The sequence below is a fragment of the Pseudomonas sp. NPDC096950 genome, from assembly GCF_044762525.1.
Taxonomy (GTDB): Bacteria; Pseudomonadota; Gammaproteobacteria; order Pseudomonadales; family Pseudomonadaceae; genus Aquipseudomonas.
Genome location: NZ_JBIWEL010000027.1, coordinates 2,751 through 94,822, shown reverse-complemented (window position 1 = coordinate 94,822; position 92,072 = coordinate 2,751). Strand labels below are relative to the sequence as shown.

79 protein-coding genes and 2 pseudogenes are annotated in these 92,072 nt (G+C 59.6%); 40 read left to right on the top strand and 41 right to left on the bottom strand.

Features of this window, described 5'->3' with window-relative positions:
* The coding region (rpsB, locus tag ACIQY3_RS29310; protein WP_403026845.1) for a 30S ribosomal protein S2 at positions 1–302 on the bottom strand (302 nt) is incomplete at its 3' end.
* A gap of 373 nt (positions 303–675) precedes the next feature.
* On the opposite strand from rpsB, the gene map reads away from it, so the two are divergent.
* The 5 genes from map to ACIQY3_RS29285 all read left to right on the top strand — a co-directional run bounded on the left by map (position 676) and on the right by ACIQY3_RS29285 (position 7,297).
* On the top strand, positions 676–1,458 hold the full coding sequence (gene map, locus ACIQY3_RS29305) for a type I methionyl aminopeptidase (RefSeq protein ID WP_403026842.1): 783 nt from the start codon (positions 676–678) through the stop codon (positions 1,456–1,458).
* 44 nt (positions 1,459–1,502) lie between these two features.
* Positions 1,503–4,205 carry a [protein-PII] uridylyltransferase gene (locus tag ACIQY3_RS29300; protein ID WP_403026839.1) on the top strand — a complete coding sequence of 901 codons (2,703 nt, stop codon included), beginning with the start codon at positions 1,503–1,505 and terminating at the stop codon, positions 4,203–4,205.
* A gap of 121 nt (positions 4,206–4,326) precedes the next feature.
* The gene (gene dapC, locus ACIQY3_RS29295) at positions 4,327–5,529 is read left to right on the top strand and encodes a succinyldiaminopimelate transaminase (protein ID WP_403026837.1); all 1,203 of its coding nucleotides are present in this window, start codon (positions 4,327–4,329) and stop codon (positions 5,527–5,529) included.
* A gap of 174 nt (positions 5,530–5,703) precedes the next feature.
* Positions 5,704–6,447, top strand: a complete 744-nt coding sequence (locus ACIQY3_RS29290) for a M12 family metallopeptidase (protein WP_403026834.1) — start codon at positions 5,704–5,706, stop codon at positions 6,445–6,447.
* An 88-nt stretch (positions 6,448–6,535) separates the two neighbouring features.
* A complete protein-coding gene (locus ACIQY3_RS29285; RefSeq protein ID WP_403026832.1) occupies positions 6,536–7,297 on the top strand; it encodes a hypothetical protein in 762 nt (253 codons plus the stop codon).
* Here the strand turns inward: ACIQY3_RS29285 and ACIQY3_RS29280 are convergent.
* Positions 7,290–7,457: pseudogene (locus tag ACIQY3_RS29280) on the bottom strand (Na+/H+ antiporter); the annotation flags it as partial. The gene ACIQY3_RS29285 and the pseudogene ACIQY3_RS29280 sit on opposite strands and share 8 nt — an antisense overlap.
* Before the next feature lie 135 nt (positions 7,458–7,592).
* Here ACIQY3_RS29280 and ACIQY3_RS29275 point away from each other — a divergent pair.
* From ACIQY3_RS29275 to ACIQY3_RS29260, 4 genes are all read left to right on the top strand, one after another.
* Positions 7,593–7,955: an ArsC family reductase gene (locus ACIQY3_RS29275; RefSeq protein ID WP_403026830.1), complete on the top strand. Its 363-nt coding sequence runs from the start codon at positions 7,593–7,595 to the stop codon at positions 7,953–7,955.
* Positions 7,956–7,988: 33 nt separating this feature from the next.
* Positions 7,989–9,023 carry a 2,3,4,5-tetrahydropyridine-2,6-dicarboxylate N-succinyltransferase gene (gene dapD / locus ACIQY3_RS29270; RefSeq protein ID WP_403026827.1) on the top strand — a complete coding sequence of 345 codons (1,035 nt, stop codon included), beginning with the start codon at positions 7,989–7,991 and terminating at the stop codon, positions 9,021–9,023.
* A gap of 143 nt (positions 9,024–9,166) precedes the next feature.
* Positions 9,167–10,372 carry an aminotransferase class V-fold PLP-dependent enzyme gene (locus ACIQY3_RS29265; protein ID WP_403026824.1) on the top strand — a complete coding sequence of 402 codons (1,206 nt, stop codon included), beginning with the start codon at positions 9,167–9,169 and terminating at the stop codon, positions 10,370–10,372.
* A complete protein-coding gene (locus tag ACIQY3_RS29260; protein WP_403026821.1) occupies positions 10,369–10,773 on the top strand; it encodes a SufE family protein in 405 nt (134 codons plus the stop codon). The genes ACIQY3_RS29265 and ACIQY3_RS29260 overlap by 4 nt, the downstream gene beginning before the upstream one ends.
* Positions 10,774–10,810: 37 nt before the next feature.
* Here ACIQY3_RS29260 and tcdA read toward each other — a convergent pair whose 3' ends face one another.
* Positions 10,811–11,620, bottom strand: a complete 810-nt coding sequence (gene tcdA, locus ACIQY3_RS29255; protein ID WP_403026818.1) for a tRNA cyclic N6-threonylcarbamoyladenosine(37) synthase TcdA — start codon at positions 11,618–11,620, stop codon at positions 10,811–10,813.
* A gap of 219 nt (positions 11,621–11,839) precedes the next feature.
* On the opposite strand from tcdA, the gene ACIQY3_RS29250 reads away from it, so the two are divergent.
* The 4 genes from ACIQY3_RS29250 to ACIQY3_RS29235 all read left to right on the top strand — a co-directional run bounded on the left by ACIQY3_RS29250 (position 11,840) and on the right by ACIQY3_RS29235 (position 17,078).
* Positions 11,840–14,431, top strand: coding sequence for a glycosyltransferase (locus ACIQY3_RS29250; protein WP_403026815.1), 2,592 nt, complete (start codon positions 11,840–11,842; stop codon positions 14,429–14,431).
* Between the two features lie 233 nt (positions 14,432–14,664).
* Entirely contained in the window at positions 14,665–15,816 is a 1,152-nt protein-coding gene (dapE, locus tag ACIQY3_RS29245) for a succinyl-diaminopimelate desuccinylase (RefSeq protein ID WP_403026812.1), read from the top strand.
* Complete coding sequence (locus ACIQY3_RS29240) at positions 15,816–16,625, top strand: putative RNA methyltransferase (protein ID WP_403026809.1); 810 nt, start codon at positions 15,816–15,818, stop codon at positions 16,623–16,625. The genes dapE and ACIQY3_RS29240 overlap by 1 nt, the downstream gene beginning before the upstream one ends.
* A gap of 75 nt (positions 16,626–16,700) precedes the next feature.
* Positions 16,701–17,078 (top strand): hypothetical protein, encoded by a 378-nt coding sequence (locus ACIQY3_RS29235; RefSeq protein ID WP_403026805.1) that lies wholly within the window; start codon positions 16,701–16,703, stop codon positions 17,076–17,078.
* Between the two features lie 138 nt (positions 17,079–17,216).
* On the opposite strand, the gene ACIQY3_RS29230 is transcribed toward ACIQY3_RS29235, so the two are convergent.
* Positions 17,217–17,426: a cold-shock protein gene (locus ACIQY3_RS29230; RefSeq protein WP_403026800.1), complete on the bottom strand. Its 210-nt coding sequence runs from the start codon at positions 17,424–17,426 to the stop codon at positions 17,217–17,219.
* A gap of 431 nt (positions 17,427–17,857) precedes the next feature.
* Between ACIQY3_RS29230 and plsB the strand changes: the two genes are divergently transcribed.
* The 3 genes from plsB (at position 17,858) to ACIQY3_RS29215 (ending at position 21,593) form a co-directional block, all read left to right on the top strand.
* Entirely contained in the window at positions 17,858–20,359 is a 2,502-nt protein-coding gene (gene plsB / locus ACIQY3_RS29225; RefSeq protein WP_403026797.1) for a glycerol-3-phosphate 1-O-acyltransferase PlsB, read from the top strand.
* Positions 20,360–20,476: 117 nt separating this feature from the next.
* Complete coding sequence (locus ACIQY3_RS29220; RefSeq protein ID WP_403026794.1) at positions 20,477–20,875, top strand: YbaY family lipoprotein; 399 nt, start codon at positions 20,477–20,479, stop codon at positions 20,873–20,875.
* 28 nt (positions 20,876–20,903) lie between these two features.
* Positions 20,904–21,593, top strand: a complete 690-nt coding sequence (locus tag ACIQY3_RS29215) for a DUF4197 domain-containing protein (RefSeq protein ID WP_403026792.1) — start codon at positions 20,904–20,906, stop codon at positions 21,591–21,593.
* A 112-nt stretch (positions 21,594–21,705) separates the two neighbouring features.
* On the opposite strand, the pseudogene ACIQY3_RS29210 reads toward ACIQY3_RS29215, so the two are convergent.
* The 3 genes and pseudogenes from ACIQY3_RS29210 to ACIQY3_RS29200 form a co-directional block, all read right to left on the bottom strand.
* Positions 21,706–22,791, bottom strand: a pseudogene (locus ACIQY3_RS29210) (Fic family protein); the annotation flags it as partial.
* A gap of 215 nt (positions 22,792–23,006) precedes the next feature.
* Positions 23,007–26,078 carry an efflux RND transporter permease subunit gene (locus ACIQY3_RS29205; protein ID WP_403026790.1) on the bottom strand — a complete coding sequence of 1,024 codons (3,072 nt, stop codon included), beginning with the start codon at positions 26,076–26,078 and terminating at the stop codon, positions 23,007–23,009.
* A 6-nt stretch (positions 26,079–26,084) separates the two neighbouring features.
* Positions 26,085–27,185: an efflux RND transporter periplasmic adaptor subunit gene (locus ACIQY3_RS29200; protein ID WP_403026787.1), complete on the bottom strand. Its 1,101-nt coding sequence runs from the start codon at positions 27,183–27,185 to the stop codon at positions 26,085–26,087.
* Positions 27,186–27,279: 94 nt separating this feature from the next.
* On the opposite strand from ACIQY3_RS29200, the gene ACIQY3_RS29195 reads away from it, so the two are divergent.
* Positions 27,280–27,924 carry a TetR/AcrR family transcriptional regulator gene (locus ACIQY3_RS29195; protein ID WP_403026785.1) on the top strand — a complete coding sequence of 215 codons (645 nt, stop codon included), beginning with the start codon at positions 27,280–27,282 and terminating at the stop codon, positions 27,922–27,924.
* Positions 27,925–28,042: 118 nt separating this feature from the next.
* Here ACIQY3_RS29195 and ACIQY3_RS29190 read toward each other — a convergent pair whose 3' ends face one another.
* Entirely contained in the window at positions 28,043–28,825 is a 783-nt protein-coding gene (locus tag ACIQY3_RS29190; RefSeq protein ID WP_123405700.1) for a class I SAM-dependent methyltransferase, read from the bottom strand.
* Between the two features lie 94 nt (positions 28,826–28,919).
* On the opposite strand from ACIQY3_RS29190, the gene ACIQY3_RS29185 reads away from it, so the two are divergent.
* Positions 28,920–29,540, top strand: coding sequence for a hypothetical protein (locus tag ACIQY3_RS29185; protein ID WP_054616021.1), 621 nt, complete (start codon positions 28,920–28,922; stop codon positions 29,538–29,540).
* Between the two features lie 14 nt (positions 29,541–29,554).
* Here the strand turns inward: ACIQY3_RS29185 and ACIQY3_RS29180 are convergent, their stop codons facing one another.
* From ACIQY3_RS29180 to ppc, 7 genes are all read right to left on the bottom strand, one after another.
* Positions 29,555–30,250 carry an extensin family protein gene (locus tag ACIQY3_RS29180; protein ID WP_403026783.1) on the bottom strand — a complete coding sequence of 232 codons (696 nt, stop codon included), beginning with the start codon at positions 30,248–30,250 and terminating at the stop codon, positions 29,555–29,557.
* A 2-nt stretch (positions 30,251–30,252) separates the two neighbouring features.
* On the bottom strand, positions 30,253–31,074 hold the full coding sequence (locus tag ACIQY3_RS29175) for an oxaloacetate decarboxylase (RefSeq protein ID WP_403026781.1): 822 nt from the start codon (positions 31,072–31,074) through the stop codon (positions 30,253–30,255).
* 32 nt (positions 31,075–31,106) lie between these two features.
* On the bottom strand, positions 31,107–31,967 hold the full coding sequence (locus ACIQY3_RS29170; RefSeq protein WP_403026778.1) for a DUF72 domain-containing protein: 861 nt from the start codon (positions 31,965–31,967) through the stop codon (positions 31,107–31,109).
* Complete coding sequence (locus tag ACIQY3_RS29165) at positions 31,967–32,275, bottom strand: hypothetical protein (protein ID WP_403026772.1); 309 nt, start codon at positions 32,273–32,275, stop codon at positions 31,967–31,969. Before ACIQY3_RS29165 ends, ACIQY3_RS29170 begins: the two co-directional genes overlap by 1 nt.
* A gap of 187 nt (positions 32,276–32,462) precedes the next feature.
* Positions 32,463–33,137, bottom strand: a complete 675-nt coding sequence (gene tsaB / locus ACIQY3_RS29160; protein WP_403026769.1) for a tRNA (adenosine(37)-N6)-threonylcarbamoyltransferase complex dimerization subunit type 1 TsaB — start codon at positions 33,135–33,137, stop codon at positions 32,463–32,465.
* A 93-nt stretch (positions 33,138–33,230) separates the two neighbouring features.
* The gene (adk, locus tag ACIQY3_RS29155; RefSeq protein WP_054047246.1) at positions 33,231–33,878 is read right to left on the bottom strand and encodes an adenylate kinase; all 648 of its coding nucleotides are present in this window, start codon (positions 33,876–33,878) and stop codon (positions 33,231–33,233) included.
* A gap of 288 nt (positions 33,879–34,166) precedes the next feature.
* Positions 34,167–36,797, bottom strand: a complete 2,631-nt coding sequence (gene ppc, locus ACIQY3_RS29150; RefSeq protein ID WP_403026765.1) for a phosphoenolpyruvate carboxylase — start codon at positions 36,795–36,797, stop codon at positions 34,167–34,169.
* 215 nt (positions 36,798–37,012) lie between these two features.
* Between ppc and ACIQY3_RS29145 the strand changes: the two genes are divergently transcribed.
* The 3 genes from ACIQY3_RS29145 to ACIQY3_RS29135 all read left to right on the top strand — a co-directional run bounded on the left by ACIQY3_RS29145 (position 37,013) and on the right by ACIQY3_RS29135 (position 38,991).
* Positions 37,013–37,357: a pilin assembly protein gene (locus ACIQY3_RS29145; protein ID WP_213937570.1), complete on the top strand. Its 345-nt coding sequence runs from the start codon at positions 37,013–37,015 to the stop codon at positions 37,355–37,357.
* Positions 37,358–37,733: 376 nt separating this feature from the next.
* Positions 37,734–38,147 (top strand): DUF4398 domain-containing protein, encoded by a 414-nt coding sequence (locus tag ACIQY3_RS29140; RefSeq protein ID WP_403026763.1) that lies wholly within the window; start codon positions 37,734–37,736, stop codon positions 38,145–38,147.
* 55 nt (positions 38,148–38,202) lie between these two features.
* Positions 38,203–38,991, top strand: coding sequence for an OmpA family protein (locus ACIQY3_RS29135; protein ID WP_403026761.1), 789 nt, complete (start codon positions 38,203–38,205; stop codon positions 38,989–38,991).
* 209 nt (positions 38,992–39,200) lie between these two features.
* Here ACIQY3_RS29135 and ACIQY3_RS29130 read toward each other — a convergent pair whose 3' ends face one another.
* The 7 genes from ACIQY3_RS29130 to prfB all read right to left on the bottom strand — a co-directional run bounded on the left by ACIQY3_RS29130 (position 39,201) and on the right by prfB (position 46,144).
* Positions 39,201–39,530 (bottom strand): hypothetical protein, encoded by a 330-nt coding sequence (locus tag ACIQY3_RS29130; RefSeq protein ID WP_123405677.1) that lies wholly within the window; start codon positions 39,528–39,530, stop codon positions 39,201–39,203.
* Positions 39,527–40,441: an alpha/beta hydrolase gene (locus ACIQY3_RS29125; RefSeq protein WP_403026758.1), complete on the bottom strand. Its 915-nt coding sequence runs from the start codon at positions 40,439–40,441 to the stop codon at positions 39,527–39,529. Before ACIQY3_RS29125 ends, ACIQY3_RS29130 begins: the two co-directional genes overlap by 4 nt.
* A gap of 148 nt (positions 40,442–40,589) precedes the next feature.
* Positions 40,590–41,867: a flavohemoglobin expression-modulating QEGLA motif protein gene (locus tag ACIQY3_RS29120; RefSeq protein ID WP_403026756.1), complete on the bottom strand. Its 1,278-nt coding sequence runs from the start codon at positions 41,865–41,867 to the stop codon at positions 40,590–40,592.
* Positions 41,868–41,903: 36 nt separating this feature from the next.
* Entirely contained in the window at positions 41,904–42,464 is a 561-nt protein-coding gene (locus ACIQY3_RS29115) for a hypothetical protein (protein WP_403026753.1), read from the bottom strand.
* 163 nt (positions 42,465–42,627) lie between these two features.
* The gene (locus ACIQY3_RS29110) at positions 42,628–43,344 is read right to left on the bottom strand and encodes a TetR/AcrR family transcriptional regulator (RefSeq protein ID WP_403026751.1); all 717 of its coding nucleotides are present in this window, start codon (positions 43,342–43,344) and stop codon (positions 42,628–42,630) included.
* A gap of 101 nt (positions 43,345–43,445) precedes the next feature.
* Positions 43,446–44,948, bottom strand: coding sequence for a lysine--tRNA ligase (gene lysS, locus ACIQY3_RS29105; RefSeq protein ID WP_403026749.1), 1,503 nt, complete (start codon positions 44,946–44,948; stop codon positions 43,446–43,448).
* A gap of 100 nt (positions 44,949–45,048) precedes the next feature.
* Positions 45,049–46,144, bottom strand: a protein-coding gene (gene prfB / locus ACIQY3_RS29100; protein ID WP_123507983.1) for a peptide chain release factor 2 whose coding sequence is annotated in 2 segments (ribosomal slippage) — positions 45,049–46,071 and positions 46,073–46,144 — 1,095 coding nt in all. Because the reading frame shifts where the segments join, the coding sequence is not laid out codon by codon here.
* A 253-nt stretch (positions 46,145–46,397) separates the two neighbouring features.
* Here prfB and tssI point away from each other — a divergent pair.
* The 7 genes from tssI (at position 46,398) to ACIQY3_RS29065 (ending at position 55,577) form a co-directional block, all read left to right on the top strand.
* A complete protein-coding gene (gene tssI, locus ACIQY3_RS29095) occupies positions 46,398–48,464 on the top strand; it encodes a type VI secretion system tip protein TssI/VgrG (RefSeq protein WP_403026747.1) in 2,067 nt (688 codons plus the stop codon).
* Positions 48,461–49,156 carry a DUF4123 domain-containing protein gene (locus tag ACIQY3_RS29090; protein ID WP_403026745.1) on the top strand — a complete coding sequence of 232 codons (696 nt, stop codon included), beginning with the start codon at positions 48,461–48,463 and terminating at the stop codon, positions 49,154–49,156. Before tssI ends, ACIQY3_RS29090 begins: the two co-directional genes overlap by 4 nt.
* A complete protein-coding gene (locus ACIQY3_RS29085) occupies positions 49,153–52,878 on the top strand; it encodes a toxin VasX (RefSeq protein WP_403026742.1) in 3,726 nt (1,241 codons plus the stop codon). Before ACIQY3_RS29090 ends, ACIQY3_RS29085 begins: the two co-directional genes overlap by 4 nt.
* On the top strand, positions 52,875–53,939 hold the full coding sequence (locus tag ACIQY3_RS29080; RefSeq protein WP_403026740.1) for a hypothetical protein: 1,065 nt from the start codon (positions 52,875–52,877) through the stop codon (positions 53,937–53,939). Before ACIQY3_RS29085 ends, ACIQY3_RS29080 begins: the two co-directional genes overlap by 4 nt.
* Complete coding sequence (locus ACIQY3_RS29075; RefSeq protein WP_403026737.1) at positions 53,929–54,657, top strand: hypothetical protein; 729 nt, start codon at positions 53,929–53,931, stop codon at positions 54,655–54,657. The genes ACIQY3_RS29080 and ACIQY3_RS29075 overlap by 11 nt, the downstream gene beginning before the upstream one ends.
* Before the next feature lie 94 nt (positions 54,658–54,751).
* Positions 54,752–55,024, top strand: a complete 273-nt coding sequence (locus tag ACIQY3_RS29070) for a hypothetical protein (protein ID WP_403026735.1) — start codon at positions 54,752–54,754, stop codon at positions 55,022–55,024.
* Complete coding sequence (locus tag ACIQY3_RS29065) at positions 55,014–55,577, top strand: AP2/ERF family transcription factor (RefSeq protein ID WP_403026734.1); 564 nt, start codon at positions 55,014–55,016, stop codon at positions 55,575–55,577. Before ACIQY3_RS29070 ends, ACIQY3_RS29065 begins: the two co-directional genes overlap by 11 nt.
* Before the next feature lie 181 nt (positions 55,578–55,758).
* On the opposite strand, the gene ACIQY3_RS29060 is transcribed toward ACIQY3_RS29065, so the two are convergent.
* From ACIQY3_RS29060 to ACIQY3_RS29025, 8 genes are all read right to left on the bottom strand, one after another.
* Positions 55,759–56,760 (bottom strand): diguanylate cyclase domain-containing protein, encoded by a 1,002-nt coding sequence (locus tag ACIQY3_RS29060; RefSeq protein WP_403026732.1) that lies wholly within the window; start codon positions 56,758–56,760, stop codon positions 55,759–55,761.
* A gap of 48 nt (positions 56,761–56,808) precedes the next feature.
* The gene (locus ACIQY3_RS29055) at positions 56,809–57,819 is read right to left on the bottom strand and encodes a chemotaxis response regulator protein-glutamate methylesterase (protein WP_403026731.1); all 1,011 of its coding nucleotides are present in this window, start codon (positions 57,817–57,819) and stop codon (positions 56,809–56,811) included.
* Positions 57,816–60,107, bottom strand: coding sequence for a hybrid sensor histidine kinase/response regulator (locus tag ACIQY3_RS29050; protein WP_403026729.1), 2,292 nt, complete (start codon positions 60,105–60,107; stop codon positions 57,816–57,818). Before ACIQY3_RS29050 ends, ACIQY3_RS29055 begins: the two co-directional genes overlap by 4 nt.
* Entirely contained in the window at positions 60,104–60,787 is a 684-nt protein-coding gene (locus ACIQY3_RS29045) for a chemotaxis protein CheW (RefSeq protein ID WP_403026727.1), read from the bottom strand. Before ACIQY3_RS29045 ends, ACIQY3_RS29050 begins: the two co-directional genes overlap by 4 nt.
* Positions 60,784–62,055 carry a CheR family methyltransferase gene (locus ACIQY3_RS29040; RefSeq protein WP_403026724.1) on the bottom strand — a complete coding sequence of 424 codons (1,272 nt, stop codon included), beginning with the start codon at positions 62,053–62,055 and terminating at the stop codon, positions 60,784–60,786. The genes ACIQY3_RS29045 and ACIQY3_RS29040 overlap by 4 nt, the downstream gene beginning before the upstream one ends.
* On the bottom strand, positions 62,052–62,582 hold the full coding sequence (locus ACIQY3_RS29035) for a chemotaxis protein CheW (RefSeq protein ID WP_403026723.1): 531 nt from the start codon (positions 62,580–62,582) through the stop codon (positions 62,052–62,054). Before ACIQY3_RS29035 ends, ACIQY3_RS29040 begins: the two co-directional genes overlap by 4 nt.
* Positions 62,582–64,204: a methyl-accepting chemotaxis protein gene (locus ACIQY3_RS29030; protein WP_403026721.1), complete on the bottom strand. Its 1,623-nt coding sequence runs from the start codon at positions 64,202–64,204 to the stop codon at positions 62,582–62,584. The genes ACIQY3_RS29035 and ACIQY3_RS29030 overlap by 1 nt, the downstream gene beginning before the upstream one ends.
* Before the next feature lie 395 nt (positions 64,205–64,599).
* On the bottom strand, positions 64,600–65,325 hold the full coding sequence (locus ACIQY3_RS29025) for a tellurite resistance TerB family protein (RefSeq protein WP_403026718.1): 726 nt from the start codon (positions 65,323–65,325) through the stop codon (positions 64,600–64,602).
* Positions 65,326–65,513: 188 nt separating this feature from the next.
* Here ACIQY3_RS29025 and ACIQY3_RS29020 point away from each other — a divergent pair, with 188 nt between their 5' ends.
* The 8 genes from ACIQY3_RS29020 to ACIQY3_RS28985 all read left to right on the top strand — a co-directional run bounded on the left by ACIQY3_RS29020 (position 65,514) and on the right by ACIQY3_RS28985 (position 75,449).
* Positions 65,514–66,428 carry a LysR family transcriptional regulator gene (locus tag ACIQY3_RS29020; RefSeq protein WP_054047295.1) on the top strand — a complete coding sequence of 305 codons (915 nt, stop codon included), beginning with the start codon at positions 65,514–65,516 and terminating at the stop codon, positions 66,426–66,428.
* Between the two features lie 133 nt (positions 66,429–66,561).
* Positions 66,562–68,019: a gamma-aminobutyraldehyde dehydrogenase gene (locus ACIQY3_RS29015; RefSeq protein ID WP_403026714.1), complete on the top strand. Its 1,458-nt coding sequence runs from the start codon at positions 66,562–66,564 to the stop codon at positions 68,017–68,019.
* A gap of 82 nt (positions 68,020–68,101) precedes the next feature.
* Complete coding sequence (ydcS, locus tag ACIQY3_RS29010; protein WP_403026711.1) at positions 68,102–69,253, top strand: putative ABC transporter substrate-binding protein YdcS; 1,152 nt, start codon at positions 68,102–68,104, stop codon at positions 69,251–69,253.
* Positions 69,254–69,359: 106 nt separating this feature from the next.
* Positions 69,360–70,397: an ABC transporter ATP-binding protein gene (locus ACIQY3_RS29005; RefSeq protein WP_403026708.1), complete on the top strand. Its 1,038-nt coding sequence runs from the start codon at positions 69,360–69,362 to the stop codon at positions 70,395–70,397.
* A gap of 1 nt (position 70,398) precedes the next feature.
* On the top strand, positions 70,399–71,346 hold the full coding sequence (locus ACIQY3_RS29000; protein WP_403026706.1) for an ABC transporter permease: 948 nt from the start codon (positions 70,399–70,401) through the stop codon (positions 71,344–71,346).
* Positions 71,336–72,145, top strand: a complete 810-nt coding sequence (locus ACIQY3_RS28995) for an ABC transporter permease (protein WP_054047303.1) — start codon at positions 71,336–71,338, stop codon at positions 72,143–72,145. Before ACIQY3_RS29000 ends, ACIQY3_RS28995 begins: the two co-directional genes overlap by 11 nt.
* A gap of 165 nt (positions 72,146–72,310) precedes the next feature.
* Entirely contained in the window at positions 72,311–73,735 is a 1,425-nt protein-coding gene (locus tag ACIQY3_RS28990) for a gamma-aminobutyraldehyde dehydrogenase (RefSeq protein WP_403026702.1), read from the top strand.
* Between the two features lie 229 nt (positions 73,736–73,964).
* Positions 73,965–75,449, top strand: a complete 1,485-nt coding sequence (locus tag ACIQY3_RS28985; RefSeq protein ID WP_403026700.1) for an APC family permease — start codon at positions 73,965–73,967, stop codon at positions 75,447–75,449.
* 38 nt (positions 75,450–75,487) lie between these two features.
* Here the strand turns inward: ACIQY3_RS28985 and ACIQY3_RS28980 are convergent, their stop codons facing one another.
* Together ACIQY3_RS28980 and ACIQY3_RS28975 are read right to left on the bottom strand one after the other, a co-directional pair.
* Complete coding sequence (locus ACIQY3_RS28980) at positions 75,488–76,114, bottom strand: RloB family protein (RefSeq protein ID WP_403026697.1); 627 nt, start codon at positions 76,112–76,114, stop codon at positions 75,488–75,490.
* Positions 76,115–76,116: 2 nt separating this feature from the next.
* Positions 76,117–77,370, bottom strand: coding sequence for an ATP/GTP-binding protein (locus ACIQY3_RS28975; RefSeq protein ID WP_403026694.1), 1,254 nt, complete (start codon positions 77,368–77,370; stop codon positions 76,117–76,119).
* Positions 77,371–77,669: 299 nt separating this feature from the next.
* Here ACIQY3_RS28975 and ACIQY3_RS28970 point away from each other — a divergent pair, with 299 nt between their 5' ends.
* The gene (locus ACIQY3_RS28970) at positions 77,670–78,182 is read left to right on the top strand and encodes a Bro-N domain-containing protein (protein WP_403026692.1); all 513 of its coding nucleotides are present in this window, start codon (positions 77,670–77,672) and stop codon (positions 78,180–78,182) included.
* Between the two features lie 184 nt (positions 78,183–78,366).
* On the opposite strand, the gene ACIQY3_RS28965 is transcribed toward ACIQY3_RS28970, so the two are convergent.
* Complete coding sequence (locus ACIQY3_RS28965; protein WP_213939850.1) at positions 78,367–78,552, bottom strand: hypothetical protein; 186 nt, start codon at positions 78,550–78,552, stop codon at positions 78,367–78,369.
* A gap of 416 nt (positions 78,553–78,968) precedes the next feature.
* Here ACIQY3_RS28965 and ACIQY3_RS28960 point away from each other — a divergent pair, with 416 nt between their 5' ends.
* On the top strand, positions 78,969–80,594 hold the full coding sequence (locus ACIQY3_RS28960) for a glucan biosynthesis protein D (RefSeq protein ID WP_403026688.1): 1,626 nt from the start codon (positions 78,969–78,971) through the stop codon (positions 80,592–80,594).
* Positions 80,595–80,773: 179 nt separating this feature from the next.
* Here the strand turns inward: ACIQY3_RS28960 and ACIQY3_RS28955 are convergent, their stop codons facing one another.
* The 3 genes from ACIQY3_RS28955 to ACIQY3_RS28945 all read right to left on the bottom strand — a co-directional run bounded on the left by ACIQY3_RS28955 (position 80,774) and on the right by ACIQY3_RS28945 (position 84,479).
* The gene (locus ACIQY3_RS28955) at positions 80,774–81,880 is read right to left on the bottom strand and encodes an NADH:flavin oxidoreductase/NADH oxidase (protein ID WP_403026686.1); all 1,107 of its coding nucleotides are present in this window, start codon (positions 81,878–81,880) and stop codon (positions 80,774–80,776) included.
* 280 nt (positions 81,881–82,160) lie between these two features.
* Positions 82,161–83,870: a single-stranded-DNA-specific exonuclease RecJ gene (recJ, locus tag ACIQY3_RS28950; protein ID WP_403026684.1), complete on the bottom strand. Its 1,710-nt coding sequence runs from the start codon at positions 83,868–83,870 to the stop codon at positions 82,161–82,163.
* A gap of 66 nt (positions 83,871–83,936) precedes the next feature.
* Positions 83,937–84,479, bottom strand: coding sequence for a YaeQ family protein (locus tag ACIQY3_RS28945; protein WP_010462971.1), 543 nt, complete (start codon positions 84,477–84,479; stop codon positions 83,937–83,939).
* Positions 84,480–84,626: 147 nt separating this feature from the next.
* On the opposite strand from ACIQY3_RS28945, the gene ACIQY3_RS28940 reads away from it, so the two are divergent.
* The gene (locus tag ACIQY3_RS28940; RefSeq protein ID WP_403026680.1) at positions 84,627–85,826 is read left to right on the top strand and encodes a CaiB/BaiF CoA transferase family protein; all 1,200 of its coding nucleotides are present in this window, start codon (positions 84,627–84,629) and stop codon (positions 85,824–85,826) included.
* On the top strand, positions 85,807–86,727 hold the full coding sequence (locus tag ACIQY3_RS28935; RefSeq protein WP_403026679.1) for a TIGR02285 family protein: 921 nt from the start codon (positions 85,807–85,809) through the stop codon (positions 86,725–86,727). The genes ACIQY3_RS28940 and ACIQY3_RS28935 overlap by 20 nt, the downstream gene beginning before the upstream one ends.
* A 170-nt stretch (positions 86,728–86,897) precedes the next feature.
* On the opposite strand, the gene ACIQY3_RS28930 is transcribed toward ACIQY3_RS28935, so the two are convergent.
* The 5 genes from ACIQY3_RS28930 to ACIQY3_RS28910 all read right to left on the bottom strand — a co-directional run.
* Positions 86,898–87,185: a DUF3509 domain-containing protein gene (locus tag ACIQY3_RS28930; RefSeq protein WP_403026676.1), complete on the bottom strand. Its 288-nt coding sequence runs from the start codon at positions 87,183–87,185 to the stop codon at positions 86,898–86,900.
* 170 nt (positions 87,186–87,355) lie between these two features.
* A complete protein-coding gene (locus ACIQY3_RS28925; RefSeq protein WP_403026673.1) occupies positions 87,356–87,763 on the bottom strand; it encodes a response regulator in 408 nt (135 codons plus the stop codon).
* Between the two features lie 117 nt (positions 87,764–87,880).
* On the bottom strand, positions 87,881–89,254 hold the full coding sequence (locus ACIQY3_RS28920; RefSeq protein WP_403026670.1) for a transporter substrate-binding domain-containing protein: 1,374 nt from the start codon (positions 89,252–89,254) through the stop codon (positions 87,881–87,883).
* Positions 89,255–89,374: 120 nt separating this feature from the next.
* Positions 89,375–90,784 (bottom strand): threonine synthase, encoded by a 1,410-nt coding sequence (thrC, locus tag ACIQY3_RS28915; RefSeq protein ID WP_403026668.1) that lies wholly within the window; start codon positions 90,782–90,784, stop codon positions 89,375–89,377.
* Between the two features lie 66 nt (positions 90,785–90,850).
* A partial coding sequence (locus ACIQY3_RS28910; protein ID WP_403026665.1) for a homoserine dehydrogenase occupies positions 90,851–92,072 on the bottom strand: 1,222 nt, incomplete at its 5' end.

The window sequence follows — 92,072 nt, the reverse complement described above, 5'->3', positions numbered from 1 at the left end:
AGCATGCCGCCCAACCAGCGGTGATCGACGTACGGCGAACCGCAACGTGCTGCTTCTTCAGCAACGATCTTGCCAGCGGAACGCTTGGTGCCGACGAACAGAATCTTGTTTTTGCCCTGGGCCAGGCGCTCTACGAAAGTCAGAGCTTCGTTGAACATTGGCAGGGTTTTTTCAAGGTTGATGATGTGGATCTTGTTACGCGCGCCGAAAATGTATTTACCCATTTTCGGGTTCCAGTAACGGGTTTGGTGACCGAAGTGCACACCGGCCTTCAGCATATCGCGCATGTTGACTTGGGACATGATAGTTCCTTAATAAGTCGGGTTTGGCCTCCACGTATCCCAATGACCAACCAGCAGCATCAGCTGAAGGCACCCAGGTCATCGTGTCGACACGTGTGTGGATTTAAGCCTTTCGGGGTATCCCCGGAAAGCGGCGCATTTTATATCACAAGGCTGCAAAAAACGGAACCCGGATTCTGAATTCCTGGCGCGTGCCTTTATCCACGCCCTTGGAATCCCCCAAGAATGCGCCTATCTATAGAGAGAAGCGATGCACAGAGGCTCAGATTTGCGCTGATCGTCTGTTAGAATCGCGTTTTTCAGGGCCGCGAAGATTGATCGCGCAACGCCCATTCCGAATTAGTAAGCGCCGTTGAGCGCAGAGAGAGCCTGTATGACCGTCACCCTCAAGACCCCCGAGGACATCGCAAAAATGCGGATCGCCGGCAAACTGGCCGCCGATGTGCTGGAAATGATTGCCGAACATGTCAAACCGGGCGTCACCACCGAAGAACTGGACCGCATCTGCCACGACTACATCGTCAACGAGCAGAAAGCCATCCCTGCCCCGCTCAACTACAAAGGCTTCCCGAAGTCGATCTGCACCTCGATCAACCACGTGGTCTGCCACGGCATTCCGAACGAGAAGCCGTTGAAGAATGGCGACACCGTGAATATCGACGTGACCGTGATCAAGGACGGCTACCACGGCGACACCAGCCGCATGTTCCACGTCGGCACCGTGCCGGTCTGGGCCGAGCGCCTGTCCCAGGTCACTCAGGAATGCATGTACAAGGCCATCGAGATCGTCAAACCCGGCTGCCGCCTGGGCGACATCGGTGAAGTGATCCAGAAGCACGCTGAAAAGAACGGTTTCTCGGTAGTTCGCGAGTTCTGCGGCCACGGCATCGGCAAAGTGTTCCACGAAGAGCCGCAGATCCTGCACTACGGCCGCGCCGGCACCGGCATGGAACTGAAAGCTGGCATGACCTTTACCATCGAGCCGATGATCAACCAGGGCAAGGCCGACACCAAGGTGCTGGGCGACGGCTGGACCGCGATCACCAAGGACCGCAAGCTGTCCGCCCAGTGGGAACACACGCTGCTGGTGACCGAAACCGGCTACGAGATCTTCACCCTGCGCGCCGATGACACCATCCCCCGCGTTTCGGCCTGATCAACCCGCTCTGCCCATAGCCTTATAGAAAGGAAAGCCAATCGATGCCGCAGGTGGATCCCGAACTCTTCGACCGTGGCCAGTTCCAGGCTGAACTGGCCCTGAAGGCCAGCCCGATCGCGGCCTTCAAGAAGGCGATTCGCCAGGCCCGCGAGGTGCTCGACGGGCGCTTTCGCAGCGGCCGGGACATTCGCCGGCTGATCGAGGATCGCGCCTGGTTCGTCGATAACATCCTGCAAAAGGCCTGGGAGCAGTTCAACTGGAGCGAAGACGCCGACATCGCGCTGGTCGCGGTCGGCGGCTATGGTCGCGGCGAGTTGCACCCGTATTCCGACATCGACTTGCTGATCCTGCTGGACAGCGCCGACCACGAAGTTTTCCGTGATTCCATCGAGCGTTTTCTGACGCTGTTGTGGGACATCGGCCTGGAAGTCGGTCAGAGCGTGCGCTCGGTGGACGAATGTGCCGTTGAAGCCCGCGCCGATCTGACGGTGGTCACCAACCTGATGGAAAGCCGCACCATTTGCGGCCCCGAGCGCTTGCGCCAGCGCATGCTCGACGTCACCAGCACCGCGCACATGTGGCCGAGCAAGGACTTTTTCCTGGCCAAACGCGCCGAGCAAAAGGCCCGTCACCACAAGTACAACGACACCGAATACAACCTGGAACCCAACGTCAAAGGCTCCCCCGGCGGCTTACGGGATATCCAGACGATTCTCTGGGTCGCCCGTCGCGAGTACGGCACCCTGAACCTGCGGGCGCTGGCCGGCGAAGGCTTTCTGGTAGAAAGCGAAAACGCCCTGCTGGCTTCGTCTCAGGAATTCCTGTGGAAGGTCCGTTACGCCCTGCACATGCTGGCCGGCCGCTCCGAGGATCGCTTGCTGTTCGACCACCAGCGCTCCATCGCCGGGCTGCTGGGTTTTGAAGGCGATGACGCCAAGCAAGCCATCGAAAACTTCATGCAGCAGTATTACCGCGTGGTCATGAGCATCGCCCAGCTCAGCGACCTGATCATCCAGCACTTCGAGGAAGTCATCCTCGCGCCGGAAGACGAAGCGCCGCCGCAGCCGATCAATTCGCGATTCCAGCTGCACGACGGCTACATCGAAGCACGTAACAACAACGTGTTCCGCCGTACGCCGTTCGCCATGCTCGAGATCTTCGTGTTGATGGCGCAGCAGCCGGAAATCAAAGGCGTACGTGCCGATACCATTCGTCTGCTGCGGGAAAACCGTCACCTGATCGACGACGATTTCCGTAACGATATTCGTAACACCAGCCTGTTTATCGAGCTGTTCAAGTGCAAGATCGGCATTCATCGAAACCTGCGACGGATGAACCGTTACGGCATCCTCGGGCGCTACCTGCCGGAGTTCGGCTTTATTGTCGGGCAGATGCAGCACGACCTGTTCCACATCTATACGGTCGATGCTCACACCCTGAACCTGATCAAACATCTGCGTAAGTTGCAGTACACCCAGGTGTCGGAAAAATTCCCGCTGGCCAGCAAGCTCATGGGCAAACTGCCCAAGCCCGAGCTGATTTACCTCGCCGGCCTGTACCACGACATCGGCAAGGGCCGGCATGGCGCTCATTCAGACATAGGCGCGGTGGACGCGGAAGCCTTTTGCCAGCGCCACCAATTGCCGGTGTGGGACAGCCGACTGATCGTCTGGCTGGTGCAGAACCACCTGGTGATGTCGACCACCGCCCAGCGCAAGGACTTGTCCGACCCGCAGGTGATCCACGATTTCGCGCAGATTGTCGGTGATGAAACCCATCTCGATTATCTGTATGTGCTGACCGTCGCCGACATCAACGCCACCAACCCGACGCTGTGGAACTCCTGGCGCGCCAGCCTGTTGCGCCAGCTCTACACCGAAACCAAGCGCGCCCTGCGCCGTGGCCTGGAAAACCCGGTGGACCGCGAAGAGCAGATCCGCCAGACCCAAAGCGCGGCCCTGGATATCCTGGTGCGCGGCGGCACCGATCCGGACGACGTCGAGCAACTGTGGGCGCAACTGGGCGATGATTATTTCCTGCGCCACACCGCCGGCGACGTGGCCTGGCACAGTGATGCAATCCTGCAGCAGCCGGCCGATGGTGGGCCGCTGGTGCTGATCAAGGAAACCACCCAGCGCGAGTTCGAGGGCGGCACGCAGATCTTCATCTATGCGCCCGACCAGCATGACTTCTTCGCCGTGACCGTGGCCGCGATGGACCAGCTCAACCTGAACATTCACGACGCCCGGGTGATCACCTCCAGCAGCCAGTTCACCCTCGACACCTACATTGTGCTCGACACCGACGGCGACTCGATCGGCGACAACCCGACGCGGGTCAAGCAGATCCGCGAAGGCCTGACCGAAGCCCTGCGCAACCCGGACGATTACCCAACGATCATCCAGCGTCGGGTGCCACGCCAGCTCAAGCACTTTGCGTTCGCCCCCCAGGTGACGATCCACAACGACGCCCAGCGCCCGGTGACCGTGCTGGAGCTCAGCGCCCCGGATCGCCCAGGCCTGCTGGCGCGCATTGGCGGCATCTTCCTCGAGTTCGATCTGTCGCTGCAGAACGCAAAGATTGCGACCCTGGGCGAGCGCGTGGAAGACGTGTTCTTTATCACCGACGCGAACAACCAGCCGCTGTCCGACCCGTTGCTGTGCAGCCGTTTGCAGGATGCAATCGTCGAACAACTGAGCGTCAGCCAGGAACCCGAGATCAAACTGTCGCGCATCAGTATCTGAATCAACACATTTCCCCTGTGGGAGCGGGCTTGCTCGCGAAAACGGTGGGTCAGTCGACATCAACGTGTCTGACACACCGCTTTCGTGAGCAAGCCCGCTCCCACATTAGAAGAGGCCCCCGATGAACAACGCTCTGAACCAGTTGCAGCCCTACCCGTTCGAGAAGCTCCGCGCCCTGCTCGGCAGCGTCACGCCTAACCCGGACAAGCGCCCGATCGCGCTGTCCATCGGCGAGCCGAAACACCGTTCGCCAAGTTTTGTCGCCGAAGCCCTGGCCAGCAATCTGGATCAGATGGCCGTGTACCCGACTACCCTCGGCATCCCGGCTCTGCGTGAAGCCATCGCGGCCTGGTGCGAGCGTCGCTTCAACGTCCCGAACGGCTGGCTCGACCCGGCGCGCAATGTGCTGCCGGTCAACGGCACGCGTGAAGCGCTGTTCGCCTTCACCCAAACCGTGGTCAACCGTGGCGATGATGCGCTGGTGGTCAGCCCGAACCCGTTCTATCAGATCTACGAAGGCGCAGCGTTCCTCGCCGGCGCCAAGCCGCATTACCTGCCGTGCCTGGATGAAAATGGCTTCAACCCGGATTTCGACGCCGTATCGCCCGACATCTGGAAACGCTGCCAGATCCTGTTCCTGTGCTCGCCAGGCAACCCGACCGGCGCGCTGATCCCGGTTGAAACCCTGAAGAAACTGATCGCCCTGGCCGACGAACATGACTTCGTGATCGCCGCCGACGAGTGCTACAGCGAACTGTACTTCGACGAACAAACCCCGCCGCCGGGCCTGCTCAGTGCCTGCGTCGAACTGGGCCGCAAGGACTTCAAGCGCTGCGTGGTGTTCCACAGCCTGTCCAAGCGCTCCAACCTGCCGGGCCTGCGTTCGGGTTTTGTCGCCGGTGACGCCGACATTCTCAAAGGCTTCCTGCTGTACCGCACCTACCACGGCTGCGCGATGCCGGTTCAGACCCAACTGGCCAGTGTTGCCGCGTGGAACGACGAAGTGCACGTGCGCGCCAACCGGGCGCTGTATCGCGAGAAATACGATGCGGTCCTGGAAATCCTCAGCCCGGTGATGGATGTACAACGTCCGGACGGCGGTTTCTACCTGTGGCCGAACATTGAAGGCGATGACGAGGCGTTCTGCCGGGATTTGTTTGTGCAAGAACATGTCACGGTCGTGCCGGGTTCTTATCTGTCCCGAGAAGTGGATGGTTTCAATCCAGGTGCTGGTCGTGTGCGCCTGGCACTTGTGGCGCCGTTGGCGGAATGTGTAGAAGCGGCTGAGCGGATTCGCGCGTTTATTACCAATAAAGCCAAGTAATCATCAATAAGCGATTCGCACGGTGCAATGCCGTGCGGGTCTATAAATATCGAGTAACAGCACCACTCATATTTAAACTTAACAACTTGGCAGCTACCGCTTAATCTCTCACCTCGCTCTAAACAGCTGAAACCACCCCGATACAACCTCATTCAATTTACATGGAAGTTACACATGAATGACCACCCCTGCAAAGTCGTAAATCCAACCAATGCGTTAGCCTCTTATTTGGCAGCAATAGAAGAAAACCCGGACAATGAAAAAAAAGCCGCACCGGGCGGCCGCACAAAACGTTCGATTGGTATCCGCAGTAAGTTCTGGAGTAATGGCCGGCGTCTTAATATCACTTTTATCGAAGAACAGTCCGAGAGTTTTAAAAGCCTGGTCGCCAGCATCATCAAACAGTGGGAGCCCTCCACCCATCTGACGTTCACGTTTGCCGAAGACCTGCCCGGTGACATCCGCATTACGACAAACACCCCGCAAAACGCGTCGTTCATAGGTACCGATGCGCTGCTCATCCCGGAACACGAACCCACCTTGTTCCTGAGCACCGCCCCCGAACACCCTCATTTTGAAGCAGCCACCCTCCACGAGTTCGGTCACGCGCTGGGCCTGGAACACGAACACCAACACCCCAAGGCGAATATCCCGTGGGACGAACCCAAGGTTTACGAGTACTACACAACCCACCATCAATGGACCGCGCAAGATATCGACAACAATTTATTCTCGCTCCTGCCCTTCGATGACGCCCTTCACGGTGCATATGACAAAGACTCGATAATGCATTACCCGATTGCTAACGAACTAACCGTGGGCGATTGGGAAGTGGGCGTCAACACACAGATCAGCAAACTCGACAGGCGAAACATGCGCAAAGCCTATCCAAAGCCTCTCCCCGCGCCTGAAAGCTGATATTCACAACACCGCTAAAACTCAAACAACTCTATTTGAATATTTTAATAAGCGCTCGCGCCAGCGTCTCTGAACACGGAAGTTTCATATGAACAACACAACGCCCTGCCTGATTAAACACCCTGTCGACATCAATGCCTCTTATGAAGTTGCCGTTGCCGAAAATCCTGCGAATCGCGGCGCCTCTACATCCAGCCGCAAAAAACGTGCAGCCATCAGACACACTCATTTCTGGGCACCGGGGCGCACCCTGCGCATTGCCTTTCTGAAAGGTGATCAAGGCTTCAAGGATGCAACCATAGCCGCTGCAAACAACTGGTTGCCGCACGTCAATCTGAAGTTCGACTTCGTCGACGGTGAAGAAGGCGACATCCGCATCAGTTGCACACCCGGTACTTACTGGTCGACGGTCGGCACCGATGCCTTGCTGCAGGAAGAAGGCGCCACTATGGGCCTGTCACCAGACATGCGGATGCCGGCGTTTTTTGCCGCCAATGTCATGCACGAGTTTGGTCATGTGCTGGGCGCCCAACATGAGCACCAGCATCCCGAAGTGAACATTCCCTGGAATAAACCCGCGGTCTACGAGGCGCATGGCGGGAATGCTGACGATTACGAGGAAGACGGCGACCACTACGATTACGTGCGCGACGTCATCAATAAAACTTACTTCAATCGCCTTGATGCCAACGAAGTCCGCCACTCGACCTATGATCCGAAGTCGATCATGCACTACGCGATTCGTCAGGAATGGACCCATGGCGACTTCAAGATTGACCTCAACCTGGTGCTCAGTGAAAAGGACAAGGCGTTCATGGCTGAGGCCTATCCCTACCCCGACACTATTTGACCTGCCCCAAGTTGGCCTCGCTTAAATCCAATTCACCCAACACTTCACGCAATACGTCATCACCGATCTGGTGATGACGGCTCAAGCTGTACAACTCCAGGCGCTGCGCCCGCAGTGCCTTCAAGCGCAATCGCCGCTCCAGCAGTGTCATATTAGCCGCTTAGACTGGTGCAGGCCGTTGCTCCCATGTCACATCGCCCCGCAACACCGCTCCCACAGGTTTTGCGCTTTAACCGAAAGGCCATGGCATAATCCGTCACCATTTTTTTCCAGCACCTGCAAAGGGGGCAATTCCTTGACCGATTCAAGCAAAACGTTGCACCTTTTCGGCATCAAAGCCTGCGACACCATGAAAAAGGCGCGCACCTGGCTCGATGAACACGCTGTCAGCTATGACTTTCATGATTACAAAGCGGCCGGTATCGACCGTGAACACCTCAGCCAATGGTGCGACGAGCACGGCTGGCAAGTGGTGTTGAACCGTGCAGGCACGACCTTTCGCAAACTCGACGACGAACGCAAAGCCGATCTCGACCAAGCGAAAGCCATCGAACTGATGCTCGCCCAACCCTCGATGATCAAGCGCCCGGTGCTTGATCTCGGTGACCGAACCCTGATTGGCTTCAAGCCAGATATCTACGCGGCCGCACTCAAGTAAGGCAGCCCGTTCTTTTTTGTTAGAGGTATCAACATGTCCAATTCCCTGTTCAGCCTGGCCTTCGGTGTCGGCACTCAAAACCGTCAAGGCGCGTGGCTGGAAGTGTTTTACGCACAGCCGCTGCTCAATCCATCGGCCGAACTGGTCGCTGCGATTGCGCCGGTCCTGGGCTACACCGACGGCAACCAGGCCATCGCCTTCACCACCGCCCAGGCCTCGCAACTGGCCGAAGCGCTGAAAAACGTCGACGCTGGCCAGGCCGCACTGCTGACCCGTCTGGCTGAAAGCCACAAGCCACTGGTCGCCACCATCCTGGCCGAAGACGTTCAACTGACGTCCACGCCTGAGGCTTACCTCAAGCTGCACCTGCTGTCCCACCGTCTGGTCAAGCCACATGGCCTGAACCTGGCCGGCGTGTTCCCGCTGCTGCCGAACGTGGCCTGGACCAGCCAGGGCGCCATCGACCTCGCCGAACTGGCCGAGCATCAACTGGAAGCCCGCCTGCGCGGCGAGCTGCTGGAAGTGTTCTCGGTGGACAAGTTCCCGAAAATGACCGACTACGTGGTTCCGGCCGGCGTGCGTATCGCTGACGCCGCGCGTATCCGCCTGGGCGCCTACGTGGGCGAAGGCACCACCGTGATGCACGAAGGTTTCGTCAACTTCAACGCCGGCACCGAAGGCCCGGGCATGATCGAAGGTCGCGTCTCGGCCGGCGTGTTCGTCGGCAAGGGTTCGGACCTGGGCGGCGGTTGCTCGACCATGGGTACCCTGTCGGGCGGTGGCAACATCGTGATCAAGGTCGGCGAAGGCTGCCTGATCGGCGCCAACGCCGGTATCGGTATCCCGTTGGGCGACCGCAACACCGTGGAGTCGGGCCTGTACGTGACCGCCGGCACCAAAGTGGCGCTGCTGGACGAAAACAACAAACTGGTCAAAGTCGTGAAGGCCCGTGAACTGGCCGGTCAACCTGACCTGTTGTTCCGTCGCAATTCGGAGACTGGTGCCGTGGAATGCAAAACCCACAAATCGGCCATCGAACTGAACGAAGCGCTGCACGCTCACAACTAAGCAGAGCGTCAAACGATCACCTGCACCTGTGGGAGCGTGGCTTGCCCGCGAAGCTTTTAGCGTCAGTGCTGACGCCTTCGCGAGCAAGCCCGCTCCCACAGGGTCAGGCGTAGACCCGCCCATGTTTAACAGGGCCCGATAGCATGATGATTCCTTCTCCCTGGCGCGCCGATTTTCCGGCCATCGCCGCCCTGCAACGGCAAGACCAGACCTATCTGGACAACGCCGCCACCACGCAAAAACCCCAAGCCCTGCTGGACGCCCTGGCGCATTACTACGCCAACGGTGCGGCCAATGTGCATCGGGCACAACATTTGCCCGGCGCCCACGCCACCCAGGCGTTCGAGGACAGCCGCAGCAAAGTCGGCCAGTGGCTGAATGCCGGCGATTGCGGGCAGATCATCTTTACCCACGGCGCGACCTCCGCGCTCAACCTCTTGGCCTATGGCCTGGAACACTTATTCAATCCGGGCGATGAAATTGTCATCAGCGCCCTGGAGCACCACGCCAACCTGCTGCCCTGGCAGCAACTGGCCCTGCGCCGCGACCTGAAACTGCTGATTTTGCCGCTGGATGCCGACGGTGTGATTGACCTGGAAGCCGCCGCGCAGTTGATCGGCCCGCGAACCCGGTTGCTGGCGGTCAGTCAGCTATCCAACGTGCTCGGCGCCTGGCAGCCGCTGCCCGAATTGCTGGCGCTGGCCAAGTCTCGCAATGCCCTGACCGTGATCGATGGCGCGCAAGGCGTGGTCCATGGTCGCCACGACGTGCAGGCACTGGGTTGCGACTTCTATGTATTTTCCAGTCACAAACTCTACGGCCCCGATGGCCTCGGTGTGTTGTTCGGCCGCAACGAGGCTCTGAAACAACTGCGCCCATGGCAGTTCGGCGGCGAAATGGTGCTGGACGCCAACTACCACGACGCCCGCTTCCGCCCGGCGCCGCTGGGTTTGGAGGCCGGAACGCCACCGATTGCCAGTGTGATCGGCCTGGGGGCGACCCTGGATTACCTCGCCGGGCTGGATCAGGACGCCGTGTCTGCCCACGAAGCGGCGCTGCATGACTATTTGCTCAAGGGCCTTGAAGCACGCAACGGCATTCGACTGTTGGGCAAGCCGCAACTCGCCTTGGCCAGTTTTGTCGTCGAGGGTGTGCATAACTCCGATCTGGCGCATTTGCTGACCGAACAGGGGATCGCCGTGCGCGCCGGTCATCACTGCGCCATGCCGCTGCTCAAAAGCTTCGAATTGGCCGGAGCGATTCGGGTGTCGCTGGCGCTGTATAACGACTCCGAGGATCTGGAGCGGTTCTTTGAAGCGTTGGATCAGGCGCTGGAGTTGCTGCGATGAGTTTGCCGGCCGATGCGGTTTTGGCACTGGAAACGTTCGAACAAGCCGGAAGCTGGGAACAGCGGGCGCGATTGCTGATGCAATGGGGCGATCGCCTGCCGGCATTAAGTGATGTGGATAAGGTGGATGCCAACCGCGTGCATGGCTGTGAAAGCCAGGTGTGGTTGGTGGGTGCATTGCAGGAGGGGCATTGGCAGTTCGCTGCGAGCAGCGATGCGCGGTTGATTCGCGGGTTGGTGGCGTTGTTGCTGGCGCGGGTTAACGGGTTGTCGGCAGCCGAGTTGCAGTCGGTGGATTTGCCGGAATGGTTCAATCAGCTTGGATTGAGCCGGCAGTTGTCGCCGTCGCGCAGTAATGGCTTGAATGCAGTGTTACAGCGAATGCGCGAACTGGCCCAGTAAATGATCGTTCCCACGCTCCGCGTGGGAACGATCGGTGTCAGGCAGGCTTAACCCGATCCGCCGGCCGCCGCACTCCCGCCACAATTTTATCCACAGCCTTGGTCGCCGCGACCATGCCGAACGTCGCCGTCACCATCATCACCGCGCCAAACCCGCCGGCGCAGTCGAGCTTCACGCCATCGCCGACAAAACTCTTCTGCAAGCAAATGCTGCCATCCGGTTTCGGGTAGCGCAGTTGCTCGGTGGAAAACACGCACGGCACGCTGTAATGGCGAGTCACGGTGCGAGAGAAGTTGTAGTCACGGCGCAGCGTCGAGCGCACTTTCGAGGCCAGTGGATCGTTGAACGTGCGGTTAAGGTCGCAGACCTGGATCAGCGTCGGGTCAATCTGCCCGCCCGCACCACCGGTGGTGATGATCTGGATCTTGCGCCGTTTGCACCAGGCGATCAGCGCAGCCTTGGCATTCACGCTGTCGATGCAGTCGATCACACAGTCAATGTTCGGCGTGATGTACTCGGCCATGGTCTCGCGGGTAACAAAATCCGCCACCGCGTGCACCGTGCAGTCCGGGTTGATCCCGCGCAGGCGCTCGGCCATCACTTCGACCTTGGGTTTGCCGACGGTGCTGTCCAGCGCGTGCAACTGACGGGTGGCGTTGCTGACGCAGACGTCGTCCAGGTCGAACAGCGAAATCTCGCCCACACCACAGCGGGCAATGGCTTCCGCCGCCCAGGAACCAACGCCGCCAACGCCGACGATCGCCACATGGGCCGCGCGCAAGCGCTCCAGGCCTTCAATGCCATACAACCGAGCGATGCCGGCAAACCGCGGATCTTCTGTACTCATGACCATTACCCCAAAAACCGGCGCGCATTATAGGGCCACAACGGGAGAACTTTTAACCATCCGGCTATAAGTGTAAGAACTTATGTGAAAGCCGATTGCCCAACGCCAGGCTTTTCCCTGCCTGCTGTACGGTAAGTGAAAGCACGGTGTAGGATGCGCGCCCCCTGGCAGCCGCCGCCCCGTTCCTTCGTTCCACAGCCTTTGGAACCTGAAATAGCTATGTCATCGCGTAAATTTGGACTCAACCTGGTTGTGGTGCTCGCCATCGCTGCCTTGTTTACCGGCTTCTGGGCATTGATCAACCGCCCGGTCACCGCTCCCAACTGGCCAGAACAGATCTCCGGTTTTTCGTACTCGCCGTTCCAGCAAGGCCAGTACCCACAGAAAGACCAGTACCCGACCGACGATGAAATGCGTCGCGACCTGGAGATCATGAGCAAGCTGACGGACAACATCCGTACCTACTCGGTCGATGGCACGCTGGAGGACATTCCCAAACTGGCGGAAGAGTTCGGCCTGCGGGTGACCCTGGGGATCTGGATCAGCCCGGACCAGGAACGCAACGAGCGCGAAATCCTGCGCGCCATCGAACTGGCCAACACCTCCCGCAGTGTGGTGCGCGTGGTTGTAGGCAACGAGGCGATCTTCCGTAAGGAAATTACCGCCGCGGAACTCAGCGTCATCCTCGACCGCGTGCGCGCTGCCGTGAAGGTGCCGGTAACCACGTCCGAGCAGTGGCACGTCTGGGAAGAACACCCGGAACTGGCCAAGCACGTCGACCTGATCGCTGCGCACGTTCTGCCTTACTGGGAATTCATCCCGGTGGACAAGGCCGGTCAATTCGTCCTCGACCGCGCCCGGGACCTGAAAAAGATGTTCCCGAAAAAACCGCTGCTGCTCTCGGAGGTTGGCTGGCCGAGCAACGGCCGCATGCGTGGCGGCACCGATTCGAGCCCGGCGGACCAGGCGATCTACCTGCGCACCTTGGTTAACAAGCTGAACCGCCAGGGCTTCAACTACTTCGTCATCGAAGCTTTCGACCAGCCGTGGAAGGCCACGGACGAAGGTTCGGTGGGCGCGTATTGGGGCGTGTTCAACGCCGCGCGCCAGCAGAAATTCAACTTCGAAGGCCCAGTGGTCGCGATCCCGCAATGGCGCGTGCTGGCGATCGGCTCGGCCGTATTGGCCTTGCTGTCCCTGACCTTGCTGATGATCGACGGCTCGGCCCTGCGCCAGCGTGGCCGCACCTTCCTGACCTTTATCGCCTTCCTGTGCGGGTCGGTTCTGGTGTGGATCGGTTATGACTACAGCCAGCAATACAGCACCTGGTTCAGCCTGACCGTGGGCTTTTTGCTCGCCCTCGGTGCGCTCGGGGTGTTTATCGTGTTGCTGACCGAAGCGCATGAACTGGCCGAAGCGGTCTGGACCCACAAGCGCCGGCGAGAATTCCTGCCGGTCGTGGGGGATTCGGACTACCGACCGAAAGTGTCGATTCACGTACCTTGCTACAACGAACCGCCGGAGATGGTTAAACAGACCCTCAACGCCCTGGCCAACCTCGACTATCCGGACTTCGAAGTCCTGATCATCGACAACAACACCAAGGACCCGGCGGTCTGGGAACCGGTGCGCGATTACTGCGAAACCCTCGGCCCGCGCTTCAAGTTCTTCCACGTCGCCCCGTTGGCCGGTTTCAAGGGTGGCGCACTGAATTACCTGATCCCGCACACCGCCAAGGATGCCGAAGTGATTGCGGTGATCGACTCGGACTACTGCGTCGACCCGAACTGGCTCAAGCACATGGTGCCGCACTTCGCCGATCCGAAAATCGCCGTGGTGCAGTCGCCACAGGATTATCGCGACCAGAACGAAAGCACCTTCAAGAAGCTCTGCTACGCGGAATACAAAGGTTTCTTCCACATCGGCATGGTCACCCGTAACGACCGTGACGCGATCATCCAGCACGGCACCATGACCATGACCCGACGCTCAGTGCTCGAGGAATTGGGCTGGGCCGACTGGTGCATCTGTGAAGACGCCGAATTGGGTCTGCGGGTCTTCGAGAAAGGTTTGTCGGCGGCGTATTACCACACCAGCTACGGCAAGGGCCTGATGCCCGATACCTTTATCGACTTCAAGAAACAGCGCTTCCGCTGGGCCTATGGTGCGATTCAGATCATCAAGCGTCACACCGCCAGCCTGCTGCGCGGCAAGGACACCGAGCTGACCCGTGGCCAGCGTTACCACTTCCTCGCGGGCTGGCTGCCGTGGGTGGCGGACGGCATGAACATCTTCTTCACCGTCGGCGCCCTGTTGTGGTCGGCGGCGATGATCATCGTGCCGCAACGGGTCGATCCACCGCTGCTGATCTTCGCAATCCCACCATTGGCACTGTTCGTGTTCAAGGTGGCCAAGATCATCTTCCTGTACCGCCGTGCGGTCGGGGTCAACCTGAAGGATGCATTCTGCGCGGCATTGGCCGGTCTGGCGTTGTCGCACACCATCGCCAAAGCGGTACTGTACGGCTTCTTCACCAGCAGCATTCCGTTCTTCCGTACGCCGAAAAACGCCGATAACCACGGCTTCTGGGTAGCGATTTCGGAGGCGCGGGAAGAGGTGTTCATCATGCTGCTGTTGTGGGGCGCGGCGCTAGGGATCTTCCTGGTGCAGGGCCTGCCGAGCAACGACATCCGCTTCTGGGTGATCATGTTGCTGGTGCAGTCGCTGCCATACCTGGCGGCGCTGATCATGGCGTTCCTGTCTTCGCTGCCGAAACCGGCCGCCGAGCCTGAGCCGTTACCAGCCGTCTAAATAAGTACAGATGCACTAAACGGCGGCCAATGGCCGCCGTTTTGCTTTAAGATAACCGCCATTTTGCAGGGCTTGGCGGAATACGGTTTGCCGATCAAACCTAATCCCTGTGGGAGCGGTCTTGCTCGCGAATGCGGTGTAACAATCAACATTTATGCTGACTGACACATCGCGTTCGCGAGCAAGACCGCTCCCACATAGCCATGCCCAATTTCAAGCTTCCGGAGTTTTCCATGACGGCCCACGCCGACCTTTCGCCGACCCTTCAACTCGCCATTGACCTGATCCGCCGTCCGTCCGTGACGCCGGTCGACGCCGATTGCCAGAAGCAGATGATGCAGCGCCTGGGCGATGCCGGTTTCCAGCTGGAGCCGATGCGCATCGAAGATGTGGATAACTTCTGGGCCACCCACGGCAAACACGACGGCCCGGTGCTGTGCTTTGCCGGTCACACCGACGTGGTCCCGACCGGTCCGGTCACCGCGTGGCAGATCGACCCGTTCAACGCGGTGATCGACGAACACGGCATGCTCTGCGGCCGTGGCGCCGCGGACATGAAAGGCAGCCTCGCGTCGATGACCGTGGCCGCCGAGCGTTTTGTCACCGACTACCCCGATCACAAGGGCAAGGTTGCGTTCCTGATCACCAGCGACGAAGAAGGCCCGGCGCACCACGGCACCAAGGCTGTGATCGAACGCCTCGCCGCGCGCAAGGAGCGTCTGGACTGGTGCATCGTCGGCGAACCGTCGAGCACCTCCCTGGTTGGTGACGTGGTCAAGAACGGCCGTCGCGGCTCCCTCGGCGCCAAGCTGACCGTGCGCGGTATTCAGGGCCATGTGGCCTACCCGCACCTGGCAAAAAACCCGATCCACCTCGCCGCCCCGGCCCTGGCCGAACTGGCCGCCGAGCATTGGGACCACGGCAACGATTTCTTCCCGCCGACCAGTTTCCAGATTTCCAACGTCAATTCCGGTACTGGCGCGACCAACGTGATTCCGGGTGATCTGGTGGCGGTGTTCAACTTCCGTTTCTCCACCGAATCCACCGTCGAAGGCCTGCAAAAGCGCGTCGCTGACATCCTCGACAAGCATGGCCTGGACTGGCACGTGGATTGGGCGCTGTCCGGCCTGCCGTTCCTCACCGAACCGGGCGCGTTGCTGGATGCCGTGGCGTCGAGCATCAAGGACATCACCGGTCGCGAAACCAAGGCGTCCACCAGCGGCGGTACGTCCGACGGTCGTTTTATCGCGACCATGGGTACGCAAGTAGTTGAGCTGGGGCCGGTCAACGCGACGATTCACCAGGTCAACGAACGTGTGCTGGCCGCCGACCTCGACGTGCTGACCGAAATCTACTACCAGACCCTGATCAAGTTGCTCGCCTGATGCTGGCCTGCCCGATCTGCAGCGAACCGCTGAATGCGGTGGACAACGGCGTGGCCTGCCCCGCCGGGCATCGTTTCGACCGCGCGCGCCAGGGTTACCTGAACCTGCTGCCGGTGCAGCACAAGAACAGCCGCGACCCTGGCGATAACCTGGCGATGGTCGAGGCCCGCCGCGACTTCTTGAACGCCGGTCATTACGCGCCGGTGGCCAAGCGCCTGGCGGAACTGGCGGCGCAATACGCGCCCCAGCGCTGGCTCGACATCGGTTGTGGCGAGGGTTACTACACTGCGCAAATCGCCGAAGCCTTGCCGAATGCCGATGGTTACGCACTGGATATTTCCCGGGAAGCGGTCAAACGCGCCTGCAAGCGTAACCCGCAGCTGACGTGGTTGATTGCGAGCATGGCGCGGGTGCCGTTGGCGTCCGGCAGTTGCCAGTTTCTGGCGAGTGTTTTCAGCCCGCTGGACTGGGATGAAGCCAAACGCCTGCTCAGCCCTGGTGGTGGCTTGATGAAAGTCGGGCCGACCAGCGGCCATCTGATGGAATTGCGCGAAAGTCTGTACGACGAAGTGCGCGAATACACCGACGACAAGCACCTGGCCCTGTTGCCGGAAGGCATGGCGCTGGCGCACAGCGAAACCCTGGAATTCAAACTGACGCTGGCCAATGGTCAGGATCGTGCCAACCTGTTGGCCATGACGCCCCACGGCTGGCGCGCCAGTGCCGAACGGCGGGCGGCGGTGATCGAGCAGGTCGAGCCGTTCGAAGTCACGGTTTCGATGCGTTACGATTACTTCGTACTTCAATAATTTTTGGTCTTGAGTAACAGCTTGAGGCCGGCTAAATCCGCGAATGGATTTTTCAAGACCGCAGTGAGGACATCCATGCGCCAACCCGATATCGAGATTTACCTGAAAGACGCCGACGTCGACTACAAGACCGTCGCCGATTGGCTGAGCGCCGCGTTGGGCCCGTGCAGTGAGTGGGTCAAGAAAGGCCAGACCTACAAGTGCAAGGCTGGCAACGTGCCGGTGACTTGGCTGCCGAAAGCCGTGGGCAAGTGGAACAGCCTGTTCCTGGACAGCGACCAGACCCCGTGGGAAGACGACATCGCCTGCGCCCGCGCAGCCTTTGCCGCGCTGAACGTCGAAGTGCGTTGCGCGCCGGGTACGTGGGTCGAGGAAGAAGGTGAAGAAACCGCCGATCGCTGGATGCGCATCAGTGCTGACGGTGAAGAAGAAATCACCTGGAAGACCGCGTAAAACCAGCAACACCAAACAAATGTGGGAGCGGGCTTGCTCGCGAATGCGGTGTGTCAGTCGACATCAACGTTGACTGATACACCGCATTCGCGAGCAAGTCCGCTCCCACAGTAGTTTTGGGTGATCGGAAGAGTGGGTTTACAGACCTACAACATCCTCAGCCTGCAATCCCTTCTCGCCCGTCACCACGCCATATTCAACCTGCTGGCCTTCAGCCAGCGAACGGTGGCCTTCGCCGCGGATCGCGCGGTAATGCACGAACACGTCCACCCCGTCCTCGCGTTGAATGAAGCCGTAGCCCTTGGCGTCGTTGAACCACTTCACACTGCCGGTCTCGCGCGTAGCCATGTCTCGTTACCCCCTTGTTTTTATTTTGAGCGGTCGAGTATATGACAGCCGCGAAAACTCTCAACTCAAGATTACTTGACCGCTTTTTTGCCGATTTTCGGCGAATACGGCACACTAGGGGGCATTCTCAATTAGTTTCCGCGCCGCGCCGGGTCTGCTGTTGTGCAGGGCAAGGCGCGAGAAGCGTGGTTTGGTCGTTCCAAATAAGCTTCGAGCAACGCAGCCCTGCACAACAGAAGGCCCGGCCCTTCGGGTTGTGCCTTAAAGCGGGCCAGACTGCGTTGCAGTCCTTGGAAAGGGAACAACCATTCCCAGCGGCCTGCGCCTTGCCTGGCCCGCTTTAAGGCGACAACGCGACGCGGAAACTAATTGAGAACGCCCCCCGACCGCCCGAGCAAACGCTCGGTTTTATTCACTCACGCAGAAGCCGTATGACCCGCTCCCCGTTCCGCCGTCTTGTGTTTGGCACCCTGCGCCGACTGTTGTACCTCTGGGTTCGCTCGGAGACGATCAACCAGTCGTCCTTTACCCTCAACCTCGACCGCAGCCGTCCGGTGTTTTACGTCCTGCAAAATCCTTCGCTGACCGACCTGGCCGTGGTCGACACCGAGTGCACCAAGGCCGGCCTGCCGCGCCCCGTGCTGCCGGTGTCTGTCGGTGCGTTGATCGAACCTGCCGCGTTCTTTTACCTGACGCCGGAGCCTGACTGGCTCGGCCGCCAGGACAAACGCGGCGCACCGCCGACCCTGACTCGTCTGGTCAGCGCCCTGAGCCAGAATGCCGCCGAAGATGCGCAGATCATCCCGGTCAGCGTGTTCTGGGGCCAGTCGCCGGACAGCGAGTCGAGCCCGTGGAAACTGTTGTTCGCCGACAGCTGGGCGGTCACCGGGCGGTTGCGCCGCTTGCTCAGCATCATCGTGCTGGGGCGCAAGACCCGGGTGCAGTTCTCGGCGCCGATCCATCTGCGCGAATTGATCGAGAACAACAAGGGCCACGAGCGCACCGTGCGCATGGCCCAGCGGATCCTGCGGGTGCACTTCCGCAACCTCAAGGCAGCGGTGATCGGCCCGGACATTTCCCACCGTCGCAATCTGGTCAAAGGCCTGCTCAATCAGCCACTGGTCAAACAAGCGATCCTCGACGAAGCCGAGCGCGAGAACATCTCCCCGGAAAAAGCCAAGGCCCAGGCCTTGCGCTATGGCAACGAGATCGCCTCGGACTACACCTACACCGCGATCCGCTTCCTGGAAGTGGTGCTGAGCTGGTTCTGGAACAAGATCTACGACGGGATCAAGGTCAACCACATCGAAGGCGTGCAGAAAGTCGCCCAGGGTCACGAAGTGATCTATGTGCCGTGCCATCGCAGCCACATCGATTACCTGCTGCTCTCGTACCTGCTGTTCCGCAATGGCCTGACCCCGCCGCACATTGCCGCCGGGATCAACCTGAACATGCCGGTGATCGGCAGCCTGTTGCGCCGTGGCGGTGCGTTTTTCATGCGCCGTACCTTCAAGGGCAACCCGCTGTACACCTCGGTGTTCAACGAATACCTGCACACCCTGTTCACCAAAGGCTTCCCGGTGGAGTACTTCGTCGAGGGCGGCCGGTCTCGCACCGGGCGCATGCTGCAACCGAAAACCGGGATGCTGGCAATCACCCTGCGCAGCTTCCTGCGTTCGTCGCGCATGCCCATCGTGTTCATCCCGGTGTACATCGGTTATGAGCGTGTGCTGGAAGGCCGGACCTACCTCGGCGAATTGCGCGGCGCGAGCAAGAAGAAAGAATCGATCTTCGATATTTTCAAAGTCATCGGCGCCCTCAAGCAGCGCTTCGGCCAGGTGGCGGTGAACTTCGGCGAGCCGATCAAACTCGCGGAGTTCCTCGACAGCGAGCAGCCGGACTGGCGTTCCCAGGAGCTCGGCCCGCAGTTCAAACCGGCGTGGCTCAACGAAACCACTAACCGTCTCGGCGAGAAAGTCGCACAGCATTTGAACGAAGCGGCGGCGATCAACCCGGTCAACCTGGTGGCCCTGGCGTTGCTGTCCACCAGTCGTTTGGCGCTGGATGATCGTGCGATGGCGCGGGTCCTGGATTTGTATCTGGCGTTATTGCGCAAAGTCCCGTACTCGCCGCACACCACGTTGCCGGAAGGTGATGGTCGGGCGCTGATCGAGCATGTGAAGGACATGGACCTGCTGTCCGAACAGAGCGATGCCCTGGGCAAGATTCTGTACCTGGACGAGCAGAACGCTGTCCTGATGACCTACTACCGCAACAACGTGTTGCACATCTTCGCCTTGCCGGCACTGTTGGCGAGTTTCTTCCAGAGTGCGTCGCGCATGAGCCGCGAACAGATCCTGCGCTATACCCGCGCGCTGTATCCGTACTTGCAATCGGAGCTGTTCATTCGCTGGTCCATGGATGAGCTGGACGGCGTGGTCGATCAATGGCTGGAGGCGTTCGTCGAACAAGGCCTGCTGCGTTTCGAGAACGATGTGTACCTGCGCCCGGCGCCGAGTTCGCGGCATTTCGTGCTGCTGACCCTGCTGTCGAAAAGCATCGCCCAGACCCTGCAACGTTTCTACATGACTGTGTCCTTGCTGCTCAACAGCGGACAGAACAGTATCAGCGCCGAAGAACTGGAAGACCTGTGCACCGTCATGGCCCAGCGCCTGTCGATCCTCCACGGCTTGAACGCCCCGGAGTTCTTCGACAAGAGCCTGTTCCGCCACTTCATCCAGACCCTGCTCGATCTGGACGTGCTCAAGCGCGACGAAGCAGGCAAGTTAAGCTATCACGAACTGCTCGGCGAACTGGCCGAAGGCGCGGCCAAGCGTGTGCTGCCGGCGGAGATTCGCTTGTCGATCCGCCAAGTGGCGTTGCATCGCAGTGAAGATGCGGCGGAACAGGTCGCCACACAACCCGAAGCTTGATGCTATCCCCTGTGGGAGCGGGCTTGCTCGCGAAAGCGGTTTAACTTTCAACATCCCTGTTGTCTGACACACCGCCTTCGCGAGCAAGCCCGCTCCCACATTGATTGGAGAACCATGATGAAAAAACTCTCTCTATTGGCCCTGACCGCATTGCTAGGAGCCTGCCAATCCATGCACCCCGGCGCCAAGACCAGCCTCGACGGCGAAGTGTTCTACCTGCAACGCATCGCCCTGCCGCCGAGCGCCACGTTGAGTGTCAGCCTGCAAGACGTGTCCCTGGCTGATGCGCCAGCCGTGGTCCTCGACGAACAGAAAGGCCCGGTCAAAGGCCAGGTGCCGCTGCCGTTTCATCTGAGCTACGATCCGGCCCAGGTCAAACCCGGCCACCGTTATTCGGTCAGTGCACGCATTGAAGTGAACGGTGAACTGATGTTCATCACCACCGAGAACCACGCGGTGCAACTCGATGGCAACGACCCGCAGCCGCTGAAAATCCGTGTCGACGCCGTCCGCTAATTCCCCCTATTTGTACAAGGAAGCCGCCATGCTCCGCCCTACCCTTCGCTTCGCCGGCCTGTGTGCAGGCTTGATGATTTCCGCCAGCGCCCTCGCCCTGTCCCTCAGCGACCTGTCGCAAAATGACGCCACCGGTGGCCTCAAGGACGCCCTGACCCAAGGCGCGCAACTGGCCGTTAAACAACTCGGCACGCCGGGCGGTTTCAGCAACAACCCGGACGTGAAGATCGAACTGCCGGGCAAACTCGGCAAAGTCGCCAGCAAGATGAAGGCCTTCGGCATGGGCACCCAGGTTGATCAACTGGAAACCAGCATGAACAAAGCGGCGGAAACCGCCGTGACCCAGGCCCAACCGATCCTGGTCGATGCCGTGAAAAAAATGAGTGTGTCCGACGCCAAGGGCATCCTCAGCGGCGGCAAAGACTCGGCCACGCAATACCTGGATAAAACCAGCCGCGAACAGATCCGCGCCAAGTTCCTGCCGATCGTCAAGCAAGCCACCGACCAGGTCGGCCTGGCCAAACAATACAACTCGTTCGCTGGCCAAGCCGCGACCCTCGGTGTAGTGGACGCGAAAAGCGCCAACATCGAAAGCTACGTGACGGAGCAGGCGTTGAACGGCTTGTTCGAGATGATCGGCAAACAGGAAGAAACCATCCGCCAGAACCCGGCGGCGGCGGCGACCAGCCTCGCGAAGAAGGTGTTCGGCACGCTCTAAGCTCGAACACAAAACCCTGTGGGAGCGGGCTTGCTCGCGATAGCGGCCGTCCAGTCGGAAATGTATTGCCTGACATGACGCCTTCGCGAGCAAGCCCGCTCCCACAAGAAGTCAGGCTTCTGCGGTAGACCTCGGTAAAGCCAGTCACCGCCCGCAATACGATCGAACACTGGAAATCGATGAAGTAAGTCAGGTCCAGGTCATCGGCTTCGGTGTGCAGATACGAGCGTCCGTACTTCACCGGCGCGTTGCGCAGCAATGTGCTGATGGCGATGTAGCGAAAGGCCGAAAAGTCATTCTTGAACATGAACCAGTAAAACAGCGCCCGGGCGACACGGCCATTGCCGTCGCGAAACGGATGCTCGTAGCCCAAGGCAAAATGTAGCGCGATGGCTTTGATCAATGGATGAACATAGTCCGCGTGGAAGGGGTCGTTGTGGGCCTGGTTGATCCACTTCGTCAACCCAAGCAAGCGTGAGGCAAGCCCCGCTGCGGGAGGCGGTGTGTGGACGGTGTTGCCCTCACCGTCCTGCACCACCACATCATCCCTGACCCTGAAAATTCCGGGACTGTATTGCACGTCGTCGATGCCTTCGACACCCACGCGATGGATCGCCGCGATCAACTCGACGCTCAAGGGTTGCTCACGCATTTCCCAGGCGAAATTCATCATCTTGTAATTGCCGATGACCATGCGCTCATCCGGCGTGCGCGGCAGGCGCCTGCGCTTGAGCATGTCCTTGGCCACCCGCGTGGTGGTGGCCGCGCCTTCCAGTTGGCTGCTGCTGATGGCTTCGTCTTCGATCAGGTCATTGAGCAAATAACTGAAGTGCGCGTGTTCACCAATCTGACCAGTCATATATTCCAGCGCTGCCGTGGTTGCTTGCCGATCAACCGCCGAAATCGCTTTTTGCGCGACCGGTGTCAGCACGAAATTGCCCCACTGGATCGGCTCACCCAATGGCAGCAAGCTGGCGTACTGGGCGGTTCGGGCTTTCTTGACCAATGCCCAACAGAGATGGGAATCCAGACCCGGTTCCCAGCGGTAGCGCAAATCATCAAACGGAAGATATCGCCCCTGATCGTCCAGAGGCTTGAGCAGAGCAAGGTAATCCGACAGGCGTTCCTTGTGAGGCGATTGCGCCAACAGGTCAAACACCGGGTCAGACCTGCCCTTCAGCGTGGGGGGCTTTTTCATGGAGGCTGTCTCAGAAACTCATCAAAACCGAGTCAGGAGTACAGCATTCAGCCCTCTGCGACTCAATATCAGAGCATTCTGAAATATTTGTAGGAAATCTTATGTGGGAGATTGCTCGCGAAGGCGGTGTGTCAGTCAACGTTGATATCGACTGACACACCGCCTTCGCGAGCAAGCCCGCTCCCACAAAAGCAGGCGGCCCTTAGGCCGCCAGATCACGCGGGATCTTTCTTGATCCTGAACCACGCCGCATATAGCGCCGGCAGGAACAGCAACGTCAACGCTGTCGCCACGATCAACCCGCCCATGATTGCCACAGCCATCGGCCCGAAGAACACGCTGCGGGACAGCGGGATCATCGCCAGCACGGCGGCGAGTGCCGTCAACACGATGGGCCGGAATCGGCGCACGGTGGCTTCGATGATCGCCTGCCATGGTTTGAGGCCGGCGGCGATGTCTTGTTCGATCTGGTCCACCAGGATCACCGAGTTGCGCATGATCATCCCGGACAAGGCGATGGTCCCGAGCATGGCAACGAAACCGAACGGCTGGCGGAACACCATCAGGAACAAGGTCACGCCGATCAAGCCCAACGGCGCTGTCAGAAATACCATCGCTGTGCGTGAGAAACTGCGCAGTTGCAGCATCAGCAAGGTCAACACGACCACGATGAAAAGCGGCACGCCGGCCTTCACCGAGTTCTGCCCACGGGCCGAGTCTTCCACGGTGCCGCCGACTTCCAGCAAGTAGCCGTCCGGCAGTTGGGCACGGATCGGGTCGAGGGTCGGCATGATCTGCTGCACCAGGGTCGCCGGTTGTTCCTTGCCATAGATGTCGGCACGAATCGTCACGTTGGGCAGGCGATTGCGGTGCCAGATAATGCCTTCTTCGAAGCCATATTCCAGGGTCGCAATCTGCGACAGCGCGACGCTTTTGCCGTTGTCAGTGGGCACCGCCAAGCTCGGCAGCAGCGACAACTCGGTACGTTCATGCACCGTGCCGCGCAGCAGGATTTCGATCAACTCGTTGTCTTCGCGATACTGGCTGACGCTGGAACCGGTCAGGGAGCTTTGCAAGAACTTCGACAGGTTGGCGGTGCTCACGCCGAGGGCCCGCGCGCGATCCTGATCGACATTCAGGTACACGACTTTGCTCGGCTCTTCCCAGTCCAGATGCACGTTGACCACGTGAGGATTCTCGCGAACCTTCTCCGCGACTTTGCGCGCCAGGGCCCGGACTTCCTCGATGTGTTCACCGGTCACCCGGAACTGCACCGGGTAGCCAACCGGCGGGCCGTTTTCCAAACGCGTAACCCGCGAGCGCAGGGCCGGGAATTGTTCGTTGAGTGTTTCGATCAGCCAGGTGCGCAGGGTTTCGCGCTCTTCGATGGTCTTGGCCAGGACCACAAACTGGGCGAAGCTCGCTGCGGGAAGTTGCTGATCCAGCGGTAGGTAAAATCGCGGCGAACCGGTGCCGACGTAGGCCACGTAATTGTCGATGCCGGCGTGATCCTTCAACAGACCTTCAAGGCGTTTAACCTCGTCGGTGGTGTTGCTCAGGGACGCGCCTTCGGCCAGTTTCAGGTCGACCATCAATTCCAGACGACCCGAAGCCGGGAAGAATTGCTGCGGTACGAAGCGGAACAGGAAGATGGAGCCGATGAACAACACCACGGTCAACACGATCACGGTCTTACGCCAGCGCACGCACCATTCCACCAAGCGCCGAACGCGTTGATAGAACGGCGTGCCGTAAGGGTCAGGCTGACCGCCCGTAGTGCCGTGTTTGGCGGCATGAATCTTCGCCAGGTCCGGTAGGAGTTTTTCCCCGAGGTACGGCACAAACACCACGGCGGCAATCCACGACGCCAGCAGCGCGATGGTCACCACCTGGAAGATCGAGCGGGTGTATTCACCGGTGCCGGATTGCGCGGTGGCGATCGGCAGGAACCCGGCTGCGGTGATCAGCGTGCCGGTCAGCATCGGAAACGCGGTGCTGGTCCAGGCGAAACTGGCGGCTTTGATCCGGTCGAAACCCTGCTCCATTTTGATCGCCATCATTTCCACGGCGATGATTGCGTCGTCCACCAGCAAACCCAGGGCCAGTACCAATGCGCCAAGGGAAATCTTGTGCAAGCCGATGCCGAGGTAATACATGCAGGCAAAGGTCATCGCCAGCACCAGCGGAATGGCCAGCGCCACCACCATCCCGGTGCGTACGCCGAGGGAGAAAAAGCTCACCAGCAACACAATCGCCAGCGCTTCCACCAGCACCTGGACGAACTCGCCGACTCCGGTTTTCACTGCGGCGGGCTGGTCCGAGACCTTGCGCAGTTGCATGCCGGCAGGAAGGTTTTTCTGGATGCGGTCGAACTCGACTTCCAGGGCCTTGCCGAGCACCAGAATGTCGCCGCCGTCCTTCATGGCCACGGCCAGACCGATGGCGTCTTCAGCCATGAAGCGCATGCGCGGCGCCGGTGGATCGTTGAAACCGCGACGCACATCGGCGACATCGGCGATACGGAACGTACGATCACCGACCCGGATCGGGAAGTTCTTGATCTGATCGACCGTCTGAAAATTCCCCGAGACCCGTAGCTGCAATCGCTCGCTGCTGGTTTCGAAGAATCCGGCGGTGGACACCGCGTTCTGTTCTTCAAGCGCCTGTTGCACGGCGGCCAATGGCAAACCCAGCGTGGCGAGTTTGACGTTGGACAGTTCGATCCAGATCTTCTCGTCCTGCAAACCCAGCAGATCGACCTTGCCCACATCCTTGACCCGTTGCAGCTGAATCTGGATGCGGTCGGCATAATCCTTCAGCACCGCGTAGTCAAAACCGTCGCCGGTCAGGGCGTAGATGTTGCCGAACGTGGTGCCGAATTCATCGTTGAAAAACGGCCCTTGAATACCCGGCGGCAGGGTCTGGCGGATATCGCTAATCTTTTTGCGGACCTGATACCACAGCTCAGGAATCTGCGCCGAGTGCATCGAATCCCGGGCCATGAACGTCACTTGGGATTCCCCCGGACGGGAGAACGAGACGATGCGCTCGTACTCGCCGGTTTCCATCAGCTTCTTTTCAATGCGCTCGGTGACCTGACGCGACACTTCCTGGGCCGTGGCCCCCGGCCAGTTGGTGCGAATCACCATGGCTTTGAAAGTGAACGGCGGGTCTTCGCTTTGGCCGAGTTTGGTGTAGGAAAGCGCGCCTACGATGGCCAGCAAGAGCATCAGGAACAGTACGATCTGGCGATTGCGCAGCGCCCATTCGGAAAGATTGAAACCCATCGGGGATTACTCCTTGTCCGCCAGATTGACCACGCGGTTGGAGCGATCCACCGGGCGCACTTGCTGCCCGTCATGAAGCACATGAACACCGGCGGCTACCACCCAGTCGCTGGCATTCAACCCTTCCAGTACCGGCACGGTTTTCTCACCGAAGGCACCGACCCGGACCGGGACTTTTTTCAAGGTGTTGTTGGCGCCGACCACCCAAACGTAAGTGGCGCCGTTTTCGGCGGTGACGGCCGACAAAGGCACTGCCAGTGGCACGACTGCGGCGGTCTGGATAAACACCCGGGCGCTCTGGCCGAGTTCGGCGGGGACTTTGCCGGAAGTGAAGGCAATACGTGCCGCGAAGGTCCGGGATTTTGGATCGGCGGCGGGCGACAGTTCACGGATGCGCCCGGAAAAACGTTGATCGGGTTGGGTCCAGAGTTCCACCGACACCGGTTGATCGACCTTGAATCGACCAAAGCTTTGCTCCGGCAGGCTGATCAGTACTTCGCGCTCGCCATCGGTGGCGAGGGTGAACACGGTTTGCCCGGCGGCCACCACTTGACCGACTTCCACCGCTCGCTTGGCCACCACGCCGTCCTGCGGCGCACGCAGCACCGCGTAACTGGCCTGATTGGTCGAGACGCTGAATTCGGCTTTGATTTGTTTGAGGCGCGCTTCACCGGATCGGTAAAGGTTTTCGGAATTGTCGTACGCAGACTTACTCACCATCTGACGGTCCATCAGCGTCTTGTAGCGATCCCGCTCGGCGCGAACCAGGTTCAGATTGGCTTCGGCGGCGGCGACCTGGGCGCGAGTGGCTTCCAGTTGCAGGCGTACATCCTGGGGATCGAGCTCGGCCAAGGGTTGATCGGCCTTGACCCGCTGGCCTTCCTCGACCAGTCGTCGGCTGACTTTGCCGCCAATGCGGAAGGCCAGATCCGGCTCATAACGGGCACGAACTTCACCGGGATAGCTTTCCATCGCCTGGGCCGAAGGCTGCGGCTGCACCACCATGGCCGGGCGCACGCTGACTTGCGGCGCCTCTTCATGACCGCACGCCGACAATAAAAAAGCCAGACTGACTGGCAACGCGAGGGGCAAGGCATAGCGGAACATGGTGAAGGACCTTTCGCTAATGGTGCTTGGAATAATTATACTGGCGGGTATGTTATTAATAGCAAACTCACCAGTCCAGTATTAAAAGCGAAGAATGTCGAACAATCTTTCAACCTCCAATGGTCCGGGTCGCCCCAAGGATCTGGCCAAGCGCCAGGCCATCCTCGATGCGGCTAAAATTCTGTTCCTGAGTAATGGCTATGCCAGCACCAGCATGGATGCCGTGGCGGCCGAGGCCGGGGTGTCTAAACTGACGGTCTACAGCCATTTCAACGACAAGGAGACGCTGTTCTCCGCCGCCGTGGTGGCCAAGTGCGAAGAGCAACTGCCACCGCTGTTCTTCGAATTGCCGGACGGCATCGCGGTGGAAACAGTGCTGTTGAACATCGCCCGTGGCTTTCATCATCTGATCAACAGCGATGAGTCGGTGAACCTGCACCGCTTGATGATCAGCCTGGGCAGCCAGGACCCGAAGCTGTCGCTGATCTTTTTCGAAGCCGGACCGGAACGCATGTTGAATGGCATGGAACGGTTGCTGGGCCAAATCAACCAATCCGGTGCACTGAGCATCGATAAACCGCGCAATGCCGCCGAGCATTTCTTTTGCCTGCTCAAGGGTGCGGGGAATTTTCGCTTGCTGTATGGCTGCGGCGATCCGTTGACCGGGGATGCGGCCGAGGAACATGTGCTTGAGGTGGTGGGGTTGTTTATGCGGGCTTATCGGCCTGAGGCAGTCTGATCGATTTGCAGTGTCTGGGCGGGCGCTTTCGCGAGCGAGCCCGCTCCCACAGGGGATCTACGGTGTTGCACAGATCCAATGTGGGAGCGGGCTTGCTCGCGAAGCAGGCGCCTCGGTCTTAAGGCTTGAGCGCCTTCTTCGGATAAATGTCATACCGACTGGATTTGCCGTCCAGCGCATGACTCGGCTTCGGCCCGGCAATGCACGGCGCCTTGCGCGGGCGCTTGACCACCACTCGGTGGCTGGCCAATGCCAACGCCGCTTCGAGCAAGGCCGGTGCGTCCGGGTCATCCCCCACCAACGGGCGGAACAGGCGCATTTCCTTCTTCACCAGCGCGGTTTTCTCACGGTGCGGGAACATCGGGTCGAGGTAGATCACCTGGGGCGGCTCCCCTTCCCAATTGCGCATCACTTCAATCGAGTTGCCCTTGAGCAAACGCATCCGCGCCACGATCGGCGCCACGTCGAAATCTTCCGCCCCTCGGGCCAGGCCATCTTCGAGCAACGCGCCGATCAGCGGCTGGCGCTCGATCAGGCTCATCTCACAACCCAGGCTCGCCAGCACAAACGCATCCTTGCCCAGCCCTGCCGTGGCATCCAGCACCCGTGGCCGCACGCCTTGGGCGATGCCGACCGCTTTGGCGATCATCTGCCCGGTGCCGCCACCGAACAACCGACGATGCGCCGCACCACCCTCGACGAAGTCCACCCGCACCGGCCCCGGTGCGTCGGGCCCCAGCTGTTGCAGCTGCAAACCCTGTTCGCCGACCTGCAAGGCAAACTCGCCGTCATCCACCTGCAGGGGCAAGCCCAGGCGCTCGGCCCATTGCTCGGCCTGTGGCTGAAACGCCGGGGCCGAAGCCTCGACATGGATGCGGCAGGCCGCGGGTTGTTCAATCATGGGAAAAGGTGCTCAAAAAATTAATGATCGGCAAAAAACGTCCGATAACAAAACTATCGAGCATTTTGCCAGAGCTGAGCGTCGACCGAGAAAAATGTCAGACATTCAAACCACATCCGTAGGCTACATATCGCGTCATGGCGATTATGGCCTGCGAAACTCCCAAGCACTGAGCGGCGTCAGTCACCTGTGGCAAGATTTTTTTGCCCAGGCCCTGGCCGAACAGTCGAGTGATGTGGTGCCGGCGTGCGGGACCTTTCCACCGGTTGATCTGGAAAGCCCGGTCGAGCCGACCGTAGGCAGCGAGCTCTACGCGCACATCGTGTCCCAGCGCGAATGCGATGTGACAGAAACCCAGGTCAAACCACCAGAGCCGCTGTTCCTGCCGATAGCCGAGTTCGAAATGGACCTGGCCGACAAACCTTTCCCTCCGTTCCCGCCGGAAGAAATCGTCGCCCAGCAGAAACAGCAGGACTTCGAAAGTGGCTGGGTGCGCCCGATCGTACTCACCGCCGGCCAGCCTGTACCCGAAGCCGGCCCGGCACCGCAACCGCGTCCGCTGCACCTGCCAATCGCCGAATTCGAACTGCACCTGCTGGACAAACCGTTCCCGCCGTTCTCGCCCGAAGAACTGGTGGCGCAACAGAAACAACTCGATTTCGATAACGGCTGGGCACGCCCGATCATCCTGCAGAACCTGCGCATCGCCGCCTGATCCCTCAGAATCTCTCAGCGACACACCCACCACGGCCCCACATCCAGATGAAAGTGATTGCGATGGGCGGCGTTGTAATCCGGGCTCAACACCACACTGAACATGTCACAGGCGCCGTCGCGAACCTGACGTAGAAACCGTGCGTCCTGATTATCCTTGGGCCAATCCTTGAGCACGCTGATCGCTCGGCCATCGGCCAGACGAAAACCGGCGATATCCAGGGCATTCGCGCCAGCATGCTGGCTGCGGGCACCATTCTCGCGGTTGTACATGTTGCGGCAGGCGAAACTGCCGAGGTGATCGACCCGCGTCACTGCCTGGCCGTAAACCGCCTGAGACGCCGGTTGCAGGGCGTGGCGCTCGAACAGGGCGAACGCCACCGCCAACGGGCAACTGGCGAGGAAACTGCTGCTCAGGGCCACCTCGCCGCCCTGTACGCGCAGGGTGTTGCTCAGCGGGCATGTCGCGTCGGGACTGTCGGCCTGGCGAGTGACGCGCAGACCGGAGCTGCTCAAGGCCTGATCGCACAGCTGTGGATCATCCCGCAGGCGCATCAGTTTGTAGCGGGTCAGAAAATTCGGCGCTGCATTCACGTCCAGCGGAGCCCAGGGATTCCACTGCGCTGGCACGGCAATCCATCCGCGCCAGACGCTCAGCCCCGCTGCCCCTACGATCAACAACACCAGCAGCAATCCCTTGGCAAACCGCATCGTCAGCCTTTGAAAAACTGATTGGCCTTCGCGTAGGGCATGGAGCGCGACGTAAAGCTGAAGGTGCCCGAGGTCTTGATCTCTTCAGCCGCGCGGAAGAACTCGCCGTATGCCGCCAGGGCCAGCGCCGAACCGACGCTGATGCGTTTGACGCCCATATCGCTCAGTTGCTCGACCGTCAACTTAAGCCCGCCGGACATCAACACATTGACCGGTTTCGGCGCCACGGCGCGGACCACCGCCAATACGTCTTCGGCACTGCGCAGGCCCGGTGCGTAAAGTACATCGGCGCCGGCTTCGGCGAACGCCTGCAAGCGGCGGATGGTGTCATCGAGGTCAGGATTGCCGTGCAGGAAATTCTCGGCGCGGGCCGTCATCATAAACGGGAATGGCAGGCTGCGAGCCGCTTTCACGGCCGCTTCGACACGCGCCACGGCATGTTCGAAGCAGTAGATCGGCGCTTCTTCACGGCCGGTAGCATCTTCGATGGAGCCGCCGACCGCGCCCGCCTCGGCCGCACGCAAAATGCTCTGGGCGCATTCGTCGGGATCGTCGGCGAAACCGTTCTCCAGGTCGACGGCTACGGGCAGATCAGTCGCCGCGACAATCGCACGAACGTTGGCCAGGGTGTCGTCCAGCGACAATCCGCCATCGGGGCGAGCATTGGAAAAAGCATAACCGGCGCTGGTGGTCGCCAGCGCCTCGAAGCCAAGGCTGGCGAGCATTTTCGCCGAGCCGGCGTCCCACGGGTTGGGAATCACAAAAGCCCCCGCGCGTTCATGCAGCGCTTTGAACGCCTGGGCTCGAAGGGTTTGCGCATCCATTGGCAGGCTCCTGAGAAGGGAAAGAGTCCGCCTCAGAGCAGGCCAAGTTGCTCGGCGGCGGGCTCTCTGTATAGCTCAGGCAGCGGCGGCAAGCCAGGCAAACGCAGCATCAGTTTTGCGTGAAAACGTTGCGCGAGTTTCGCCGCCAGCAAGTTATCGGCGGTGTGCAGGAAGATATAGGGCGTGCGGCCCTCTTCGATCCACGCCGCGATTTTCTCGACCCACGGCACCAGGAACGGATCGTTGGCCTCCAGTTGCGGATGGCCGATGAATCGCACTTGCGGGAATTGCGTGAATGCCGCCGGACGTGGCGGCACCTTGGGCTTTTTCGATTGGGCGTGGAGCACCGAGGGATCGGTCGAGATGCAACTGAACAGCGCACGCGGATCGAGGCAGATACGCTCGACACCGCGATCCAGCAGCAAGCGATTGAGCATGCGCTCGGCATCGCCCTTGGCGAAGAACGCGTCATGCCGCACTTCGACGGCCAGCGGTCGATCCACGGCGTCGATAAAACCGGCCAGCTCCGACAGTCGTTGCGGGGTGAAGCTTTTGGACAATTGCAGCCACACCGGCGAAACCCGCTCACCCAGCGGGCTGAGCAATTGCAGGAAGGTTTCGACGGCGGTCAGTTGTTCGCGCAGGTCACCGCTGTGGCTGATGTCGCCGGGAAACTTGGCGGTGAAGCGAAAGTGTTCGGGCATGGTCTCGGCCCAGCGCTGCACCGTGGTGGCAGCCGGACTCGCGTAGAAGGTGGTGTTGCCTTCAACGGCGTTGAACACTTGGGAATACAGACTGAGGAGTTCGGCGGGTTTGGCGTCTTGCGGGTAGAGATAGTCGCGCCAGGCGTTTTCACTCCAGGACGGGCAACCGAGGTAGTAAGGCAGCAACATCAGATGTACAGGTCGAGGCCCAGCACATCGGCATCCCAATCGACAAAACCGGCGGTGCTCAGGTAGCTGGCCAGGGCCATCGCCACGCTTTTGCTCATGGCGCGGTGGTAAATCATGTCTTGCTGACGGGCGGGAAGATTGCTCAAGCGTTGTGCGGAGGCTTTGGCAGCACGGGCGGCCAGTTGCTCTTCAGTCGGGATTTCCAGCTCGCCGTCGATGTCATCGACGGATTCATCCAGCGTCACATTGCCTTTGCGAGGCTTGCGCTTGATGGGGTAGGACTGAGAGGAAAGACCGTCTATACGCATAAGTGCATCTCGGTATCAGTGATGGCAGTTTAGTGGCGCGCGGACCACTTCGCAAACTGTCGAGTGATAACTAGAACACATAAAAGGAAAAAGGTTTAAAGCTGGGGGTTAGAAACTGACGATTGGCTAATGCTGAAATACCAATTGTGGCGAGGGGGCTTACCCCCTCGCCACAAAAGCCCCTCGGTCAACGTGCCTTTGGGGTCGCAACCTTGTCGCGCAGATAAACCGGCTGCGCCTCATCCGCGACAATCGCCTCGCCCCGTTCCCAGGCAAACCGCGCCAGGGTCAGCAGGTCTTCGGCATGGGGCAACATTCCCGCATCCTGCCCGCTCAGATTGACGGCGATACGCTCGGCATAACCCCAACCCGTCCCCGCGCCAAACCATTCGCCGCTGGCATCCGCCGGCAACGCTGCCACTTCCGGCGGCAACACGGCTTCATTGCCGACCAGGCGCATCTCCCCTGCCGTTTCGCGGTAGCAACCCCAATACACTTCGTCCATCCGCGCATCGATGGCCGCCGCAACCTGGCTCACACCGTGTTCACGATAGGCGCGCTGGGCCAGCACAGCGAGGTTCGACACCGGCAACACCGGGCGTTCGAGGGCAAACGCCAAACCTTGCACCACACCAATGGCGATCCGCACACCGGTGAATGCACCCGGCCCACGGCCAAACGCGATGGCATCCACCGCTTGCAGGGTGGTCCCGGCATCGGCCAGCAGTTGCTGGATCATCGGCAACAGTTTTTGCGCGTGCAGGCGCGGGATCACCTCGTAATGGCTCGTAACCTTGCCGTCATGCAGCAAGGCAACGGAGCAAGCTTCAGTCGCGGTGTCCAGGGCCAGCAAGGTGCTCATCGATGTTTCCGTAAGAGAGGTCAGAAAAAGTGCGCCAGTATAAACAACTACGGCCCGCAAGCGGGCCGTAGAAGATGAAGCGTTTCAGACTTTTCAGTTCAGCGCTTCAAGCACCTTGCCGGTGATCGCTTCAACCGAGCCAACACCTTCGATGTGGCTGTACTTCGGTTTGCCTTGAGCGGTAGACAGTTCCTGGTAGAACTTCACCAGCGGCTCGGTCTGAGCGTGGTAAACCGACAGGCGATGACGCACGGTTTCTTCGGTGTCGTCTTTGCGCTGCACCAGCTCGTCGCCGGTGATGTCGTCTTTACCGGCAATTTTCGGCGGGTTGTAGACGATGTGGTATACGCGGCCAGAAGCCTCGTGCACACGGCGACCGGCGATACGCTGGACGATGTCTTCGTCTTTGACGTCGATTTCGACCACGTGGTCCAGCTCAACGCCAGCTTTCACCAGGGCTTCAGCCTGGGGAATGGTGCGCGGGAAACCGTCGAACAGGAAACCGTTGGCGCAATCAGCTTGGCTGATGCGTTCCTTGACCAGGTTGATGATCAGGTCATCGGAGACCAGACCACCGCTGTCCATGACGCTTTTGGCGATCAGGCCCAGCTCGGTGCCGGCCTTGACCGCTGCACGCAGCATGTCGCCAGTGGAGATTTGCGGAATGCCGAATTTCTCGGTGATGAACTTAGCCTGAGTACCTTTACCGGCCCCGGGAGCTCCCAGCAGAATGACGCGCATCGATGTGCTCCTCAATTTTTTATATAGATAACGTCAGATTCGCCTCGTGGGGCCAATCTCAAAAATAGGGTCGTGGCCGCCCAAACGGCCAAAGGCTGATCAAGATACACAGCAGGCCCTGACCACACAAGCCGCCGAAAGTCGGAGAAACCCGCGCCCATCGTGACCTTTGGACGGGGTACCCCAAGTCGCAACCCCGTCATTAACTGTCGCTTGCCAGACCTTTGCAGCCCTCCGCCCACAGGCTCCGGGCGCAAATGCCAAGCGCCCGGCCCCAAGAGGAAAACCTTAGCCGGTATTTCGCAAACCGGCGGCAATCCCCGCCACAGACACCAGCAGCGCCTGTTCTACCGGGCTGCCCTGCGCCACTTCCTGTTGCCGCGAACGGGCCAGCAACTCGGCCTGTAATAGATGCAGCGGGTCGAGGTAGGTGTTGCGCAGGCGAATGAATTCCAGAGTATCTGGGCTATGTGCCAGTAGCTGCGACTGACCGGTCAACCCAAGAACCACTGCGCACGCCTGCGACAATAGGTCGCGTAAATGCGCACCCAAAGGAAGCAAATCGGGCTCGACCAACCGCTCATCGTAAGACCGGGCGATATCCGCGTCGGCCTTGGCCAGCACCATTTCCAGCATGTCGATGCGGGTGCGGAAGAATGGCCACTGCTCGCGCATCTGCCCCAGCAACTCACCTTCGCCACGCTCCAGCGCCTTGCTCAGGGCCGCTTCCCAGCCGAGCCAGGCCGGCAGCATCAGGCGCGTCTGGGTCCAGCCGAAGATCCACGGAATCGCCCGCAGGCTTTCAATCCCACCGGCGCGGCGCTTGGCCGGGCGGCTGCCCAACGGCAAACGACCGAGTTCCTGTTCCGGGGTCGATTGGCGGAAATACTCGACGAATTGCGGGTTTTCCCGCACCACGGCGCGGTAAGCCTTGACGCCGTCAGCCGCCAATTCGTCCATCAGATGGCGCCAGGCCGGTTCCGGCGGAGGCGGCGGCAGTAACGTTGCTTCAAGCACGGCGGCCAGATACAGATTGAGGTTTTGCTCGGCGATATCCGGCAGGCCGAATTTGAAACGGATCATTTCCCCTTGCTCGGTGGTGCGGAAACGCCCCGCCACCGAACCCGGCGGTTGCGACAGAATCGCCGCGTGAGCCGGACCACCGCCACGGCCCACGGTGCCACCGCGACCATGGAATAACAGCAGTTCGACTTGTTGCTCGCGGCAGATGTCCACCAAGCGTTCCTGTGCCCGATACTGCGCCCAAGCCGCCGCCGTGGTGCCGGCGTCCTTGGCCGAGTCGGAATAACCGATCATGACTTCCTGCGGCCCTTGCAGGCGCGCGCGATAACCCGGCAGCAGCAACAGTTTTTCGATCACCGGGCCAGCGTTATCGAGGTCGGCGAGGGTTTCGAACAGCGGCACCACGCGCATCGGCCGCAGCACGCCGGCCTCTTTGAGCAACAACTGCACAGCCAACACGTCGGAGGCGGCACCAGCCATGGAGATCACATACGAGCCGAGGGATGCACCCGGTGCGGCGGCGATTTCCCGGCAGGTCGCCAGTACTTCGGCGGTATCGGCGGACGGTTTGAAGTACGCCGGTAACAATGGCCGACGGTTGTTTTGCTCGCGCATCAGGAAAGCGATGCGCTCTTCCTCGCTCCAGTCTTCGTAGCGACCGAGACCCAGGTAATCGGTGATTTCGGTCATGGCGGCGGTGTGGCGGGACGAATCCTGACGCACATCGAGACGCACCAGGAACAAGCCGAAGGTCACCGCCCGCCGTAGGCAATCGAGCAGCGGACCATCAGCGATCACGCCCATGCCGCACTCGTGCAACGAGTTGAAACACAGCTCCAGCGGATCGAGCAGGTCGCGGTTGTTTTGCAGCACATCGGCGGGCGCCGGGGTGCTCTTCGTCAACGAGGCATGCGCCCAATTGCGTGTCGCCCGCAGGCGTTCGCGCAGTTGTTTGAGCACCGCGCGGTAAGGTTCGGCGCTGTCGCCGGCCTTGGCTTTCAGGGCTTCGCTGGCCTGCTGCATCGACAACTCGGCAGCCAGGTGATCAACGTCGCGCAGGTACAAATCAGCGGCCATCCAGCGCGCCAGCAAAAGCACTTCGCGGGTGACAGATGCCGTGACATTCGGGTTGCCGTCGCGGTCGCCGCCCATCCACGAGGCGAAGCGGATCGGTGCGGCTTCCAGAGGCAAGCGCAGGCCAGTCGCGGCGTGTAGCGCTTGATCAGCCTTGCGCAAGTAGTTCGGGATCGCCTGCCACAGCGAATGCTCGATCACCGCAAAACCCCATTTGGCTTCGTCGACCGGCGTCGGGCGGGTGCGGCGGATTTCTTCGGTGTGCCAGGCTTCAGCGATCAGGCGCTGCAATTTTGCCTGGATCTGCTCACGCTCGGCGCTGGTCAGGTCACGGTGATCCTGGGCCGCCAGTTGCGCGGCGATGGCGTCGTATTTCTGGATCAGCGTGCGGCGCGCCACTTCGGTCGGGTGCGCGGTCAGCACCAGTTCGATCTCCAGCCGACCGAGTTGCCGGGCCAGGGATTCGGCGCTGTGGCCTTCGCCGCGCAGGCGAGCGAGCAGCTCCGGCAGCACCCGGGCTTCGAATGGCGCGGGCTGCGATTCTTCGCGGCGGTGAATCAGCTGATATTGCTCGGCGATATTGGCCAGGTTGAGAAACTGGTTGAACGCCCGCGCCACCGGCAGCAACTCGTCTTCGCTCAATTGGTTGAGGCTGGCGCTGAGTTCGGCGTCCATCGAACCGCGACGGTCGGCCTTGGCGCCCTTGCGGATCTGTTCGATCTTGTCGAGAAACCCGTCCCCGTACTGCTCACGAATGGTGTTGCCCAACAGCTCACCCAGCAGGTGAACGTCCTCGCGCAAGCGTGCATCAATATCGGTCATCAGCAGTTCTCCAGCAAAAAATCCGGGCGGCTTTAACACCATGCTTTGAAGTCCAAGAGTGCCGCCGTAAAGCGCTTCTTACAAGCAAACGACGAAGGGACTTTAAACCTTAGGCGATAAAGCTAGTCTCAACAGTAAGCCGTACAACGGCTTACCGGCAGCCACCGCCGGACACTCACACTGCCTGCCACCCGCAGGTGCGCCATGAGGTCTTTATGAAAATCCGTGAGCTAGCCCAGCATTGGGAAGAAAACGCCAAGGGTCGCCTGACCGACACTGGCTACACGATTCACCTGGACGTGGAAGCCGCCGCACGGCTGGCAGCGATCACCGAGATGTACCCGAAACGGCATCCCGAAGAACTGCTGGGCGAACTGATCGGCGCGGCGCTGGAAGAACTCGAAGCGAGCTTCCCGTATGTCAAAGGACAGACCGTGGTCGCCACCGATGAGGAAGGTGATCCGCTGTACGAAGACGTCGGCCCGACCCCGCGTTTTCTCGCGTTGTCCCGTCGGCATTTGCATGATTTGTCGGCCAGTGACGACAAGCCAAAACATTGATCCAGCAGAGATAAACCTGTGGGAGCGAGCCTGCTCGCGAAGGCGCCAGTCCAGTCAAAATCATGTTGGCTGAACTACCGCTTTCGCGAGCAGGCTCGCTCCCACATGGGCTGTGACACCCTTCAAAATTGGCGTATCCCCGAGCCCTGAAATAGCCGGGAATACCGCCGCATATCGCGAAAGTTCCCGTCCTAGAGCCTTGTCCGCTCGGTCAAAGTTTTTTTAGGCAATACGCCATCTTCTCTGAACTTTTGAAAAACGCCTCGGGTCGTACCCATTAACCACGCCTGGTACGGCCGTTTCAAATCACGCTTTGAAAGTACGGTTACGGCTCCTTACACCAGGATGGATTTAGATGTTTTTCAGGAGATATCCAATGGAGTTGAAGACCATGAAGACCAGCACTGCCAAATCCTCGTTCACCCACCTGCGCGGTCTGAAACTGGCTGCCTTGGCGATCGGCAGCACCTTCGTACTCGCCGGTTGCGCTGGCAACCCGCCGACCGAGCAATACGCCGTGACCCAGTCCGCCGTGAACAGCGCCGTGAGCGCCGGTGGTACCGAATTCGCAGCCGTGGAAATGAAGTCCGCCCAGGACAAGCTGAAACAAGCCGAAATCGCCATGCACGACAAGAAGTATGAAGAAGCCCGCACCCTGGCCGAACAAGCCGAGTGGGACGCTCGGGTAGCAGAACGCAAGGCCCAGGCGATGAAAGCCGAACAAGCCGTGAAGGATTCCCAGAAAGGTGTTCAGGAACTGCGTCAGGAAAGTCAGCGCACTGTGCAGTAAGCGCGCATCCAGACCACACGCCTGAAGCTCTTATCGATAGAAAGGACGAACCATTATGCGTAAACAATTGATGATCCCCGCTCTCCTGGCCGCAAGCGTCGCACTGGCTGCCTGCTCCACTCCGCCGAACGCGAACCTGGAACAGGCCCGCGTGAACTACTCCGGCCTGCAAGCCAACCCGCAAGCCAGCAAAGTCGCGGCCCTTGAGACCAAAGACGCCAGTGATTACCTGGACAAGGCCGACAAGGCTTACCAGGACAAACAGGACCAGGCCAAGGTCGATCAACTGGCTTACCTGACCAACCAGCGCGTGGAAGTGGCCAAGCAGACCATAGCCCTGCGCACCGCTGAAGCCAATCTGAAAAACGCTGCCGCCCAACGTGCCCAGGCCCGTCTGGACGCTCGCGACCAGCAGATCAAGCAACTGCAAGACAGCCTGAACGCCAAGCAGACCGATCGCGGCACTTTGGTGACCTTCGGTGACGTGCTGTTCGCCACCGACCGTGCTGACCTGAAGTCCAGCGGTTTGGTGAACATCAACAAACTGGCGCAATTCCTCCAGGAAAACCCGGACCGTAAAGTGATTGTCGAAGGCTACACCGACAGCACCGGTAGCGCCGGCCACAACCAGACGCTGTCCGAGCGTCGTGCCGATTCCGTGCGTACGGCACTGGTGAAGATGGGCGTTGATCCAGCGCGCATCGTGGCTCAGGGTTATGGCAAGGAATACCCGGTTGCCGAAAACGGCAGCGTCTCGGGCCGTGCGATGAACCGTCGGGTGGAAGTGACCATTTCCAACGACAACCAGCCAGTGGTGCCACGTTCGGCGGTTAGCTCGAACTAAGCGTCACGCTGAAACACAAAAGCCCCGCCTGATCTGATCAGGCGGGGCTTTTTGTTGGGCGCTCACTTAACCCTGGTGTTCACTTGACCCTGTGGGAGCGGGCTTGCTCGCGAAAGCGGTGGGTCAGCCACTATCAATGTCGACTGACACTACGCCTTCGCGAGCAAGCCCGCTCCCACAGGGGATCTTTGGCGATCACGGGATTTCGGTTATTGCTCAAGCTTCTGCGGTGTTTCCTGGCCCATGCACCGCACGGCTTTTTTCTGGCCGTTGATCAATACGCCGGTCAGGCCTTTCTGTTCGGTGTCGAACAGCACCAGCACGCCATCGATGCACTGGGCGACTTGTGGCGCGGGTTCCAGGGCGACTTTGTAGTCTTCGCCGGGCACGGTCTTGAGCATGGTGAATTCGTTGAGCAGCAACGCATCCTCGGGCTTGGCGAAGTGCAGGTAGCCGTAGTACCACAGCACCCCGACGGTGCCGAGGATGGTGCAGATACCGGTGATGATCAGCGGGATGGCGTTACGTTCTTCACTCATTGCGGACTCTCTGGTGGTTCATCTTTTGAATGGACGGGCACCGGGTAATTCGGGACTTCACCCAGGCGGCGCAGACCGTTGAAATGCTGCGGGTCTTCGAGATAGCGCAGCATCACCTGACGCCAGACCGGGTCGGCGAAAGTCTGCACATGACCGCCACGGGTCAGTTGCAGCACCCGCGGCGGCGGCGCAGCTTGATACAGACGAATGCCGTTGGAAAGGGGTACGAGGTTGTCGTCGATGCTGTGGTAGATCAGTTTCGGCACGCCTTTGAGCTGCGCCATGGAGTTGATCGCACTGTCGCCGTCCGGCACCAGCCACGACAGCGGCACCTGGAATGGCCAGGTCAGCCACGAGGTGGTCAGGGCAAATCGGCCGACATCCCGGTAGCTGGCAGGCGCGCCGTCGAGGACCAATGCCTTGATCTGAGGCTGGCGTTCCGGGTGCTGGACCAGGTAATGCACGGCCATTGACCCGCCGAGGCTCTGGCCCAGGACGATCACCGGTTTGCCCTTGACCTCTGGCGCCTGGTCGAGCCATTTGAACGCGGCGTCGATGTCCTGGTAGATCGCTGGCAGGCTCGGTTTACCCTCGGACAGGCCATAACCGCGATAGTCCACCAGCAATACTTGGTAACCCTCTTTCGGCAACCACCAGCTACCGCCCAAGTGATAAGACAGGTTGCCGCCATTGCCATGCAGGTGCAGCACCGTGCCTTTGACCTCCACACCTTTGGCCACCGGCAGCCACCAACCGTGCAGCTTCAGGCCATCGGCGGTGGTCAGGGTGAGGTCGCGAAATTCGAGTTTGGCCTTGTCCGGGGTGAACGGCTGGCCGGGCTCGGGGTAGAACAGCAGCGAGCTGCAACCGCCGAGGGTCAGGAGCAGGCAGATGATGCCGAGGATTCTCATCCGTTGAAACCTCGCAGAAAAAGGGTTGGAACACAGACCCAATGTGGGAGCGGGCTTGCTCGCGAAAGCGGTGTATCAGGCAACATCAATGTTGAATATTAAGCCGCTTTCGCGAGCAAGCCCGCTCCCACAAGGGTTAGTTCATTGCTTACAGGATGTTGGAGTAATCCGCTTCGATCCGGTCCAGGCTCAAGTGATTGAGGAAGTTGGAGAAGCACATCCACGCCGACAGTGCGTTCAAGTCGCGGAACTGGTCCGGCAAATACTTGGGCGCCACCACCAGGCCTTCGTCCACCAGTTGGCGCAAGGTCCGCATGTCCTCCAGCGTGGTCTTGCCACAAAACAGCAGCGGTATCTGCTCCAGCTTGCCCTTACGCACGGCCAACTGAATGTAGTTGTAAACCATGATAAAGCCCTTGAGGTAGGACAAGTCTTTGGTAAATGGCAGACCATTCGGCACCGAGCCACGGAAAACCCGACTGGCGTTGCCGTAGCTTTCGGCCATTTCGAAGCCTTGCTCGCGGAAGAACTCGAACACCTGCAAGAAATCGGCGCCCTCCTCCACCATGTGAATGGCGCGAGTGCGGTTGGTCAGTTTGCGCAAGCGGCTCGGGTAGGAGGCGAAGGTGATGATTTCCATCAGGATCGCCAGGCCTTCCTGGGTCACCGTCGACGAGGGTGGGCCCTTGGACAGAAAGGTGCAGATCGGCTGGTTCAAGCCGTTGAGGGTCGTGCCCACGTGCACCAGCCCTTCATGGACTTCCAGGGCGCGCACGTCACGCTCGTTGAACATCGCATCGGTGCGGATCTTGATGTAGTCGGCACCCGCCGCCGCATCGGCGACGATCCCGTCGGACTCGAACACCCGGATGGTTTCCTCGGCCTCGCCAAACACCTTGTTCAGCCGGGTTTGCAGCAGGTGCACGGCGTCCTTGGCGGTGAGGATTTTCGGCTCATCCTTCAGATCGCCACGGCCATCGATGTTGTTCAAGTAGTCGGACATCATCAGGCCGAGGTCGGCCAGGGTCGGGTCGCCGGCGTGGAACGCGTCGGACGCGGCGCCATACAACTCCTGGGAAATCAGGCCGAAATCCTCGGTGCCGCGTGCTTCGAGCATGCGTATCACCATCCGGTATTCCTTGCACATGCGCCGCATGATCTGGCCGACCGGGTTGAACTGGCCGAGCTGGCGGGTGATGTCGCGCTCGATGTTCTGGAATTCCAGTTTGACCTTGCTGGAGTCGAAGGACAGCGGCCGGTTCAGGTAATAGTCGCGGTCCACGGCCGGCATTTCCTTACCCTTGCCCTTGAGGAACCCCTTGCGGATGCTGTCGTCCCACTTGACCGCATCGAGGACGCGAATCGGCGTCTGCGCCAGCACTATGCGATCGGACAAAATGCGTATCGTCTGCTGGTAATCGTCCACCCGAAACTCCTGTAGAAAAACCGTTAGGTGCTGGATTTATTTGGCTTTGGCTTTGGCCAGGCGCTGGTAGCGCACCGCTTCGACGAACACATCGGAATTGGCCGGGTCGTCGAGGTAAGCAAAGACCTGGTTCATGTCCGTGTTGATCAGCACACCATCGCCATCGTCAGTCTGGAAGACTTCACCGCTGAGGGATTTTTGCCCCAGGGCCTGGTTGATCTGCTCAAGGTCGAGGTTGTAGACCACCAGTTCATGCTTTTCGTTGAGCTCGAAGCCGGCAATCGTGAAATGCCCGCCGAATCTGGCCGGCACCGGCGCCGACAAGTACCAGCGACTGCCATGGCGGGACACTGTGAAGGGATAGGCCTCGCGTTCGCGGGGTTTGGCCTTGAAGTAGCTGACGGCCTGATAGCGGTTGTCGCCGATGCGCGTGAGCTCAAGGTTCATCGGTTCACCCCAGGCGTTGGTGCTGGTCCATTTGCCGAGCAATCCCTTGGGCGCGGGTTCGCTCGAAGGCAGCGGTTCCTTGAAGGTCACCAGACAGCCACTGAGCAGCAGGAACGACAAGGCGATCACAACGACGCGCCAGGCTTTCATTCAACACTCCCTATGAACACACGCAGACCTCATGTGGCCACCGACCCCATGTGGGAGCGGGCTTGCTCGCGAAGGCGGTTTAACCTTCAACATCTACATCGACTGTCACACCGCTTTCGCGAGCAAGCCCGCTCCCACAGGGTTTGTGGATTCCCACAAGGGGTTACACCGACGCCAATACCAAATGCATATACCGCGTAAGAATGCCGAGCATTTCGGCTTCGGCCGCAGGCTCGGCGTCGTTGAGCAGGCCCTGATATTCCATCCGTCCGATAATGGCCGTCAACACTTTGGCATCCTGTTGTGGCTCACGGGAACCCAATACTTCGAAAAGCTGGCAGGTGCCCTGCAACAGAATCTGCTGATGGGAGCGCACCAGCAGGGCCAGGCGCGGGTTGAGTAGCGCTTCCTGGCGGAAGGCTTGCTCGGCCATCAAGTGCTCTCGGCGGTTAATCAATTGCCGATGCACATAGTCCGCCATCAGCCGCGCAATATCGTCAGCCAACTGCGAGCGCGACTCCGAAGTGCCGTCGCCGCTGACCACCATCTCGCGCAGCAGCCCTTCGTTACTGGCCCACAGCTTGCCCATATAGGCTGCACTGCGTTCCACGTATTGGGCGAAGGTATCGGTGAGCAGATCATCGATATCCTTGAAATAGTAAGTGGTGGCCGACAGCGGCACACCGGCCTCTGCCGCCACTGCACGGTGACGCACCGCCCGCACGCCGTCGCGCACGACAATGCGCATGGCCGCATCGAGAATGTCCTGTCGACGCTGTTCGCTGCCCTGCCGGCTGGCCTTGCGGCCCTGGTACTGAACACTTTCAGCGACCGCAGTGGCGATACCCGCTGCACCTTCTTGAGCCATTGCACGATTCACGACAGGTAATCCCTCTTACGTCAAAAGTAACCAATTGATACGTTTGTACCAGACAGGCAATAAAAAGCCGCCTGTTTTAGGCGGCTTTTTAACTGAAACGTTTACGCTTGCGGCCGCATGTGCGGGAACAGGATCACGTCTCGAATCGACGGTGAGTTGGTCAGCAACATCACCAGGCGGTCGATGCCGATCCCTTCACCGGCCGTTGGCGGCATGCCGTACTCGAGTGCGCGAACGAAGTCGGCGTCGTAGTGCATGGCTTCGTCGTCGCCGGCGTCCTTGTCGGCCACCTGGGCCATGAAGCGCTCAGCCTGGTCTTCCGCGTCGTTCAACTCGGAGTAGGCGTTGGCGATTTCGCGACCACCGATGAACAGCTCGAAACGGTCGGTAACGTTCGGGTTCTCGTCGTTACGACGGGCCAGCGGCGACACTTCGAATGGGTACTGGGTAATGAAGTGCGGCTGTTCCAGCTTGTGCTCGACCAGTTCTTCGAAAATCATCACCTGCAGCTTGCCCAGGCCTTCGAAGCCCAGCACCTTGGCGCCGGCTTTCTTGGCGATGGCACGGGCCTTGTCGATGTCGTTCAGGTCGTCGGCGGTCAGCTCAGGGTTGTACTTGAGGATCGAGTCGAACACCGACAGACGCACGAACGGTTCGCCGAAGTGGAACACCTTGTCGCCGTAAGGCACGTCGGTGCTGCCCAGAACCAGCTGCGCGAGTTCGCGGAACAGTTCTTCGGTCAGGTCCATGTTGTCTTCGTAGTCGGCGTACGCCTGGTAGAACTCCAACATGGTGAACTCAGGGTTGTGACGAGTCGAAACACCTTCGTTACGGAAGTTGCGGTTGATCTCGAACACTTTTTCGAAACCGCCAACCACCAGACGCTTGAGGTACAACTCAGGCGCGATACGCAGGAACATTTCCATGTCCAGGGCGTTGTGGTGAGTCTCAAATGGCTTGGCCGCAGCGCCGCCAGGAATGGTTTGCAGCATCGGCGTTTCGACTTCCAGGAAGTCGCGCTTCATCAGGAAGCTGCGGATGTGCGCAATCACTTGCGAACGTACGCGGAAGGTCTGGCGCACCTCTTCGTTGACGATCAGGTCAACGTAGCGCTGGCGGTAGCGCTGTTCGGTGTCGGTCAGGCCGTGGTGCTTGTCCGGCAGCGGACGCAGGGATTTGGTCAGCAGGCGCACTTCGGTCATTTCGACGTACAAGTCGCCCTTGCCGGAACGCGCCAGGGTGCCAACGGCAGCAATGATGTCGCCCATGTCCCAGGTTTTCACCGAGGCCAGGGTTTCTTCGGACAGGGTTTTACGGTTGACGTAAACCTGGATGCGCCCGGTCATGTCCTGGATCACCATGAACGAGCCACGGTTGAGCATGATGCGACCGGCAACCTTGACCGGGATTGCAGCCTCTGCCAGCTCTTCCTTGGTCTTGTCCGCGTATTGCTTCTGCAGTTCTTCGCAGTAGTTTTCGCGGCGGAAGTCGTTCGGGAAGGCGTTGCCCTTGGCGCGCTCGGCAGCCAGCTTTTCCTTGCGCAGGGCGATCAGGGAGTTTTCTTCCTGTTGCAGGGCTTGCGGGTCGAGTTCTAGGTCGCTCATGTCTTTAAATATTCCATCAGGTTCGTTGCCCCCGGCATTCGCCGGGGTTCGCGGGCAAGCCTCGCTCCTACAGGATCGTAATGACCCTGTAGCGCGTGCTTTAGAGCCCTTGTTTCAGGCTGGCCACCAGGTATTCGTCGATATCGCCGTCGAGCACCTTGTCGCAGTCACTGCGTTCGATGTTAGTGCGCAAATCCTTGATTCGCGACGCATCGAGCACGTAAGAGCGAATCTGGTGACCCCAGCCGATGTCCGACTTGGTGTCTTCCAGGGCCTGGGAGGCGGCGTTGCGTTTCTGCACTTCCTGCTCGTACAAGCGCGCCCGCAACATTTTCATCGCGGTGTCTTTGTTGGCGTGCTGGGAGCGTTCGTTCTGGCAGCTGACCACGGTGTTGGACGGTACGTGGGTGATACGTACGGCCGAGTCGGTGGTGTTTACGTGCTGACCACCGGCACCGGAGGAGCGGTAGGTGTCGATGCGCAGGTCCGACGGGTTGATGTCGATTTCGATGTTGTCATCGATTTCCGGCGACACGAACACGGCCGAGAACGAGGTGTGGCGGCGGTTGCCCGAGTCGTACGGGCTCTTGCGAACCAGACGGTGCACACCGATCTCGGTACGCAGCCAGCCAAAGGCGTATTCGCCCTTGATGTGGACGGTGGCGCCCTTGATCCCGGCGACTTCACCGGCCGACAGCTCCATGATGGTCGCGTCGAAACCGCGTTTGTCAGCCCAGCGCAGGTACATGCGCAGCAGGATGTTGGCCCAGTCCTGGGCTTCGGTGCCGCCGGAGCCAGCCTGGATGTCCAGGTAGGCGTTGTTGGCGTCCATCTCACCGCTGAACATGCGACGAAATTCGAGTTTTTCCAGGGACTCGCGCAGACGCTCGACTTCGGTCGCGACGTCATCGACGGCGGCCTGGTCTTCTTCTTCGGCGGACATCAGCAGCAGTTCTTTGGCATCGGCCAGGCCGGTGTGCATTTCGTCGAGGGTTTCGACGATCTGCGCCAGCAGCGAGCGCTCGCGCCCCAGTTCCTGGGCGTACGACGGGTTGTTCCAGACTGCCGGATCTTCAAGCTCGCGATTGACTTCAGTCAGACGCTCATGCTTTTGATCGTAGTCAAAGATACCCCCGAATAGTTTCGGAGCGCTCGGACAGGTCCTTGATACTGTTAAGGATCGGGTTGATTTCCATGGCGGGCAGCACTCGTTGGCGAACTTTTGAAAGCCGGCGAGTATAACGTAATCAAGCTGTCACGGCAGCCCGCCTGGCGGACTGAATGCGCTTCAATACCGTTTTGGCCACCTCAAATGAGGGAAACCTTCCCCAGGAAAAACCTTAACTAGCAAAACGACTCTTCCTACACCAGAAACAGAACTGCCCTGCATAAACCCCGCATTCACTCATTCACAGTCCCGCCCTTCTAAATCAGCACTAGGGATGTGTGATGTTCGGCCCTGCCAACCAAGCCTCTTTCCTCCTGGATATCGAGGGTGTTACCCACGACCTGCGGGTTCTGGAGTTCACCGGCAAGGAAGCCATCAGCCAACCTTTTCGCTTTGATCTGAAACTGGTCAGCGAACGCCCCGATCTGGACTTGGAAAGCCTTCTGCATCGAATGGCTTTCCTCAGTTTTGACCGCCACGGCGCCGGCATTCATGGCCAGGTATACAGCGTCGGCCAGGGCGATGCAGGCAAGCGCCTGACCCAATACCAACTCAGCCTGATGCCCAGCCTTGCCTGGCTGGGCCACCGTTTCGACCAGAAAATATTCCAGAAACTGAGCGTGCCGCAGATCATCGCCCAGGTCTTGGAAAGCCACGGCATCCTCCGCGATCGCTACCGCTTTGCCCTCGGCACCGATTACCACCCACGGGACTACTGCGTTCAGTACGGCGAGAGCTGCCTGAATTTTCTGCAGCGACTGTGCGAAGAAGAAGGCCTGCATTACCACTTTGAACACCGCCGCGAGGGGCATGTGCTGGTGTTCGGCGATGATCAAACGGTATTTCCCAGACTCCACCGCCCCACCGCCTACCTGCAGGACAGCGGGATGGTCGCTGATGATCCGGTGATCAACGCCTTCACCCTCGCCATGGAAACCCGCCCCACAGGCGTGACCCGCCGCGACTACGACTTCGAAAAGCCCTTACTGCAATTGGAGAGCCGTGCGAAAGATCCTTCGCCGCTGCAACTCGAAGACTACGGCTTCCCCGGCCATTTCACCGACCGCGAACAGGGCAAGGACCGCGCTCGGCGAGCACTTGAGCGACACCGCAGCGATTATCGGCAAGCCACCGGACGCAGCGATCAGCCGATGTTGCTCAGCGGCCATTTCCTGCCCCTGACCGACCACCCACGCCAAGAATGGAACGACTTGTGGTTGCTGACCGAAGTCATTCACATCGGGAAACAACCGAGCGTGCTTGAAGAGTCGATCACCAGCGCCCCGAGCGACGACTTTTCCCAAGGCTACCGCAACACTTTTCTCGCGACCCCGTGGGACACCCCGTTCAGGCCCGCGCTCGCTCACCCCAAAACCACGATCAACGGCTACCAGCACGCCGTGGTCTGCGGTCCGCCCGGCGAAGAAATCCACTGCGACGAATACGGCCGCGTCCGTGTTCAGTTTCCCTGGGACCGCGACGGCGAGCACAACGATCACTCCAGTTGCTGGGTGCGCGTCGCCAGCGGCTGGGCTCACGACCGTTATGGCAGCGTATTGATCCCCCGCGTCGGCATGGAAGTGATCGTCGGTTTTTATCAGGGCGACCCGGACAAACCGTTGATCGTTGGCTGCCTGCCCAATGGCGCCAATCGGCCCCCGCTCGACCTCCCCGCCGAGAAAACCCGAAGCACCTTCAGAACCCAAAGCAGCCCTGGCGGCTCTGGCTTCAACGAACTGCGCATCGAAGATCGCAAAGGGGCCGAGGAAATATCCGTCCGCGCCCAGCGTGATTACGTACACCACGTGCTGAACGACGAACGGGTTCAAGTCGACAACCAGCGCAGCATCGTGGTCGGCGGCAACGCCCGTCATGAACTGCACGCCGAAGAACAGCGCATCACCCGCGGCAACCGATTGACGGAAATCCGGCAAGACGACCACCTGACGGTGCATGGCGACCGTCATATCCGCGCCACCAGCCATCGGTTGAGCGCTCAACAGCAGGTCCACGTCAGCGCTGGCCAACACATCGTCATCGATGGCGGCGCCAGCGTCACGATCCAGGCCGGAGGCGGATGGATCACGATCAATGCGGCAGGCATTTTCAGCAGCGTGCCGGTTGCGCAAGGTGGTTCACCAATGCCGCTGATGGCGGCCACCCCCGTGACGCTCGACGCGAGCGAGCCAGAACTCGCCGAAACGGTTTCAACCGCCCTTCTCAAACAACTGCTCGGCGACGAAGCCTTGATTGAACTCTGCCAGATGCCCAGCGGCGGTACGCCGATGGACTGCCCGCTGAGCGACTGCCAATGCCGCAAAGCCCTGGGCTATGGAGAACGCTCATGAATACATGGATTTTGCTGGAGCGCCCCGCCGCGCAGCTCGAAACGCTCTACCGCCTGGCGACACATCCCGACACCCTGAAGCTGTTCGCCGGCACTTCACTCGACGGTTTCGTCGAGCACAGCCCACTGCTGGTCCGGCTGAACAACCAGCCGACGCTCACTCAGGCGATCGAGCAAATCCCGGCGCAATGGCCCGGTCTGCTGATCGAAAGCACGTGTGACACGCCCTCGGTACTCGCGCACTTGCGCCAGATGCTGTTCGTCAACTTCGACCAGCAACGCAAAGGCGTGCTGCGCTACAGCAACCCCACCGTCGCCAGCTATTTTTTTGCCGCGTGTACCGCGCAAGACCTCAGCCTGTGGCTGGGCCCGATCAGTCGTCTGCGCTGGTTCGGCGCGACGTGGGCCGCTCAAGCGACCGGCGAAGCTGGCTGGCAGCAGTTGAACAACCTCCACGCGAACGACTGGCGCATTGAATGGGCACACCGGGCAATGGTGCTGAGCGTCGCCCAGGAGGAGGCACTGACGCGCCAGCGCAATGAACAGTTTCTCTATCACTGGTGGCAGCAACATCCCCAGCACTCCTTTATGCAGGCCAGCCATTGGCTGGAACAAGCGCTGAGTCAGGGCATCGACGACAGTGAAGACATCAGCGTCTTCCTGAGCGCTCACTGCACGCAGGCTGAGTCATGAAGCGCCTCGGGAGGTTAACCAGTGGCCCCGGCTGCGAGCGTGACAAGCTGATTGTCCAGGTCATTGGCACGGGACATTCCAAGAACCAGCGGCTGCTGCTCGTCGATCACTCGGGCGTCGAACCTCTCCAGGCCCTGACCGATGAGGCCGCGTGCGAAACCGAGCGTTCGACCAGCGTCCACAGCGAGCTTTTTGTGTGGGATTGGTCGGCACAGCTCAAGCACCAGTTGTGGCTGGAAATTGCCACCACCCAAGGCCCGCCCATTCGCCTGCCGTTGCTGGAGGACCTGCGTGTTACGCCGCGCCAACTGGAAGCGCAGTGGAATCAGATCGTCCCGATCCTGCCTTTCGCCGCGCTGCCCGGGACTCGCAGCAAGTACGACCTCGGGACGCCGGTGCTGTGCCGCAGCGGTTATGTCTATGTGTTTTACCGTGATCGTCTCTGGCGGGAGCTGGAGGTGCGACAGGACGACGAACTCACGACTTATCGCGATATCGATCTGCAGGCCTATCGCCTGAATCAGGCATTCAGCAGCGATTACCGACAGGCCAGCGGCGTCGATCTCAGCGACATTTGGCTGCCCGCGACCTGGAATCATCAACCCGCCGAAGCCGTGCAACTGTGTTTCAGCGAAATCCAGCTCAGCGCTGCACGCCTGAAACGTCTGGAGGAAGATCCAGAGTTGCGTGCCCAGCGGTGTCAGAGTCCCGCATTACAGTGCGAGAGCCAGACGCTCGAACGGCTTTTCGACCAGCAGCCCGATGGGCAGGCGATGCTGGAAGCCTTCAGTGGTTTCAACCTATGGGATGCAAAAGCGTCCGATGCCGCGACGAAGGCCAGCATCACGTGGCGCAACCTGGCCGCGCGGGCCTTTCCGGTCAGCCTGATCGCCCCGCAACGGGCACGCCAAAGCGGTTTCGAATATGTGCTGGAGCATCCGGGGCGTTACGTGTGCGACCTCTCGGGACAATTCGCGGCGCAGCGTAAAACCGAAGCCGAGGCCTGCCTGGATCAGTGGGAGCAAGGCGCTACACCTGCGTTACCTGAAACGTTTGAAAGCAGCGCCTGGGCGGATTGCCTCGCCACGTTGCTGGATCAATTGCGAGGAAAAACACCGAACGCCGATGACGCCGATCTCTGGCAGCCCCAGCCCACGGTCGTTGACGTGCTGGAAGCCGCTCGGCAACGGCGTGTGTGCGGCGTGCTGCTGGAAGACCCGCGCCACCGCGTACGGCATCTGGTTTCGCAGATCCAGCAACAACAGCAACTGCTGACGCTGTATGCCGAGCGCGCCAGCCTGCACCCACACCACGCCAGCGCGGTCATGGTTCAGCAACTGATCGTGCCGGCGACCATCGGTGGTCAGAAAAACCCGTTGCACGCCAGCTTCGACAAAGTGAAGGAGGCCGGTCGCCGCGACATCAACCGCTTCACCGCCACCGCTGAACGCGCCCTGCTCTGGCAACAACTGAACATGGCGCAGTCGCTGCTTGCCGAATGCCTGCAACAACCGGTGACCCAGCAGACGTTGGCCGATCATTTGAGCCTGGAGGACTTCGATTACCTGGCGGCGCTGTTTGCCGTCAGCCAGGTTTTCGCCAGCCTCGCCACCGTACCCGCGCAGCTTGATCCGCTGGCTAAAAATGGGGATGTGACCAATGCGCTGACCGGGTTGAGCCTTTACAGCCCGCAGGCCAGCGTCGGCCAGACGTTGCTCAACGACATCGCTCACGACCCGACACACCCACTGCACGGGATGCTTTGGCCGGCCGTTGATGAAGCCGCATTGGCTGCGCCTTATGTGCCGCCCACCGAGAAAACGGTTAACGAGGGCGATGGTTGTTTGCGCCCCGAACACCTCGCCGTATTTGAAACCGACCAGGGGCCTTATTACCCGCAGGTCGAACACCTCGACGGGCACTTGCTGGAAGGGTTACTGGCCAGCGGCAGCCTGAACAGCACACTGACTGGCCAATCGAAAGCGGCGGTCGGGACGCTGGTCAGCATTTACGAAAATCTGGCGGGCTCTTTAGAAACCGCCAGCAGCGCGGTGAACGCACAGGTCAACCACGCCCCCACCAGCGCCTATCAGCATGGACTTGGCGTGGGGTTGTTGCGCAGTTTGATGCCCAAGACTTTTGGCGAGATGCACTTCATCAATCGCCGGGATGCTGATCCGCAGCGTTATCACCTCTTTGGTTTGTCCGACGTGCCGGTGGGGGATCAGCGGCCACGGCGGGTGATGGGGGAGTATCTGGATGCGCAGGGGCGGCCGTTGAAGATGGGGAATGCGGCTGATGCTTTCGAGACGCCGGGCGCTTCACATGTGGGTAATTACAAATTGCTGGTGATGCCGGTGGATCATCCGACGGCGCGGAATCTTAGTGTGCTGAATCGGCGGATTAATGCGGTGCATAAAGAGGATGTGGAGGCTCGGGGGGCGGATAACGCGAAAGTGAAAGGCGCGTTGCAGCGTGGGGTGGATGAGCATGCGGATTTGGCTAATAGCCGGGTTTATCGGGTGTTGAACTCGTTGCCGTTTGCGGCGGGGGTTTTGATGTTGGAGGCTTGGAATGTAAGGACGGAGTGGCAGGGGTGGGAACAAGTAACGAGAGAGAAGGGTATATTTCGTGTAAGTATGGGTTCCGCTGGCACAGTTCTGGACTTAGCCATCGCAATAGAAATGCTGACTGTAAAATTTGCCGGTACCGAATCGGTTTTAGCAAATGGCCGCAAGGTTCTTTTTACTATTTCAGATGACGCAGCAAAAATAATTTTCCGTCGCTTCGAAGAACGCTTGGTCAGAAAATTAACCGCGCTCCTCATAGCCCAAATAACAAGCGGGGCTGTTTTCGCTCTTATTAATTTTTACGACGTTAAATACGCCCGCCAGTGGGGCGACGATGCAATATGGGGGTATTTGATGATGGCTGTAGGCGGCTCCCTCAGCGCTCTCAATAGCCTGATTGTTCCCACTGCTAACTTTCTTGGTCTTGGACCGGCAGGTTGGGTAGCGCTGATACTGATCGTAATCGGCGCCGGAATTGCTTGGTGGCTAACTGACAAGCCAATCGAAGAATGGTTGGTTAATGGCCCTTTTGGCACTCAAGTTCACTCGGACAATGTCCATCTTTTAGATCCACACAGTGGTTTTTACTACCTGATCAGTTTGTTTGCCGACATTCGGATCAACATTGGTATCAATCCTGAATTTGTCCCCAATGCCAAACATGACACTCATGGCAAAACACCATTTCAAGTGATTTCGTCGAATACCAGCGTTCGTATTGAAAGTAACTTACCGGGCTTAGTTACCAGCTTGGGCACTCTCAACATTAACGCTCATTGCCGACTCAATACGTTCGAAGTCAAAGGCGGGCGCATAAAAAGTGAAACTGTACAGTTTAAAAAACTTATTAACAGCCAACTCATCTCGCCCAAAGCACAAAGGTTGCTACCACAGGGCCTGGAACTGCTTTTCGAAACCCCACCAAACTACGCCTTCGATTTAGCAACACGTTCTTCTGGCATCTCACAACAATGGCAAGTAAGAGCACAATGTGTGCTTAAGCATAAAAATCAACTCTGGCACTTCCCTGCTCCACCGCCAAAGGATGGAACGCCATTTGATACCCCGCACAACAAGCCAAACTTCGAAAGCCTGGGTGAACTTTATTGGGCCGACGAATTTACAAATAAATCCCGGAATAGTAACCAATGATTCAGGAATCGTATTACACCGAAACTGCATATGGGGCTATCGAGATACCTCAGCAAGAGCGTTCATCTGAACGATCCTGGATCATGCGCTTCGCAAAAGCTAGATTGCCTTGGGGCAACGCAGATGAAGTGTGCCCGGTGAGCTTTGTGGAAGATTACTCGCCGAACGACCGTCGAAACCAAGAACAACTACAGAAAGAACGCGAAGGAAGAATAGCAAAAGGAACCTACATCCCTAGCCCATACGAACTTATTGATTTTCACATAAGGGACGATCACGAACGCTTCAGGTATGCCCTACTCCCCGCAAAATCCCATTTCTGGCTTTATATGAAAGCATTAGGAAAATTTATTTTTTTTCTGCTATTCATCGTCAGCATTCCGGGACACATAATAATGTTTTCGGCGTCGGCAGAACCATTCTGGAAATTAACAAAACTTTTAATAATCGAGTATTACTTTTGGATTCTCGGCCCACCACTTCTATCCTGGGCCATCGGCTCAATCGTCATAAAATACTTCCCCAACCTCTGGCTCAAACCCTCCCGAGGCCCCATCTGGGAACTAAACCGCCGAACCGGCCTTGTCACCGTCTTCGACTACAAAAACAACGGTGAATATAAAAAGAACGGCACCATCGGTGAACTCACCGCGCCGTTCTACGAATTCGACGCCTACATCGCCACGTCCCCGGACAGTCAGGGCATGCCGATGAATGTGCTCTACCTCGCCCATCGCTACCGCAACATCATGATCAACTTCGGCGCATTACTCTGCCCCGGCCCCGAGACGCAACCCGCGTGCGCCCTGTGGGATTTCATCCAGAACTACATGGACGTCAGCCGCCCGCTGCCGGACCTGCCGCAATACGAGGAATACCGCCACCTCGACCCCACCACCGCCGAATACGACCGCCGCGTCGGCCGCAACCCGCGTTTCTGGATCGACATGGACGATGCGACGTTCAAGCAAGTGGTCAGGGAGATGCATCAACGCGTCGCCAGCATCGACACGTTTCAAAGGCCGAATTTAATGGAGAGGTACCTTACATATGTGGATTAATAAAGCTGAAAAACAAAAAACCAATGACGGTAAGTTCTACTACTCTAAAACGTGCTACTGCGCATGTCATATACCATACCAAGCTCGATCTGTAGAACGCTCTTGGGTAAAAAAATTCGACTCTGCCAGACTACCTTGGGGTAATACAATCGAGGTAATTCCTGCCCGTTTTTTAAAAAAAGGTACACTCAATGATCTTCGCGACCAACAAAAATCGAGAAAAATCCGCGAAGACCAATCAAAACCTGAAACCTACGTGGCAAGCCCATACAAACATTTAAGTTTCCTAGACCCTCTAGATGCAAAGCAGTTACTACTAACTTATAGATCAACCCATTTTTGTTTCTGGCTCAACATGAAACTTACAGGGAGGCTGTTTTCCGGTGTAGTGGCTTTTTTTCTTGCGATTGCACTTATATTTATTCACTACGATACACAATGGACTTTTAATAATTTAATCACGGACTCAGCATGGTTTGTCTGCCTGTTTTTTGGTCCTCCTTTCACATGCTGGATGCTAGGTTCATTTGTCTGTAAATACTTTCCAAAACACTGCCCTGATACCACTCAAGAACCGGAATGGGAGTTAAACAGGCGCACTGGCCTGGTCACTCTTTACGATTACAAAAATAACGGCGAATATAAAAAAAAACGGCACAGTCGGCAAACTTATAGCCCCCTTCTACGAGTTCGACGCTTATCTACACACTTTCAATAACAGTTATGGAGACACGACACACCAACTCTATATCTCACACCGCTACAGTGACATGACTATCCATTTCAACAGAGTGACTTATGCAGATCTGAGCATGGGACCGCCTCTCGCCCTATGGGATTTCATTCAGAACTACATGGACGTCAGCCGACCAATACCGGACGCCCCAGAATTCGAGGAATATCGCCACATCGACCCCACCACCGCCGAATACGACCGCCGCGTCGGCCGCAACCCGCGTTTCTGGATCGACATGGACGATGCAACGTTCAAACAGGTGGTCAGGGAGATGCATCAACGCGTTGCCAGCATCGACACGTTTCGACGGCCGAACTTGATGGCCAGGTATGTGACCTATGTCGATTAATCAGCCACCACCCGACAACGGGGCACTGCTCACTGACAATCCGGATGCACCCGCATGCACCAACGACTATGCAATTATCCGGGTCCGCCACAAGAAGTCGGGGGCGTTGGCTTGGCGGGTGTCGTTGTACCGGGATGGCGTCTTGAAGGTACACAAGGAATTTACGTTCATCCGCCATGGCGGTGAGCGTGAGGCGCGTTGCGCTGCCGAGCGGTTTCGCAATGAGCAGATGCTGCGCTTCCCACCACCACTGAGCTGCATGGTCCGGCAAAAGTTGCGTGTCACTAACACCAGTGGCCTGGCGGGTGTTTCAAGGCAGACGAACGGCAAGAACACCTATTGGATTGCGCAAACGACGACTCGCCAAGGCAAGAAACTATCCCGGTCATTCAACGTGGCAACGTTCGGGGAGGCACAGGCGAAACACAAGGCTATCGAGGCGCGAAAGGAGCAGTTGGCGACTATTGAGCATCGAGCCTTTCGTCATCGGGGTGGCGAAAAACTCCACGCTGAATTGCTGCGGACGGTCGCTACATCGGCGAACGATGAATGAACCGTGGCGAGGGAGTTGGTCGGAATGCCGCACCACCTCGTTCGGCTGCGAAGCAGTCGTGAAACCTGATTGCCGGGTATGACTGTGTGAATGCAAGGGGCCGCTTCGCGACCCAACGGGGGCAAGCCCCCTCGCCACAGGGTGCGCGCCAGCCTGGAGACCCTCTACACAGGCCGACCCGCTACTCAATCCCCACCTGATTCCGCCCATTATTCTTCGCCAGGTACAGCCCCTTATCCGCCGCCGAGATCAATTGCCGGCAATCACTGCCCGCCTGCGGGGTAATCGTCGACAGGCCGATACTGATCGTCAGATTCGACCCTTCAACCGGGAACACGTGGGGAATCTTCAACGCCGCCACGGTCTGGCGCAGTTTCTCCGCCACCAGTCGTGCCCCGCCCGGTGAAGTATTTGGCAGCACCAAGGCAAATTCTTCGCCGCCATAACGGGCCGGCAGGTCCGAAGGGCGGGCGCTGGCGTCGCGGATGGCCGTGGCGACCTTGCGCAGGGCTTCGTCGCCTTCGAGGTGGCCGAAGCTGTCGTTGTAGGACTTGAAGTAATCCACATCGATCATCAGCAATGACAGTTGAGTCTGGTCCCGCAGTGAACGGCGCCACTCCAGTTCCAGGTATTCGTCGAAGTGACGACGGTTCGACAGGCCGGTCAGGCCGTCGGAGTTCATCAGGCGTTGTAGCACCAGGTTGGTGTCGAGCAACTGCTGCTGGCTGACCCGCAACGCGCGGTACGCCGCATCCCGTTGCAGCAATGTCATGTAGGAGCGCGAGTGATAGCGGATGCGCGCCACCAGTTCGATGTTGTCCGGCAGTTTCACCAGGTAATCGTTGGCCCCGGCCGCGAACGCCGCGCTTTTGATCAGCGGGTCTTCCTTGGTCGACAGGACGATGATCGGAATGTCCTTGGTCGCCGGGTGGTTGCGGTATTCGCGCACCAGGCTCAGACCATCGAGACCGGGCATTACCAGGTCCTGCAGGATCACCGTCGGCTTGATCCGAATCGCCTGGGCAATGGCCTGGTGCGGGTCGGCGCAGAAGTGGAAGTCGATGTTCTCCTGGTTCGCCAGACCGCGCCGAACCGCCTCGCCGATCATCGCCTGATCGTCCACCAACAACACCATGGCGGCGTTTTCGTCGGTCTTGAAGTCGTCGAGCTGTAAGTCATTCATGTGCGGTCACCTGAGTACTACTTGGGCCAGGATTGCTGAGAAAAATCTTCATTTCGGGAATATCTCCAGCAATCGTGGCGCTATCTTTTCCAGTGGGCGAATTTCCACGGCGGCGTCGATGGCCGCAGCCGCTTTCGGCATGCCGTACACCGCACTGCTGTTCTGGTCCTGAGCAATCGTCAGGTAACCCTGTTGGCGCATGAGCTTAAGCCCCTGCGCCCCGTCGCGCCCCATGCCGGTCAGCAAAACGCCGACGGCGTCGCCGTTCCAGTAACTGGCCACGCTCTCGAAAAACACATCGATCGAGGGCCGGTAAATCTCGTTGACCGGTTCGGCGGTGTAGGCCAGCGTCCCGTTCTTCAACAAGCGAATATGGTGGTTGGTGCCGGCCAGCAACACCGTGCCGGCCTGGGGCGGTTCACCCTCCAGAGCCAGGCGCACATTGAGGCCGCTGGCGCTGCTGAGCCATTCGGCCATGCCGGCGGCGAACACCTGGTCCACGTGCTGCACCAGCACGATGGCCGCCGAAAAATCCTGCGGCAGGGCTTTGAGCAAGACTTCCAGCGCCGCCGGCCCGCCTGCTGACGAGCCGATGGCCACCAGTTTTTGCCGTGAGCCCGAGCTGCGCAGCGTGCTCGGCGCCGAGCGCACGCGATTGCCCTTGTCGCCGATCAGCCAGCCAATGTTCATGATCTTGCGCAGCAACGGCGCCGCCGCTTCCGCAGGATTGCCGGCACCGATCGCCGGCGTGTCGACCACATCCAGCGCACCGTGGCCCATGGCTTCGAACACCCGGTGCACGTTCTGCTGGCGGTCGACGGTGACAATCACGATGGCGCACGGGGTTTCGGCCATGATTCGCCGGGTCGCCTCCACGCCATCCATCACCGGCATGATCAGGTCCATCAGGATCAGGTCCGGGGTGTTCTCGGCACAGCGTTGCACCGCCTCGGCGCCATTGCTGGCCACCCAGATCACCTGATGCGCCGGTTCGAATGCCAGGGCGCGGCGCAGGGCCTCTACCGCCATGGGCATGTCGTTGACGATTGCGATTTTCATGCCCGCGCTCCTCCGATGAGCTCAACCACCGCATCAAGCAGGGCGTCGTCATGAAAACTGGCTTTGGCTAGATAATAGTCGGCTCCGGCGTCCAGTCCACGACGACGGTCTTCTTCCCGGTCTTTATAGGACACCACCATAACCGGCAGCGATTGCAGGCGATTGTCCCGGCGCAATAAAGACACCAGTTCGATGCCGTCCATGCGCGGCATATCGATGTCGGTGATCAGCAGATCAAAATCCTCCGAACGCAGGGCGTTCCAGCCATCCATACCGTCCACCGCGACGGCCACGTCGTAGCCGCGATTGAGCAGCAACTTGCGCTGCAACTCGCGCACGGTCAGGGAATCGTCCACCACCAGAATCCGCTTGCGCGCCGCTTCCGTGGCTTGGTTGCTGTGGCGGGCAATGCGTTCCAGACGCCCGGTGTTGAGCAGTTTGTCCACCGAGCGCAGCATGTCTTCGACGTCGACGATCAACACCACCGAACCGTCATCGAGCAAGGCCCCGGCGGAAATATCCTGAATTTTGCCCAGCCGCTCATCCAGCGGCAATACGACCAATGTCCGCTCGCCAATAAAGCGCTCGACCGCTACGCCGTAGATTGCATCGCGCTCACGAATCACCACGACCTTGAGGGTTTGCGGGCTGTTCTGGCTCGCCGGGCGCTGCAACAACTGACTGGCCGCGACCAGGCCGACGTGCCGGCCTTCATACCAGAAGTGCTGCCGACCTTCGAGCTGGACGATGTCTTCCGGTTCCAGGTCGCACATGCGCTCGATGTGTGCCAACGGAAAGGCGTAAGCCTCATCGCCGACTTCAACTACCAGGCTGCGCACCACCGACAGGGTCAGCGGTACTTCCAGATGGAAGCGACTGCCCTCGCCCGCCGTCTGCTCCAGCACCACCGCGCCGCGCAACTGGCGGACCATGTGCTGAACCGCGTCGAGACCGACGCCGCGTCCGGAAACTTCGGTGACCTTGTCCCTCAGGCTGAAACCCGGCAGGAACAGGAAGGTCAGCAGTTCTTCTTCGCTCAACTGCGCCGCGGTTTCCGCCGGAGACAATTGCCGCTCGATGATGCTGCGACGGACCTTTTCCAGATCGACGCCATTGCCGTCATCGCTGAGTTCCAGCACCAGCAAACCGGCCTGGTGGGACGCGCGCAAGCGGATCAGGCCCTCCGCCGGTTTGCCGGCCAACAACCGTTGTTCCGGGGTTTCGATGCCGTGGTCCACGGCGTTGCGCAGCAGATGAGTCAGCGGCGCTTCGAGTTTTTCCAGTACGTCGCGATCAACCTGGGTCTTTTCGCCTTCGATTTCCAGGCGCACCTGTTTGCCCAGATCACGGCCAAGGTCGCGGACCATTCGCACCTGGCCGGTCAGCACATCGGCAAACGGCCGCATGCGACAGGCAAGTGCCGTGTCGTACAACACCTGCGCACGCTGACTGGCGTGCCAGGCGAACTCATCCAGTTCGGCGTTCTTTTCCACCAGCAGTTGCTGGGATTCCGCCAATAACCGGCGGGCATCGTCCAGCGCTTCCTGGGCTTCCAGGCTCAACGCCATATCCTTGAGATGGACGTTGAGATTTTCGAGGGCGCGCAGGCCGTTGCTTTGCGTGCGTTTGAGCCGTTGCATGGTGGCCAGGTGCGGTTTGAGCCGCAGGGTTTCCACCAGGGATTTGCTCGACAAGTCGAGCAGGCTGTTCAGCCGTTCGGCGGTGACCCGCAGCACGCGCTCGCCGTTTTCGGTGGTGCGTTTGGTCTTGCGCGGCGATTCAGCCGGAGTAATCGCTGGCGACTCGATCACCGGAATCGGCACCTCGACCGCTGGCGGCTGCGATTGCTGCTCGTCCATAAAGGGTGCGATCGGCGTGCTGATCGGCGGCGCCAGGGCCATCGGGTCGAGCAAGCGCCCCATCAGCGCCACATAGGCGTCGATTTCCACCGCCGACGGCGCGTTGTTCGGCGTGGCGATGCGCATCAGCAGATCGGTGCCTTGCAACAACGCGTCGATGTGTTCCGGGCGCAGATACAACCGCCCTTCCTGGGCGCTGACCAGACAATCCTCCATTACATGGGCCACGCTGACCCCGGCATCCACGCCGACAATCCGCGCCGCGCCCTTGAGCGAGTGCGCCGCGCGCATGCACGACTCCAGGTGATCGGCCTGAGTCGGATCCCGTTCAAGGGCCAGCAGACCGGCGCTCAGCACCTGGGTCTGGGCCTCGGCTTCCAGGCTGAACAGCTCCAGCAAAGACGAGTCGCGCATTTGCTCGGGGGTCATGTGAGGCTCCGGGTCACGGCGGACAGCAACTGTTCTTCATCCAGCCAACGCAGGCTGCGACCTTTGAATTGCAACACGCCACGGGTGTACTTGGCGCTGGCCTGGGCGCCGGATTGCGACGCCGCTTCGAGGATGCGCTCGTCGATGGCGTGAATCCCGTCGACTTCGTCCACCGGCACCACCACCGGCCCGCCCCGGGCGGCGATGATCAACATGCGCGGCATGACCCGCGCGCTCGCAGACACATTGTTGGTGGCATCGAGCCCCAGCAACTCCACCAGCGACAGGCACGCCACCAACGCGCCGCGTACATTTGCCACGCCAAGCAGGGCCCGGGAGCGCTGATGCGGCAAAGAGTGAATGGTTTGCAGCGGCGCCACTTCCACCAGACTGCGGGTGGCCAGGCCCAGCCATTCTTCACCGAGACGGAACATCAGCAGCGAGCGGGTTTTAACATCGGTTTCGACCGCCGTCGCCACCTGATCGCGATCTTCCTGCGCCAAGGCGTAGCGATCGAGCAAACGGGTGGCGGCGGCCGAATACACCGCACAATTGCGGCAATGAATGTGCTCGGCTAACAGCGGGCAGGACTTGTCGCCGTGGATACCGATGCGGTTCCAGCAGTCGTCGATGGCCTGGGCATCTTCGTGGGTGACGCTCAAGGAGTCGGAGACGGTCATCGTTTACGCTCACTGTCAGCGGCGCGCTCGCTGCGGGCGGCGCGTTCCTGCAATCGTCTGGCGCCCGCCGTGTCGCCCTGGGATTGCAGCAAGGCAGCCAGGTGCATCAACGCGTCGGGGTGTTGCGGTTCGAGGTACAACGCCTTGCGATAAAACCCTTGGGCTTCAAGTGCGCGGCCAGCCACATCGCTGAGCAGCCCCAGCCAATAAAACACCTGGGCCACCGGTTCGTGACTGCGTAGATAACTTTCGCACGCGGCGCGGGCTTCGGCACTCTTGCCTTCATTGGCCAACGCGGCGATGTTCGCCAGCAGCGTGGCGGCGTCCGGGTTGGCGGTTTTCAAGGTGTTCGGCAATGGCACGACAGTGGCGAACGGCCGGCTGCGTACCGGCGGCGGGGCCACGCTGCGCACTGGTTGGCGCACCGGCAGCGGGGTCGGCACGAACGCCGGCAGAGGCTCGGGCTCCGGCGCGCTTTGGCGGCTGAAGGCAAACGACTGCGGGATGCCGATCGAACGCATGCCCAGACGCCCGAGCAAACTGCCCTCGGCCGGGCCGATAAACAGCACGCCGTCGACGTGGGTCAGGCGCTTGAGCACTTCGAACACTTGTTGCTGGGTCGGTTGGTCGAAATAGATGAGCAGATTGCGGCAGAACACAAAGTCATAGGGCGGCTCGTTGGCCAACAAGGCGGTATCCAGCAAATTGCCGACCTGCAAACGCACCTGTTCCAGCACCCGCTCGTTGAGCCGATAGCCGTCCTCTTCAGCACTGAAATGCCGGTCACGAAATTCGATGTCTTGCCCGCGAAACGAGTTCTTGCCGTACAGCGCACGCTTGGCTTTTTCCACCGACAGCGGGCTGACGTCCATGCCTTCGACCTTGAACTGATGGGGTTTGAGCCCCGCGTCCAGCAAGGCCATGGCGATGGAATACGGCTCTTCGCCGGTGGAACACGGCAGGCTGAGGATCCGCAGCGCGCGCATGTTGTTGATGCCGGCCAGGCGTTTGATCGCCAGTTTCGCCAGGGTCGCGAAGGATTCCGGATAACGGAAAAACCAGGTTTCCGGGACGATCACCGCTTCGATCAACGCCTGCTGTTCGTCCCGCGAGCCTTGCAAGGTGTGCCAGTACTCGTCGGCGGTCAGCGCCTGGGACGCCGTAGTGCGCTGACGCACCGCGCGCTCGATAATGGCCGGGCCCACCGACGCGACGTCGAGGCCGATGCGATCCTTGAGGAAATCGAAAAACCGCTGGTCGCTGCTCATGATGGCTCCTTAAGCAGGTCCAGGGGCTGCGCCGGAAACAGCAGCGCACGCACCTGCTCATCGAGCAGATCGGCGACGCGCACCCATTGCAGTAAACCCTGGGCATCCTTGCGTACCGGACCGAGGTACGGTGCCTGGCGATTGTCCAGGCCATACGGCTGAAAATCCGCCGGATTGCAGCGCACGGTGTCGGTGGCCTGTTCCAGGATCAGCCCGAGCAACTGCGTCGGCGTGGCCTCGTCCGGCCGATAGTGCACCAGCACCAGGCGCGTGCTGGTGCGGGCCTGGGCCGGTTGGCCGAAGGTCAACGCACTGAGGTCGATCACCGGCACCACGGCGCCACGATAGGCGAACACCCCGGCGACCCAGTCCGGGGCTCGGGCAATCGGCTTCAGCGGCAGGCGCGGCAGTACTTCCGCCACTTCGATGGCTTGCAGGGCATAACGCTCGTTACCGATGCGAAACACCAGGAACAGCGCAAGCTTCGCCGCTGCCACGGCACTGCGTTTAGCCGTGAGCTCGCTCATCAGACTTTGAATCGCGAGACGCCGCTGCGCAGCCCGACGGCCACCTGGCTCAGTTCGTCGATGGCGAAACTGGCCTGGCGCAAGGACTCGACGGTCTGGCTGCTGGCATCGCCCAACTGCACCAGCGCGTGGTTGATCTGTTCGGCGCCGGTGGCCTGGGCCTGCATGCCTTCGTTGACCATCAACACCCGCGGCGCCAGCGCCTGGACCTGATGGATGATCTGCGACAGTTGCTCGCCGACCTGCTGCACTTCGGACATACCGCGACGCACTTCTTCGGAGAATTTGTCCATGCCCATGACCCCGGCCGATACCGCCGACTGGATTTCACGGACCATTTGCTCGATGTCGTAAGTGGCCACTGCGGTCTGGTCCGCCAGACGCCGAACTTCGGTGGCGACCACGGCGAAACCGCGACCGTATTCACCGGCCTTCTCGGCCTCGATGGCGGCGTTGAGCGACAACAGGTTGGTCTGGTCGGCGACCTTGACGATGGTCACCACCACCTGATTGATGTTGCCGGCCTTCTCGTTGAGGATCGCCAGTTTGGCGTTGACCAGATCCGCCGCGCCCATCACCGAATGCATGGTGTCTTCCATGCGCGCCAGGCCTTGCTGCCCGGAACCGGCCAGCACCGAGGCTTGATCGGCGGCGGTGGAGACTTCGGTCATGGTGCGCACCAGATCACGGGACGTGGCGGCGATTTCCCGGGACGTCGCGCCGATTTCCGTGGTGGTCGCGGCGGTTTCGGTGGCGGTGGCTTGCTGCTGTTTAGAGGTGGCAGCGATTTCAGTTACCGACGTGGTGACCTGCACCGACGAGCGCTGGGCCTGGGAGACCAGGGCGGTGAGCTCGGTCATCATGTCATTGAAGCCGGTTTCCACGGCGTTGAATTCGTCCTTGCGCTCAAGGTTCAAGCGACTGCTGAGATCGCCGGTGCGCATGATTTCGAGGATCTGCACGATGCGGTTCATAGGCGCCATGATCGCCCGCATCAGCAGCAGGCCACAAAGGCCGGCGGCCAATACTGCGATCAGCAGGGACACACCCATGATGACCTTCGCGGTGACCACGGCATCATCGATGTTCACCATGTCCTGGTCGGCCACGGCTTTGTTTTCGCGCAGGATGTCATTGAGCTTCATGCGCCCGGCGGTCCACGCCGGGGTCAGTTGTTCGTTGAACAACTTGATGGCCTCGGCTTCCTGATTGTGTTTATGCAAGTCGAGTACAGCGGCGAGGATCGTGCCGTATTGCTCGTGGAGTTTTTCGAAGGAGGCGAATTCGACCTTGTCTTCTTCGGTGGTCACCGTGCTGCGATAGCTGGCCATCGCTTCCTGGACGCGCACTTCGAAGCTTTTGAACTCGGCGGCGTCCTCGGCACTGATGCCCTGCCCTTCCTTCAATCCGAGCATTTCCTGGGTCTGGAGAAAACTGTCGACCCAGGCGCCCCGGATGGTCGAGCTGTAATAGACCCCGGGCAGCGCGTCGTCACGCACGCTTTGCTCGCTCTCTTCAATCTTCAGCAACCGGGAATAAGAGACGACCACCATCAACAACATGATGGCAATAATGACCGCAAAGCTCGCCAAGATGCGTTGGCGCAACGTCCAGTTCTTCACAGTATGTCCTCGGGGCCATTTTCAAATGCTGCGGAGTATAGCTGAGGGCGCTGTTTCATTTATAAGACGGACGCTCCCGGCGTCATCTCGATCGTAAAAAATCGTGACGGGCTCTGGAATGGGACTTTCCGCTAGATGAGGGGATGCTTGCCAGTGGTGATCTGGCAGAAAGGGACCGTGGATTGGTCATTGGGGGCTGGGGTGCTGCTGAAAAAGCGTTCGCGACCAGGCTCGCTCCTACAGTTTTGATCGCTGGCGGACACAAATTCTGTGCTTCCTGAAGATCTCCTGTGGGAGCGGGCTTGCTCGCGAAAGCGGTGGCTCAGTAAAAGATGTATTGCCTGACACGACGCCTTCGCGAGCAAGCCCGCGCCCACACTTGAAGGCTTGGGGTTCTACATCGCAGCCTGCCGCACCTGCTTCTCAAGCTCAGCCTTCAACCCCGGCTCCAGCTTCAATTGGCGCGCCAGTTCATCGAGGTAGGACTTCTCCATGAAGTTCTCCTCATCCACCAGCATCACACTGGCGATGTACATTTCGGCGGCCATTTCCGGGGTGCTGGCGGCGCGGGCGACGTCGGTCGGGTCCAGGGGTTTGTTGAGTTCGGCGTGCAGCCAGTGCTGCAGTTCCTGGTCGTTATCGAGCTTGGTGAATTCGCCTTCGATCAACGCGCGCTCACGCTCATCGACATGACCATCCGCCTTGGCTGCGGCGACCAGCGCCTTGAGAATTGCCTGACTGTGTTGTTCAACCTGCGCGGCAGGCACGCGATCAACCGTTTGTGGCTCGGTCTTCGTCGCAGTGCCCTGCTGGGCCTGCCAGTTACCGTAAGCCTTGTAGGCCAGGACGCCCAGCGCCGCGAGGCCGCCATAAACGACGACCTTACCGCCCACTTTGCGAACCTTCTTGTTACCCATCAGCAGCCCCATCGCCCCGGCCGCCAACGCGCCGCCACCCGCGCCCGACAGCAAGCCGCCAAGGCCACCCGAGCCACCACTGCCGCCGAGCAAACCACCCAGCCCACCGCCGCCAGAGGCCTTGTTCTGATGTCCGCCGGCCTTGTTCTGCAACATGTCCTGGCCGGACTTGAGTAGCTGATCGAGCAATCCACGGGTGTTCATTTGCTGCCTCCACGAATTCGGGGTAACCGGATCATTCAGGCCCCCAGCCTAGATCGAAAGTGCCCGCGACCTGCCCGCGAGAGTGCTTCCAGATGTTGCTCAATCGCCGAGGCCCCCATCTGGGTCATCGATTAAAAAGATATACACTCGAACAAATCTATAAAAACCGCCCACCGGGTACTTTTCCCATGATGACCTTGCGTCAGATCCGTCATTTCATCGCCGTGGCCGAGACCGGCTCGATCTCAGCCGCTGCGCAAACCGCATTCATTTCCCAGTCCACCCTGACCCTGGCGATCCAGCAACTGGAGCAGGAAATCGGCGTCAGCCTGTTCAACCGACACGCCAAAGGCATGACCCTGACCCACCAGGGTCATCAATTCCTACGCCAGGCGCACCTGATTCTGGCCACCGTCGATAACGCCAAACGCAGCCTGCAACAGAGCACGGATCAGGTTGCCGGGCAGTTGATCATCGGCGTGACCAGCCTCGTCGCCGGTTATTACCTGGCGGATTTGCTCACCCGATTCCAGCGCGCCTACCCCAACGTCGAGATTCGCGTGATGGAGGACGAACGGCCCTACATCGAGCATTTGCTGGTCAGCGGCGAGATCGATGTCGGCGTGTTGATCCTTTCCAACCTCGAAGACCGCCACGCCTTGCAGACCGAAGTGCTGACCCACTCACCCCATCGCCTGTGGCTACCGGCCCAGCATCCATTGCTGGAACACGACAGCATCAACCTCGCCGACGTAACGCGAGAGCCTTTGATTCAACTGAACGTCGATGAAATGGACCGCAACGCCCAGCGCATGTGGTCGGCGGCTTCGTTGCAGCCGCGCATCACGTTGAGGACTGCGTCGACGGAAGCGGTACGAAGCCTGGTGGCCGCTGGCTTGGGCGTGTCGATCCAGCCCGACATGACCTACCGCCCCTGGTCCCTGGAGGGCGACATCATCGAAGCCCGCCCCATCGCCGACCTCAGCCAGACCCTCGACGTCGGCCTGGCCTGGCGTCGTGGCACTGCGCGGCCGGCGCTGGTGGACCCATTCCTGACCGTCGCCCGCGAACAGCCTCACGGCGGGCGCAAGCCATCTATTTAATCGAACGCCACCTTCAGTATTAAGAATTTGTCGACCTCGGGCTCGCGCACTAGTCTTGTTACATCTTTATAAGACGGTCGGGGCTCCAGTCACTGGGAGCCCCATGGCCACACAAGAAAAGAGAACCCGAAAAATGGCTGGCGCGCAGACTCCGTTGTTCACCGCGTTGTTGATCGATGGCGAATTGGTCGCGGGCCAGGGCTTTGTCGAGCCGATCCTCAACCCGGCCACTGGGGAAGTGCTGACCCACATCGCCGAAGCCAGCACCGAGCAAGTCGAAGCCGCGATCCTCGCCGCCCACCGCGCCTTTTCCAGTTGGTCGCGGACCACGCCGCAGCAACGTTCCAACCTGCTGCTGGACATCGCCAACGCCATCGAGAAAAACGCCGACCTCCTCGCCCGCCTCGAATCCCTGAACTGTGGCAAGCCGTTGCACCTGGCCCGTCAGGATGATTTGAGCGCCACGGTTGATGTGTTTCGTTTCTTTGCTGGCGCCGTGCGCTGTCAGACCGGCCAGCTCAGCGGTGAATACCTGCCGGGTTACACCAGCATGGTGCGGCGTGATCCGATTGGCGTCGTCGCGTCCATCGCGCCGTGGAACTACCCGATCATGATGGCCGCATGGAAAATCGCCCCGGCCCTCGCCGCTGGCAACACCTTGGTATTCAAGCCTTCCGAACACACGCCATTGTCGATCCTCGCGTTGGCGCCGGCGCTGGCCGAAATCCTGCCGCGCGGGGTGATCAACATCATCTGCGGCGGCGGTGAAGGCGTTGGCAGTCACTTGGTCAGCCACCCGAAAGTACGGATGGTGTCGTTGACCGGCGATATCGTCACCGGGCAAAAAATCCTGCAAGCCGCTGCGAAAACCCTGAAGCGCACTCACCTCGAACTCGGCGGCAAAGCCCCGGTGATCGTCTGCAACGACGCGGATATTCAAGCGGTGGTCGAAGGCGTGCGCACTTACGGCTATTACAACGCCGGCCAGGACTGCACCGCCGCGTGCCGGATTTATGCACAGGCTGGAATCCATGATCGTTTAGTCGCGGAATTGGGCGCGGCGGTCAGCAGCCTGCGTTTCGCCGGTAAACGCGACGTCGACAACGAAATCGGCCCGCTGATCAGCACCCGTCAGCGCGACCGCGTAGCCAGTTTTGTCGAACGCGCCCTCGGCCAGCCGCACATCGAACGCGTCACCGGTGCGGCGGTGCATTCCGGCGCCGGTTTCTATTACCAGCCGACCTTGCTCGCCGGGTGCAAACAGAGCGATGAAATCGTCCAGCGCGAGGTGTTCGGACCGGTGGTCACCGTCACCCGTTTCGATGAACTCGAACAAGCCGTGGACTGGGCCAACGATTCGGAATACGGCCTCGCCTCCTCGGTCTGGACCCAAAACCTCGACAAAGCCATGCAGGTCGCGGCGCGCTTGCAGTACGGCTGCACCTGGATCAACAGCCATTTCATGCTGGTCAGCGAAATGCCCCATGGCGGCCTGAAGCGTTCGGGCTACGGCAAAGACTTATCCAGCGATTCGCTTCAGGACTACAGCGTGGTGCGGCACATCATGGCCCGCCACGGCCAGCATCTCTGACTACGCTAATAACAAGCCGCTCACGGCATGCTTCACCACGTTCACAACTGCCCCGACCATAATTAAAGAAGAGGGAAACCCCATGTTCGTGCACAAGACCGCACTGCTCAGTGCAATCACCACTGCATTGCTCGCCAGTGCCAGTATCCAGGCCGCCGAACCGCTGAAAGCCGTCGGTGCTGGCGAAGGTCAGCTGGATATCGTGGCCTGGCCCGGCTACATCGAACGTGGCGAGAGCGACAAGGCCTACGACTGGGTCACCGGTTTCGAGAAGGAAACCGGCTGCAAGGTCAATGTGAAAACCGCCGCCACCTCCGATGAGATGGTCAGCCTGATGGCCAAGGGCGGGTATGACCTGGTCACCGCGTCGGGCGATGCCTCGTTGCGCTTGATCGTCGGCAAGCGGGTGCAGCCGATCAACACCGCGTTGATCCCGAACTGGAAAGGCCTCGACCCGCGCCTGAAAGATGCGCCGTGGTACGTGGTCAACAAGCAGACTTACGGCACCCCGTACCAGTGGGGCCCGAACGTGCTGATGTACAACACCAATGTGTTCAAGACCGCGCCGACCAGTTGGGGCGTGGTGTTCGACGCGCAAAACCTGCCGGACGGCAAGGCCAACAAGGGTCGCGTGCAAGCGTATGACGGCCCGATCTACATCGCCGACGCGGCGCTGTACCTGAAAACCACCAAGCCTGAGCTGGGCATCAAAGACCCGTATCAACTGACAGAAGCGCAGTACAAAGCCGTGCTCGATCTGTTGCGTGCCCAGCAGCCGTTGATTCACCGCTACTGGCACGACACCACCGTACAGATGAGTGACTTCAAGAACGAAGGCGTGGTCGCGTCCAGCGCCTGGCCGTATCAGGTCAACGGCCTGATCAACGAGAAACAGCCGATCGCTTCGACCATCCCGAAAGAAGGCGCCACCGGATGGGCCGATACGACCATGTTGCACACCGAGGCCAAGCATCCGAACTGCGCCTACAAGTGGATGGATTGGTCGTTGCAACCGAAAGTCCAGGGTGACGTAGCGGCGTGGTTCGGCTCGTTGCCAGCGGTGCCGGCGGCGTGCACCGGCAGTGAATTGCTCGGTGCCGAGGGTTGCAAGACCAACGGTTTCGACCAGTTCGAGAAAATCGCCTTCTGGAAAACCCCGCAGGCTGAAGGCGGCAAGTTCGTACCGTACAGCCGCTGGACCCAGGACTACATCGCGATTATGGGCGGTCGTTAAGCCCCTTCGCGAGCAAGCCCGCTCCCACATTTTGATCGCACTCCAATGTGGGAGCGGGCTTGCTCGCGAAGCTTTTAAGGTTTTTCAGTTTTCGGAGCACCGCACCATGACGCTTGCAGTCCAGTTCACCAACGTTTCCCGGCAGTTCGGCGAAGTGAAGGCCGTTGACCGGGTTTCCATCGATATCCAGGACGGCGAGTTCTTTTCCATGCTCGGGCCTTCGGGCTCGGGCAAAACCACGTGCCTGCGCCTGATCGCCGGGTTCGAACAACCGAGCACAGGCTCGATCCGTATTCACGGCGAAGAAGCCGCCGGGCTGCCGCCGTATCAGCGTGACGTGAACACCGTGTTCCAGGATTACGCGCTGTTCCCGCACATGAACGTTCGCGACAACGTCGCCTACGGTCTGAAAGTCAAAGGCGTCGGCAAGGCCGAACGCCAGAAACGCGCCGAAGAAGCCCTCGACATGGTCGCCCTCGGTGGCTACGGCGAGCGCAAACCGGTGCAGTTGTCCGGCGGTCAGCGCCAGCGTGTGGCTTTGGCCCGCGCCCTGGTCAATCGCCCTCGCGTGTTGCTGCTCGACGAACCCCTCGGCGCGTTGGACTTGAAGCTGCGCGAACAGATGCAAAGCGAGTTGAAGAAGCTGCAACGCCAACTCGGCATCACCTTCATTTTCGTCACCCACGACCAGACCGAAGCACTGTCGATGTCCGACCGCGTGGCGGTGTTCAACAAGGGCCGTATCGAACAGGTCGACACCCCGCGCAATCTCTACATGAAACCGGCGACCACCTTCGTTGCGGAATTCGTCGGCACCTCCAACGTGATTCGCGGTGATCTGGCCAAGCAGTTGAGCGGCAATCCGCAGCCGTTTTCGATACGTCCGGAACACGTGCGTTTTGCCGAAGGTCCGCTGGCCAGCCATGAGATTGAAGTCAGCGGCTTGCTCCACGACATCCAGTACCAGGGCAGCGCCACCCGCTATGAAGTGAAACTGGAAAACGGCCAGACCCTGAACATCAGCCAGGCCAACGTCCAGTGGCTGGACACCAGTGCCCAGCATCATACCGGGCAACGCATCAGCGCACGCTGGGCTCGCGAAGCCATGATTCCGCTACACGACACTGTTGCCGGCGGGGTGTGAGATGAACACCTTGGCCATCTCCCAAACCCCGGCCAGCGGTTCGCCGTTGCGGCGGTTTTCCAACCTGCTGTATCGCCGGCCGAACTTTTACCTGGCGCTGTTGCTGGTGCCACCGCTGTTGTGGTTCGGCGCGATTTATCTCGGCTCGCTGCTGGTGCTGTTGTGGCAGGGTTTCTACACCTTCGACGACTTCACCATGGCGGTCACCCCCGACCTGACCCTGGCCAACTTCGCCGCGCTGTTCCAGCCGTCGAATTTCGACATCATCCTGCGCACCCTGAGCATGGCGATTGTGGTGTCGATTGCCAGCGCCATCGTCGCGTTCCCGATTGCCTACTACATGGCGCGCTACACCACCGGCAAGACCAAGGCGTTTTTCTACATCGCGGTGATGCTGCCGATGTGGGCCAGTTACATCGTCAAGGCGTATGCCTGGACCTTGCTGTTGGCCAAGGGCGGCGTGGCGCAGTGGTTCGTTCAGCACCTGGGGCTGGAGCCGATTCTGCAGTTTGTGCTCGGGATTCCCGGCGTCGGCGGCAGCACCTTGTCGACCTCGCACCTGGGGCGTTTCATGGTGTTCGTCTACATCTGGCTGCCGTTCATGATCCTGCCGATCCAGGCTTCGCTGGAACGCCTGCCACCGTCCTTGCTGCAAGCCTCGGCGGACCTTGGAGCGAAGCCGCGCCAGACCTTTATGCAGGTGATTTTGCCGCTGTCGATCCCGGGCATCGCCGCCGGGTCGATCTTCACTTTCTCGCTGACCCTGGGCGACTTCATCGTGCCGCAACTGGTGGGGCCACCGGGGTACTTCGTCGGCAGCATGGTGTACGCCCAACAAGGTGCGATTGGCAACATGCCGATGGCCGCTGCGTTCACATTGGTGCCGATTGTGCTGATCGCCGTTTACCTGACCATTGTCAAACGACTGGGGGCCTTCGATGCACTCTGAGAAAGCATCTATTGGCTTGCGCATCGCAGCCTGGGGCGGGCTAGTGTTTCTGCACTTCCCGATCCTGATCATCTTCCTCTACGCCTTCAACACCGAAGACGCGGCGTTCAGCTTTCCGCCGAAGGGCTTCACCCTGAAGTGGTTCAGCGTGGCGTTTTCGCGGCCCGACGTGCTGGAAGCGATCAAGCTGTCGGCGGAAATTGCCGCCATCGCGACGCTGATCGCGATGGTCCTCGGCACCCTCGCGTCGGCAGCGTTGTACCGCCGGGAGTTCTTCGGCAAGCAAGGCATCTCGCTGATGCTGATTCTGCCGATTGCGCTGCCGGGGATCATCACCGGGATCGCGCTGCTGGCGACCTTCAAGACCTTGGGGATCGAGCCGGGGATGTTCACCATCATCGTCGGCCACGCGACCTTCTGCGTGGTGATCGTCTACAACAACGTCATCGCCCGCTTGCGCCGCACCTCCCACAGCTTGATCGAAGCCTCGATGGATCTTGGCGCCGACGGCTGGCAGACCTTCCGCTACATCGTCCTGCCAAACCTAGGCTCGGCGTTGCTGGCCGGCGGCATGCTCGCGTTTGCGCTGTCGTTCGACGAAATCATCGTCACTACTTTCACCGCCGGCCACGAACGCACCCTGCCGCTGTGGCTGCTCAACCAGCTCAGCCGCCCACGGGACGTGCCGGTGACCAACGTTGTCGCGATGCTGGTGATGATGGTGACCATGCTGCCGATCCTTGGCGCGTATTACCTGACACGGGGTGGCGAGAGTGTGGCGGGGAGCGGCGGGAAATAGATCAATCACTGACAACCACTATTACCTGTGGGAGCGGGCTTGCTCGCGAAAGCGGTGGTTCAGCCAACATCAATGTTGAATGTAATGGCCCCTTCGCGAGCAAGCCCGCTCCCACGTTGATCCGGTTCCGACAGAACAATAAAAGCTGCAATGAGGACACAAACCATGCAAACCAAACTCTTGATCAACGGCCAACTGATCGACGGCGAAGGCCCCGCCCAACCAGTGTTCAACCCGGCACTCGGCCGAGTACTGGTGGAAATCAACGAAGCCAGCGAAGCCCAGGTCGATGCCGCTGTGCGCGCCGCCGACAACGCCTTCGAAGCCTGGTCGCAAACCCCGCCGAAAGAACGCTCGCTGCTGCTGCTCAAGCTCGCCGACGCCATCGAAGCCCATGGCGAAGAGCTGGCCAAACTGGAATCGGACAACTGCGGCAAACCCTACAGTGCCGCGCTGAATGACGAGATCCCGGCGATTGCCGATGTATTCCGTTTCTTCGCCGGCGCCAGCCGTTGCATGAGCGGTTCGGCGGGCGGTGAATACCTGGCCGGCCACACCTCGATGATCCGCCGCGACCCGGTGGGCGTGATCGCTTCCATCGCGCCGTGGAACTACCCGCTGATGATGGTCGCCTGGAAAATCGCCCCGGCCCTCGCCGCCGGTAATACCGTGGTGCTCAAGCCGTCGGAACAAACCCCGTTGACCGCCTTGCGTCTGGTGGAACTGGCGTCGGACATCTTCCCGGCGGGCGTACTCAACCTGGTGTTCGGTCGCGGTCCTACGGTTGGCAGTCCGCTGGTTACGCACCCGAAAGTGCGCATGGTGTCGCTGACCGGTTCCATCGCCACCGGCGCCAACATCATTTCCAGCACAGCCGATAGCGTCAAACGCATGCACATGGAACTGGGCGGCAAGGCTCCGGTGATCATCTTCGATGACGCTGATATTGATGCCGCCGTGGAAGGTATTCGTACCTTCGGTTTCTACAACGCCGGGCAGGATTGCACCGCCGCTTGCCGCATCTATGCGCAAGCAGGCATCTACGAAAAATTCGTCGAGAAGCTCGGCGCAGCGGTCAGCACGATCAAGTACGGCCTGCAGGATGACCCGGCGACCGAGTTGGGGCCGCTGATCACCGCGCAACATCGCGACCGCGTGGCCGGGTTTGTCGAGCGTGCCGTGGCGCAGTCGCACATCCGTTTGGTCACGGGCGGCAAAGCGGTGGAAGGCAATGGTTTCTTCTTTGAACCGACGGTGTTGGCCGACGCGCAGCAGGACGATGAAATCGTGCGTCGCGAGGTGTTTGGGCCGGTGGTGTCAGTGACCAAGTTCAACGATGAAGCGCAGGTACTGGGCTGGGCCAACGATTCGGACTACGGCCTGGCATCGTCGGTCTGGACCTCGGACGTTGGTCGCGCCCATCGCCTGGCCGCACGTTTGCAGTACGGCTGCACCTGGGTGAACACGCACTTCATGCTGGTCAGCGAAATGCCTCACGGCGGTCAGAAATTGTCCGGCTACGGGAAGGACATGTCCATGTACGGGCTGGAGGACTACACCGTCGTTCGGCATGTGATGTTCAAACATTAAAAGCTTCGCGAGCAGGCTCGCTCCCACATTTTGATCGTGTCCCCCTGTGGGAGCGGGCTTGCTCGCGAAAGTGTCACCACGACCTCAAGGATGATCTCGGCAATACGCACCACCCAGGCTCGACCCCAAGCAATTCAAAAAACAATAACCACCGACCCGGGCGGCGCCTGACAGCCCCGCCACGGTTTCGGACATCCGAAATCTGCCGATTTTCCGGAGCTGACAGACCATGAGTACATCACCCGAACTCTCCCCCGCCGTTGCCGACAGCGACGCCGAACAACTGCGCAAGCTGGGCTACACCTCAAACTTCAATCGCAGCATGAGCCTGTGGGAAAACTTCGCCCTGGGCTTCACTTACCTCTCGCCGGTCGTAGGGGTTTATACCCTGTTCGGCCTGTGCCTCGCCGCTGGCGGGCCACCGATGTTCTGGGCCTACTTGCTGGTCGGTTGCGGCCAGTTGCTGGTGTGCCTGATCTTCGGCGAAGTGGTCTCGCAATTCCCCATCTCCGGCGGCGTCTACCCGTGGGCGCGCCGTCTGGTGGGCAAAAAATGGGCGTGGATGGTTGGCTGGATCTACTCCATCGCCCTGTGCGTGACCATCGCCGCTGTTGCGGTCGGTGCCGGTCCGTACCTCGCCGCAATGATGGGTTTTGAACCGAGCAACAACACCAACATCGTCATCGCGCTGTTCCTGACGTTGTTCGCCACCCTGGTCAACCTCAGCGGCACCAAAGTGCTGGCGCGGATCGCCATGTTCGGCTTCCTCTGCGAACTGATCGGCGCGGTCGTCGTGGGTGTGTATCTGCTGGTGTTTGAACGTCATCAACCGATCAGCGTGTTGTTCAACACCTTCGATATCAGCATCGACGGCTCCTACCTGCCAGCCTTCCTTACCGCCTCGCTGGCGGGGATGTTCCTGTATTACGGCTTCGAAGCCTGCGGCGACGTCGCCGAAGAAACCCCGAACCCGAGCAAGCAAATCCCGATTGCCATGCGCATGACCATCTACATCGGCGGCATCTCGGCGATGTTCGCCTGCCTGGCACTGATCCTCGCCGTGCCGGACATGCAAGCCGTGATCAACGGCACCGACAAAGACCCGGTCACCACCATCCTCAACAACGCCTTCGGCCCGGTGGGTTCGAAAGTGGTGATGGGCGTGGTGATGATTTCCTTCATCTCCTGCGTCATCAGCCTACAAGCGGCGGCGAGTCGCCTGCTGTACTCCTACGCCCGGGACGAAATGGTCATCGGCAGCACACTGCTGAAGAAGATTTCCCCTACAACTCAAGTGCCGGTTGCGGCGCTGTTTGTGTCGGGCGTCCTGCCTGCACTGATCATCGCGCTTGGATTCTTCCTGCAAGATGCGGTGACGACCATCGTCAGCTTCGCGGCCATCGGGATTTACCTGGCGTTCCAGATGATCGTCCTCGCGGCGCTGTATGCGCGGATGAAAGGCTGGAAACCGAGTGGCAAATTCACCCTGGGTGCATGGGGTTTGCCGGTGAACATCGGCGCGCTGGTTTATGGCGTCGGCGCCATCATCAACATGGCCTGGCCGCGTACGCCGGATGCGGCTTGGTACATCAACTATGCGATGGTGCTGAGCACGGCGATTGTGATTGGGTTGGGGCTGATATACATGTGGCTGGCCAAGCCGTACGACCACGGGACTGCGCCTGCGGGGGATGCTTGGAAGGTTAGTCGGTAAATGATGTTGCCCAGCCCGTAGTGATGCGGGCTGGGTTGTTAGATAGGTTGTGGTTTGGAGAGGGTTTCGAATTCGTCCATCAGAAGATGGATTTCGGTGCTGGGGTTGGGTTCGCCGCTGATGGCAACGTCCTCGATAATCCTTGGTGCCAAATCCCTCGCCCTTTGAAATGGCTCACCCAAAAGTTGGGCGAAATAGTTGGTGTCTTCGCCCTTCTCGTATTTTTCCATGCTGGGTTTCTCTCTGAGGCTCTTGGTAACCAAGTCGCCTGGAGAATACTTCCCGACCGCTCGAAATGGCTTTCGATTGAAGCCGAAGTGCAGAAGTAGCCAGAACTCGAAGCAGGGGTACGAAGCGATTACTGTGATTTTCGGATGCGGCTTCGCGAGATTTATTGCCCTCTCGAAACAAAGATGTGTATCGCGATCAAATGCACAAAACACTTTGTCGAAGCCTTTCTGGTGGGCGATGGCTGTTTCGACAATGCCACTTGGGTGTGTGACACCGCAGTGGGAAATTTCCACTTGAGCATTGGCGCGGAAGTGAAATGCAGCCTCCTCCAGATATCGTTTTCCTGACTTGCTGTCTTCACAGAGGATCAGCACTTTGGGTTGAGGCTTAAACCGTGGAGGCTTTCGATCAAATAGCCGTATCGAACGAGCCATGATCAACCCCGCCTTATCAACGGCAACCCACGATAACGGCCTTCAAAGTAGCGTTTCTCGACGTCTTCACCTTCCCGTCCTTCAAAATCATGAACAGAAAAAAGACTGGTTGCGCCATTGGCATCTCGCTCAGTAATCCAGAACTGATCGCGGCGAAGCGCTTTGGCGTTCATTAGATGAGTGTCGTGGGTGGTAAAGATCAGTTGAGTATCCAGCCCACTGTCCAAGTGCTTTGCAATCAAGTCATCGACTATTGAGGGATGAAGGCTGCTGTCCAATTCATCCACAGCAAGTATTCCGCTCCCATCGGCATGATTGATCATGAACCAGGGTAACCAAAAGCCAATCAGGTTTTTCGTACCGCCAGACTCCTCGGAAAAATCGAACTCGGCTTTGCCTAGAAGACTGGTATGGGTCAGGGTTACTTTGTCTTTTTGCGCAGCCGCGAAGAACTCTTTCAGAGTGAGTTTTTTGGTGCCTTGAACAGACTCTGCGTCTTCGGTATTGAGTTGAATGGCAGACACTGGAATATCCACGGCTCTTAGAAAGTTTCGTAAATCTTGTGTGCAGTCTGATGCCATCCTAAGAAATCGGATGGACGCCGCGGACAGCCCCATCATGTTGTTCTGCTCAATAACGAGTAGGCCAGTCTGGAACCAGCTAAATGGGTCCCTTAACTGCGTCAGCTCTTCGCTGCTGTTCGCAACCGCTTGCGAGAGGAACAGAGTTTTGGGGTTCGTCAGACGCCGCCATGCGTTGTGAACATCTTTGCCCCCCTCAAGGCTTGCCCCAAAAACATACTGTTCACTCTCCTCCGCAAAACGTCGCTGATACAGCAGCGTTTCCTTGCCTTTGGGATATGAAACCAGTTGTTCCTCGATAATTCGCTGCGCAGTCATGCGCAGAACAAATCGATAGCGGAGCCCGCGCTGAATGAAGTTGTATTCAAAGAAGCTCGGTTCATTTTGAAGTTTTGGATCAAAGCGAAAGGACGAAACGGGTAGCGGTTCATCATTTGAGGACGGCGGCGCTGCGAGCAGTTGCCCCATGATACCTATCGCCCGGATAAGCGAAGATTTGCCCGACGCGTTCGGTCCGTAGATTGCAGCCACCTTCAATAAGTCTGGCAGTTTTTCTCCATTTACCGGTGGCGCGAACAGATTGCGCTTTTTGCTCAAGCGCGGCGTCGCAGCCATGGACAGGGTTTGCTTGTCTCGGACGGAGCGATAGTTGGAAACAGAAAATTCGATCAGCATGCAGCGAACCCGCAGTTCATTTCTGAAGGAACAAAAAATAAAGGAGAAAACAGGTGTTTGGTGCAGTTGCGCTGCAGGTCATGCAAAAACAGGAAATTCCTACAGACCGAGCCTTCCGTCTAATACACCAATTCCTACAGCATGGGGCGCCAGAGCAGACTTGGCACCTCATCCACCTAAACGATAGGCTCACCTCGTCGCTGCAAAACAGCGACCCGGGGTCGAAGCCGGAACATAATCAAGACGGCGCAACCGCGCTCCTTTGAGTGGCGGCTCCCATTTCAACTTGGAGTCGAACAATGTTTGATCACAAATTACATCAGCCGGAAATCCTTCCGCATTTCACCCCAACCGTCTTCACCCGCCACAACCGCTTCCTCCACACCCTCATGCAAGACAACCAAGCCTGGTTCTGCGTCCACGATCTCGGTCGCCTGATGGGCCGCCCAATGGACGAACGCCTCACCCTGAAACTCGACCCCGATCAGCGTCGAAACGTCTGGCTGCTGAAAAGCGGCAACACCGTCGAATCCCTGATGGTCAGCGAATCAGGCATGTACGCTCTTCTGATTCACCATTTCATCCCGGAAAACCGAAACCTGCGCCAATGGCTGAGCAATGAAGTCATCCCGATGCTGCGTGAGTCGAACGCGGCATCTGTGGATAACATTCCAAGCCTGAGTTCGCTGCAATGGGCCGGCATCTCGGTGCCGCTGTTGCACTGGCAGCACCAGGCCTGGATCAAATGGCGGGATATGCCTGACCTGATGCAGGTACAGCGACCGTTCAAGATCATGGGTACTTGCAGTTGAGGGCCAGGTAAATGCAAAACCTGTGGGAGCGGGCTTGCTCGCGAATGCGGCGGGTCAATCACTATCAATGTCGACTGACACACCCTCTTCGCGAGCAAGCCCGCTCCCACAGGGATTCAGGTGTGTCTGACAAAATTGAAAAGGGGCAGACTTTGAAGTCCGCCCCCTTGGTATCCACCTCCATTCAAAACCGCGAAACACTCCTCATCGCATCCACCAGATACCTCATCGCAATCCGATCACTCTCGGACAGCTCCCGATACCGCTCCACCAATTTCATCTCCTCCGAATTGAGTCGACGCCTGCGCCTTCCGGTCGACAGGCATGGAAATATCCCTAACAGTTCGGTGATGCCTTGTACTTTCGACATGGACGATGTCCTTTTAATACGTCAAAGAAAACTTCAGAAAACCGCATCGCCCTACTACTTTTTTCAGCAGTCGCTTGGTGCGCGCTGAACCCACCGGCCTGAAGGGCCGAAACCGGTCATGCCCATAGGATAGGAATTAAATCGGCGCTGAAAAGTGGTTTTTAGAGTAATTAGTCGAAAAAGGCACAAATGCCTTATAAAACAGAAAGTACTGTGGGAAACGTTACCGGACATGTCTTGTTTCATTGCCGCAACATTGTTGTGCTATCAATCATTTTTTCTCCGGGACCGAACGGTTTAAGCTATTTGGCATCTGTTTAAAGTCCGTTGCGTTTGGCCGAAGGCATGTCCGAACCTCCATTTTTGATCCAGCAGTGCCAGGAACGGCGCGGGATTGTTCACGACAGGTTGTACTTATGCACCGCAGGAATTTGCTCAAAGCGTCCATGGCTATCGCTGCCTACACCGGTTTATCGGCCACCGGCCTGCTGGCCGCTCGGGCCTGGGCCGGGAATGGCGCGGCGGATGGCGACGCGCAGGCGTTCGACTTCGAGGCGCTGAAGATCCAGGCCAAGCAGCTCGCCGGCAATCGTTATCAGGACACCAAGCAGGTGCTGCCGCCGACGCTGGCGACCATGACGCCGCAGAACTTCAATGCGATTCAGTACGACGGCAAGCACTCGCTGTGGAACGACTTGAACGGTCAACTGGATGTGCAGTTTTTCCACGTCGGCATGGGCTTCAAGCAACCTGTGCGCATGTTCAGCGTCGATCCCAAGACGCGTCAGGCGCGGGAAGTGCACTTCCGCCCTTCGCTGTTCAACTATGAAAAAACCACGGTCGACACCAAGCAGCTTGGCGCTGACCTGGGCTTTTCCGGGTTCAAGTTGTTCAAGGCTCCGGAGCTGGACAAGCACGACGTGTTGTCCTTCCTCGGCGCCAGCTATTTCCGTGCGGTGGATGCGTCTGGCCAATATGGCCTGTCGGCTCGCGGCTTGGCGATCGATACTTACGCCAAGAAGCGTGAGGAATTCCCGGACTTCACCAAGTTCTGGTTCGAGACGCCGGACAAGGACAGTACCCGCTTCGTGGTCTATGCCCTGCTCGATTCGCCGAGCGCCACCGGCGCCTACCGTTTCGACATCGATTGCCAGGCCAGTCAGGTGGTCATGGCCATCGACGCGCACATCAATGCGCGCACCGCCATCGAGCAACTGGGCATCTCGCCGATGACCAGCATGTTCAGCTGCGGCACCCACGAACGGCGCATGTGCGACACCATTCACCCGCAAATCCACGACTCCGATCGCCTGGCCATGTGGCGCGGCAACGGTGAGTGGATCTGCCGCCCGCTGAACAACCCGGCGACCCTGCAATTCAACGCCTTCGCCGACACCGACCCGAAAGGTTTCGGCCTGGTGCAGACCGATCACGAGTTCGCCAGCTATCAAGACACCGTCGACTGGTACAGCAAGCGCCCGAGCCTGTGGGTAGAACCGACAACCGCGTGGGGCGAAGGCTCTATTGATCTGCTGGAAATTCCTACAACCGGCGAGACCCTGGATAACATCGTTGCGTTCTGGACGCCGAAGAAACCCGTGGCGGCCGGTGATTCGCTGAACTATGGCTACAAGCTGTACTGGAGCGCATTGCCGCCGGTCAGCACGCCGCTGGCGCGGGTCAACGCGACCCGTTCGGGCATGGGTGGGTTTATCGAAGGCTGGGCGCCGGGCGAGCATTACCCGGAAGTCTGGGCCCGTCGCTTTGCGGTGGACTTCACCGGTGGCGGTCTGGACCGGTTGCCACCGGGTGCGGCGATCGAGCCGGTGGTCACCTGCTCGAATGGCGAGGTGAAGGATTTCAACGTGCTGGTGCTGGACGACATCAAGGGTTACCGGATTACGTTTGACTGGTTCCCGACCAATGACAGCGTCGCGCCGGTGGAGCTGCGGTTGTTTATTCGTACAAATGACCGGACATTGAGTGAAACCTGGTTGTACCAGTATTTCCCGCCGGCGCCGGAGAAGCGTAAGTACACCTGAGGTTAATGGTTGTCTGGGCGGGCCTTTTCGCGAGCAAGCCCGCTCCCACATTTGGAATGCATTCCCCTGTGGGAGCGGACTTGCTCGCGAAGACGGCCTGACCGACAACAAAAATCCAGCGCCAGAAACGCAAAAGCCCCGATCAGTCCGATCGGGGCTTTTTGTTTTTACAGCGCTAATCAGTCCCGCAAATCCGACTCATGAATCGGCTGGTCCCGATGTGTCGCCCGTTGATACTGCGCCGGCCACACCGCTTTGCGTCCGCCCAGATCATCATCGGCATGCAGCGGCCAGTACGGATCGCGCAACAACTCACGAGCCAGGAAGATGATATCCGCCTGGCAGGTCCGCAGGATGTGCTCAGCCTGCGCCGGCTCGGTAATCATGCCCACGGTGCCCGTGGCGATGCCTGACTCCTTACGCACGCGCTCAGCGAAGCGGGTTTGATAACCCGGTCCTGTAGGAATTTCCGCATTGGCCGCCGTGCCGCCCGACGAGACGTCGATCAAATCCACGCCCAGGTCTTTGAGGCGTCGTGCCAGCTCCACGGTTTCATCCGGGTTCCAGCCGTCTTCCACCCAGTCGGTGGCCGATACCCGCACAAACAGCGGCAACTCTTCAGGCCAGACCGCGCGCACCGCTTCGGTGACTTGCAGCACCAGCCGAATACGATTCTCGAACGAGCCACCATATTGATCGCGCCGCTGATTGCTCAATGGCGAAAGGAACTGATGCAGCAGATAACCGTGAGCGGCGTGGATCTCGACCACTTTGAAACCGGCAGTCAGCGCACGGTTGGCTGCATCGACGAAGGCCTGGATGACTTCAGCGATTTGCCCTTCATCGAGCTGTTTAGGCGGCGTGTGTTGGGGATCGAAGGCAATTGGCGAAGGCCCGACCGGGGTCCAGCCGCCGTCGTCGGGTTTGAGGCTGCCATGTTTGCCGATCCACGGCCGATGAGTGCTGGCCTTGCGCCCGGCGTGGGCCAGTTGAATACCGGCGACGGCACCTTGGGCCGCGATAAATCGGGTGATGCGTTGCAGCGGTTCGATCTGTTCGTCATTCCACAGGCCGAGGTCTTCGGCGGTGATGCGGCCATCGGCGGTGACCGCCGTGGCTTCGGTAAAAATCAGACCGGCCCCGCCGACGGCACGGCTGCCGAGGTGGACCAGGTGCCAGTCATTGGCCAGGCCATCGACGGCGGAGTATTGGCACATTGGCGATACGGCAATGCGGTTGAGCAGGGTCAATTGGCGAAGGGTATAGGGTTCAAGCAGCAGACTCATGGGGCACCTCTCGAATCAGTGGGCAGGCTCCAGGGTTCTGTTTGAAAAGTCGACGAGTGACAGTAAAAGGTGCAGCACCCGCCCCCGCGGGCAAAAAATTCGACAAGACGTCACAAGGCCAATCAAGCAGTGCTTAGAGCCTAGTCGACAACGGGGGATGAGGGAGGGTTCCGGGGATATTTGGCGTCAGGGCGATCGCTTTCGCGGGCAAGCCCGCTCCCACATTGGTTTTGTGCATGACACAGATCCCATGTGGGAGCGGGCTTGCTCGCGAATGGGCTTAACGCGGTTCGATGTGAGCAATCATCAATTGCACCGTCTCATTCCCGCGAAACTCGTTAAGGTCGAGTTTGTAGGCCAATTCCACCCATTTGATGGTCGGATTCGGCCAGATATCGCGATCAATCCCAAAAGCGATACCGTCCAGCTTCACCGAACCACATTCGCTTTTCAGCACCACTTTAAGGTGTCGCTCGCCCACCACCCGCTGCTCGACCAACTGGAACACCCCGTGAAACAAAGGCTCCGGGAAGTGCTGCCCCCAAGGACCGGCATGGCGCAAGGCGCGGGCCAGTTCCAGGTGAAACTCCTCGACCGCCAGGGTGCCGTCCGACAACAGGCGCCCGGTCAGGTCTCCTTCGCGCAATTGCCTACGCACTTCAGCGTCAAAGGCTTCGGCGAACAGCGGAAAATTCGCTTCCGGCAAGGTCAGACCGGCCGCCATGGCGTGGCCGCCGTACTTGCTGATCAGGTTCGGATGCTGCGCCGCCACCACGCTTAACGCATCACGAATGTGAAAGCCCTGGACCGAACGGCCCGAGCCTTTCAACAAGCCATCGCCGGCATCGGCAAAGGCAATGGTCGGACGGAAATAGCGCTCTTTCATCCGCGAGGCGAGGATACCGATGACACCCTGGTGCCACTCGGGATCGAACAAACACAACCCGAACGGCATCGATTCCACCGGCAGATCCTTGAGTTGGGCCAGCGCCTCACGCTGCATGCCTTGCTCGATGGATTTGCGGTCCTGGTTCATGCCGTCGAGCTGGGCCGCCATTTCCCGGGCGAGTCCGGCATCTTCGGTGAGCAGGCATTCGATGCCCAGGCTCATGTCATCCAGGCGTCCCGCCGCATTCAAGCGTGGGCCGACAATGAACCCCAGATCGGTAGACGTAATGCGCGCCGGCTCACGCTTGGCGACTTCGAGAATCGCCTTGATCCCCGGCCGGGCCCGACCGGCGCGAATCCGCTCCAAACCTTGGTGCACCAGAATCCGGTTGTTGGCATCCAGCGGCACCACGTCAGCGACACTGCCCAATGCCACCAAGTCCAGCAATTCACCGATGTTCGGCTGCGGCGTGTTCTCGTACCAACCAAGGTTGCGCAAGCGTGCGCGCAACGCCATCAGCACATAGAAGATCACGCCGACACCGGCCAGCGCCTTGCTCGGAAAGTCGCAACCGGGCTGGTTCGGGTTGACGATGGCGTCGGCCAGCGGCAGTTCATCACCGGGCAAGTGGTGATCGGTGACCAGCACTTTGAGCCCGGCCTTTCTCGCCGCCGCCACGCCTTCGACGCTGGAAATGCCGTTGTCCACGGTGATCAGCAGTTGCGGGGTGCGGGTCAGTGCGACTTCGACGATTTCCGGGGTCAGGCCGTAGCCGTACTCGAAACGGTTCGGCACCAGATAATCGACATGGGCCGCGCCCAGCAGGCGCAAGCCAAGCACGCCGACGGTGCTGGCCGTCGCACCATCGGCATCGAAGTCGCCGACGATCAGAATCCGCTGACGCTGTTCCAGTGCCGTCACCAGCAGGTCTACCGCCGCGTCGATGCCCTTGAGCTGCTCGTATGGAATCAGGCGCTTCAGGCTCTTATCCAGTTCCGCCTCGCTCTGCACGCCCCGCGCCGCGTACAGGCGGGTCAGCAGCGGCGGCAGGTCACCGAGGAATGGCAGGGTGTCGGGCAACAGGCGAGGTTCGATGCGCATGGGGTGACAGTGGCTTCTCTTGAATACGTAGGATAAAACCGGATGACGCGTAGTACCGGCGAATGATCAGCCGCGTTCGCCGCTCAGCCACTGCAACTGGACTTCATGCTGACCACGGTCGTCAGTGACGAAAATCGTCCCTTCGCTGATCATCACGTCCCACTTGATCACCCGAGGCATGTCTTTGGCCAGGGTTTCCAGGATGTCCTGGGGCACAGCAGCGATGTGCACGTTTTTCAGGTTCTTGATCGCCGGGATCACTTTGGTTTCCCAGACGCGCAGGCTGCCGTAGGCCAGCAGGCTGGTGCGCTCGGTGCGACGGGAGCACCAGGTCAGGCGATCGGCGTCCGGCTGCCCGACTTCGATCCAGTGCAGGACACGGTCATCCAGGCTCTTTTCCCACAGGGCCGGTTCATCCACGTCTGACAGACCGCGACCAAACGACAGCTGCTCGTTGTACCAGAAGGCGTAGGCCAGCAGCCGCACGGTCATGCGCTCTTCGGTTTCCGAAGGGTGACGGGCGATGGTCTGCTTCACGCTCTCGTAGACACTGCGGTCGAGGTCGGTAAGGTTCAGTTCAAACTTGTAGGTCGTGGACGGCTGGGCCATGAACGGGCTTCTTGATACGAGGAAAGGCGGCAAGTCTAACCGATGCAGTAGGCAATCAGAGCATTGACGACCATCAACTTTGGGCGACTGACACGCGGCTATGTTAAAACGCACTATTCACAAGACTTTGTCCTACAAGGATCGCGCATGCCATTCACCGGAAAACCGCTCTCAGGTCTGAAAGTCATCGAATTGGGTACGTTGATCGCCGGGCCGTTTGCCTCGCGTATTTGCGGCGAGTTCGGCGCCGAAGTGATCAAGATCGAATCTCCGGATGGCGGTGATCCATTGCGTAAATGGCGCAAATTGTATGAAGGCACTTCGCTGTGGTGGTTCGTCCAGGCGCGCAACAAGAAGTCCCTGACTTTGAACCTCAAGCACCCGGACGGCCTGGCGATCCTGAAAAAACTACTCAGCGAAGCGGACATCCTGATCGAGAACTTTCGCCCCGGTGTGTTGGAAAAGCTCGGCCTGGGGTGGGACGTTTTACACGCCCTCAATCCGAAACTGGTGATGGTGCGGCTGTCGGGTTTTGGCCAGACCGGGCCAATGAAAGATCAGCCGGGGTTCGGCGCGGTTGGTGAGTCCATGGGTGGCCTGCGTTACATCACCGGGTTCGAAGACCGACCGCCGGTGCGCACCGGGATTTCCATCGGTGACTCGATTGCCGCGCTGTGGGGCGTGATCGGCGCGTTGATGGCTTTGCGTCATCGCGAGGTCAACGGTGGTCTGGGGCAAATGGTAGACGTGGCGCTGTATGAGGCGATTTTCGCCATGATGGAAAGCATGGTCCCGGAGTTCGATGTGTTCGGTTTCATCCGCGAGCGCACCGGCAACATCATGCCCGGCATCACGCCCTCCTCCATCCACACCAGTGCTGACGGCAAGCATGTGCAGATCGGCGCCAATGGTGATGCAATTTTCAAACGGTTCATGTTGATTATTGGCCGGGAAGATTTGGCCAACGATCCGGTGCTGGCCAGCAATGATGGCCGTGACAGCCGTCGCGACGAGATTTATGGGGTGATCGATCGCTGGGTCAATTCGCTGCCGCTCGATCGCGTGATCGAGTTGTTGAACCAGGCCGACGTCCCGGCCAGCCGGATCTTCAGCGCCGAAGATATGTTCAGCGATCCGCAGTACCTGGCTCGGGAAATGTTCCTGCACGCCAAGCTGCCGGACGGCAAGGACTTCAAGATGCCGGGGATCGTGCCGAAACTCTCTGAGACACCCGGCACTTCCGAATGGGTCGGACCGCAGCTGGGTGAGCACAATGCGCAGGTACTCCACGATCTTGGCTACGACAAGGGACAGATCGCAAAGCTGCGTGAAGACGGAGCCATCTAAGCTGAAGCGCCTGCTTTCAGTCTTCATCCATCGCGCCAGCGGCCGGTATGCGCTGGTGCTGTTGTTGCTCGGATTGAGCTCACCCGCCTGGGCACACCCAAAAGAGACGCTGATCTGGCTGCTGCGGGATTTGCCGCCACTGACGATCTTCGAAGGTCCGCAAAAAGGCCTGGGGGTCGTCGATCAGCTGATGCCGCTGTTGATCGCCGGCATGCCGCAATACGATCACACACGGATGCGGGTCAATCGCGCCCGTGGCATGCAGATGCTGCGCGAAGAATCCTTCACCTGTGATCCCTCGCTGATCTGGAGCAAGGAGCGGGAACAGTGGATTGCGTTTTCCATTCCGGTGTTCCGGGCCGTGAGCAATGGCCTTGCGGTGCGCCAGGAAGATCAAGCGGAGCTGGCGCCGTTTCTGGTGGACGGTGAAGTTGACCTGGCGGCCCTGCTGGCCAATGGCACCCAGAAACTCGGTGCCGTGGCCGAGCGCAGCTATGGTCAGTTCCTCGATGCTCAGCTGAAACAAGCGCCGGCCAATACCCTGACATTCCACTATGGAAATGACGCCCTCGGCAGTCTGTTGCAGATGCAGCGCCTGGGGCGTTTGCTGGGGGTGTTGGGTTACTGGCCGGAGATCCGCTACCTGGCCCAACAGGAACATATTGCCGACAACGAGCTGGTGTTTTATCCGGTCAAGGGCACGGGCAAGTACATTTCCACGTATATCGGCTGCTCGAATACGCCCCAGGGTCGGCAGGCCATCAGCGAGATCAATCAGCTGCTGCGCACCCTGCCCCACGAACGACTGGCCCACGCCTATGCCGACTGGCTAGACCCGGAACGGCGCAGCGACTATCTGGAAGAAGCCAAGACCTTTTTCCAGCATCAGGATGGGCAGTGACAAATTTCAGGCAAAAAGAAACCCCGAGAAGTGGGGAGACGACTCGGGGTTAAACGTGGCCTACATAAAGACCAGTGGCAGCAAGCTACAAGCACCGGAGCACAATGCTTGATCCTGCTGTTACAAGGTCTGACGACCTTCACGCAGGAAGGTTCCCACAAAAAGGCAATTCAATTTCGATTGGCCAGGATCTTGTCCCGGGCCGCATTGCGCAACGCCGCGATCACACAGGGCTCAAGGCGACCTTCAGCAATCAGCACATCTCGGTGCAATCCGTCGACGACATCCGTCAGTTGCCGCTTATCGGTCAACTGCGCCTGATTGAACTCACGTTCCACCACAATCGCGCCGGCCGCATTCTTCAAGGTCACCAGGCATTCGCCATGGGCACCCGACGGGGTCAACGTCACTTGATACGGGCTCAGAGCCTCACCGAGCAATAGGCTGATACTTTCCATCTCGCGATCACCACTCAATAGTCCGAAAACAAAGTGCCTGGGAGGGCGTGTCTACAGTTAATGACCCCTGGCCCGAGAAGAAAGTTCTGAATACCGCATGGCAGCGGTACCTGCGTCTCCGGGGAAATTGAGCATGCACCGCAAAGATGACAAGGAAAAAACAGCCCGCCTCAGGCCCTGGCTTGAAGCATCGACTCCAGCAGATAGACATCCAGCAGCCGGCGCATCAACACCGCGGAAACGGGCGTGTGCAGGTGCCCGAGGAGTTTGACGTCGCTGTCAGCCAGCATGGCCTTCACGTCCGGCATGATGCTCGACGCCACGTTGCCGAGCAGAATCAGCGCACGGGCCTCGCGCTGCTCTGCCAGATGCCGCACCAGTGCCAGCCCGTCGCCGCCCTTGAGCTGCGGATCGCAGAACGCGATATCGACCGTGCCCCTGCGCCCCAGGGAACGCAGCGCCGCCGACATCGACGGCGCCGTGAGCACGTCATAGACACCAATGGCGTTGAGCATCTGGTGCAACGCCATCATCTGGAAAGGATTGTGTTCAAGGATCAGGATTTTGAGCGTGCGCATAAGCGACCTCTGGAACGACACGCGCGGACTCTCACCGCAGTTGTCGATCACTCTAGGGGAGCATCCTTCAGCATCCCATCGGAAAAGTAGCCACATCCCATAGGAAAATTCCGAAACTCACTGGGAACACTGACACACCCCTTCGCTCCTCCGACGGCCGATATCCGTCCATCCACCGAGCAACCCGCGCACCTGACCGTCAGCGCCGTAAAACGGCACCGTCCACTGGTAGATGTCCCGCACCCCATTGTTGAATTCCAACTGGCGTTTGGTGAAGCGAGGCTTGCGGGTGTCGAGCTGGACGATGAACTCGGCATGCAACTGCTCGGCAGTCTCCCTGGGTAACACATCGACTTCGATCAGTTGCCGTCCCTGAACCTGGTCCAGACGGGTCGACAGCGCCTCCTCGTAACTTTTGTTGCACATGATCAAACGCCCCTCCAGATCACGCACAAACATGGGATCGGGCATGGCATCAATCAGCGCATGTTGAAAGGCGAGTTGATCGCTGAGGTCTTTCTCGACGTCCAGGCGTTGCTTGATCAGGGCCGCGAGCCGACGGTTCCAGAGCAAGGACAGCAGGCCGAACAGGCTGACGACAAACATGCCCCAGCAGCCCCATTGCGTTACCCGCTGCCAGAACGACAGCATCGGCCTGGGGGCGATGCCATCCAGCCATTTCAGGCGAATGGCCCGCAACTCCGCCGGTGGAAAGGCTTCAAGCGCCTTGTTAAGGATGCTCAACAACTCCGGCTGCCCTTTGCGTACTGCCAGATGGTCGGCTTCCCACGAGCCTTCCACCGTGTGGCCTATCTTCAACTGCCCGGTCGGATAGAGCTGCGCCCCGGTTTCATTCTCGATCGTGGCATCGGCCTCGCCACTTTCGACCAGCGCCCGGGCTTCGGCATACGTCTTGACCGAGCGCAGCTCGATGGCCGGATAGTCCCGCCGAATGGCTGTCTCCATGGCGTGTCTGGCCGGTAACACCAGTTTCTTTTCCGACAATTGATCCAGGGACTGAAGTAGCGGAGCCCCGGCACGCCCGACCAGCACCCAGGCGGAACCGCCGAAGGCATGGCTGAAATCCAGGAACAGCTTGCGCTCCTCATTCAGCGCTAGGGTTGCGGTCATGTCGACTGCACCGCTTTCCAGGCGCCGGAGTAAATGCTCGGTGGAAAATGTCTCTTCATGAACGAAATGCAGCCCCGTCATCACGCTGATGCGGTCGAGCACATCGATGTTCAAGCCACTCCAATGACCGTGCTCGTCCTTGAACTGGTACAGCGGGTATTGCTTCGATGCCACGATGACTTGCGGGTGGGCGCGAATCCATTGCAGCTCTTCGGCGTCCAGCTCAATGGCGTCGACGGTTTTCGGTGCCGTGGCTTCATAATCCATCAGTTGTGCCGCCCGCGCACAGTGCCCAAGGCTCATTACGCCCAACAAAAATACCCAGCACATGGCTGGTCTCAACCCTCTTAAAAACAGCATTGCCACTTCCTTCGTGATCAACTCGCCCGTCCTTCAGGGGCGAAAACGCGACAAGTGTGGCACGCAGAAACAAGAAAGCCCGTCAGGAGACGGGCTTCAAAATGTGACAGTTTTGCGGGCTTAAAGCGGCTTGCCGCGGTTGCCATGCTGACTGACAAAGGCCTGCACGGCTTTCAGGTCATTCGGCAACACGGTGCAGCGCTCTTCTCTCTCAAACAAATCAGAAAGATGTGCAGGTAGTTCGAGAGCTTTTCCTACACCGGCTTTTTCCACCGCGTCCGGGAATTTGACCGGATGGGCCGTGCCCAGGATCACCATCGGGATATCCAGGCTGCGACGGCATTCGCGCGCAGCCTTGACGCCGATGGCGGTGTGCGGGTCCAGCACTTCGCCGGTCTGCTCGAAGACCTCAGCGATGGTTTCGCAGGTTTGTGCGTCATCCACGGCCAGGGAATCGAACAGTTTGCGGGCTTCGGTCCAGCGCTCTTGCTCAACGCTGAAACCGCCGCCCTGCTTGAAGTTGTCCATCAAGCCGGCGATCGCTGCGCCGTTGCGACCGTGCAGGTCGAACAGCAGGCGTTCGAAGTTCGACGACACCATGATGTCCATCGACGGCGACAACGTGGCGTGCAGGGTTTCCTTGACGTACTGATTGCCGCTCATGAAGCGGTGCAGGATGTCGTTGCGGTTGGTGGCGACGATCAACTGGTTGATCGGCAAGCCCATATTGCGTGCCAGGTAACCGGCGAAGATGTCGCCGAAGTTGCCGGTCGGCACCGAGAACGACACCGAACGCGCCGGGCCACCCAGTTGCAGGGCTGCGTGGAAGTAGTAAACGATCTGGGCCATGATCCGCGCCCAGTTGATCGAGTTCACCGCCACAAGACGCGTGCCTTTGAGGAAGCTCTGGTCGGCGAAGCTGTTCTTGACCATTTCCTGGCAGTCATCGAAGTTGCCTTCGATGGCGATGTTGTGGATGTTCTCGCCGAAAATGGTGGTCATCTGGCGACGCTGCACTTCAGACACGCGGTTGTGCGGGTGCAGGATGAAGATGTCGACGTTTTCGCAGTGCTTGCACCCTTCGATGGCGGCCGAACCGGTGTCACCGGAGGTAGCGCCGACAATCACCACGCGCTCGCCGCGTTTTTCCAGCGTGTAGTCGAGCAGGCGACCGAGCAGTTGCAGGGCGAAGTCCTTGAACGCCAGGGTCGGGCCGTGGAACAGCTCCAGCACCCATTCATTGCCGTTCAACTGACGCAACGGGGCCACGGCGTTGTGTGCGAACACGCCGTAGGTTTCTTCAAGAATCTTTTTGAAATCGGCATCGGGAATGCTGCCGGCCACAAATGGGCGCATCACCCGGAAGGCCAGCTCGTGATACGGCAGGCCAGCCCAGGAAGCGATTTCTTCCTGGGTGAAACGTGGCAGGCATTCCGGCACATACAGGCCGCCGTCCGTGGCCAGACCGGCCAGCAGGACGTCTTCGAAATTCAGGGCCGGTGCCTGGCCGCGGGTACTGATATAACGCATGACTGGCTCCAATAGACAGTGTTCGCAATCCCGGGCCCGCAAGCGAGCCCGGTGAACGATAACGGCTTAGTTCAGGTGCTCGACACGGATCCGCACAACCGGACCGACAACGCCCGCCAAGGCTTCCAGGGCGGTGATCGCGTCGTTCATGTGCTGTTCCAGCACACGGTGGGTCAGCAGGATCATCGGCACCAGGCCGTCGTGTTCTTCGACTTCCTTCTGCATGATCGATTCGATGTTGATGCCGCGCTCCGACAGGATGCTCGCCACCTGGGCCAGCACGCCGGGATGGTCCTTGGCCTGGATCCGCAGGTAGTACGCGCTTTCGCAGGCTTCGATCGGCAGGATCGGGTGGGCCGACAGCGAATCCGGCTGGAAGGCCAGGTGCGGTACACGGTTTTCCGGGTCGGAGGTCATGGCGCGAACCACGTCCACCAGGTCGGCGATCACCGACGAAGCGGTCGGCTCCATGCCGGCGCCAGCGCCGTAGAACAGGGTCGAACCGGCAGCGTCGCCGTTGACCATCACCGCGTTCATCACGCCGTTGACGTTGGCGATCAGGCGATCGGCCGGGATCAGCGTCGGGTGCACGCGCAACTCGATACCGGCGGCGGTGCTGCGTGCCACGCCGAGGTGCTTGATGCGATAGCCCAGGGCTTCGGCGTAGTTCACGTCAGCGGTGGTCAGCTTGGTGATGCCTTCGGTGTAGGCCTTGTCGAATTGCAGCGGGATGCCGAACGCGATGGACGCCAGGATCGTCAGCTTGTGGGCCGCGTCGATGCCTTCAACGTCGAAGGTCGGATCGGCTTCGGCGTAACCCAGGGCTTGCGCCTCGGCGAGTACGTCTTCGAAGGTGCGACCCTTCTCGCGCATTTCGGTGAGGATGAAGTTACCGGTGCCGTTGATGATGCCGGCGACCCAGTTGATACGGTTGGCGGACAAGCCTTCACGGATCGCCTTGATCACCGGAATGCCACCGGCCACGGCCGCTTCGAACGCAACGATCACGCCCTTCTCGCGAGCCTTGGCGAAAATCTCATTACCGTGAACGGCGATCAGTGCCTTGTTCGCGGTGACCACATGCTTGCCATTCTCGATGGCCTTGAGTACCAGCTCGCGGGCAACGGTATAGCCGCCCATCAGCGCTATCACGTTGTCGATCTCAGGGTTCGTGGCCACTTCGAACACCTCGTTGGTAATCGCAATACCGGTCGTCTGGAACTGAGGCTTTGGCGTACGCGTGGCAATTTGTGAAACTTCGATACCACGACCGGCACGACGAGCAATT

Coding starts and splice junctions, on each gene's coding strand:
- map (WP_403026842.1), top strand. CDS start 676: ATGACCGTCACCCTCAAGACCCCCGAGGACATCGCAAAAATGCGGATC.
- ACIQY3_RS29300 (WP_403026839.1), top strand. CDS start 1,503: ATGCCGCAGGTGGATCCCGAACTCTTCGACCGTGGCCAGTTCCAGGCT.
- dapC (WP_403026837.1), top strand. CDS start 4,327: ATGAACAACGCTCTGAACCAGTTGCAGCCCTACCCGTTCGAGAAGCTC.
- ACIQY3_RS29290 (WP_403026834.1), top strand. CDS start 5,704: ATGAATGACCACCCCTGCAAAGTCGTAAATCCAACCAATGCGTTAGCC.
- ACIQY3_RS29285 (WP_403026832.1), top strand. CDS start 6,536: ATGAACAACACAACGCCCTGCCTGATTAAACACCCTGTCGACATCAAT.
- dapD (WP_403026827.1), top strand. CDS start 7,989: ATGTCCAATTCCCTGTTCAGCCTGGCCTTCGGTGTCGGCACTCAAAAC.
- ACIQY3_RS29265 (WP_403026824.1), top strand. CDS start 9,167: ATGATGATTCCTTCTCCCTGGCGCGCCGATTTTCCGGCCATCGCCGCC.
- ACIQY3_RS29260 (WP_403026821.1), top strand. CDS start 10,369: ATGAGTTTGCCGGCCGATGCGGTTTTGGCACTGGAAACGTTCGAACAA.
- tcdA (WP_403026818.1), bottom strand. CDS start 11,620: ATGAGTACAGAAGATCCGCGGTTTGCCGGCATCGCTCGGTTGTATGGC.
- ACIQY3_RS29250 (WP_403026815.1), top strand. CDS start 11,840: ATGTCATCGCGTAAATTTGGACTCAACCTGGTTGTGGTGCTCGCCATC.
- dapE (WP_403026812.1), top strand. CDS start 14,665: ATGACGGCCCACGCCGACCTTTCGCCGACCCTTCAACTCGCCATTGAC.
- ACIQY3_RS29240 (WP_403026809.1), top strand. CDS start 15,816: ATGCTGGCCTGCCCGATCTGCAGCGAACCGCTGAATGCGGTGGACAAC.
- ACIQY3_RS29235 (WP_403026805.1), top strand. CDS start 16,701: ATGCGCCAACCCGATATCGAGATTTACCTGAAAGACGCCGACGTCGAC.
- ACIQY3_RS29230 (WP_403026800.1), bottom strand. CDS start 17,426: ATGGCTACGCGCGAGACCGGCAGTGTGAAGTGGTTCAACGACGCCAAG.
- plsB (WP_403026797.1), top strand. CDS start 17,858: ATGACCCGCTCCCCGTTCCGCCGTCTTGTGTTTGGCACCCTGCGCCGA.
- ACIQY3_RS29220 (WP_403026794.1), top strand. CDS start 20,477: ATGAAAAAACTCTCTCTATTGGCCCTGACCGCATTGCTAGGAGCCTGC.
- ACIQY3_RS29215 (WP_403026792.1), top strand. CDS start 20,904: ATGCTCCGCCCTACCCTTCGCTTCGCCGGCCTGTGTGCAGGCTTGATG.
- ACIQY3_RS29205 (WP_403026790.1), bottom strand. CDS start 26,078: ATGGGTTTCAATCTTTCCGAATGGGCGCTGCGCAATCGCCAGATCGTA.
- ACIQY3_RS29200 (WP_403026787.1), bottom strand. CDS start 27,185: ATGTTCCGCTATGCCTTGCCCCTCGCGTTGCCAGTCAGTCTGGCTTTT.
- ACIQY3_RS29195 (WP_403026785.1), top strand. CDS start 27,280: ATGTCGAACAATCTTTCAACCTCCAATGGTCCGGGTCGCCCCAAGGAT.
- ACIQY3_RS29190 (WP_123405700.1), bottom strand. CDS start 28,825: ATGATTGAACAACCCGCGGCCTGCCGCATCCATGTCGAGGCTTCGGCC.
- ACIQY3_RS29185 (WP_054616021.1), top strand. CDS start 28,920: ATGTCAGACATTCAAACCACATCCGTAGGCTACATATCGCGTCATGGC.
- ACIQY3_RS29180 (WP_403026783.1), bottom strand. CDS start 30,250: ATGCGGTTTGCCAAGGGATTGCTGCTGGTGTTGTTGATCGTAGGGGCA.
- ACIQY3_RS29175 (WP_403026781.1), bottom strand. CDS start 31,074: ATGGATGCGCAAACCCTTCGAGCCCAGGCGTTCAAAGCGCTGCATGAA.
- ACIQY3_RS29170 (WP_403026778.1), bottom strand. CDS start 31,967: ATGTTGCTGCCTTACTACCTCGGTTGCCCGTCCTGGAGTGAAAACGCC.
- ACIQY3_RS29165 (WP_403026772.1), bottom strand. CDS start 32,275: ATGCGTATAGACGGTCTTTCCTCTCAGTCCTACCCCATCAAGCGCAAG.
- tsaB (WP_403026769.1), bottom strand. CDS start 33,137: ATGAGCACCTTGCTGGCCCTGGACACCGCGACTGAAGCTTGCTCCGTT.
- adk (WP_054047246.1), bottom strand. CDS start 33,878: ATGCGCGTCATTCTGCTGGGAGCTCCCGGGGCCGGTAAAGGTACTCAG.
- ppc (WP_403026765.1), bottom strand. CDS start 36,797: ATGACCGATATTGATGCACGCTTGCGCGAGGACGTTCACCTGCTGGGT.
- ACIQY3_RS29145 (WP_213937570.1), top strand. CDS start 37,013: ATGAAAATCCGTGAGCTAGCCCAGCATTGGGAAGAAAACGCCAAGGGT.
- ACIQY3_RS29140 (WP_403026763.1), top strand. CDS start 37,734: ATGGAGTTGAAGACCATGAAGACCAGCACTGCCAAATCCTCGTTCACC.
- ACIQY3_RS29135 (WP_403026761.1), top strand. CDS start 38,203: ATGCGTAAACAATTGATGATCCCCGCTCTCCTGGCCGCAAGCGTCGCA.
- ACIQY3_RS29130 (WP_123405677.1), bottom strand. CDS start 39,530: ATGAGTGAAGAACGTAACGCCATCCCGCTGATCATCACCGGTATCTGC.
- ACIQY3_RS29125 (WP_403026758.1), bottom strand. CDS start 40,441: ATGAGAATCCTCGGCATCATCTGCCTGCTCCTGACCCTCGGCGGTTGC.
- ACIQY3_RS29115 (WP_403026753.1), bottom strand. CDS start 42,464: ATGAAAGCCTGGCGCGTCGTTGTGATCGCCTTGTCGTTCCTGCTGCTC.
- lysS (WP_403026749.1), bottom strand. CDS start 44,948: ATGAGCGACCTAGAACTCGACCCGCAAGCCCTGCAACAGGAAGAAAAC.
- tssI (WP_403026747.1), top strand. CDS start 46,398: ATGTTCGGCCCTGCCAACCAAGCCTCTTTCCTCCTGGATATCGAGGGT.
- ACIQY3_RS29090 (WP_403026745.1), top strand. CDS start 48,461: ATGAATACATGGATTTTGCTGGAGCGCCCCGCCGCGCAGCTCGAAACG.
- ACIQY3_RS29085 (WP_403026742.1), top strand. CDS start 49,153: ATGAAGCGCCTCGGGAGGTTAACCAGTGGCCCCGGCTGCGAGCGTGAC.
- ACIQY3_RS29080 (WP_403026740.1), top strand. CDS start 52,875: ATGATTCAGGAATCGTATTACACCGAAACTGCATATGGGGCTATCGAG.
- ACIQY3_RS29075 (WP_403026737.1), top strand. CDS start 53,929: ATGTGGATTAATAAAGCTGAAAAACAAAAAACCAATGACGGTAAGTTC.
- ACIQY3_RS29070 (WP_403026735.1), top strand. CDS start 54,752: ATGGGACCGCCTCTCGCCCTATGGGATTTCATTCAGAACTACATGGAC.
- ACIQY3_RS29065 (WP_403026734.1), top strand. CDS start 55,014: ATGTCGATTAATCAGCCACCACCCGACAACGGGGCACTGCTCACTGAC.
- ACIQY3_RS29060 (WP_403026732.1), bottom strand. CDS start 56,760: ATGAATGACTTACAGCTCGACGACTTCAAGACCGACGAAAACGCCGCC.
- ACIQY3_RS29055 (WP_403026731.1), bottom strand. CDS start 57,819: ATGAAAATCGCAATCGTCAACGACATGCCCATGGCGGTAGAGGCCCTG.
- ACIQY3_RS29050 (WP_403026729.1), bottom strand. CDS start 60,107: ATGACCCCCGAGCAAATGCGCGACTCGTCTTTGCTGGAGCTGTTCAGC.
- ACIQY3_RS29045 (WP_403026727.1), bottom strand. CDS start 60,787: ATGACCGTCTCCGACTCCTTGAGCGTCACCCACGAAGATGCCCAGGCC.
- ACIQY3_RS29040 (WP_403026724.1), bottom strand. CDS start 62,055: ATGAGCAGCGACCAGCGGTTTTTCGATTTCCTCAAGGATCGCATCGGC.
- ACIQY3_RS29035 (WP_403026723.1), bottom strand. CDS start 62,582: ATGAGCGAGCTCACGGCTAAACGCAGTGCCGTGGCAGCGGCGAAGCTT.
- ACIQY3_RS29025 (WP_403026718.1), bottom strand. CDS start 65,325: ATGAACACCCGTGGATTGCTCGATCAGCTACTCAAGTCCGGCCAGGAC.
- ACIQY3_RS29020 (WP_054047295.1), top strand. CDS start 65,514: ATGATGACCTTGCGTCAGATCCGTCATTTCATCGCCGTGGCCGAGACC.
- ACIQY3_RS29015 (WP_403026714.1), top strand. CDS start 66,562: ATGGCTGGCGCGCAGACTCCGTTGTTCACCGCGTTGTTGATCGATGGC.
- ydcS (WP_403026711.1), top strand. CDS start 68,102: ATGTTCGTGCACAAGACCGCACTGCTCAGTGCAATCACCACTGCATTG.
- ACIQY3_RS29005 (WP_403026708.1), top strand. CDS start 69,360: ATGACGCTTGCAGTCCAGTTCACCAACGTTTCCCGGCAGTTCGGCGAA.
- ACIQY3_RS29000 (WP_403026706.1), top strand. CDS start 70,399: ATGAACACCTTGGCCATCTCCCAAACCCCGGCCAGCGGTTCGCCGTTG.
- ACIQY3_RS28995 (WP_054047303.1), top strand. CDS start 71,336: ATGCACTCTGAGAAAGCATCTATTGGCTTGCGCATCGCAGCCTGGGGC.
- ACIQY3_RS28990 (WP_403026702.1), top strand. CDS start 72,311: ATGCAAACCAAACTCTTGATCAACGGCCAACTGATCGACGGCGAAGGC.
- ACIQY3_RS28985 (WP_403026700.1), top strand. CDS start 73,965: ATGAGTACATCACCCGAACTCTCCCCCGCCGTTGCCGACAGCGACGCC.
- ACIQY3_RS28980 (WP_403026697.1), bottom strand. CDS start 76,114: ATGGCTCGTTCGATACGGCTATTTGATCGAAAGCCTCCACGGTTTAAG.
- ACIQY3_RS28975 (WP_403026694.1), bottom strand. CDS start 77,370: ATGCTGATCGAATTTTCTGTTTCCAACTATCGCTCCGTCCGAGACAAG.
- ACIQY3_RS28970 (WP_403026692.1), top strand. CDS start 77,670: ATGTTTGATCACAAATTACATCAGCCGGAAATCCTTCCGCATTTCACC.
- ACIQY3_RS28965 (WP_213939850.1), bottom strand. CDS start 78,552: ATGTCGAAAGTACAAGGCATCACCGAACTGTTAGGGATATTTCCATGC.
- ACIQY3_RS28960 (WP_403026688.1), top strand. CDS start 78,969: ATGCACCGCAGGAATTTGCTCAAAGCGTCCATGGCTATCGCTGCCTAC.
- ACIQY3_RS28955 (WP_403026686.1), bottom strand. CDS start 81,880: ATGAGTCTGCTGCTTGAACCCTATACCCTTCGCCAATTGACCCTGCTC.
- recJ (WP_403026684.1), bottom strand. CDS start 83,870: ATGCGCATCGAACCTCGCCTGTTGCCCGACACCCTGCCATTCCTCGGT.
- ACIQY3_RS28945 (WP_010462971.1), bottom strand. CDS start 84,479: ATGGCCCAGCCGTCCACGACCTACAAGTTTGAACTGAACCTTACCGAC.
- ACIQY3_RS28940 (WP_403026680.1), top strand. CDS start 84,627: ATGCCATTCACCGGAAAACCGCTCTCAGGTCTGAAAGTCATCGAATTG.
- ACIQY3_RS28930 (WP_403026676.1), bottom strand. CDS start 87,185: ATGGAAAGTATCAGCCTATTGCTCGGTGAGGCTCTGAGCCCGTATCAA.
- ACIQY3_RS28925 (WP_403026673.1), bottom strand. CDS start 87,763: ATGCGCACGCTCAAAATCCTGATCCTTGAACACAATCCTTTCCAGATG.
- ACIQY3_RS28920 (WP_403026670.1), bottom strand. CDS start 89,254: ATGCTGTTTTTAAGAGGGTTGAGACCAGCCATGTGCTGGGTATTTTTG.
- thrC (WP_403026668.1), bottom strand. CDS start 90,784: ATGCGTTATATCAGTACCCGCGGCCAGGCACCGGCCCTGAATTTCGAA.